Here is an 83,694-nt window from a genome sequence, read left to right as displayed (position 1 = left end):
CATAAAAGTATCCGATAAACATCATTTTAAAGAGCTGTATAGGGTCCGAAGGACGCCCGTTATTTTCTGAATAAAAAGGACGGACCCTCTCACCAATAAAAGAAAAATCTATATACTTGTCCACCTTCCTTAATAGGTGTTCTTGCGGTACTAAATCATCAATAAAAACAAATTCAGCTTCGTTTTGAATTTCTCTATTTGGCTTGTACATTCTATACACCGTCCTGTTATTTATAGGAATATTATAACATATTAACGCGGTGAATCATTAAAGTTATTGTGAAAAATAATAGCTGTCGAGATTTTCTCGACAGCCTGAAGACTTAACCCCATGGTTAAGTCTTTTTGCTCTATTTGAAATTGCTTCATTCTCTTTAAAGAGAAGTCTTAGGCTGCGATTTATCCTTTCACTATTTTTTTATATCTATTACAATCGAAAAGGATTATCCTTTTAATCCATATGTTTCGATTATTTGTTAGTATGAAATTGTCTATCCCTTTTTGAAGCTGCGTTACCCTCCCTTCGTGTTAAAGATGGGTTGGTTACGATCACCTGGACCGATAAAGTCTAATGCGGCAGGAGAAAATACCATAACTTTTCTTTTAACGCCCTCAAAAAACATTCGGTTTGGATCTATAACTTCAGTATCTTGAAAGACAAGGCCTCCAAAGAATATCCTCTTTTTGGCCCTCCTTCCGAAGACAATCATATTCTTCTTTTTAACTGTTTGAGCTATGACACTTTCATTCAGCTCCTCAATAAGTGTCAATAGTACTTTTTCTGTTTGTAAAACTTCTTCTTCAATCGAAGCGACCAGTCCAATTTCACGTTTATTTAAAACTAAGACGAATTCATATCCTGCTGCTGTTTTCTTTTGCACAACAGCCACTTCATCTGTAATAAACGTGACAAAATCATCGGATTCATTCGTGTGTGAGGCCGGAGAGATTTCTTTTTTCTTGATGACTCGAAAAAATGCTTTTGCTCCAATTTCTTCATCAGAGAAGTCAAACGGTTTTATACTCTGTGTGCGTACTAGATATAAACTATTAACCTTCTCTTTGCTATTTAATTGGATACATAAAGCAACATCTTCATTCACCACCTTTCCCTCATTGTTCGAGAGCATAGGGACATTCATTTTCATTCCTGGAAATTGAACGAAGATGTAGCTTAGGTTTTTCTTAGGCTGTACATCCAGAAGTCTCATAAACTCACAACCTTTCCGATTAGTTACAAGTTATTTTCCTTGTAAATGTATAATTCCACATACTTTCCTTCATACCTGTTTGAGTATGAAGAGTTTCCATCGTCACTTTCTTATGAAATGTGATGAATCCGCCCTATAATTGAGTATTTATGAGCAATTCTACTATCGAAAAACAAAGAATGAAAAGTATTTGTCGTTATTTCAGATTACTTAATATTTTAAAATCCCTTTATGCTTAACTTAGATTTAACAATAGTTGACTTTCATTCATTTTACAGAATTTTTAGTTGAAGTTAGAATGTAATTAGTAATAAGAATTTTTTTGAAAATTCATATATGTAATTTACATATATGAATGATTGAGTTATTATATATGTAAATTACATATATGAGTAACGCATAAATGCAGTCCTAAAAATTTGTTATATTATTATAAATGGAGGGATTTTTATGAGTAATCAAGAAGAAATTCTTCTTCTTAAAACTTCTAGTATTCTTAAGAAAGATACAAGCATGATGAGGCTTAACGATATCATTCAAGAACTAGTAAATGTAATTGAATCAAATTCTGAGGTTGATAAGAACAATGGATAGGAAATGTATTTATTTAAATCAATGAATGAAGCAAACATCTCACTGATGATAGTGAGGATTGTTTGCTTCATTAGTAATTATTGACACGTCTTTACCTATAGGTGTAAAATACATATATAGTCAAAAGTTGTAACTTGGTAGCTTGAATTTGATATTGCGGAAAGTTATCCTAAGAAATAAAAAGGCTTACAATACATATTTATAAAGGGAAATGCGAATTAGTTAGATAGCTGCAAATCTTTGATAACACAAGTATAAAGGTATAATTGAGCTCTATTTCCCTTCATTTGAAAAGAAGGATTCCATAGAGAAATGAAAATAAAAGTAGAAACTAAGGAGGAACGAAAATGACTAAAACCATGACAAAGAAAGAGGAAAAAGCTCCAGAATTAGAAACAAAAACACAAGCTTCAGAAGCAGAAGCAAAAACACAAATGAAAGCTGAAGTTCAAGAAGAAGCAGTTTTATCTTATCCATACGCAGAAGAAACAAATATACAATTGAAAACTGAAGCTCAAGAAGACGTAGGTGTATCCAATTCATATGTAGAAACACTTTGGGGACAATACGAACAAATGTTGGATCAAGCAAGAAAGCTCCGCGAAAGCAGTGAAGAAGCTTATCTTAAGTCTGTAAAAGATGTAATTAAGCTCAATAAAGACTTTAGAAAATCAATCTTTGATTTATATACAGAATCAAGAAAGTCAAACAGGGAAATCGTCAATGGTTTATCCAGTAATTTTGAAAAAAATGATGGATTAAACCAGTATACACAGCAAGTAGAAGACATTTCTGAACAATTAGAGAATTTGGCGATAACACCAATCAAATTCACTGTTAATCTTATCGAATCTATAGAAAAGAACGTTGAAGAAAGTAGTGAATCGTATGTTCGCTATTCACGTGAAAGCCAGAGCTTCTGGGGAAAAGTGACCAATGAATATATGAAAATAGCAAAAAACAATCATAAAATGCTGGTAAATCAACTTGAAGAAAGCTTTAAAGTACTCGTTGTTACAAATAGAAAATAAAGGATTGTTGGTATTTCGGTACTACCAAAACGGACTTGAGTTTAAGAAAAGAAAAATAAACCGTTTGCGGCCGCTGCCTGTTTCTCAAATTGAGGGACAGGTAGTTTTATTTTTGCTTTAAAGTGTTAGTTGGATTTTTTGATACTTTTAAAGCATGATAATCCATGAAAGATGATGGGGAAATCCATTGTGATTGGTTGAAGGGTGCGTTATTCTAAGCATATTCCTTTATGAAGGAGGGGGTATGATGAGTAATAAACCTATCTTTAAGGAGCATTTTGTTCTACATAAATGGAGTTATTTGCTGGGCACCATTCTTTTAACCGTCTCCCTTGTTTTGCAATTATTTGTCCCCGTTTTATTAAAAAAGTTCACAGATGGGCTTCAAAATAAATCCATTCATGTTTCTGATTTATGGGAGTTGTCACTATGGTTTGTTATTGTCGGATTCGGTGCTTTTCTTTTTCGGTCGAGCGGCCGAATTTATATATTCAAGATGTCAAGAATCCTAGAGCGGGACTTACGGAGTTCCTTGTTTTCACATTGGGAGAGATTGCAGGCTGAATATTATCAAAACCAGCGAATTGGGAATCTGATGGCTCATGCCGTAAACGATGTCAATATCATGAGGCAGATCGTTATGCAGGGATATTTTCAGATGGTCGAAGCTGCCGTGCTCATTTCGATCTCTGTATTTATGATGGCTAGTACCATTCATTTCTATTTAACGTTACTGGTCTTATTACCTTTACCAGGATTAACGTATATTGCCTATCGTTTCCGGTCAAAGACTCAAACGCATTCCTTAAAAGTACAAGAAGCAATCGGGACATTGACAAGCACAGTTCAAGAATTTTGTTCGGGGATTAGTGTTATCAAAACCTATATCCAAGAGGAAAAAGAACGTAAGAAGTTTACAAACGATAATCAAGGAAATGTCGAGGTCAATAAACAGTTAATTCGTGCAAATTCGCTGTTCACCTCGTTAAGTCAAGGAATTGTCGGGCTAAGTTATTTAATTTCCATCGTATTCGGCTCCATCTTAGTAATGAAGAGTACCATTTCGCTTGGTGACTTTGTTGCCTTTAACACCTATTTATCTTTGTTGATTGCCCCGATTGAAAACATAGGGAAGGTCATAAATCTCCTCCAGCAGGGTAAAGCCGCAGATAACCGAATTCGTCATGTTTTATCTACGGAACCTGCTATTCAAGATGAAGAAGGGATTACCCCTATCACCTCTTTTCAAGGAAATATAATTATAAATAATTTATCTTTTAAGTATCAAAGGAGTAAAGAGAATGCATTAAAGAATATTACCGTTTCCATCCCGAAAGGAACTAGTTTAGCCATTGTCGGGAAAGTAGGAAGCGGCAAATCAACCTTAGTCAACTTGCTCTTACGTTTATACAATCCTCCCAAAAATTCAATTTTTATCGATGATCACGATATCCGAGATGTTCCGCTAAAAACTCTGCGGGAATCGGTTGCATACGTCCCACAAGACAATTTCTTATTTTCCTCATCCATAAAAGAAAATATTGCCTTTGACCCAAACCCCTATCAAGATGAACAGGTATTTCATGCAGCAAGGCAAGCCCACGTTTATGAAGATATTGTGGATCTCCCTGATAAATTTGAAACTGAATTAGGAGAAAGAGGGCTTTCTTTATCAGGTGGACAACGTCAGCGTGTCAGTATCGCAAGAGCATTGATAAAACCTTCTCCTATCATCATTTTTGATGACAGCCTATCAGCAGTGGATTCTAAAACAGAAACAAATATTTTAAACACACTGAAAACACAAATGAAAAGTCGAACTTCCATCATTATTAGCCACCGAATTTCTACGATAAAGGAGGCTGATCAGATCATTGTTTTAGATAAAGGGGAGATTGTTGAAAGGGGCACACATCAATCTCTTTTAAAGCAGGATGGAATTTACAAAAAAATGTTTACTCAGCAAACAACGGAATTTACCTGTCCACCCCTTAATGGAAGAAAGATCCTCATTAAGAAAAGGAGGAGATGAAAATTCGAAGTATAAAAAAGGGAATCCATCCCCCAATAGGTGACCGTCAATTATTAAAAGGTATGCTGATGTTCGCAAAACCCTATCGAAAACTCCTTTTATTTTCATTTCTGTTGACAGGCTTTATTGTAATAGCCAGTTTAGCCCAGCCATTTATTATTAAAGTAGCAATCGACTCTTACATCAAGATGAACGATTATCAAGGGATGATGTACTTGGGCATTATCTATTTCTTATTGATAATGGTCTCTTCTATTTGTACCTATTACCAAAATAACACACTTCAATTTATAGGACAGTATGTAATATATGATTTCAGGCAAGCCATTTTTAAGCACTTTTCCCTCATGCAGATGGATTTTTTTAGGCAAAACCCGATTGGCAGATTAGTAACAAGGATTACCCATGATGTTGAATCGCTGAACCAACTATACTCTCAAGTGATTGTGAACTTAGTAAAAGAAGTTTTAATTCTGATTGGAATCATCGCCCTTATGTTATATATGAGTGTAAAACTAACCCTGATTTGCTTTTTAGTCATACCAGTCATAGCAATCGTTACCTTTTATTTTAAAAGGGTATTACGTGATACACAGAGGAATCTAAGGAGTATTCTTTCAAAACTTCTTTCCTATCTAGCTGAAAATCTCTCAGGTATGAGTGTTATCCAACTATTCGCCCGCGAAGGAAAACAGCTTGAAATCTTTAATGAATTAAATGAGGAGCATTATCGGGCTGGGATGCGTCAAACGGTAATCAATTCTATATTTAATCCTTCCATCGGATTATTTGGAAATATTTCGCTTGCGCTTTTGGTTTGGTATGGAGGAAGAAGTGTAGTAGATGGAAGTATCACCTTTGGGACCGTGTATGCGTTTACTCATTATGTTAGGCAATTTTTTGAACCGCTCAGAGGATTAGCAGACAGGTTTAATCAAATACAAGCCGCTCTTGCGTCAGCTGAACGGATTTTTGAAACCTTAGAAACAAAACCAACGATCGTAAACCCTGTCCACCCTAAGGAACTTCCAGAAAAAGTTAAGGGAGACATTGTATTTCACCATGTTTGGTTTGCTTACAAAAATCAGGAATGGGTATTAAAGGATGTCCATTTTAGAATCAACCAAGGAGAAACAGTAGGTGTTGTCGGTGCGACAGGTGCCGGCAAAAGTTCGATTATTCAACTCATAAACCGGTTTTATGATAATCAAAAGGGGACCATCAGTCTTGATGGAATAAATATTAAAGATGTTCAATTAAACGAGCTTAGAAGGCACATCGGAATCATTCAACAAGACGCTTTTATCTTTTCAGGGACTGTCTTTGACAATATTCGCTTGAATCATAACGATGTAAGTAATGAAGAAATCATAACAGCGGCGAGGGCTGTAAACATTGATTCTTTTTTTAGAATGCTGCCAAAGGGATATAACACGATGCTCGGAGAGGAAGGAACGGTATTGTCGGCAGGACAAAAGCAGCTGCTCTCCTTTTTAAGAGCAATGATTGCAGACAATGATGTACTTATACTTGATGAAGCGACAGCTAATGTTGATACAGAAACAGAACAAGCGGTTCAAGACGCCTTAAAAGAAATGTCCAAGAATCGAACAACGATTATCATTGCACATCGACTTTCCACCATCCAGCGTGCAGATAAAATTATTGTCTTAGATAAAGGCAGAATTGTAGAAATGGGAGATCATCAACAGCTGCTAAACAACCAATCCGTGTACTATCAATTATGCCAGAATCAGAGTAAAGGGAAAACTTTAAAAGTTAAACTTTAAGATGGAATGGTAAAAAGGATGGTCAGGAATCTGAACCATCCTTTTTCTATTGGTCTAATAATTTTTGTTCATCACTGAATTGAGTAGGGGAGACGCCAACGATCTTTTTGAAAATTCGACTGAAATAGAGTTCATCCTCGTAACCGACATTTTGGCTGACTTCTTTGACCCTTATATCAGAATGGGCAAGAAGCTCTTTTGCCCGGTCAATCCGTAAATGGGTTAGATATTCAATTGGACTGTAGCCGGTATTTTTTTTGAAAAGTCTGGAATAGTGACTTTTACTTAAGCCTGCCAGCTTTGCTAAGTCTGTTAAGGTTATAGCATGATGATAATGGTGACCGATATAATCAATCGTTTCCTCAATCACTTGTCTTGTGTCCTTAGAAATCGTTTGAGCTTGAAAGTCCTGTACCAAAGTAAATAATAGTTCATGAAATAAGATTTTTTGCCTAAATGCAATTGTTGATCCTCTACGTTTAGATAAAGAAATGATTTCATCGAATAAAAGGGCTACACCAGAGCTGTTTTTAATAGGATAAACGCCATCTAATGGAAAAGATATTTCCTGAGGCTGTTTGAAATGCCATTGCTCTTTTTTCTCAATGGCGCCTGCATAAGTAAACCGTATAAAATAAAACTCGAGCGGATTTGAAGAAGAAGATTTTTTGTCGTATATCATCCCAGGTGTAAAAACAATCAGTTTCCCAGGCGAAAGGTCATTTTTCTCACCATTTATCATTACTTCGCCAGTTCCTTTCGTGATGAACCATAGGGAATGATAGAGGGGCTTTTTCCCTTTTTTATTCCAATTTGAGGAAAAAGATTTGTAACCTGATAACAATATCGAAAAAGTTAACTCATTTAGTTTAGATGTCAGCCTTCCAAGATCCATACACAAAGAGCTTCATCCTTTACTGATAGATTGCTAATTTAGATTATCTATACGCTAGAAATACAAAAATATACTATGTTCTAAATACTTTGATAGAATCTAAAAGAAAGCATGTAACGAAAAATCTTAAGAAATTCTTCATTTTTCTCCTACTTTAAACTTAAGAAATATTGCTTATACTAGACTCATTCGTAAGAAATGAAACGTTAAACATTGGAAAGGGGGTATTTTCTTTATGGATGAATATACTGTGCTGGTGGTAGATGATGATAAAGAAATTTGTGATGGGATTGAAATCTACCTAAGGAATGAAGGTCTTATAGTATATAAGGCACAGGATGGAATTGAAGCACTAGAAATTTTAAATGAACGCGAGGTACATTTGATTCTGCTGGACATTATGATGCCGAGAATGGATGGGATTTCGGCCACATTTAAAATACGTGAACAAAAAAATATTCCCATCATTATTTTAAGTGCTAAAAGTGAAGATACGGATAAGATTTTAGGCTTGCAGATTGGCGCGGATGATTATGTAACAAAACCTTTTAATCCATTGGAGCTTATTGCAAGGGTAAAATCACAGCTTAGAAGGTTTGTAACATTAGGTCAATTTGATCGGAAAAATAAAACCATTGATTTGAATGGTCTTACGATTGATCAGGAGGCAAAGGAAGTTGCTGTAAACGGGGAGCGGGTAAAATTAACACCGATCGAATATAAAATTGTCGAATTGCTAATGGTCAATGCTGGCCGTGTGTTTTCCATCTCTGATATATACGAAAGGGTCTGGAATGAACCCTGCTATAATGCGGAAAACACGGTAGCAGTGCATATTCGTAAAATTCGAGAAAAAATCGAAATTGACCCAAAAAATCCAAGATATTTAAAGGTGGTGTGGGGAATTGGATACAAAATGGAAAAATAGAATGAAAATTATTGGATGGCTCGTATTGTTTGCGTTTGGAGTCAGTGGTGTTATTTCCGCTTTGATAAATGAAAATGATTATTATCAGCGTAGTTACTTTAAAACATCACAATTCCAAGTTGAACTAGATCATTTAACACAATATATCGATGCATTTGAAATTAGCTATCAAACAAAGGAAGAAATGAAAGAGGCAATTACTGTATCTAAGGATGAAATAGAGCAACAAAGGTACCAATATGGTAATTTAACTGAACAAATCAGGAACATAGAACAGCAGTACCAACCTAGAATAGATGAGGCAAAAGCAAATAATAACGAAAAGATTGCAGATATCTATATCAAGGAACGCGATCAAAAAATTGATGAAATTACAAAAAACTTTGAAAGTGACGAGAATATAAAGAAAAGTATCATACAAGAAAAAGAAGAAAATATTGAAGAGTATCTCAAGGAGCTAGAATTTCATCGTGAGGACTATGAAAATTACCAAGAGGTTTTTGTTTATTACTTAAAAAATACAGAAACAGGTCAAGTATTCACCAATCTTTCAACAAAGAGTAGAAAATCAGTTGACCAATATATAAACAATGAAAATATGTATTATATTCAGAGCTATCCAACCAAAGAAAATCGTTATCTTGTATTTAATGAAGGACCATTATTAGTCATCGGATCTGAGGATTTGGTTGACCTTCCGCGAACCAATTCCAATGATCGATATGAAGGGAAAATAGGAGTTTCAAAAGACGCCCCTATAACAAACATGATTATTCAGAATTATCATAATTATGATAATCAAAGAATCGTCTTTTGGATTTATACTTTAGCCGGCATACTTGCATTGGCAGCAAGTGGAGTTATAGGAAAAAGAATGGCAGTTATCGAAAAAATTGCACCAAGTAAATGGCAGAGTAAATATAACAATATCCCATTTGATGTTGCGTTAATTTTACAAGGAATATTTGTCATAGCTTCCATGGCTTTAATAGATAGTACATCTTATATCTATTTTAATATTGCTGCAGATGATATCATCATTAATCTTGTATTTTTAACCATTATCATTGGATTAACGATGGTCCAAGCTGTCTATCTATTTAACAGAATTAAAACGATCACATCTGACAAGGGAGTTTGGCGAAAAACGATAATTGGACGTGTATTAAAGAGTGTTAGGAATTTCTTTGCGAGTATCATTAACGTATTTCGAAATGCCTTCCTGAACCGAAGAGTAGGAACGCAGGTTTTCTTACTTTTAACCATTGTTTTTTCTTTTGGAATCTTAACGACACTAATTTATATTGACGAAGACTTCTTAGCGCTTTTTATTCCTGCAATTTTGATGATCGGGCTGCCACTTATTATTCTCATTATCAAAAGAACAGGATATTTTAATCAAATCCTTTCAAATGCCTCGGCATTGGCTAAGGGAGAGTTCAAACCTGACTTAACTATTATTGGGAGATCCGTTTTTGCCCAGCTGGCTGGGGATATTAATCATATGAAACACGGTGTCAAAACATCACAAAATGCCCAAGCAAAAAGCGAAAGGCTAAAAACCGAATTAATCACAAATGTCAGTCATGACTTACGCACACCCTTAACTTCCATTATTACGTATTCGGACCTTCTAAAGAAACCTGAGTTAACAGAGGATGAGCGAAATGCGTATATTGAAATTATTGATCGTAAGTCAAAACGCTTAAAGGTATTAATCGATGATCTTTTTGAAGCATCTAAAATGGCCAGCGGAGCGATTGAACTGACGAAAGTAAAGGTCGACATCGTCCAATTGCTTCAACAATCCCTAGCTGAGTACAATGAAAAAATGGAAGAGTCTCAGGTCCAATTTCGGGTATCAAATCCAGAGCATCCTATTTATGCTTTTGTGGATGGACAAAAGCTTTGGCGGGTATTTGATAATATAATTGGAAATATAACCAAATATTCGTTAGAAAATTCAAGAGCCTATATTAATGTTAAAGAAGAAAATCATCAAGTGAGTATTACCTTTAAGAATATCTCTAAATATGAGTTAAGTGAGAATATCGATGAGCTATTTGAACGGTTTAAACGTGGTGATGAATCACGTCATACGGATGGTTCTGGCTTAGGACTTGCTATTGCTAAGTCGATAATTGATTTACATGAGGGTACTTTAGATATAGATGTAGATGGAGACTTGTTTAAAGTGACCGTTGTACTTAGTCTTTTTGATAAATGATTTTTAAAAAATAATTCAAACACACCATGATACCTTGAATAAAGGGATCATGGTGTTTACTTTTTACTTAATTTTATTTCTTTTAGCTTCTGATATTGTTCATCGGGCCACCAGGCACCACAATCATCGGAAACCACACAGGCAGCACATTTTTCTAAGTCATAGACCATCATCCCGGTAATGGGCGGGGAATATAGATGGAGAGTTACCATATCTGTATTATTTGAGGCTTTCATTTTATGGACCGCCTTTTTTGGTGCATAAAAATATTGCCCTTTATGGTGATACTGATAAAACAATTCTTTAGGTAAGCTATCACCTTTAACTTCATAAACAGAATTAAGGGAAGTGCCGACTATCACTTGGATCCATCCGTGGGAATTCCCATGGTCATGAGGGGCGCACTCCAACTGAGACCAATTCATCACAAGCAGCTCGACATCATCATTTTTATATAGAAGCTTTCGATTGTAAGGCTTTCCTTCAGAGGGTACTGGTAATTGTGCAAGATCATCAAGTTTCATATCAATTTGTAACAATGCATTCTTTAGATCGGCTTTAGATGGACTTTTTAAGGAATCTAATACATTCTTAATCTTAGCTGTCAAATTCATAAAGCTCTCCTCCTATAGCCGTTATTTCTTTAAGAAACGCAACAACAAAGGCACAAGCTGACCGTTAACAATAATTACTCCAATAATAATTATGATTCCTCCTGCAGCACTTATGAGTAAAACTTTTTCTTGTAAAAGCAGAACCGCCGCAAATAAAGTTGCAATCGGCTCCAAATAGAGAAACATGGAAACCTTTGACGCCTCTAGAACCTCAAGTGCTTTTCCCCAATACCAATAGGCAATTCCCGAAACAAAGACACCAAGAAACAACAGATGAGCCCACTCTGAATGGTTTAACAATGAAAGGTTTTCCCAGCCTTTATTTCGGATAATAAAAGGTGTAGTAAGGATCAAGCCTAATAAACACATATAAAACGTTACCACGAGAGGGGGATAAGGAATTTTTAAACTTTTTAATAGCACAGAATAAACTGCCCAATTTAACGTGCTCAGAATCATGAGAAGGAAGCCTATATTCATCGCAAACTGAAAGGATTGTCCACTTCTTGTACTTGAGATAATCAGAACTCCAGTGATTGCGAAAACCATACCGACAGCCTTTGTTATACTCATCTTTTCGTGCAAAAAAAGGATCGAAAGAATCACGGTAAAAACAGGTGAAAACGATATGAGCCAGCCAGCTGCAGAAGCATTTATTGTCAACAATGCTGTCGCCTGGAGTACTTGATGTACAAAAACCCCAAGAATGCCTAGTATCATTAAATGTGGAACAAATTTAATTGCGATTTGCAGGCGCTGTCGTTGTAATAGCAGCAGCAACAGCAAGAATAAGGCTCCAATCCCGAACCGAATAACAAGTAATGAATAAGGATCTAGCTTTCCCAGTACAGCTTTTGTGGATACAAATGAAACGCCCCAAAAACTAATCGCCATCAACGCATACAGCGAAGCAGTTAATTTCGGCCTATTAGTCATGCTGAACAACCCTTTCAGCAAAAAGTTTGTTATTTCATCTTATGCTTGTCCGAAAAGAACATGATTTTTCTTTTTAGGGGAAAACTAACAAGTATAGAGTTGCTATCATCAAATTAGAAATTGTATTTACATAAAGTGGAAAAGTAGGGAGGCTAAGGTATGAGAAGGATCAATCCTGGTTCCGTCAATTCTTACATTCGATATGGTAATGTAAAAATACCAAAGAGCATACAAAGTGAGTGCCCTCAATGCCGAAATATTACCGAATTTATGATTAATGCGAACTTTCAAAGCAGCAAAAATGGATTGTTAACAGAGTCCAGTTGTCCTGGGTGTAAAAAATCAACCGTATTTATTATAATGACGAAGGATGGTCAGGATGACCAGAATGAACATGCAGATACATATATCTATGACGTCCAAGCTTCAAAACATCTCATTAATCATATAGAAAGTCTCCCTAATATACCCAAAGACCTTATCAGAGCTTACCGATCAGCGATAAATGTATTTGAATCCAGAGAAAATTCAGCTACGGCAGTAATGTCTAAACGTGTCATAGAAAGTATCCTAAAACATTTTCTTAAAGAAAAAAGTAAAGGGCAGCCTTTATCACAACAGCTTGAAATCCTTCCAAATCAAGTTGACCTGGCAAAGCCAATCCAATCTCTCAGCCACCTGCTCGCAACTGATGGTTCCCTGCATCGGATGCTTGAATTAGAAACGGAAATGGATTACGAAACAACTTCTTTATTAATGGATTTGCTTGAAAGCCTGATTGAATATCTGTTTGTCCTGCCAGGGAAAATGGAAGTGACACACAACAAAATCGCAAAAAAATTTCAATAAGAAAACCCCCTGGAATCAAAGTGCTGCAGCACGATTCAAGGGGGTTTACACGACATCAAATACACCAGTTTTCGAGGATATTTTTAGACCATTTTATTGTTTTTCTAGTAAACAATAAATATATATTCTCTCACCCCTTCATAAAATAGGACTAAAAGCAGTAAAGGAGCGGTGGAGGGGATGTCAATGGAAATAGTAAAATGTCCTGAGTGTAGGAATTTAAGGTTGTTTCAAGACGGTACATGTTTAAATTGTGGTTATTGTTCAAGTGTTAGAGCATCCATTAATGCCCTGTATTCACATCGAAAGCCCTCAAAATATGAACAATTCAAAGCCAGAAAAAATCGAGAGTTAATGAGTGATTACTTAATAAAGGGTGGCATCGTATTATCCCAAAACATACACTTTCTATAGAAATAATTTTGAGGAGAGGATGAAATGCAGTCCGAAATGCAAAAAGCGCTTATCCTGGCAGAGAATATAAATGGTTTTATTAAATTTGTTCAAACGCAAAGAACAAAAAATAACTTTAGAATTGAGAACAATAAATTATTACAAATTAAATATCTGATTGAAGAATATAAGTTTCAAATAGTAGCAGATGAACTGATTAGAATAAATCAATTTGATTGGAATGAAAAATACACGCTATACTTGGTAGATCAATTCAGAACAGGAATTAACATCATTGATGAATACGTAAAAAACAATTACAATGAATTGTTTATCGTAACGGCAAGATTGTACACATTAAAGAACCTCTGTAATAGTTTTAGTAAAATAGCTTCATAGCCAATCATTTCCGCACAAACACCTTGTGCGGATTAACTTTTTTGTGGACAAAAAATAAAGAAAATTCTAATAAAATCTGTCGTAAGCGTATGTTTTGATAAAGGAATAAAATTAGGGGAAAATAATATAAGTAAATAACTTATGTTCTTAAAGTTATTATTAGTATTCAAAAAGGCGGTATTATTTATGTTTAAAAATTTATTCAAAAGTAAGAAGGCAGCAGTTGATGATTCAATTTTGCAGCCATTAGAAGGGGAAATCGTTCCTCTAGATGTCGTGCCTGACCCAGTATTTTCACAAAAAATGATTGGTGATGGATTTGCTGTAAATCCTACAAACGGCACAGTTGTATCTCCAGTAGATGGTGAAGTAATCAGTGTATTCCCGACCAAACATGCGGTCAGTGTAAAGTCTACCGATGGCAAAGAGATCCTGATTCATGTTGGTCTTGAAACTGTATCGCTAAATGGGGAAGGCTTTACTTCGTTTGTAAGTGACGGCCAGCGTGTCCAAAAAGGTCAAAAGCTGCTCGAAGCTGACTTTGAAGTTATTAAAGAAAAAGTACCATCCATTATTACACCAGTCATCTTTACTAACTTGGCGGAGGATGAAAAAGTGGTTATTGAAGAACAAGAGGTAAAAATTGTTAAATAAATTTTCATTCGTGAAAGAGTAAGCTTTTAACAGCTTGCTCTTTTTAATTTTAGTAAAATTTGTTTTCAAAAATAAACAAACATATATTACAATAAAACAAAAAAGTGGATATACAAAAGAGTCCACAGTAAAAGCCGCTTATATTGTAATTAATGGTTTATAACCTCAATAAAAAAGGAGCGATTTCCTTGAAAATAGGGATCATTGGTACCGGGTGGTTTGCCAAAACGCATGCAGCTATATTGGCAGACTTAGATGGAGTACAGGTTACAGCTTTTTGTGGTACAAGTATTGAAAAGGCAGAAAAAGAAGCAAGAAACTGGTCGAATGCAAAGGGTTATACAAATGTAGATGAAATGTTAGAGAAACAAAATCTCGACGCAGTCTATGTTTGTGTACCACCTATGGCTCATGGAGCAATTGAATTTGCTTTGATAGACAGAAATATTCCATTTTTTGTGGAAAAGCCCTTAGGAATAAACGAACAGCCGCTTGAAATTGCGAAAAGAATAGAAGAAAAAGGACTCATTACTTCTGTTGGTTACCACTGGCGTTATAAAGTAACCACGAAGAAAGCCTTGTCGTTACTTGAACATCGAAAAGCTGGGATCGCCCTTGGATATTGGATGGGGGACATGCCGATGGTTCCGTGGTGGAGAGATGTAAATAAATCAGGGGGACAATTTGTTGAACAAACAACGCATATCGTAGACCTTTTACGTTTCTTGTGCGGTGAAATTACCGAAGTGTACGCAGCTTACAGCAGCACAATCATGCAGGAAAAGGTAGAAGGAACCACAGTGTCTGATGTTGGCAGTGTTACTATGAAGCTGCAGAATGGCATGGTTGCAACCATATCAAATACTTGTATTCTGAAAGATTCCAGTAAGGCCGGCTTGGATTTATTTACAGAAGAAGGAATTCTAGAGCTGCGTAATGAGTATTTACGAGAGATTAAAGGTAAACAAATTTTAGAACATAAAGAACAAGTAAATCCATACATTTCAGAAAATAAGGTATTTCTCGAAGCAATTAAAACTGGTAATCCGGCAGGAATATTATCAGACTACAAAGATTCCCTAAAAACCCACTCAGTTACTCTTGCAGCCAATCAATCAGCAATTAGCGGTCAGCCAATAAGATTGGAATTATAGCAGTGTCTATAATAACTGAAGTCGACAAGACGATGTGTGCTTGTCGGCTTTTTTATAGGCTGTGTTAAAGGAAACTGTTGATTTTGGAACCTGTTGATTGGAGCGGAAGGCGCTTGACTCCTGCGGGATGTACGAGCTGAGTGAGACCCCGCAGGTCGGAACGACCGAGGAGGCTCACGGGCGAGCCCGCGGAAAGCATAGCGCCTGGAGCGCAAATCAACAGCCAAGTTTGACACAGCCTTTTTGTAATAAAATCAAAAAAATAAAAAGATTTATCACTTTGCTATTCAAAAATAAACAAACATATATTATAATAAAACAGAAGATAACAAACATAATTACAAACAAACGGGGGAAATAGTAGATGGTAAAGAACTTATGGGAAAGTGAAAAAGCTTCACAAGCAGCAAAAGGGGTAGAAGAATTAGTGTATCGTTCCAATTTAATTGGAACCGACCGTGCCGTATGTAACTGGGGTGGCGGTAATACTTCCATGAAAACAACGGAAAAAGACTTCCGTGGACGTGATATCGAGGTTATGTGGGTTAAGGGCAGCGGTTCTGATTTAGCAACGATGAAGGCTCAAAATTTCACGGGGCTAAATTTAGAGGATATTCGCCCATTATTTGAACGTGATGAAATGACTGATGAAGATATGGTTGCGTATCTTTCACATTGTATGATTGACAGCAAGCATCCAAGAGCTTCGATTGAAACGTTATTACACGCTTTCTTACCATTCAAGCATGTTGACCATACACACCCAGACGCAATTATCAGCCTTTGCTGTGCAGACAACGGAAAGCAGATTGCGGAAGAGATATTTGGAAATCGTTTTGTTTGGGTACCTTACGTACGCCCTGGCTTCACACTTTCAAAAATGATCGCAGAAGGTGTAAGAAATAATCCAAATGCCGAGCTAGTATTAATGGAAAAACACGGACTTGTCACTTGGGGAGAGACCTCAGAAGAATCCTATGCAAAAACAATTGAAATTATCAACGAAGCGGAAAGTTTTATCAATGCAAAATTAAATGAAGAAACTGCTTTTGGCGGTCAAAAATATCAATCGCTTACTGATGAAGAAGCAACTAGTATTCTAGCAAAAGTTATGCCAATCATACGTGGTGCGGTAAGTGAAGAAAAGAAAATGCTTTTAACGTATGATCGTGGTGAAGATGTACTTCAATTTGTTAACAGCTATCACGCACCAGAGCTTTCACAAATTGGAGCAGCTTGCCCAGACCACTTAGTTCATACGAAAATGGTTCCACTTTACATCAATTGGGATCCACAGACAAAAGACGTTGAAGCATTAATCGAAAGCATTAAAGAAGGAGTTGCCAGCTTCAAAGAAGGATACAAAGCTTACTTCGAGCGCAACAAAAACGAAGGCGACAAAATGTTTGAACCAGCTCCACGTGTTATCTTAATTCCTGGAGTAGGGATGGTGAATTCAGGTAAGGATGTAAATAACTCAAGAGTAAGCGGCGCCCTGTACCACCGTGCCATTGCGGTAATGAAAGGCTCTACAACTCTAGGAAACTTTGTTTCTTTAAGTGAAAACGAATCTTATAACGTGGAGTACTGGCCATTAGAATTATATAAGTTAACTCTTGCTCCAGCTGAAGCAGAATTTTCTCGTAAAGTAGCATTCATCACTGGTGGTGCCGGCGGTATCGGAAGTGCAACGGCTCGTCGTCTCGTATCTGAAGGTGCTCATGTTGTGCTGGCAGACTTAAATCTTGAAGGCGCAGAAAAAGTAGCAGCAGAAATTAACGACCAATACGGTGCTAACCGTGCCCTTGCTGTTAAGATGGATGTTACTAGCGAAGAGCAAGTACAAGCTGCATTTGATCAAACAGCTCTTACTTACGGCGGTGTTGACATTATCGTTAACAATGCAGGTCTTGCTACATCTAGTCCATTTGATGAGACTACACTTAAAGAGTGGAACTTAAATATGAATGTGTTAGGAACGGGATATTTCTTAGTTGCCCGCGAAGCATTCAAGCAGATGAAGGGTCAAGGCATTGGCGGTAACATGGTATTTATCGGTTCTAAGAACTCTGTGTACGCAGGTAAAAACGCAGCAGCTTACAGCTCTGTAAAAGCACTCGAAACACACTTAGCTAGATGTATCGCAGCTGAAGGCGGCGAGTTTGGAATTCGTGTTAACTCTGTTCTTCCAGATGCTGTTCTTCAAGGTTCTGCGATTTGGGGTTCAAGCTGGCGTGAAGAACGTGCGGCTGCATACGGAATCCATCCTGATCAATTAGAAGAACACTATCGTAAACGTACGACACTACTAGTAAATATCTACCCATCAGATATTGCTGAGTCCATTGCATTCTTTGCTTCATCAAAATCTGATCGAACAACAGGATGTATGTTAACCGTTGATGGCGGAGTTCCAGCTGCGTTTACCAGATAAGAATTGTTAGTGGGTGACGAGAAAGATTATGCAAATCCTTAGCATTGAACATTTGCTTGAAGTATTATACAGATCGATTGATTTAAACCTACAACAGGAGTTTATTGATTTAATAGTTAGTGAAATATACAATTAGCAAAATATTAATAGCTTTTAAAATAATAAACCAATATCTAGGCTCTCTATCAATAGATAGAGAGTCTTTTTAACAAAACGCCCAAATAATCCTTGTGGTAGAGTCTATCATATCTAATAGAAAAAGAGCTTGAATATCAAGCCCTGATCATGCAGTAAAATTTTGTTAATCAGGCCAGTTGGTCACCCCTTCATATTGCCAGTAATCGTTATGAAGGGGGTTGTCAGTTACCTTCCACGGTTTGCCGGGGCCCACGTAGTGAATAATTGCAGGAGTTATATGTCGGTATTGCTTTTTTATTACATATTTGTAGCTATAACGTTTTCTGATTATCCGTCCGCTACGGCGGGCTTTGACCTTTGTAATTACTTTCACTCGCCTATACAACAGAGGATAGTTCCATTTTGTATCCAACTGCATGATCCGTCTAGACAGAACGATATTTAATGCATCCTGATCCGGATGTGTAAGATTTGAAAATGTGTTTAAGCAATGCAACACTTTTTCTTGAAGGTTTTCTTCACGCCATTTCTTCAAGTTAAACAGCAGCACACCCGAGTTCACATAAGGACGAGGAATCCTAAGGCGCCTAGCCTGCCTAAAAGAGGAACAATCTTCTGCGGCTCCAATTGTATAGTCTCCGAGATAATGGTTCCATAGCTTGGATATATCCTCTTTAATAATGGTATCGCAGTCAAAGTAAATTGCCTTTTCAGCGGTTTCATTCAAAATGCTGGGAATTATTAACCGGTAATATGCTTCAATCGACCAATAGCCTTTGGGAGATTGGCCCGCAAACAGCGACCCATCAGGAATTATAAATTGAACGCTGGCAGAGTGTGGAATGAGTGAAGCTTGAATCTTTTGTTGGTTATCCTCTGTTATGTCGCTCGTCAGGATATAGATATTCAAAGGATTATCTGCTTTATAATTGCTAAGCAAAGAGTTTAACATCACGGCAAGCGGCTTGGAGTAGTCATTGTTCGCCGCTGTAAAAATATGGATAGTTTCCAAGTTTTCACCTCTTTTGTTACTAGCGTATATGTTCAATAAAGCAATTCCCTGAAATTTTTTAGCAAGAGATAAAATTTCAGATCCTTACTATTCAACAATACTAGTAACATATATATTCAAGACCAAAGGAAAGGTTTGTACCATTTGATTAGTAGTGGTTGTTATATGACATTCGTGTATCACCTCAAGCAGTGCAGAACAGTGGGGATTTTTCTGAGTTAGTTGAAGAAGAAAGGACATAACATATTAGCCATATAAAATATGTTATGTCCTTATATTTAGCTAAATTTTTCCAATTTAGGACTTGATAATAATTATCTATTCCTTTTATGTTTCTGCAAATACCTAGGTAAAAAGTCAATTAGTCCGTTGATGAAAGTATTTTAGATAAGGAAAGGTACCTAACGAAGAATAGGTATAAATGTTCATTTTCTGCAGAGCACTGAATTTTAAACATTATTGACTGTTTTTTTTCTAACTGAAAAGCCATAAATGGAGCTAATATACAGGTGAAAACGCTGTCAAAATAGCTAAAAAGGAGATGGTTTAAGGAACTACTAAGTTAGGTTATTAGATAAGAATACAGGTTGTAGGGAGGAAATTTTTTGATAATTAGGAGAAGAAGTCCAAGGAAGTATTTTGCAGTCATTTTAAGTTTATTGTTACTATTTACCTCGGTTCCCGCTGGCCCAATTCAAGTATCGGCGGAAGAACCAACACTTTTAAAAAAGTTTGACTTTGGAACAGCAACGAGTTCCGTGCAAGATGGCTACACTAAAGTTACTTCAGACACAGCTTATTCGGCAGAATCAAGCTATGGTTTTGCTGATATCTCCAAGGTGACCTCAACAGATCGTGCAACATCAGACCCCTTAAAATCAGATTTTATTTCGACAACTGAGACATCCTTTAACGTGGACCTGCCAAATGGTGATTATTTGGTCACTGTCATTGCAGGCGACAACGAAGACACGACAAATGTAGGCATTAAGGCTGAAAATATCCAAAAGGTTCAAAATGCTTCCGTTTTAAAAGGTGAATTTATTGAACGTGAATTTGAAATTGCCCTAATAGACGGACAATTAAATTTTGAATTTACTGGAACAAACCCAAAAGTAAACGGAATGACCATTGAGAAACTTCCGGAAAGAACAGCGGGAGAACTTCCAACCATTTATATCGCAGGTGACTCAACGGTTCAGACTTATGATGAATATTGGAGACCAGAAGCTGGATGGGGTCAAATGATTCCGCGTTTTTTCAGCTCTGATGTAACCTTTAAGAACCACGCCATTGGCGGTAGAAGTACAAAGTCGTTTATCAATGAAGGTCGTTTAGATAATGTTTTAAGAGAAATAAAACCAAACGACTTTTTTCTCATACAATTTGGTCATAACGATGCGACCATAAGTATTCCTGAACGATATGCATCTGTCCCTGACTATAAAAATTATTTAAAAACGTATATAAATGGTGCTCGTCAGCGGGGAGCGATTCCGATTCTAGTAACACCGGTTGGCAGACGCGATTTTAATGCCACAACAGGAAAGTTTAATGTCAGCTTCCCAGAGTATGTGCAGGGGATGAAAGAAGTAGCAGCAGAAATGAATGTCAATGTGGTTGACTTAAGTGCACGAAGTGTTGCCTATTACGATACCATTGGGCCTGAAGGAAGTCTTTCTGTATTCTTACATACAGACCCGGGTGTTTATACTGCATTCCCAAATGGTTCACAGGATAATACACACTTCCAGGAATACGGAGCGATCCAGCTCGCGCGTCTAGTATCGGATGAAATTAAAAATCTGAATATTTCGCTTTCTCAGTATGTTACAGGGATCGAACCACCAGCAAACGTTCCAGCGAAACCAGCTGATGTAGTGGTAAGCAGCATTAGTAACGCAGGTGCGCTTGTCACGTGGAAAGCTGTTGAAGGTGCAGACATCTATAGGGTTTACCGTAAATTATCAACTGACAGCGAATATAAATTGATCGGAACTTCTACTATTTCTCAACTGAATATCACAGGAATGGAAGAAGGAAAAACATACGATGTAGTGGTTTCTGCTATAAATGGAAAAGGTGAATCAGAATTATCGGATGTAAAACAATTCACAACAAAAAAAGCAACCTTAAAATTTGATTTTAGTTTAGCCGGTAATCCAATTGCCGAAGGTTATACAGGTGTCAATTTGTCCACCGTATATACTGCTCAAAGAGGTTATGGAATTGTCGATCCAACTGGGATGATTGGGCGTGACCGCGGTACCGGTGGAGACCTTATTCGTGACTGGCTAGGTTATTTTAATGTTGGCTGGAAATTTAATGTCGATGTACCAAACGGTCTTTATGCGCTAAAAGTCTATGTTGGCGATATGACAGGAAGTGCAAGAACAACTCTGGCAGTAGAAGGTCAGGATTATGGGCAAATTTCTGCTTCTAGAAATAATTTTACCACCAAAGTTGTTTCTCAAGTTTCAGTTAAAGATGGACAAATGAATTTTAGTTTCGGAGGTGCAACAGGAATTGTAAACGGTGTTGAAATAACCCCAATTTTGATTGCTCCGTCCGAACTTAAAGTGGACGAGAAATCGCTGGATGCAGAAAACCCGCTTGTGACTCTTTCATGGAAAGCAGTTGAGGATGCGGTTAAATATAACGTCTACCGCAAAGTGGCGGGTACAAGTGAATTTACCTTAGTGGGCAGCAGCTCAACAACGTCCTTTACAGATAATACGGTCGATGTAGGAATGGAATATGAGTATGTTGCTACAACCATTGATAATGCCAATGTGGAAACTGATCCCTCACTACCGCTAAAAGTAGTAATGGTTGACCCATCACAGCCAGTTCCTGCTGCACCAGACCATTTAAAAGTGGGCGAAGTGAATAAGAATGACCTTATGATTAGCTGGGATCAGGTTGAAGGAGCGATTACGTATAATGTCTATCGTTCAAATAAGGAAAAAGGAACTTACGAATTTATCGGTAAAACAAAAACTACATCCTACAAAGATGAGACGGTTTTAACAACGATTCCTTATTTTTACAAAGTTTCAGCTGTTAATGCAGGCGGTATTTCAGAGCAATCGAAAGTTTTGAAAACTCCAGCGGTAACAAAACTTAAACGACAAATGGAAGAGCTTGACCGTGCACCAGTTGCGATGAAAACAGATGAAGGTGTTTTTATCAGCTGGAGAATGCTCGGAACAGATCCTGAAAGTATTAGTTTTAATGTCTACCGTGATGGTGAAAAGATTAATGCTGAACCAATTACAGCCAGCACCAACTACGTCGATAAGGACGGAAAAGCTGAATCAGTTTATGAGATTCGTGCTGTCCTTGAGGGCAAAGAAAGAAAATCAAAGGAAACAACGAAAGTTTTGAATCAAAATTTCTTTGATATTCCGCTTCAAAAACCAGCGGATGGCGTGACACCGCTTGGCGATCCATATTCGTACCGTGCAAATGATGCAAGTGTAGGTGACTTAGATGCTGACGGTCAGTATGAATTGGTGTTAAAGTGGGATCCAACCAATTCCAGGGATAACTCCCAAGCAGGCTATACAGGTAATGTATATGTAGATGCCTATGAAATGGATGGCACTTTAAAGTGGCGTATCGATTTAGGAAAAAATATTCGCGCAGGTGCGCACTACTCTCCATTCCTTGTTTATGATTTCGATGGGGATGGAAAGTCGGAAATTGTATTCAAGACCGCGGATGGAACGAAAGACGGACAGGGAACTGTAATTGGCCGAGCCGATGCTGATCACCGTAACAGTACAGGATACGTTCTGCAAGGTGCAGAGTACTTGACTGTATTTGATGGAGAGACGGGAAAAGCACTTGATACTACAGAATATGAACCTCCTCGAGGGGATGTGGGAGCCTGGGGTGACACTTACGGAAACCGCGTGGATCGTTTCCTAGCCGCTGTAGCTTATTTAAATGGAGAGACACCAAGTATTATTATGGCACGTGGATACTATACGAGATCAGTGCTTGCAGCATACAACTTTAAAAATGGAAAATTGACAAAACAGTGGGTCTTTGATTCTAACGATGAAGGTCAAAGAGATTATGCTGGTCAAGGGTATCATAATGTAAGCGTTGCGGATGTCGACAAGGACGGTAAAGATGAGATTGTCTATGGTCAAGCGGTAATTGATGATAATGGCAAGGGATTATATACAACCGGATTAGGACATGGAGATGCACAGCATGTGAGTGATCTTGATCCTGCAAGACCAGGACTTGAAGTTTTTGCAGTCCAAGAGCATAAAGAAGGTCCATATGGATATGACATGCGCGATGCAGAAACTGGTGAAATTCTTTGGGGTGTGAAAACCGGCCAGGACACAGGCCGTGGTGTGTCAGCAGACGTTGACCCTAGGTACGACGGGGCTGAAGCATGGGCAATTTCTGGTGCTTGGAACAGTAAAGTAGGCGGAATTCATACTGCAAAGGGTGAAAAAATATCCGAAAACATTCCTTCAAGCAATTTTGCGATTTGGTGGGACGGCGACTTGTCCCGCGAGTTAGTCGATCATAAATGGGATGATGCCACATCAACAGGCGTTGGAACCATCGATAAGTGGGACTATGAAAGTAGCAAGTTAGTAAATATTCTTACCGCAGAAGGAACGCAAACAAATAACAGCACCAAAGGAAATCCGGTCCTGCAGGCTGATTTGTTAGGTGACTGGAGAGAAGAAATCATTTGGAGAACCGATGACAGCAGTGCCCTAAGAGTGTACATGACAACAGAGGAAGCAAAAAATAGAATTTACACCTTAATGCATGATCCTCAGTACCGTTTATCGATTGCGTGGCAGAATGTCGGCTATAACCAGCCGCCACATACTAGCTTCTTCCTTGGAACAGGGATGGAAAAACCGCCTGCACCGAGCATCGATGTAGTAGAGATACCAGATGTAAATGCACCAGACACGGAATATGAGCTAAAAGGGGATATACAGGAAGGCTGGTATCATAGCCCTGTGTCGGTGAATTTGACAGGGTTTGATTATCAATCTGGTGTTAAAGCAACTTATCATTCATTAGATGGTTCTGCCGAACAGGAAGGAAATACTGTTACGATAATAGAAGATGGCAAACATGTACTTGAATATTGGAGTGTGGACCAAGCAGGTAATATTGGACAAAAGAAATCAATCGAGATTAACATTGATCAAACGGCTCCAGAAATCACCTTCTCAGTAGAGGACGGAACATCATTCACAGTAGATCAACATATTAGTATCACTTGTCAAGCAGCAGACGCCTTATCAGGAGTCGCCTCATCTACATGTGAGGATGTTTCAGTACCGGCTTTCGAGCTTGGTCTAGGAAGCCATACGTATACGGCAGAAGGGGAAGACCTTGCTGGCAACACATCTGCGAAATCAGTTACAATCAACGTCATGGTTAACTTTGACAGTCTTGGTGAGCTAACTAAAATGTTCCTGACTGGACATGATGTTGCGAGTAATAAAGTAAACTCATTAGACAATACGAATAAAGGAAACTCTTTAATTACGAAACTAGAAGCAGCCAAAGCAGCTGATGAACGAGGCGATAAAGGTGCAAGAGACGGACAACTAAATGCTTTTATCAATGAAGTTAAAGCAAAAACGAATAAAGACTTCACAGATCAACAGGCAAAAATATTAACTGAATTAGCAGAAGCTTTAATGAAATAATCAAACAGGTCCCAAAGTGTTCTCCAACTTTGGGACCGTTTTATTTTGAAATAAAACAGCAAAAGATAAGTACTCAAAAGTGAGTTTTAATTGTATGTATATAAGTTTCAAACAATTGTGCAAAAATACTTAGTTTATCCGATAGACAAACTAGGTTTCAGCGGCTATAATAAAATAAATGCAAAGTATTAAAGTACAAGATTACTAAATCATTTACCTTGTATTCTAAATAACTGTAAGCGTTATCATGTATACATAAAATTTACAAATTAAAGTGTGCTGGCAGTTTATGACTACCAGCACATTTTAAATATTTACCATCAAGTTTAAGCACATAATACTTGCAAAAATGATAGATTAATTACTTGTTAATTGGAGGGGAATTTATGTCAAGATTAGTGGAAATGCAGGAAGGTTCATATTATACAGGGCAATATCGCAATCTATTTAAAGAAATTGGAAAAACAGATGAAGAAATTTCAACTAGAATTCAGCGAAATTGGAATGAGTTATTTAATGGAAATGAGGATACAAGAATCTACTATCCCGTTGGCGATGATTTAGGGTACATGCTTGATACTGGAAACCTGGATGTACGGACTGAGGGCATGTCCTATGGAATGATGATGGCTGTGCAAATGGACAATAAAGATGTCTTTGACCGTTTGTGGAAGTGGACGATGAAGTACATGTATATGACCACTGGAGAAAATGCTGGCTATTTTGCTTGGTCTTGTAACCCGGACGGTTCTAAACGAGCTTATGGTCCTGCGCCTGATGGAGAAGAGTTTTTTGCAATGGCGTTATTCTTTGCTTCTCATCGATGGGGTGATGGTGCAGTACCGTTTAATTATAGCGTTCAGGCGAAAGACTTGTTGAGAACTTGTATTCATAAAGGAGAAAATGGTGACGGATATCCAATGTGGAATCCGGAAAATAAACTAATAAAATTTATACCTAATTGTGAGTTTTCTGATCCATCCTATCATTTACCACACTTCTATGAACTCTTTGCACTATGGGCATACGAAGAGGATCGGCCGTTTTGGAAGGAAGCAGCGGCTGCAAGCAGAGAATATCTAAAACTTGCTTGTCATCCAGAAACAGGTTTGGCACCTGAGTATGCTTATTATGATGGAACACCAAACAATGAAAATGGTTACGGGCATTTCTTCAGCGACTCCTATCGCGTTGCAGCAAACATAGGCCTCGATTACGAGTGGTTTAGAGGAGATGAATGGGAGCGTGAAGAAGCCAACAAGATTCAAGCCTTCTTTGCCGATAAAGAACCTGCTGACTATCGCAGATATACTATTGTAGGTGAACCATTTGAAGAGAAATCACTTCATCCCGTTGGTTTGCTAGCAACCAATGCCATGGCTTCTTTGGCGGCAGATGATGTAGAAGGAAAAAAATGGGTGGAATTGCTCTGGAATACCCCAGTAAGAACAGGAGTCAGAAGATACTACGACAATTGCCTATACTTCTTTAGTATTCTAGCCCTAAGCGGCAACTACAAAATCTGGATGCCGAATAAATAAGTTTAATAAATATAAGGCCCGCAAGGTTATGATTTGTGGGCCTTCTCTATAGATGGAATTATTTTTAATCTGGATTACCTAACCAACGAGAACAGGAGTGGGTCGGAAATGAACAAAGTAATATTAGTAGATGATGAAATGTATTTCCGCAAAGGATTAAGAAATCTAATCAATTGGGAAGACTGCGGATTTCAGATAGTAGGCGAGGCTGCAAACGGCGAAGACGCATTAAAGATGATGCATGAAGTAAACCCAGATCTTATCATTACTGATATCCGTATGCCTGTACTTGATGGAATTGGGCTCATTAAACAAGCAATCGAAATAGAAGGAGTTCTAACAAAATTTATTATTATCAGCGGACATAGTGATTTTAAATATGCTCAACAAGCATTAAGATACGGTGTCCATGATTTTGTTTTAAAGCCAATCGATCAGGATGAAATTGAACAAACGCTGAGAGCACTTTCGAAAACAATCAACGAACAAAAAAAGCTTCAGGAACAAAAGTTGGAAGAGCAAGCAAAAATTGTTTTTAACCATCTGCTATTAGGGAATACTGCGAACAATGATCATTTAGTAGACCTTTTAAATCTCCTTTCGGTAGGGAACCCTAACGAGTTCTTTTACCTATTAATTGAAGTAAATGGATTATTCGGGGAATCTGCTTTAAACAACGAGGAAAGGGTACGACAGATCAAAATGACATTAGCAGCTGTGATTCGGGATGTGTGCAGCAGCCAGGAAAGAATATGGATACAAAAAGCGGCTCAAGGTGCTGTAGGTGTCCTCATTACCTCTAATCACTTAGCAAGGTTTCAAATGAGCATTAAGAAATTTATGACGTGGGTAAAGAAGGAACTTACGAACAGAATATCTGAGGATCTCACCTTTTATGTTGGTGAAGCTGTTCCTAGTCTTACGTTGTTGAAACAATCAGCTGATGGTGTTGAAAGGGCAAAACAGCATAAATATGCAAACAACGAAAATGGAATCATTATCTTTGAAGACATTGTCGATAAACCGGTCTCTTTTGCTGAACCCGACGAAACCATTTATCAATCATTAGTTGAACATATTGAAGAAGAATCAACACCACAAATCAGTCATTCACTAGAGATTCTGTTTCAATCTCTAGTATCAAAGAAACTATCTCATACGGCTTTTCTAGCTTCTATCAATAGCTTTGTACATTCTGTTTTAAAAATTATAAGGAAAATGGGAGGAGAACCTTCAAGTTTACAATCCTATCGAATTATATATACCTTACATAATTACAACTTGACTTTACCTCAGCTAAAGGAACTAATCATTAATTTTATTATAGAGTGTAAAGATGAAATATCTAAATTAAGAAAACAGTCTGCTAATGGCGAAGCGCACAAAATAAAACAATACATTGACCTCCATTACCATGAAAACATTAGCTTAAAAACCATAGCAAGCAAGTTTTTTATGAATCCGGTGTATTTAGGTCAATTGTTTAAGAAAACCTATGGAATCTACTTCAAGGATTATTTACTGCAAGTAAGAATTAATGAAGCGAAAAAAATGCTGCGTCAATCGGAAAAAAGAATTTATGAAATTGCTGAATGTGTTGGATTTAATAATACTGATTACTTTGTCACTATTTTTGGTAAGTTAGAAAATATCACCCCTTCTGAGTATCGGAATAAACTAATCAACGAAAGAAATGTGATAGGAAAATGAGGACAAGCAGGAGTTTTCATAATATTAGATTAAAAAATAAAATGCTGGTCATGTACTTTTTTGCGGTATTTATTCCAATCGTTTTAACAAATGTAATCTTTTACATCGTTACCATTGAAAATGTTAAAAAACAGCAAATGCAAGATTCTACTTTGGCACTGCAGCAGATTAATAGAGAATTTAAAACAATTATCGACGAGGCGGTAGGGATTTCCTCCTCGTTATATACGAATTTAAATCTAAATCTATTTTTAGAAAAGGATTATGTCTCAGATATAGATTATATCGAAAAACATAATAGTTTTTTACGGAACTTTAATCAGTCTAGACCCATAAACCCATCTATTAACTCAATTCGCTTTTATACGGATAACTCCTCCATTATCTATTCAGGCGGGGTTTATTCAATTGACAGCCTTCAACAAGAATTAAAACACTTCAAAGACGCCTTAAAAAATAGTAATGGCTCACAAATTCTCATTGATACACCTTCCAATCAGAATTTTGAAACCTTTAGTATCATCCGTAATTTAGATTATTTTTACAATGATAAACAAAAGTTCGTAAAGGTTGAAATTAATCCTGTGACGATCAGAGATATCTTCAACAATGTAACGTTTAAAGGGGATGTATATTTACTTAATGAAAAAGGAGAGATTGAATACACAAATAATCAATCTCTAAAGCAACAGCTCGATAAGTCAATCAAATTTAATCAAATACAAAAAGAGAATAATCTGGTTACCATCCAAGCCAATCTTAATAATGGATCTTATTTAAATGACTGGTCAGTGGTTGGAACCATATCGGAAGAAACCATGCTTAAAACGGTTAATAAATCTAAACTTTTTATTATCTTGCTGGCCATTATCAATTTTTTAGCTCCTACTATAATTATTGTCATTATTTCTAGATCATTTTTGACCCGATTACAAAGGATTTTACGCCATGTAAAGAGGATGAAGAACCAGGACTTTAAGTTAATCCATGATCAGGAATATCAAGATGAAATTGGACAATTAACAAGTGAATTCAATCGTATGACCAAGAAAATCAATGATTTAATTAATGATGTTTTGTTAGTCAATATTCAAAATAAGGATTTAGAAATAAAAAGAAACCGTGCGCAGTTAAGTGCACTGCAAAGTCAGATTAATCCACATTTTTTGTTTAATGCTTTAGAAACAATACGAATGAGAAGCTTGATGAAGGATGAAAGAGAAACCGCGAAAATTATCCATAACATGGCGAAAATATTTCGTAATTCTCTTACCTGGGGGAAGGACTTTGTACCAGTTCGGGATGAAATTAATTTAATTACTAGTTTTTTAGAAATTCAAAAATATAGATTTGGAGATAAATTAGATTATCGGATTAAAATCGATGAAGCTGCAGAAGAATGTAAGATACCGAATATGTCACTTTTGCCTTTTATTGAAAACGCCAGTATTCATGGTATTGAGCCATTAAAGGAAAATGGAGAAATCTCCTTATCCATCTCGTTATATGCTGATACAGTAACCTGTGTGATAAAGGATAATGGGGTAGGAATTACAGAAGAAAAGAGAAAGCAATTATTAGCCTCATTAGAAAATGAAGAAGATATAGGAGAGAATGTGGGCATTAAAAATGTGTATTATCGATTGAAATTATACTATCCTGATCAGTTTTATTTTAATATTGATAGTCATCTAGATTATGGTACATCCATTACGATTCAATTGCCATCTCAAATAGAAAGCCCGATCACTAGTAATTCGGATAAAAATCTTTACTTTATTAAGTAACACCTATACTTTTTAAATGGTGCTGAAGACCCTTAGATTATACAATGAAAGTGCTTTCACGAATAAAAAGGGGGTTCCAAAATGGCAAAAAAGTTTCTCTCAGTACTCTTAATGCTTATCCTGTTAATCGCAGTTGCGGGCTGTGAAAAGGATAAGGAAACAAGCGGTAATGCAGACGGATCTGGTGATTCGAAAGACAAAGTAACCTTTACTTATTTTAATGCAGCTTCCCCAGGGAAAGACGGAAACACGAATGAAACGACTATAGGGAAAATTTTTGAAGATCAAACGGGAGTTAACTTCAAAACAGAGTACCTAGTTGGTGACATTAACACAAAAATTGGGACAATGATCGCAAGTGGAAAGTATCCAGATGTTCTTGTTCCGGATATTGCAATTGATAAAATACTAGACGCAGGTGCATTTATTGATCTTACAGAATTGATTGAAGAACACGGTCCTAATATAAAAAAACTATACGGACCACATTGGGAGCAAATGAAAGATAAGGACGGAAAGATTAACTTCCTTCCTTTCGCTGCTAAGCAAGGGTTTATTAAAGACCCGAATATTACACAAGGTGCCTTCTGGATTCAACGCGGCATTCTAAAAGAAGCTGGATATCCTAAAATAAAAACACTAGATGAATATTTTGCTTTACTTGAAGATTATCAAAAGAAACATCCAGAAGTAAATGGCGCTTCTACTATTGGATTTACAGCTTTAACTTATGACTGGCGCTTCTTTGCACTATCTAACGTTCCAAACCATCTAGCAGGCTACCCAAATGATGGTGAAGTGATTGTAGATATGAAGACACATAAGACAGATGTATATGCTGATAACGATATTACAAAACGTTATCTAAAAGAGTTAAATGAACTAAACAGCAAAGGTTTATTTGATAAAGAATCATTCGTTGCTAACTATGATGAATATCTTGCAAAACTAGCTTCTGGCCGCGTACTTGGATTCTTTGATTACGGCTGGCAGGTTAACCAAGCATTAGATAACCTAAAAGCCGCGGGAAATGACGATTTACGTTATATGCCGCTTCCAATCACATTTGACGGACAAAAAGATCAATATATCGATCCGCCGGCATTCATTAATAACCGTGGTATTGGTATCACAGTAAGTGCGAAAGATCCAGTCCGCATCATTAAGTACTTCGATAACATGGTTAAAGAAGAAAACCAGAAGTTAATGTTCTGGGGTATTAAAGACGAGACTTATAGTGTTGATGATAAAGGTAGATTTTTCCAAACTGAAGAACAGTATGCTAAAACAAGTGATGAAGATTTCCGTGATAAGTCCGGTTTAAACACTTTTGAGTACTACTGGCCAATGGGCGACATGCTTTATAGCGACGGAAACGCATGGGTTCCTGGAAAACAGCCTGAAGTTGCTCAAGTAGCCTACACGGATGGTGACAAAGCTATTCTTGAAGCATATGGCGTTAAAGTTTTCTCTGATTTATTTGCAGATCCAGACGACCGTCCATGGTATCCAACATGGAGTGCTGTTGTTGAACAAGGCTCTGATGCTCAAATCTTTGGTCAAAGAAAAACTGACTTAACGAAAGTTTACTTCCCTAAATTAGTTCTAGCTAAGCCGGGTGACTTTGATAAAGTTTGGGATGAATATATTAAAGAATTTAATACTTTAGACGTAAAAGCTTTAGAAGACTTAATGGATAAGGTAGTAGAGGATCGTATTAAAGCAGCTGCAAAGAAATAGTTTAGTAGAATCTTGAAAAAGCAGGCTGATATCGCCCAATTGGCTGTATCGGCCTCTTGCTTTAAAGCTTCACTATCTTGAAATCATAAGCCGCTCCCTTCTTTCGGGAGTAACTAAGGGGGCAGCTTATGATTTTAGGGTATGGCTGTTTTCTAAGATTTTTCAGAAAGAGGAGGGGTAAGAATGCAGATTGGTTCCAAAGCAGCAGTAAAAGAGGTAATAAAACCTTCAGTTTCCATCTCTACAAAAACTAAAAAATCCTTCTTACAGAGGATGATGTCACAAAAAGCATTATTGGCCATGAGTCTGCCATTCTTGGTTTGGTTAGTTATTTTTAAGTATATTCCATTGTGGGGTTGGTCAATTGCCTTTCAGGACTTTAAGCCAGCAAGAAGCTTATTTGACCAGGAGTGGATAGGATTAGAACATTTTAAGTTTTTATTCACGGACGATAATTTTTGGCGCGTGCTTCGGAATACAATCGGCATGAGCACGATTAACCTAGTATTAGGTTTTGTTACGGCTATCGGTCTTGCCCTTCTGATTAATGAAATTAGGCATATAAGGTTCAAGAAGTCAGTACAAACCATCAGCTATCTGCCGCACTTTATATCATGGGTAGTTGCCGCTAGTATTGTCTCTTACAGCCTTTCGCTCGAAAACGGAATCGTTAATATCGTATTAGTAAACTTGGGTATTATAGATGAGCCCATTCTATGGCTTGGTAAGGAAAAATGGTTCTGGGTCATCAACGGGCTGACAGAGGTTTGGAAGAATGTGGGCTGGAATACAATCATTTATTTAGCAGCTATCACCATGATTGATCCAGAACAATATGAGGCTGCTGATATTGATGGAGCATCTAGATTCCAACGGATTAGACATATTACACTCCCATCTTTAAAGCCAACGATTATCATCTTGCTCATCATGAACTTAGGCTACATTTTAGAATCAGGCTTTGAAGCACAGTATTTATTAGGAAATCCTATGAATCTAGCTTACTCAGAAAACCTTGATATTTATGTATTAAAATACGGTATGTCAATGGGGAACTTCTCACTTGCAACCGCTGCCGGTATCTTTAAAACCGTAGTGAGTTTCATCTTCTTATTTACCGCAAACCATATTGCCAAACGATTTGGTCAGCCAAGGCTTTTCTAAGGGGGAACTATATGACACAGAGACGATTTTTCAAAGCTACTCGACATCACTCCGGTGTAGGCGATTATTTATTTGATATTTTCAATTATACTTTTTTAGTTTTGCTTTGCGTGGTCATGTTATATCCATTTCTTAATCAGCTGGCTGTTTCTTTCAATGAAGCTAGTGATTCGTTACGGGGAGGAATTTACCTCTGGCCGCGAGAATTTACTTGGGCAAATTATGAACACGTTTTTGGTGAAGCAAGTATCGTAAATTCTTTCTTCATTTCTGTTCTAAGAACGATTATTGGTACACTAACATCCGTTTTGGGTACGGCAATGGTGGCTTATACAATCAGCCGAAAGGATTTCGTACTGAAGAAATTTGTGACAATCGCATTCGTTCTAACGATGTATTTTAACGGTGGATTGATTCCGAACTATCTATTAGTGAAAGAATTAAGTTTACTAGATAGTTTTTGGGTTTACATTGTTCCAGGGATCATTGGAGTATTTAATTTAATCGTGATTCGTTCCTTTATTGAAGGAATCCCAGAAAGTTTATTTGAATCTGCAAAAATTGATGGAGCAGGGGATTTTACCATTTTCATCAAGGTTGTCCTGCCATTGTCCCTGCCGGTATTAGCGACTGTATCATTGTTTGTCGCGGTTTACCAATGGAATTCTTGGTTTGATGTGTTCTTATACAATTCATCAAGCGCAAACTTATCTACCCTTCAATATGAGTTAATGAAGATACTGCAGAATTCAAACGCATCGATGTCTGGAAAAACCGCTGCAGACGCGTTTGCAAATGCCAATGCAAGTGCCAACATGGTTTCACCAACATCCATCAGGGCTACGATGACCATCGTAGCAAGTCTGCCAATCATCATGGTGTACCCATTCCTGCAAAAATATTTTGTTAAAGGATTAACTTTAGGCGGAGTAAAAGGTTGAAAAAAGAATCAGATGAGTTCTCTCATCTGATTTTTTAATAAAATCATGGTGTTAAGGAGAGATAAATAATGGTGAAAACGACGGTAGAAGTTCCTTCTTTATCAAAAGTGTATGAAGAATTTTTTAATATTGGTGCAGCGGTTAATTTAACAACGATTGAGTCACAAAAGGATTTATTAAGAAAACATTTTAATAGTATTACAGCCGAAAATGATATGAAATTCATCGAAAAACAGCCTGCTGAGGGACAGTACACGTTTGAAAAAGCCGATCAATTGGCTGCCTTTGCTAAGGAAAATGGAATGAAGATGCGCGGACATACATTAGTCTGGCATAATCAGACGCCTGACTGGGTATTTGAAGACGCTGATAGAGAAACGCTTCTACAACGTATGAAGCATCATATTACGACAGTGATGAAAAGATATAAAGGGACGATTTTCTGCTGGGATGTGGTAAACGAAGCGGTAACCGATGAGGGTCCAGAATTACTTCGTCCTACAAAATGGTTAGAAATAATCGGAGAGGATTATATCGAAAAAGCATTTGAATTCGCACATGAGGCTGACCCAGACGCCCTGCTTTTTTACAATGACTATAATGAATCCAATCCGGAAAAACGCGAAAAAATCTATAAGCTTGTGAAATCATTGGTTGATAAGGGTATTCCTATTCACGGAGTTGGCCTCCAAGCGCATTGGAATCTAGTCAATCCAAGTCTAGAAGATATTCGTACAGCGATTGAACGATATGTATCTCTTGGTTTGAAGCTGCACCTGACAGAATTGGATGTATCTGTCTTCAACTTTGAAGATAAGCGGACTGACCTTACGGAACCAACCCATGAAATGTTAGAGTTGCAGGCTGAAAGATACCACCAAGTATTTCAATTGCTTCGACAATATCGAAATCACATTACTTCTGTAACCTTTTGGGGCGCAGCCGATGATTATACATGGTTAAGTGATTTTCCTGTCAGAGGCAGAAAAAATTGGCCGTTTCTGTTTGACGAAAATCACCAGCCAAAAGAATCTTTTTGGAAGGTTGTCCACTATTAGACATAGATTAGTAGAGAAGTCAGGTAGGAAGAGAGAATAATTAGATGTTACCTTTGAATCCCCATCTACAGGGAAAAGTAGCCGTCGTAACAGGCGGCGGTGGTGTTTTATGCGGATGTATGGCTAGAGAATTGGCAAGACAGCGAATGAAAGTAGCTATTTTAAATCGGAACTATGGGAAGGCAGTAAAGGTTGTTGATGACATCAAGGGTGCTGGTGGTGAGGCAATCTCCATTGAATGTGATGTCCTAAGTGTTGAAAGTGTGAAACGAGCAGAGGAAGTCGTTACTGCAGAATTTGGTATTTGTGATGTCCTTATCAATGGTGCAGGAGGCAATCATCCTAAAGGAATTACCACAAAAGAAATCTTTGAAAAAAATGATTTGAACCGGGATGATTTAACAACCTTTTTTGATCTAACGCCCGAAGGTTTTGGATACGTCTTCAATTTAAATTTCATTGGAACCCTGATTCCTGTCCAAATTTTTGCCAAAAAAATGATAGAAAACCAAGGGACCATTATTAATATTTCATCGATGAGTGCTCCGAGCCCGATGACGAAAGTGCCTGCTTATAGTGCAGCGAAATCAGCGATTGAGAACTTAACAAAATGGCTGTCCGTACATTTTGCTGAAGCTGGACTACGGGTTAATACGATTGCACCAGGCTTTTTCTTGACTGAACAGAACCGCGCTCTTTTAACAAATCCAGATGGCACCAATACAGACAGAACAAACAAAATTCTTGCAGGTACGCCAATGAGACGGTTAGGAAAGCCAAAGGATTTACTTGGTACCTTATTATGGCTTGCTGATAAGGAAGCCACCTGACGGGCTCGGTACTTGGGGCGATGGCAGGGTCACGATCCTAGGAACAGAAGGCTATATCGAAGTACGTAAGTATGTCGATATTGCGAGAGATAGCCGCAGAGATCACTTGTATTTGGTGAATCATCAAGGGGAAAAACATTATCAATTATCCGGTAAAGTGGGTTGTCCATTTTTTGGAGAATTTATTCTGGACTGCTTAAATGGAACAGAAAACGCGATGACCCAGGAGCATACTTTTAGAGCTGCCGAATTATCTATTGAAGCACAAGAAAAGGCAATATGGATAGAAACAGCAGACCAGCCAGAAGTATCAGCTAAATAATAGGTGTTTTATTAACGCCTTTCCCATGAAAGGGTGAAAAACAATGCCAATTACTGTACAAGATGTCCTTGATAAATTAATGGAACCGGTAGAGCACATTCAAAATACGGTGGATACCCTTAAGGCAGGTGACCCGGCAGCTGAAGTGAAGGGGATAGCCACAGCCTTTATGGCTACACACAAGGTAATTGAACAAACCATCGCCTTGGGTGCAAGCTTGTTGATTACCCATGAAGGTATATACTTCAGTCATCATGATGATAGCGAATCCTTGGAGAAGGATCCTGTATATAATAACAAACGCAAGTTGATTATGGAATCAGGTCTTGCAATCTATCGTTTCCATGATTATTGGCACCGGTATAAGCCGGATGGAATTATCGCAGGTTTAATACAGGCCCTCGACTGGCAATCTTATATCGTAGAAAATCAGCCTGCTGCGACGATTCTAAGTATTCCTCCCATGCCATTAGCAGATATATCAGATCATATAAAGCGAAGATTAGGGATCCCGTATTTACGTTTTGCCGGAGATTTGGCGATGAAATGTACGCGCATCGGGCTTTTAGCTGGTTATAGAGGCGGAGGAAGTTTATGCATCCCCCTTTTTGAACAGGAAAGTTTGGATCTGATTATATATGGAGAAGGTGCAGAATGGGAAACTCCTGAATATGTGAGAGATGCCAATGATCAAGGAAAGAAAAGAAACCTGATTGTTCTTGGGCATGCGGAAAGTGAAGAACCTGGAATGAGTTATTTAGCACAATGTCTGCAAAAAATGTTTCCGAGTATTCCAACCTATTATATTCCGGCCGGGCAAGCCTTACAAGTTATATAAATGGTAATACGTTAATGAAATGGATAGGCGGTGTTAAAGGATGAGAATGGGGTTTCGCTGGTATGGGGAAGGAAATGATTCGGTAAGTTTAAAGCATATTAAACAAATTCCCGGTGTGGAAACCATTGTTTGGGCCCTTCATGATATTACGGCTGGAGAAGAATGGCCGATGGCAAAAATTCTAGAAGCAAAGCAGCAAGCTGAGCATTATGGTTTTAACATTGATGTTGTTGAAAGTGTAAATGTGCACGAAGACATTAAACTTGGGCTTCCCTCAAGAGATCGATATATAGAGAACTATAAGAGAACCATAGAAAAACTGGCAAAAGCAGGCGTCAAAGTTATCTGTTATAACTTTATGCCTGTATTTGACTGGATCCGGACTGATTTATATAAAGGACTTGAAGATGGTTCCACAGCCTTGTTTTATGAAAAATCTAAGGTCGATAATATTGATCCAATTGAGTTAGTTAATAAGATTGCGAATAATCCTGACTATACCATGCCAGGCTGGGAGCCTGAGCGGCTAGAAAATCTTACAAAACTGTTTGATGCTTATAAGGGTGTAACAGAAGAAGATTTATTTCAACATTTGCGCTATTTCCTAGAAGCGATAATTCCAGTATGTGAAGAGAATGACATTAAAATGGCCATTCATCCTGATGATCCGCCGTGGCCTATATTTGGATTACCTCGTATTATTACCAATCGAGCGAATATTAGACGAGTGTTAAAGCTTGTTGATAGTCCTAATAATGGGGTAACGCTTTGCAGCGGTTCCTTAGGTTCAAATCCAAGTAACAATCTGGTCGATATGGTCAAAGAATTTGCCGAACGTACTCCATTTGCCCATGTTCGAAATATAAAAGTCTATGAAAATGGTGATTTTATTGAGACCTCTCACCGGGGACAGGATGGGACAGTTGATGTTGCTGGTATCATGAAAACGTATCATGAAAATGGATTTAAGGGCTATATAAGACCGGATCACGGAAGACATATTTGGGACGAAAAATGCCGGCCAGGATACGGCTTATATGACCGGGCCCTTGGGATTATGTATCTTTTAGGTATTTGGGATTCATTAAATAGGTAAGATTGCACTCAATAATCATTGAGGAGGATAAATATTGAAAAGCGCTTTTGAAAATATCTCAAAGAATAGTATGGATTTATACAAGACAGCGCATAAAGAAAGTTATTCTGCGTGGCTGCAATATACAAAGATTGAAGATCGAGCAATAGCAGAGGATTATGCTCAATGGTGCAGAAACCTTACAGTTTTAGGAGACTCTATCGTGATGGAATCTGCTAAGAGCGAATTTGTCAAGGGAATTTCTTCTATGTTAGGGGTTATGCCAGAATCTTGCTCAGAACTGCAGCAATCTGGTCTGGTGTTAGCTGTTAAGGATTCTATTGGTGATTTAATAGAGATGGATTTTAATTGCTTAAATGAAGATGGATACGCCATTAAGACCGTTACTTCTGGTCAAAATAATACTATTTTTATAGTAGGCAAAAAGGATAAAGGTGTTTTATATGGTACTTTTCACTTGTTACGCCTCATGCAAAATAGGGAGCATTTCCAACAGATCGATATCGTTGAAAACCCTAAAATTCAATTACGTATGCTTAATCAGTGGGATAATATGGATGGCAGTATTGAACGAGGTTATGCAGGAAACTCAATTTTCTTTAAGGATAACCAATTTACTCAAGAGCTTAATAGAATTGAAGATTATGCAAGACTGCTTGCTTCAGTGGGAATTAATGGAATCGCCATTAACAACGTTAACGTACACCAAGTTGAGACGAATTTAATTACATGCACCATGCTGCCTAAAGTGGCAGAAGTTGCCGGCATTTTTAGAGCTTATGGAATCACCACATTCCTAAGTGTGAACTATGCAAGTACAATCCAAATTGGAAATTTATCTACAGCCGATCCACTGGACCCTGAGGTTAGACAATGGTGGAAAGAGAAGACAGAAGAGATTTACAACTATATTCCAGACTTCGGCGGATTCCTGGTAAAAGCTGATTCAGAACACCGCCCTGGACCATTTACATATGGACGCAATCATGCAGATGGTGCAAATATGCTCGCAGAAGCACTACAGCCTTTTAATGGCATTGTTCTTTGGAGATGTTTCGTCTATAACTGTCTCCAAGATTGGCGTGACCGCTCTACAGATCGCGCAAGAGCTGCCTACGACCATTTTAAACCGTTAAACGGGTTGTTCCATTCCAATGTTATTTTACAGATTAAGAATGGTCCAATGGATTTCCAAGTTCGTGAAGGTGTCTCGCCATTATTTGGTGCAATGGAAAAAACGAATCAAATGTTGGAATTTCAGGTGACTCAAGAATATACAGGACAACAAAGACATCTTTGTTACCTCGTTCCACAATGGAAGGAAATCCTCGATTTTGATACGTTTGCAAAAGGAAAGGGCTCAGAGGTAAAAAAGGTTGTAGATGGCTCACTATTCCAAAATAGGTATAGCGGAATTACTGCCGTTTCTAATATTGGAAGTGATTATAATTGGACCGGACATACGCTGGCACAAGCTAATCTGTACGGCTTTGGACGCTTGACATGGAACCCAGACCTTTCAGCTGAAAAAATTACGGATGAATGGATTGGTCAAACCTTTGGTGATGATCAATTGGTTAAAGAGCTGGTAAGCAAGATGCTGTTAAAATCATGGAGTATCTATGAAAAATATACGTCACCACTAGGTGTGGGCTGGATGGTTAACCCAAATCATCATTATGGACCAAATGTCGATGGGTATGAATATTCCGTTTGGGGAACGTACCATTTTGCAGATTGGGAAGGAATTGGAGTGGACAGGACTGTAAAAACAGGAACGGGATACACCTCTCAATATTTTAAAGAAAATGCTGATATGTATGAAAGCCTTGAAACATGCCCGGATGAACTGTTGTTATTTTTCCATCATGTCCCTTACACACATAAGCTAAAATCAGGAGTCACTGTGATTCAACATATTTACAATACTCACTTTGAAGGGGTAGAAGAGGCTGAGGAATTAGTTGAAACTTGGTCACAGCTTAAGGATAGGATTGATCAAGAGCGGTTTGATGATATCTTAAACAGATTACAAGAACAAGCAAACCATTCTAAAGAATGGCGGGATATTATTAATACTTATTTTTATAGAAAATCAGGAATCAAAGATGATCTAAAAAGAAAAATCTATTAATAATCCCGTTTGATAGATGTAAGGAGGAGCAGTTTAGTCACTAATCGTTAATCCTTTACCTATCGTGAACGTAAATAATAGGAGGTTTCAGTCAAATGACGGAAAATAATGCTCTTGGAACAAACGTGATTGCTCAAATTGGTATTCTTGTTAACGATATTGAAAAAACAAGCCAGAACTATGCTGATTTCTTTGGGATCGAAAAACCCGAGTGGAGTTTAACGGATACATTGGAGCGTGCAAATACAGAGTTTGAGGGGAACCCAACTGAGGCACGCGCAAAACTAGCATTCTTTGATATGGGCTCTCTTCAATTAGAATTAATCGAACCGGATCAAAATCCAAGTACTTGGCGGAAGCATTTGGATGAACACGGCGAAGGCCCTCACCATATTGCTTTTTTCATAGAAGGAATGAAAGAAAAAATTGCCATAATGGAAAGTAAGCAAATGCCGTTACTTCAAAAAGGGGAATATACCGGTGGAAGATATGCGTACATGGACACATTCAAAGACCTAAAAATTATCATGGAATTGTTGGAAAACGATCGATAAAAAGGTTTTGGAGGAGATACTAGTATGGTACTCCTCTCCTTTTATATTAATAATAGGAGGGATAAAAGAATGCGGATTTTGATAACGGGGGCAAATAGAGGTCTAGGTTTAGCATTATCACAAGTAGGGGCAGAAAGAGGCCACCAAATTCTAGCTGGAGTCAGAAATCTCCAAAAAAGCACAGAAAAGTTAATACAATCTGAAATGTATAAATCAATATCACTGCTGCCTTTAGATGTAACAGATGAAGAATCAGTTTCTTCTGCCGCTAATGCAGTGAAAGAAAACTTTGGAACCATTGATGTAATCATTAATAATGCAGGGGTTTTGTTAGAACGTGATAAACAGATTGAGGAATTGGATCTAGACCAAGTGAAAGTAACGTTCGATGTCAATTTCTTTGGTCCGATTAGAGTGGTAAAACATTTCCTTCCTCTTTTAATGATGGGTGATCGTGCATCGATCATCAATATTTCCTCTGAAGCCGGAAGTATGTCTAATGCTTATGCTGGTGACTATGCGTATGCTTCTTCTAAAACAGCTTTGAACATGTTCACACAGCAATTAAATCAGTATGTAAAAAGTAAGAAAATAAACGTTTATTCTATACATCCCGGGTGGATAAAGACAGATATGGGCGGCGGTCGTGCACCAGGGGACCCGATTGATACGGCCAAAGGTATATTTGATATAATTGAAGGAAAACGAGAGATTGACGGTGAAAATGTTTTTATCACCTATGAAGGGCAGCCAATGCCATTATAACGAAGATAAAAGAGGGGTGAATGAATTGATTAGATTGGTAGCCGTGCTTGGGGATTATTATCATTCGCACGAATGGGCGAAACAAGCCCTTGAAACTGCTTTGAACGATGGTAGGCAAGATGTGCAAATTGACTATTGCCATCCTGACCAATTACCAGAAGTACTTAGGACTAAGCCAGATGCGGTGATTCTTTTTAAAGAAAATAGATACAATCCTTTGGACGAAAACACAGAGACATGGATGACAGAAGAACTCTCGATAGTAATTACAAATTATGTAAATAATGGCGGGAGCTGGCTTGCGTGGCATTCTGGCTTAGCGTCATATCCTGTTGAAGGATCTTACGTAAAAATGTTAAATGGGTCTTTTTTGTATCACCCTGAAAAGCAACAGATTGTCCAATACAAAGCTTCCGAAGGGAACGCTGTGGTTCCAAGTTCTACCTCATTTGAAATTGTTGATGAACATTATTTTGTTCGTTGCGATAAGGAAAATACAAATGTATTTCTCATCTCTGAGTCTACTGATGGCAAATCTGAGGCAGGCTGGTTTCACCGTTATGGAGAGGGAAAAGTATGTTGTTTAACACCTGCCCATAATAAAGACGGACTATTGAACGAGAATTTTTTGAATGTCTTAAGAAACTGTGTAAACTGGCTAATTTTGAGATAAAAATGTGGAATTCAGTACTCTTCTATTCTGTATTAGTCCCAAAATTTGGGGAAACTAATATATAAAACTGTGAGGAGTGAAACGGGATGTTCATGCAAGGATCGATTATAGCAGGGGAGTTTGATTCATCTTTAAATGAATTCGCTTTACAACAAGTGAAATATTTCGAAACAGTATCCATTCTTAATGAAAACCAATTGAACCAAATCTACGATTACCTTAAAAGAAACCAACACCAAGAGGATGGACAAATTATTACCCTAAACGATCAAATGCCGATAAGATTATCTCAAGAAGAAATTAACCAGTTTATAGTTGATTTAGAAAAAGTTAAGTCTATGTACTTCAATAACTGACTTATGATTTCTCTATAACAGTAAAAAGCTTACTCAATGAGTAAGCTTAAGCTCCCGTATAAACACTCTCGCATGTTCCGGCTTTTGGTTCATAATAACAATGCTGTTTATATTGACCAGATTGTGGTTGATCGTACCATGTCGGCGGGCATGGAGCATACGGATTAAAATACCAAAGGGAAAATTTTGATGGGTGTTCTCTCCAATACTCCAAATTCTGTCTTGCTAATCTTTTTTCAGCTGATCTCGCTCTTTGATAAAATACATTCCCTTTTTGAACAGCTTCAAAAGAAAAATTTCCTCCTTGTACTTGAAAAATGGCATCGTTAACGTTTCTTAAATCTTTAAAGTCTAAACAATCTGCTTTTACACGATTAACAATGACATTTCCAACCATTAACATTCCCAGTTTCCCTTCACCCTCGGCTTCTGCTCTCATCATCCTTGCCATTAAGTCAACGTCTGAACTCCTGTAGTTTATTCTTGGCATTTTCTCACCCCAAAAATATAGTATGAAAAAAAGCCTCCATTGATGTCAGTGTTTATAAAATAAGAATGATTAGTTTTGCTGCAGCATTTGATTTTAATCGACTGGCTTATAGATATGTAAAAGAAGATAGTGGTATTATAAAAAGTAATATTAAAAATTTCTTAAAACATCATTAGTCATGGAAAGGAGAGACAATGAATGAAGCAAAACATCAAAGCCATCCTTTCACCCATGAGTCCAAAAGAAAGAGCGGCTTATATCTGGGACTATTACAAGTTTCATATCATCGGGACGATTGCTGCCATCATCCTATTAATCTCTTTTATTAGTAGTATCGGTGAGAAAAAAGAAGTTGTCCTAAATATGACCATTATGGGACAAGGGGTAAATACAGAAGGTGTGGTTGAATTACAAGAACAATTAACCAACAAGCTTGTACAGGACAAAGCGGATGAAGAAGTTTCTGTACAACATTTAACCTATAGTAAATCCAGCATGGACCAGGCTTCTCAAGCCGGGATACAAAAAATGTCAGCAGAAATTACGCTGGGAGCAATAGATATATTGATTGTTGAGAAAGATTTATTCGAGGAAATATCCTCCCAGTCATCTTCGCTAGTAGCATTAAATGATTTCAAGGGAATCGATAACCTGTTACCATCAGAAGAAAGAGTTTACGGTATAAGTACCTCCGATATTCCACTTCTAGCTCCACTAGAATTAGATGAAAACAAGGTATTATGTGTCCCTAGTACAACGAAAAATTTGAAGAATATCAATAAATTTTTCACATTAGTTTCTCAATAGAATCTAAAAGGAGATCCCTTCAACTTGGAAGGATCTCCTTTTTCTATATGTAGAAGTTATTAATGCAAATAAGGACAATAAATTAGTCGAATCACGTTATAGGAAAATTATATTTTTCTAGTAAGATAGAGATGTCAGTAAGCGTTTCCAATGGAAAGGTGATGTTAATGCCAAAATACAGTATAGCCGTCGACATCGGTGCATCAAGTGGAAGACTTATAGTGGGCTATCTTGAAGATGGTCTATTAAAACTAAAAGAAATTCATCGCTTTGAAAACAAAATCGTGAAAAAAGGGGATTCCTTTTGCTGGGAAGCCGATACACTTTTTCAAGAAATCAAAAATGGACTGAAAAAATGCGTGGAATTGGGCATAAAGCCTGACAGCATTGGAATTGATACATGGGCCGTTGATTTTTTGTTATTGGATGAAAATGATCAGCCGCTGACTGACGCTGTATCCTATCGTGATCCACGGACAGATGGGATGATGGAAGAGGTATTTGAGCTTTTTTCAAAAGAAAGACTTTACCTCGAAACGGGAATCCAATTCCAAAAGTTTAACACCATTTATCAACTTTATTCGATAAAGAAGAACCATCCGGAAATATTGGAAAAAGCAAAATCATTCTTGATGATTCCCGATTATTTCAATTATTTGCTAACAGGTAAAAAAGCAAATGAATACACCAATGCAACCTCTACACAGCTGGTAAATGCCTTTACAAAACACTGGGATGGGCAGATTTTAGATGTTCTCGGGATTAATAAAGAAATGTTTCAAGAAATCAAAACTCCAAAAACGATTCTTGGAACTCTTTCAAAGGAACTAGTTTCAGAGCTTGGTTTTGACCTTCAAGTGATTCTTCCAGCAACACATGATACTGGTTCAGCCGTTATTGCGGTACCAGAAGAAGATGAGTCCATTTATATCAGTTCTGGAACATGGTCACTAATCGGAGTGGAAAACTATTTTCCAATCTGCGTAACCAAAGCATTGGACTATAATTTTACCAATGAAGGCGGAATCGATTACCAATACCGCTTCTTGAAAAATATCATGGGTCTTTGGATGATCCAAGAAGTGAAGCGAAACTATAATGATGAATATTCCTTTGCACAACTTGTGGATTTAGCAAGGGAGGCAGGGGATTATAAGGCGATGGTAAATGTAAACGATGACCGTTTCCTAAAGCCTGATAATATGATTGACGCAATCATGAACTATTGTATTGAAACACAGCAGCACGTACCAAGTACTCCTGGGGAAGTGGCAAAATGTGTGTTTGATAGTTTGGCAGTAAGCTACCAAGAAGCAGTTGCAGAAATTGAAGAGATCTTCGAAAAGAAGTTTACCAAATTAAATGTTATTGGCGGCGGCTGCCAAAATGAAATGCTTAACCAGCTGATTGCTGATGTTACCAATAAAGAAGTCTATGCAGGACCAGTTGAAGCAACGGCGATTGGTAACATAGCAGCCCAATTAATGGCTCTTGGAGAAATCAATGATATTAAAGATGCACGTTCGATTATTAAAGATTCGTTTGAAGTAAAAAAATATCTGCCAGCTCAGCCTGTAATCAGCTAAATAAAGGAAGGAAGAATAAACATGTCAATTAAAGAAAATTTTGAACTTGCGAAACAAGCCTATGCTAAATGGGGAGTAGACGTTGAAGAAGTAGTAGAAAAGCTAAAAAACGTACCGATTTCGATTCATTGCTGGCAGGGTGATGATGTTGCTGGATTCGAAGTAAACCAAAACGAATTATCTGGCGGTATTGATGTGACTGGAAATTATCCTGGTAAAGCAACAACAGCGGAAGAATTAAGAAGTGATTTAGAAAAGGCTTTATCTTTAATCCCAGGAAAGCACCGTGTTAATTTACATGCGATTTATGCAGAAACCAACGGAGAAGTAGTGGAAAGAGACCAGCTTGAACCGAAACATTTTGAAAACTGGGTAAAGTGGGCAAAGGAAAATGGACTAGGATTGGATTATAATCCCACATTATTCTCACACCCAAAAGCAGATGATGGTTTAACACTTTCTCATCCGAACGAAGAAATCCGTGAATTCTGGATTAATCACTGTATTGGCAGCCGTAAAATTGGAGAGTATTTCGGAAGAGAGCTCGGGACACCAGCATTAACAAACATTTGGATTCCAGATGGCTATAAAGATATCCCAAGTGACCGCCTTACTCCAAGAAAAAGATTAAAAGAATCATTGGATAAAATCTTTGCAGTCGAAACGGATGAAAGATATAACCTTGACGCTGTTGAAAGTAAAGTATTTGGTATTGGTTCTGAATCCTATGTAGTCGGTTCTCATGAATTTTATCTAAACTATGCGATGAAAAATAATAAGCTATGTTTACTAGATACAGGCCACTACCATCCGACCGAAACAGTTTCTAACAAGATTTCATCAATGCTTTTATTTAGCGAAAAACTTGCGCTGCATGTTTCTAGACCTGTTCGCTGGGACAGTGACCATGTTGTTATTCTTGACGATGAATTAAGAGAAATCGCATTAGAAATCGTTCGTAACGATGCCTTAGACCGTGTTATCATCGGATTAGATTTCTTTGACGCAAGTATTAACCGTGTTGCTGCTTGGACAATTGGTACCCGTAATATGATTAAAGCGCTGCTTTATGCAATGTTAGTACCAAATGAGTATTTAAAGCAGCTTCAAGAAGAAGGTAACTATACAGAAAGACTAGCTCTAATGGAAGAATTCAAGACCTATCCTTTCGGTGCAGTTTGGGATTACTACTGTGAGAAAATGGGCGTTCCAGTAAGAGAATCATGGCTAGAGGAAGTTAAATCCTATGAAGTAGAGGTACTATCAAAGCGGTAATATAATAATGTAAAAAAACAGACCCTTTAGCACTGTACCTACTAATGTCGGATGTATTCTAACAAGTAGGGCAGTTCAAATAGGATCTGTTTTTTTATTTTTTAAAGACGGTCATCTTCCCAGGCTCTATCATAGTCTTTTATATTGACATTTTCAGGTCTATTAAGGCTTTCTGTAGATCTATTTGTTTTATTAGATTTCATAAGCCTGGTTACTTTAACTCTCTCGTCCTTTTTCAAAATCGCATCACCCCCAAAGAATAACGTTAATATGGAAATTGCGAAGAATAGTTATTGAATTGTTGATAAGCTTGATCTAACTTTTGCTGTTCCTCAGCCTCTAATTTGTACCATCCATGCTGGAACATGAGGTTATAAAGTTCCCGGCAGCTTTGATGTGTTTCAGTCAGAATTTGCAAGACATCCGTATAAAGCTGTTCGTGACTCGCTTCCCTTACTGCAATATTGAGGCTGTCGGTTAAATATTTACATGTGCTAAGTGCGTCATTAAGAAAATCACGATCGTTCATGTCGGGAGTTTTAACTTTAGGTAATTCTCCTGTCTGCGGGTTCGCAATTTTGTTGCTGTTTTGACTCTGCTGATTTGACATTACTCTTCCTCCGTTCATTAATAATAGTTACTGCTGCTGCATCTGCTGTGTATTAGGAAGATTTGCTAATGCAGTATTGTTATCCACCTGAAGGTGAGTAATTAATCGTTGATAATGATTTTGGTGCATTTGCCCCGCCTTATTGAGTGCATCCTTTAGTTGCGGGTTTTGGATCTGATTAGCCATAAAATGAAATTTCTTAAATGCTAAAAGCTCCCATGATAAGGCATCCTTTATGTAAAGTACATCCTTTGTCGTAATAGCCCTCGGTGGGTTTGGAATCGGTGGTTGATTATTTTGCATTGATTTACTCCTTTCATTTAACTTCCAACAATTTTATATTTTGCGAAATGTAACCATTATATGCTTTTTATTTTTATAATTTATTTTTGTTTTTCAAAAATTATGTTATAGTGATTATAGAAAACAAACATAAATAAAGGATAAAACAATATAAATAAAAAATGTAGTGTGGAAGGGTGCAGGACATGCTAGTAGCGGAAAGGCAAAGAAAAATTGTTGAATTAGTGAATGAACGGCTAAGTGTAAGGGTTACAGAACTGAGTAAAATTTTCTCTGTTACGGAGGAAACCATTCGCAGGGATCTTGAAAAGCTTGAAAAAGAGAACCTATTAATGAGAAGTCATGGTGGGGCGGTTAGTATTGAAAAGGACCAAGGTGAAACCTCATATATAGAAAGGGAAATTACCAACGCAGCGGAGAAGAAAGCAATTGCGGTCGAAGCGGTACGTTCGATTGAGCCGGGGGATCAAATTGTTTTGGACGCAAGTACAACGGCATGGTATGTGGCAAAGGAATTAGAGGACATGCCATTAACGGTACTAACAAACTCGATAAAAGTAGCGATTGAACTGAGTAAAAAAGAACAAATCAAAGTAATTTCCACAGGTGGTACCTTATTATCACAATCTCTTTCGTTTGTGGGTCCTCTTGCTGAAAGGTCGCTCGGAATGTATCACGTTAACAAAGCATTTATCTCTTGTAAAGGCGTTCACCTTGAAAAAGGACTAAGTGATTTTAATGAATTACAAGCACTGTTGAAGAAGCAAATGATGGAGATTGCGGATGAAACAATCTTAATGGTTGATTCAAGTAAGTTTGGGATACGAGCTTTTTCGCAAATTGCTCCTATAACAAAGATTGACTGCATAATAACTGATTCAAACATAGATGAACAAACAAAAAAACAGCTAGAGGAGAGAAACATTAAAGTAACCAAAGCGAATTAAGCTATGGAAATGTTACGTTATTCATGGAATGACTTATACCCAAAACCCTATCTATTTATAGAAGGGTTCTTTAGTTTAATATATAAAATAGATAAGCTAAGAGAGGAGCCACACATTGGGGATTATAGTACAAGAAATACTTTCCAAGAAAATCCTAACCGAAGCCAAGGGTTATTTAGATGTTGGCTTTACACATTCATTGAATCCATACAGTGGTTGTGCGTTTTCATGCCGGTATTGTTATGTAAGAGAAATGCCGATTCAAAAATTCAAAGAAATTCCTTGGGGAGAATGGTTAGACATAAAAACAAACGCAGCTGAAAATTACCGAAATGAAATAATTAACCTTCGTAAGAAAAACAAACCTGTAAATATTTTTATGTCTTCTGCAACCGATCCTTACCAACCCATTGAACGAAAAGCAAACATTGTCCGAAGGATATTAGAAGTAATGATTGATAATCCACCGGATTTTCTTTGGATTCAAACACGATCCCCACTCATCACCAAAGATATTGATTTGTTAGTGGTACTGAAAGAAAAATGTAAAGTCCTTGTGTCGATGACAGTTGAAACAGACAGGGAAGATATAAAGCAAATTTTTGCTCCTTATGCTCCAGGAATTAACTTACGGTTAAAGGCTTTAAAAGAAATACATGATGAAGGAATAACCACACAAGCTTCGATATCACCAGTATTGCCATTTACTCCTGATTTTCCAAAAGTATTGGAAGGCATCGTCGACCATATTTGGATTGATACGTTAACCATTGGGGATGGTGCAGAGGGGAAACGTTCCGAGAGGTTAGGAATGCCCATGTTATTTAAGGAACATGATCTATCGAAGTGGTATCGAAAAGATATACATGTCATGGTAGAAAAGTATTTTAATAAATATTTTCCTAGTGAAATGATAAGAGTTTCAAAACAAGAAGCCTTCCTGGAATAATGGGGGAGTTTTGTTGAAGAGGCAAAAAATAACATTGACCCCATTATTTGGAAATGTTATCATATTCTTAATATTATTGAAGGGAGTGAGATTGCTCTATGCCTAATTTAATCAAAATAACCTTGGAATTTAAGTGTCTTGCCTCTCACTCATACGGATTGTAGTAGAATTTAAAACTTGTCTGTAATAAGAGATGGCAAACAAGAGAATTGGCATTTCTTATAAAAAGGAATGTGAAGCCACAGGGTTATCGTATATCCCTGTGGCTTTTTTTGCTTGTCACAGAAAATGTCTAACACCTAAAATATCAAAAGATAACGAGGAGTTGTGGTATATGTTGAAATTAAAATATCTCTTTAATAACGTCGACTTAGCAGAAATGTTATTAAAAAATTGGGAATTTGATAAAGAATCACTTGAATTGTTTAAGTATTATAGAATATCTTCAAACGCTGTTTATCCATTTAGAGCCCAGGGCCGGACACAACTTTTAAGATTTTCACCCAAAAAAGAGAAACAAAGAGAAAATATATTAGCAGAACTTGAATGTATATCTTATTTACGTTCCAAACAATATGGGGTTTTAGAGACTGTTACATCTAAGAATGGAGAGGAACTTGTAGAAAAACAAACTCCCTGGGGCGATTACTATGCTTCAGTATTTAAACGGGTATCAGGTGTACAGCTTGGCGATACAGATTTAAACAATACCATTATATTCAATTATGGGAAAGCATTAGGTAAACTTCACCAATTATCAAGTGAATATAAACCCAAGACATTCAAACGTTGGTCATATTGTGACGTGTTAAATTGGATGCAGAGTATTCTAATAGATTTTCCACTTGAAACATCTGCTTTCGAAGAAGCTCAACTATTAAAGAATTATTTTGATTCAATACCTATCACGAATAGCAATTTTGGATTGATTCATTATGATTTTGAATTGGATAATGTATTCTATGATGAAGAGCTCCAATCTTGTAACGTTATTGATTTTGATGATTCCATGTACCATTGGTATGTAATGGATATTGAGCAGGCACTTGCTAGTTTAAAAGATTCTATATCACCTGAAACGTTCTCCCTAAAAAAACAATGTTTTATGGACGGATATCGTTCTGAATATGATATCTCAGACGATATGATGTCATTACTACCAGCTTGTAGACGCTTTGCTAATTTATATGGATACGTTCGGATAATATCTTCTATGAAAGAAAAGTGGGATCATGAACCACAATGGGTAACAAGTTTAAGAGAAAGATTAACAATGAGTATGAAAAATAAATCTGCTTGTTTTGGAACAGTGATTAATAATTTCAGGCTATGAACAACAATTGGCACCGCATTTTGAGGTGCCATTTGTTTGTTAAAAACGCCTCAACTCGTGTATTCAATAGTTGGTTTTTCATACAGAGTTTTATGCAAAACAGTTACAAGAGGCCGGGGTTGATACCACATGTATTCGTTATAAGGGTATGACACATATTGACAAGTTAGGACATGTCCCTAGGCAGAAGACCTATGTATTGAAATAGCATATGCTATAAGGAAATTGTAGTAGAAGATTAGTAGAAAAACTTTTAAAAATGAAAAAGATTCAGACCCATTTGGTCTGAATCTTTGCATATGGGTTCTATCCATTTTCTTTCCAATCAAAATTTTCGATGAAATGTACGAATGCCTTAACCACATTCCATTCCAAAGACTCTTTATGGTAATACATCCACGTTCTTCGCAAAATAGGAGTTCCTTCTAGATCTAATAAATTGATTTTGTATAAGTCTTCAATTCCAGTAACTACCCTGCTGGACAGGATGCCATAGCCTAAACCATTTATGACCATTTCTTTACACGTATCAACTTGGTCGACTTCTATACTGATAAAGGGCGCTTCAGCATAATTTTCAGCCCACCAGTGATCAATGACTGATTTTAATAAATAATCCCCTCTATAATCAATTCTAGGAAGACGAGGAAGGTCCGTCATATCAATCTTATTTTTTGAAGCAATACAGATGGTTTCCTCAAATATTTGATGTTTCGATAAACCTCTCCAACCATAATCTCCTCGAACAAAACTAATATGGACATCTTTATTATGTATTAGTTGAGTTACGTCCCTGCTCCAGCCTGTAACCACCTTGAATTCCACATGGGGATATTGCTGTTTGAATAGTTTCAAAATATAAGGAAGTTCATAATTCGCAAAAAAATTGGATACCCCCAATTTCAACGTACCGGCCACTTCATTGCTTTCGTTATTACTCATATTTTTGACCGTTTCTTTTACCCTTTGATAATGTGCAAGGGCCTCCTCAGCACAATGGACTAGATACTCACCTTGTGGGGTGAAGTGCACACCCCGGCTTTCACGGGTTATGATTTTAACACCTAGCTCTTCCTGCATATGCTTTAATCGATTCGTTAATGCGGGTTGAGTCAGAAATAATAGTCGAGCTGTTTTAGTTAGATTTTTTTGATGATAAAGCACCTTCAGTATTTCCCAATCACGATAATCCATTGTTCACCCATCTGCCTGATATAATTTTTTTTTATCAATAAATATAATTTTTTATCATTTTCTTTATTTCAATTATTACATTATCCTAATACTGAAGCAACCGATAAATACTTTATTAAATTATCCAATCTTAACATAAAAGAAACTCAAACTTGGGGGTAATGTAATGGGAGTGGAGAACCAACCAAATCCATGGGGAAGATTTAATGGTCCTAACCTTGGCTATGTAATAGAACAATATGAACGGTACTTGAACGGTGCAGAAACTATTGATCCTGAATTAAAAGAGCTTTTTCTTGAATGGGGCTCACCATTGTCTTTTGAGTCAGGTTATAAGAAGGAAATAATCGAACATGAAAAGATTTATCCTACTAATCTGGCAAATATAGAAAAAGTAATGAAAGTGGTAAAACTGCTCGAAAGCATTCGTTCTCACGGACATTTAGTGTCAAAATTAAATCCGTTAGTAGAAAATCAAAACTATCATGAGTTTTTCAACATTGAAAAACATGGAGTTAGTGAGCATGATTTGAAAGCGATTCCAGCTAGATTGGTTTGGGAGGAAGCGCCGGAAGGCATTCAAAACGCATGGGATGCTATGAACCATTTAAAGAATATTTATACCTCTACACTAGCCTTCGAATTTAACCACGTTCATGATATGGAAGAAGTGAAATGGTTAACTCAAATGGTAGAGACGGGTTCACTGCAGAAATCTTTATCAAAAGAAGAGCAAATGAAGCTATTAATGAGTTTGACAGAGGTTGAAGGATTTGAGCAATTCTTGCATAAAACCTTTGTCGGCCAAAAGAGATTCTCCATTGAAGGCGTTGACATGCTGGTGCCCATGCTGGATGAAGCGGTGCGAGAAGGTGTCGGTGAGGGAGTACGCAATGTATTGATCGGCATGGCACATCGCGGCCGCTTAAGTGTTCTTGCACATGTATTAAACAAACCATACAGCAAGATTTTCTCTGAGTTTCAGCACTCTTACGCGAAACAACAAGGTCCGTCAGAAGATTTAGTTGACATTAGTGAGGGCTGGACAGGAGATGTGAAATACCATTTAGGCCGCAATCGTTTCGTCGAAGGTCCTAATGCCTTTAGTACACGTATTACCTTAGCAAATAATCCTAGTCATCTTGAATTTGTAGATCCCGTGGTCGAAGGGTTTACAAGAGCAGCTCAAGAGGAAAGACAGAAATCCGGGTACCCGGAGCAGGATGTTAAAAAAGCATTTGCGATTTTGGTTCATGGTGATGCAGCATTTCCTGGACAGGGAATTGTTGCCGAGACATTAAATTTGGGCGGACTAAAAGGATATCGAACTGGTGGAACCATCCATATTATTGCAAACAATATGGTTGGCTTTACGACAGATAGCCACGATTCTCGTTCAACGAGATACTCGAGTGATCTTGCAAAAGGATTTGAGATTCCAATTGTACATGTAAATGCGGATGATCCAGAAGCCTGTCTGGCAGCTGTTCGCCTTGCATATCAATACCGAGCGCGTTTTCAAAAGGATTTTTTAATTGATTTAGTCGGATACCGAAGATTTGGCCACAATGAAATGGATGATCCAGCAGTTACCCAACCACAGGTGTACAAAAAAATCGCGAGCCATCCAACTGTAAGAGCATTGTATTCCGAACAGCTGCAAATGAAAGGCATTCTTGAACAAAAAGAAGTAGAGCAAATCAACCTTAGTGTCCAAGAGCAATTGCATGCTGAATATGACAAAGTGTCAGAGAAGAAGCAGGGTGAATCTCCTGCAGAAGTTGAGGTTCCTGGGGTTATTGCCAAAGGAATTCCACCTTTGGACACAAGCGTGCCGCTTGATACTCTGCGCGAATTAAACGGTGAACTATTGAAATGGCCGGAAGGTTTTCATGTTTATCCAAAATTAAAGCGGATTCTCGAGCGCCGTGAAACAGCACTTGATGAGAACGGAAAAGTAGAATGGGCGGTAGCAGAAGTGCTGGCATTCGCGGCCATGTTAAAAGATGGAACGCCGATTCGTTTAACAGGTCAAGATTCTGAACGTGGAACTTTTGCACAGCGTCACATTTTGCTCCACGATTCAGAAACGAATGAAACTTATTCACCTTTACACCATCTTCCACAAGCACGGGCCTCGTTTGGAGTTCATAATAGCCCGCTGTCGGAAGCTGCTGTTGTAGGATTTGAATATGGCTATAACGTATTTGCTCCTGAAACACTTGTCATGTGGGAAGCACAATATGGCGACTTTGCCAACACGGCGCAGCCCATCTTTGATCAGTTTGTTTCGTCGGCAAGAGCAAAATGGGGACAAAAATCTGGGCTTACCCTTCTATTGCCTCACGGGTACGAGGGGCAAGGTCCCGAGCACTCCAGTGCCCGACTTGAACGTTTCTTACAGTTGGCAGCCGAAAATAACTGGACAGTAGCTAACTTGACAAGTGCGGCCCAATATTTTCATATCTTGCGCCGTCAAGCATCGATTTTAGGTAGTGAGTATGTTCGGCCATTAGTTATATTGACACCTAAGAGCCTGCTTCGACACCCTATGGTCTCATCGCCTGCTACAGCTCTTAGCGAAGGCCAGTTCCAAACGGTTATGGAACAGGAGCTTCTAGGAAAAGTGACGGAGAAGGTAAAACGGTTAGTGTTAACGACGGGTAAGATAGCGGTCGATCTAGCTGTAGAAATCGATTCAAGTAGCGAAAAGATAAATTTGGACGAGATACACATCCTGCGCATCGAACAATTGTATCCATTTCCGAAGGAAAAAGTGGAAACCATCATTAACCGTTATCCTAACTTGAGGGAAATTGTATGGGTACAGGAAGAACCGAAGAATATGGGAGCATGGCATTATATTGCACCAACTCTTTATGAGCTTGCTGCAGGCAGCCTGACTGTCGGTTACATCGGGCGTCAGTACCGATCAAGCACCGCAGGCGGTGACCCATTAGTTCATAAGAAGGAACAGGAACGTATTATCGAACAGGCGTTGAATACTGATAGTATAGTAGTTACTCAGAATCAAGAAAAAGAGTCATCTAGAAACAGATAAATGTTACCGAAATACTAAGTTAAAATCCTAATTTGAAAGAAGACTTAACCTAATTCCTAGGAGGATATGACACATGATAGAAATAAAAGTACCGGAACTGGCAGAATCCATTTCAGAAGGAACCATTTCACAATGGCTCATTAATATAGGTGATAAAGTATCCAAAGGGGATAGTGTTGTAGAACTGGAAACTGACAAAGTTAATATAGAATTAAATGCCGAACACTCAGGTGTTGTTACAAAAGTATTAAAAGAACCTGGTGACACGGTAGAAGTTGGTGATGTCATTGCTGTTATCGAAGAGAACGCAGCTGAAGGTGTTACTCCGGCTGTTCAAGCGGCAGCACCTGAAAAAACGGCTAATGAACCATTAGACCAGCCAAGCGGGCATCAAGAGATAGAACTTCCGAAAACGGATCGTCCGATTGCTTCACCTGCTGCAAGAAAATTGGCAAGAGAACTAGGAATCGATTTAAACCAAGTAAGCACTCGTGATCCCCTTGGCAGAATTAGACCTGATGATGTAAAAGCACATACAAGTACCACTAATGTAAAGGAAGAACCAAAGTTGGAAAAGGTAAGTCAAAATCCAACCTCACAACAAATAGATACTGATTTTGATAAACCAGTAGAACGTGTGAAAATGTCACGCCGCCGTCAAACAATCGCTAAACGCTTGGTTGAAGTTCAACATACCGCTGCTATGTTAACGACCTTTAACGAAGTTGACATGACTGCTATTATGGATTTACGCAATAAACGGAAAGATGTCTTTTTTGAAAAACATGGTGTTCGACTTGGGTTCATGTCATTTTTTACAAAAGCTGTGGTGTCAGCCTTAAAACAATTCCCTCTTTTAAATGCCGAAATTCAAGGCGATGAGATCATTATCAAGAAGTTTTATGATATCGGAATTGCAGTTGCAGCACCGGAAGGTCTGGTTGTACCTGTAGTACGAAATGCAAATCATAAAAACTTTGCTGAGATTGAACAAGAAATCAGTGATCTCGGGAAAAAAGCACGTGATAACGCCTTAACTTTAAAAGATTTACAAGGTGGAACATTTACGATTACCAACGGCGGTGTTTTCGGTTCTTTAATGTCAACGCCAATTTTAAATAGCCCGCAAGTAGGCATACTCGGTATGCATAAGATTCAATTAAGGCCTGTAGCAATTGATAAAGAACGAATGGAAAATCGCCCGATGATGTACATTGCTCTTTCTTATGATCATCGAATTGTAGATGGAAAAGAGGCTGTTAGTTTCCTTTCTGCAGTAAAAGAATTGTTGGAAGATCCGCACTCTCTATTATTAGAAGGATAGACCAAAATCCTAATATTTTCTAATTATCCAAAGCAGACCGTTTTACGGTCTGTTTTTTTGTGCAAACAGAAACCAATAAATATAAATGTGTCTAAAATGTTAACAAAACAAAACTAAACAAATGATATTTATGGCAATTTTGTTAAAAAACAAAAATAAAACAAAAATATTTTCTGTGTTTATGTTGATTTATGTTGGTGTTCGAGTTAAGATGAAAATGTAAAGATGATACATTATTAATTTGACATATTAGAATGAATTTAAAAATTAGGAGAGGTTTACTATGAGAATGACAATGATTAAAAATGCGATATATTCAGCACCATTCTTACAAGAAATGTTGGAAACGACTTCAAATTTATATCGTTTAGGCTGGGATGAACGAAATGGCGGTAATATCAGTTATTTATTACATGAATACGAAGTTTTTCCATTTTTGAATGTAGACGATGTTAAAAGAACAGTACCAATGAACTTTGATGCATCAGCACTTGCTGGAAGATACTTCATCGTTACCGGTTCAGGGAAATATTTTAAAAATGTAAAAAGAGATCCAGCTAATAACCTAGGTATTATCCGTATTTCAGCTGACGGTAAAAGCTATGAAATTCTTTGGGGATTTGAGGATGGCGGGGTTGCAACAAGCGAATTACCAACACATCTTATGAACCATATGAAACGCTTAGCCGTTGATAAAAACCACCGAGTGATTATGCACTGCCACGCAACAAACCTAATTGCGATGTCATTTACACATAGTTTAAACGAAGAAGAATTTACAAAAACCTTATGGGAGATGTGTACCGAGTGTCTGGTTGTTTTCCCTGAAGGTGTGGGGATAACTCCATGGATAGTTCCAGGGACTAACGCTATTGGGGAAGCAACTGCTGAAAGAATGGAAGATGTCCGCCTTGTACTTTGGCCGCATCATGGAATCTTCGGCGCTGGTACCACACTAGATGAAACCTTTGGTCTTATTGAAACGGCTGAAAAGGCTGCTGAGGTTTATACCATTGTTTGTGCTCAAGGCGGCAAAAAGCAAACAATTACGGATGTTCAGTTGCAGGAACTTGCAAATGCATTTGGTGTTATTCCACGCAAAGGGATTTTGAATCTGTAATGGTTATTTAATCATAGGTAATTTCTAAGGTGTGTTCCTGTAAAAGGAGCATACTTTTTTTGTTCTAATCAGCGCAGGTAAATGGTATGATTATATCTTATAAAAAGCACTTTGTGATCCAAATCAGGAAATAGGTGAAAAGAGTGAACCAAGAACTTCTAAACGAACTTTTACAACTGACAGATGAAGAGAAAGATATTCTTGAGCAGCAAACGAAAGTAAGTAAAGACCTATACACAAGTAAGACGAATTTCATTATTGAGAGTGAAAAATTCTTAAGTAAAGATAAGATGATCATGGTTCGGAAGCATACAAGGTTTGTGGATTTCCCTTTACATAAACATGATTACATTGAGGTCAATTATGTTTATAATGGGGAATTGCAGCAGGCGGTTGGGGGAAGGCAGATTACCTTAAGAAAAGGTGAACTTCTGCTATTGAATCAACATATTGGACATGAAATTAAAGCCTGTAGCAAAGAAGATATTGTTATTAATTTCATAATTCGTCCTGCTTTCTTTGACTTTATTTTTTCATATTTAAGTTCTGAAAATATTGTTAGTGATTTTTTATTGAGCAGTCTTTACAATAATACGCAGAATGGGCAATATCTTTATTTTAAGGTTTCTGAAGCAGCAGACATACAAGATTTAATTGGAAAAATGATCCACGAAATTATGTATCCAACCGCTTTTTCAGAGTCTGCGATCAAACTTTATATGGGGCTCTTTATGATCGAGCTAATAAAGAATTCTGATAAGGTAGAGAGAAAAGAAGAAGCGTCCATCACTCATTATTTGGTGGTGGAATCACTTAAATATATTGAGGAACACTATAAGGAAGCATCTTTATATGAATTGGCGGAACAATTGAAACAATCACATTATGGGCTAAGTAAAACGATAAAAAAGGCAACTACTCGAACATTTAAAGAACTTCTCCAAGAAAGAAGGCTGGAAAAAGCAAAAGAATTATTACAAGGAAGTGATTTGCCGATTGCTTTAATTGTTGAGCAAGTCGGCTATGATAATATTAGTTATTTCTATCGAATTTTTAAAGAGAAGTATGGACGAACTCCTAAAGAATTCAGAATGATTAAATGATATAATACAATAATATTTTTACATTATAAGGAGATACCACATCATGAATTTTTCTGCAAAACAAGTTGTCTTTATTAGTTTTATGTTATTTTCTATGTTTTTTGGAGCAGGCAATCTAATCTTTCCCCCATTCCTTGGTCAATCAGCAGGTGACCATTTATGGGCTGCTCTTGCTGGCTTTATTGTGTCTGCCGTTGGACTGCCGATATTAGGAGTCATTGCCGTAGCGAAAGTAGGTAGTTTAAATGCGCTGAATCTTAGAGTTCACCCTATTTTTGCACTCGTTTTTCCATTTTTAATTTATATTGCAATCGGTCCAGGACTAGCGATTCCTCGTGCAGGAAGCCTTGCATTTGAAATGGGTGCAGCACCGTTCTTGCCAGAAAATTTTGTTGGCAGTCCAGTCTCTTTATTCATTTATACGATCGTCTTTTTTGGATTAGCAGCATGGTTAAGTATGTATCCATCAAAATTGATAAGTCTTTTCGGGAAATTGTTGACTCCGATTCTTTTAGCCCTCATTGCGATTATTTTTGTAAAGAGCTTATTGGATCCTATCGGTTCATTTGAATCACCGATTGGGAATTATCAAGAAAATCCTTTATTCCAAGGAATATTGGAGGGCTATTTAACCATGGATGCTTTGGCAGCCCTAGCATTTGGTATTGTCATAGCTAACACTTTGACTGCACAAGGTGTAACCGACTCCAAAAAGAAATCACGCTATATGATGTACGCAGGCTTGGGTGCTGGGTTGTTATTAGCAGTGATTTATCTAATCTTAGGATATTTAGGAGCTGCGAGCTCTTCATTAGGACAAGCTGAAAATGGCGCTATTATTTTGTCTAACATTATGACATACCTGTTTGGCCAAAGCGGAACACTCATTTTAGGAATCGTCTTTACACTGGCATGTTTCTGTGTTTCCATTGGGTTAATTACATCATGCAGTCAATTTTTCTCCACTACGATTCCAAAAGTGGAATACAAAGTTTGGGTCGTTATCTTAGCTGTTCTAAGTACTGCGATAGCAAATTTAGGATTAACGCAAATCCTACAGATTTCTGTACCTATCCTTGGCATGATCTACCCGATCGCTATCGTACTTATCTTCTTGGGGCTCTTGGATGATTTTATTAAAAGAAATTCATATATTTATATCACTGTGATAGGCTTTGTTGCTCTATTTAGTATATTAGACACGATTAATAAATTATTCCTAAATAACCTATGGGGCGGGGGATTTGAAATACTTCCTTTCTATATTGAAGGAATAGGCTGGCTAACCCCTGCAGTAATTGGCTTAATTGTTGGGTATCTGCTGGGAAGGTTAAAAAGTGCTTCTTCGGTAACAAGAACAAATCCATAATATTGTTTAAAAAACGAGAAACCGGTTAAGGTTTCTCGTTTTTTTAGTCCTACATCATGAAGCCCAAAATTGAGTTGGAAAAGAAAAAACGGTCCTCATAAGGGGACTAGAAACCATAGTTGATAAGCGGATATAAATATGTTTTCGTTACTCAACCGAGATGGTATTATTTAGTAATAGATAAAGATCCCAAATTAATAAGGGAGGTGCAGCGGTGTCACATAAAAAGGAGAATTCTATGAATCATTTACAGCCTTACATAAACTCCCCAGAAAAGCAGCGGGCACTGTATCGACGGACCTTGGTGATCGTGGTTCTATCACAAATTTTCGGCGGTGCAGGGCTGGCAGCTGGTATTACGGTTGGAGCACTCCTGGCACAAGATATGCTGGGGACAGACAGTTTTACTGGAGTCCCAACCGCGTTATTCACACTTGGTTCTGCCGGTGCAGCACTTCTTGTAGGACGGTTATCGGAGCGTTTCGGCCGCCGGTTCGGGCTGGCTGCTGGTTTTCTCGCTGGAGGTATTGGTGCAATCGGAGTAGTAGTCTCAGCCATCACGAATAATATTTTACTACTTTTTGTCTCCCTGCTAATCTATGGCGCAGGCGGCGCGACAAACTTACAGGCCCGTTATGCAGGAACTGACTTGGCAAGCCCGAAACAGCGAGCAACAGCCATTAGTATTGCGATGGTATCTACGACATTTGGTGCTGTTGCTGGTCCGAACTTGGTGGATGTTATGGGTGAATTTGCAACGAAGATTGGTGTCCCGGCACTATCGGGACCGTTTATCTTAGCAGCAGCAACCTACATACTTGCTGGTTTGGTGCTATTAGTATTACTGCGGCCGGACCCGCTCATGGTTGCTAAAGCCATTGCGGATGAGATGAGAAACAACAAGAACACACTTTTAGATAGTAATATAAATACACTAACGTTTAACAAAAGGGGAATTATTGCAGCAACAACATTAATGGTATTAACCCAATTGGTGATGGTGGCAATCATGACAATGACACCTGTACATATGGGCGAGCACGGTCATGGTTTACGTGAGGTTGGTATGATTATTGGATTTCATGTTGGCGCCATGTATCTTCCATCTCTGCTAACTGGAGTCCTTGTTGATAGGATTGGACGAATTTACATGGCAATCGCAGCTGGTGTCACTTTACTTGCAGCAGGCATACTGGCTGCGATGGCACCGGGTGAATCGATGACTTTATTAACGTTGGCACTCATATTGCTTGGCTTAGGCTGGAACTTCGGATTAATAAGTGGAACTGCTATACTAGTAGATTCAACGAATACGGCCAATCGCGCGAAGACGCAAGGAACGGTGGATGTTTTGGTGGCGTTATCAGGAGCTTCAGGAGGCGTACTCTCTGGAATTGTTGTTGCGAATACCAGTTACGCAGCACTATCCATTGCGGGAGGAATTCTTTCACTTTTCCTAATACCAGTGTTAATTTGGTCGAGTTCTAAAAGGGTAAAAGTTCAGGCGTGAATCCATTTGGATTGACGCCTTGATACTGTGAAACTTTCTGGCATGTGAAATGAACTATGCTAAGAAAGTTTTTATTTTTTTCGGGGGGAGATATATCGATAAACGGATGAAACATAAATTGGAAATGATGAATTTACGAACTTTGGAGGCAATCGAAAGGTTTATGGTCCTGATGAACAAGTTTCCGCGGATTTAAAAAACTATTACGTCAAATAGAACGAACAGATCAGTGAAGCATAGACTATTGTATCAAAATGTAAGGGTGTCATACCATGAAAAGGATGAGACAAGTACAACCAATGATAGGGCAGGCGTGGACTGGGAGACACGTGGTCTTACTTCATTGTACAACGAATAATCAACTTATTCATCTATATAAAAGCTACCACGCACCAATTGAGCCTCCTCGCGAAAACTGTGCTGAAACATTATCACAATTACTAAGTATCGGCTATCGTATTCATGCTATTACAGCTATTTCACCAAATCAAATTCAATATTTTCTGGTACTTGAATAAAGTTAATTTATTTATCAGAAAACAGCCGCTTAGTCCTTAAAAAGGCGGCTGTTTTCTAATTGACCAAATTTAGTGAAACTATATGATTAGTGCTAATTAACTAGAGTGAAAAGGATAGTCTTTTTTATCCATTCACATTAATCTTATACTTATTTATTATTATTTATATTACATACCGAGTTCGCCTGATTCTGTATGTTTCAACATCCGAGAGCTTATTATGAGGGAAAGGTGGAAAATAGTGAACACAGATCAAGCTTATGAATTGTTAACTGATGCTGGAGTAAATGAAGAAATCAGTATTCAAACAGTTAGACGATGGCTGCGTGAAAGAAAAATAAAATACGTGGGCACAGTTCCTCAGAATTCTGGATACATACTTGATGATACAGACCAAGCCTTGAACATGTTAAAGGATGCAGGTGTTTCCGATCGTATTGGTATCCAAATTGTACGACGATGGCTTAGGGAAGGTAAGATTCAAAACGTGGGGAATGGGAAGAGTGAATATCTTCCAAAAGAAACTCTTTCAAAGGTGTATTTAAATAACGATACAAATCAGGAAAAGATCTTAGGTCAATTAAAAGTAAAAATTAATACACAGGATGAGCTTATAAAAGGGATGGAACAACTACATAAGACATCTATCGATACTTTAATTCAACAAAGAGAAAATTTAAATAAAGAAATCATCAACTTAGAGCATGAAAATAGTGACCTACAAAAGGAAACTAAGAAGTTACTAAAAGAGAATATTGAATTACGAAACCAATTGTTAAAATTAAAGGAAGACCTTTCTAAAGGAAACAAAAAAGAACCTGATAAGGTTCCAGAAACAATTCCTTCTAAAATGAATGATATCCGTCGAAAATTAGGACTCTCAAAAACGGCCAGCCATAAAGAAGTTTTTTCAGGGTATAAAAAATTATTAAAAGTTACCCATCCAGATCAGGGCGGCAACGCATCAGCCTTCCATTATATTAAAACAGACTATGATTATTTTAGAAATAGTATCAAAGAATAATTGACATCTGTATAGTACACACTTAAACGTTCTAGTGCCTAACAACAAAGTTAGGCACCTTTTTATAAAAAAGGCGGCGTAATACCCTTAGCTTTAGTTATGGGGATACTCAATCCTTATTGGTCAACATTAATAAATCCAAGTTTTCAATGTGAATACCACCAGATTCACGGAGTTCCTTTAATTGATTAATATCCAGGATTTCAATCGTCCTATTTGATAAGTCGATGATTTTTTGAGTCTTCCACTTACTAAGTATTTTATTAACTGTAATTCTTGAGGTACCTATGTAACGGGCAAATGATGTTTGATCAATGGAGAAACTGCCATTTTCATTTATTAGTTTTAATAGATAATGCGCCATTTGTTGTTCAACCGGGGAGTTTAGAAAGGCTATTATCTCTGCCAGTATTCTAAATTTATAGATTAGTGAATTGGTAAAAATACATGCTGCTTCAGGATGATTTTCACAAACTTTTTCTAACGCTTCATCAGAAAAATGATAGACAACGGTTGAACAGGTAGTTAAAGCAGAGGTTAGATAGGCTTCCTTTCTTGAGCCGTGCTCTCCGAATAACATTCCTTCTGGAACATAATTAACGGTGCGTTCCACACCTTCTTTTGAAAGGAGGGTGATTTTTATTCCACCTTCGGATAAGAAGAAAAATCCTTTTCCTTCACATCCCTGACGGTAAACAACTGAATTTTCCTCAAACACAAGTTTATTCCCATATTTTAAATAAGGACTCCAAGCGTTTCGAAGATTTTTCATGAAATCACCCTGCCTTGAATCTTTTTTAATTCATTGGGATTTTTTATGATGATCTTTTTCCCATGAACCTCTATGATGTCATCTTCCTTCCATTGCTTTAGAATCTTATAAATGGTAATTCTCGTTAAACCCGTGCATTTTGTTAGGTCTTGCTGTGATAGAGGAACTTCATAATTTTTAAATTCATAACAGATATTCAAAAGAATCACGGACAATTGCTGTTCTGGAGTAAGTGTGTCCAAGTAAATTTTATCGGCTAAAATATGCATTTTATGGATGACCGTTCTAATAACCATGTGAAGGATTGAAGGTTGATAGGTTATTAGCTTTTGAAAATGATCACAATCGAAATAGTAGAGTACTGAGTCATTTACAGCTGTAGCCGTTGTAAAATGGGGCTTCCGGTCCATAGCTTGAATTCCTAATAATTGACCAGGAATAGCAATGTTTAGCAGGCGCTCTTTCCCATTTGTCGTAGTAGTCGTCACTTTAACTAATCCCTTTTGGATATAATAAAATCCTTCTCCCATTCTCCCTTGTTGGTAAATACATTTTTTTTCCTTGAAAAATTGTCTACTCCCAAATTGTAAACACGTTTCCCAATTAATATCACTGTCAAAAAGGATTGCCACTATACCAACTCCTAAGTGAAATTTAAGTGTTTATGTATAAATTAGAAGCTGAATCACATTTTTTGTTAACGCTTACATTTTACAGTGGATTAATAGATATGTATTGTTAAATTCACATAACAAATGGATGAAAAAAAGTTTATTAATGTTAACCGCTTAACAATAGTGTAAAAGATTAAAAATATAAAATCAATATAGGTGAATTATTTTCAAAATAATCAGCCGATTCATGGAACTTCCACTTAAATAGATATGAAGGAAGAAAATCATGAAACCATTGAAAAAGGGGGGAACCTTAAGAATATTCATCCAAGAATAAACACCAATGCCTATTGGAACAAATTTCTAAAAGGGAGATGGTTGGATGAACAGGGAAGTACAATCTGTCGTTACGGAAGATTTAACGAAAAAGAATATCGGATTAAATACTACTAAACTTTCTATTAAAAGTATGCCAAAAGCAACGTTTGTTGTTGTTATACTTTGCTGGTTTGCGATGCTGGCAGACGGATATGATTTAGGAATCTATGGTGCAGTATTGCCATCCTTAATGGAATATAAAGATTGGAGTATGACTCCAGCTCAAGCAGGTGCAATAGGAAGCTATGCACTAATGGGTATGCTGATCGGTGCCATCTGTGTTGGAACAGTTACGGATATAATTGGCCGTAAACTGACCTTAATTTTTTGCGTTACCGTATTTTCTGTTTCAATGTGTCTCGTTGCACTTTCAACATCACCAGAAATGTTTGGGATCTTTCGCTTTATTGGCGGTCTTGGACTTGGTGGAGTAATTCCTACAGCATCTGCTTTAACAATCGAGTATTCTCCTATCCAGCACCGATCAAAAATGTACGCTATTATGTATACAGGTTATCCAATTGGAGGAGTCCTTGGGGCTTTATTTTCCATGTTTCTTTTAGAGGACTATGGATGGAGATTAATGTTTTGGATTGGTGTCATTCCACTTTTAGTTATTCCTTTTATTATTAAATTTCTTCCCGAGTCAATTAGCTTTCTACTGGCTAAGAAAAAGTTTGATAAGGCTGAAAGTATAGCAAAAAAATATCAACTTCCTAATGATTTTATCCAAAGCAGTATGAAGGATGAGACCAAAGGAAAAACGAATAAATTCGCCGCTATTGCGAGTCTATTCTCACGGACAAATATTCGGGCAACCATGTTTTTTTGGGTTACTTTCTTTCTAGGGCTGCTAATGATTTATGGTTTAAGTACATGGCTGCCAAAAATGATGCGTGAGGCAGGATATCCGCTCGGACCTAGTTTAGGATTTTTACTGATGTTAAACCTATCCGCTGCGATTGGTGCTTTAGTAGCAGGAACGGCGGCAGACCGGTGGGGCTCTAGAAAAATTATCAGTCTTTCTTATTTCTTAGCAGGAGTTTCAATTGCACTTTTAAGCATAAAATCATCGATGTTCGTTGTGTATGGACTAGTGGGGGTAGCAGGTTTTGGAACGATTGGGACTACACTTATTCTAAATGCCTACATTTCTAAATATTTTGAAGCAGACAATCGAGCAACTGCCCTTGGATGGGCACTTGGATTTGGACGAATAGGAGCTATTTCAGGTCCAATTCTAATAGGTTTCTTTATGAGTTCAAATTTTGACTTCTCCCTTAATTTTTATCTCTTTGCAGTTGCAGGAGTCTTAGCTTCAATTACCATCTTGTTTATCCCTAAAAAAGGAAATATATAGTTTGTAAAGTTAAAAGCCGCTCTCTTCCATCAAAAGAAGAGTGCGGCTTTTATTTTTTGAAAAAAAAGTAATTTAACTTTTTCGAAAAAAGTGTTAACCAGACTACAATGTCTCAGAAAATTCAGTTTTATAATGACACTATGAAAGATGAGGAGGATGCAAATGGGAATTCGTACAGGAACACAGTATATCAATGCATTAAAATCACGTAATCCAGAAGTTTGGTTATCGGGGAAAAGAGTAACAAATATTTTTGAAGAACCTGTTTTTCATCAACCAATTTTGGAGATGGCAAAGCTGTATGATTTGCAGCATGACCCAGAGTATCAAGGAGATATTACGCATATTTGTGAAGAAACCGGTGAAAGAATTTCAAATGCGTTCACCGTACCAAAAAGCTATCAAGATCTAGAAGCTCGAAGAAAAACGTTTGAGGTTTTTGCTAAGGCTACCTTTGGTTTGATGGGAAGAACTCCCGATTTTCTAAATGTAGTGGTAACTTCTATGGCTAGTAATTCCGAGTTCTTGGACAAATACAATCCTGAATGGGGAAAAAACATTCGGGCCTATTATAAGCATGTTCGCGACAATGATCTATTTTTAACACACGCGATTATTAATCCTCAAAATGACCGCAGTAAGTCATCACATGAACAACAGGATAAGTTTACCCATTTAGGTGCTGTTAAAGAAACTCCAGATGGTTTGATCGTAAGAGGGGCTAAAATGCTGGCAACCCTTGCACCAATTACCGATGAAGTAATTGTTTATTCTTTCCCTGGATTTAAACCTGGAGATGAACGTTACGCTCTTGCTTTTGCACTGCCACTTGATACGCCAGGACTACGTATTTTATGCCGTGAAGCGATGCAGGATGGAAAGCGTTCTGTTTATGATCACCCATTAGCATCAAGATTCGAAGAAATGGACGCGGTCTTAGTATTTAATGATGTTTTAGTACCGTGGGATCGTGTTTTCCTTTATAACAATGTCGAGGCAGCTAATTTACTGTATCCGAAAACAGGAATTGGTATCCAGCCTGCACATCAATCTGGAGTTAGAGGTTTAATAAAGCTGCAATTTGCTACCGAAGTGGCTTGTAAATTAGCAGACTCCATTGGTGTCGATGGTTACTTAAATGTACAAAATGATTTAGGTGAATTAATCCAATCAGTTGAATCCATAAGGGCCTTGCTTCGAATTTCTGAGTACGAATATGAAGTAACGGCTACTGGTGAAGTAATGCCTGCCTATGCACCACTTGAAACAATTCGAGGATTGCTGTCTAAAATGTATCCACGTGCCATTGAAGTAATGCAAATCATTGGTGCTGGCGGATTACTAATGTCACCAACAGATGCCGATTTTGAAAATCCAGATTTACGAGAAGATTTAGACCGATATTACCTGGGAAGAGAAGGGGTAACTGCAGAAGAGCGGGTTCATCTCTTTAAGCTGGCATGGGATTTATGCGGAGAGGCATTTGGGCAAAGGCTCCTTCAATACGAGCGCTATTACACAGGAGATCCAATTCGTAAGAGAGCCATTTTCTATAACAACCACAAAAGAATTAATTCATTTAAGTTGGTTGAAGAAGCGCTGGAGATTTTTGATCGAAAAAAAGAGGTTCCAAGCTTTTAAAACTATTACACTATCTCAAGGAGGTGTGATAAATGCAAACGATAAAAGATGGTGTTCTGACACTTAAAGGTTCTGTTATTGCGATAGGTGCATTTGACGGGGTACACAAAGGACACCAAGCTGTCATTAGGCAGGCTGTGGAAAAGAGTCTTTTTCATCAGGTTCCAAGCGTCGTATATACGTTCGATCCGCCTCCTCGACATTTTTTTAAAGGTGTCCAAATCTTGACACCCATTCAAGAAAAGGTAAGCAGGATCTATAAATTAGGTGTAGATTATGTGATTGTTGCCAGTTTTGATGAATGGTATGCAACACGTCCTCCTAAAGATTTTATCTGTGAATTATCGATGCTTAACCCGGTAGAAGTGTCTATTGGTTCCGATTTTCGTTTTGGAAAAAATAGAGAAGGCGATGTTGAATTTTTAAAAAAATATTTTCAGATTAATGAGACGTTACCGGTTTATTGTAATGGCGGGGAACTTATTTCATCATCGAGAATTCGTCAGCTAATTTCAGAGGGAGATTTTCAACAGTCTTACTCTTTATTAGGGTGGTAAAAGATCTGAGGATCACCTATATAGAAACAAAAGGAGTCATAAAAATATGAAACTTTTAGGAATTTCAGGCACTATCATTGGTGCAAAGACAAGTATTATTGTCCAAAAGGTCCTTGAAGCAGTAAAGAAACACCATCCAAATGTGGAAATTGAATTGTTGGATTTAAGAGAATATGAGGTGCAGTTTTGTGATGGTCGAAACCCTTCGACCTACACAGGTGATACAAAAAAAGTTCTTGATATCATTCAATCTGCTGATTTTTATATTATCGGAACGCCAATTTTTCAAGGCTCTTTATCAGGACCACTTAAGAATTTATTTGATTTAATCAATCCAAAGGATATTCGTAATAAAGTAATGGGATTTGTCGCTACCGGCGGTACTTACCAGCACTACCTGGTCATTGAAAACCAATTGAAACCAATTGCAGGATTTTTCCGGGCATTCGTAGCGCCAGGCTATGTGTACGTTAATAACGATCATTTCAATAAAGATAATGAAATCATCGATCAGGAAGTTTTAAACAGAATTACAGACTTAGCAAAAGAAGTAGTATTCATGCAAGAAGCATTAAAAGCATCAGAGAAAAAATTAGAAACCGTCATTTAACAGACTAAATTTTTAATTAGTTATAAGTGGGTCAATAAAATTCGAGAGGGGACAGATATTCATGACAAATTCATTAAAGCCAATAAACCTATGGGGATTTATCGAAGAGAATAAGGAACAATTAAAGCCGCCTGTTAATAATAAAGTCATTTGGAAGAATTCGGAGCTAATGTTTATGATCCTTGGAGGTCCTAACAAACGACGTGATTTTCACGTTGATCCATCGGAAGAGATTTTTTATCAATTAAAAGGTGATTGTTATGTTGAAATTATCAATGCAGAGGGTAAAAGAGAAGTAATTACAGTAAAGGAAGGAGAGGTATTCCATTTACCTCCAAATGTACCTCACTCTCCGCATCGTGTCGCTGATACAATTGGAATTGTAATTGAGCGTGATAGAGCAGACGGCGAATTAGAGGATTTTGTTTGGTTCTGTGATAAATGTGATTCTGAGATGCACCGAGTTACTGTCCAATTGTCAAATATTGAAGTACAGGTAAAAGAGGCAATTAATGGATTTAACAGTAGTGTAGAGCTTCGTACCTGTAAGAATTGTGGTCATGTAATGCCAGAAGAAGCGAGTGAATGGAAATGCGAGTAGATTTTCACACACATATCATTCCTGAAAATTTTCCGGACTTTGCGTCAAAATACCAAAATGACAAATGGCCAATTCTTCAGCCAACTTGCTCATGCGGCGCCAATATTATGGTTGCAGGAAAGGTGTTTCGTGAAGTGACAGACCAGGTTTGGAGTCCAGAGAAGCGGATTCTTGATATGGAAAAAGAAAATGTAGATGTACAGGTTCTCTCGCCAATTCCAGTTACGTTTTCCTACTGGGCACCGATAGAAGAAGCTGAAATCATGGCAAGATTTCAGAATGATTTTATCGCAGAGACGGTGGCTCAACATCCAACAAAGTTTATTGGGCTTGGGACAGTTCCGTTACAAAATGTGGAATCAGCTATTCGTGAACTAGACCGTTGTGTTCATAAGCTTGGATTAAAGGGAATTGAAATCGGCACGAACATAAATGGGAAAAATTTAGATGATGAATCGTTAACAGACTTCTTTGCGATGTGTGAGAAGTGGAATGTTCCGATATTCGTTCATCCATGGGAAACATTGGGCAGCGATCGGTTTACAAAACATAACCTAATGTACACAGTTGGGATGCCAAGTGAGACAGCTTTAGCTGCTTCAAGTTTAATTCTAGGTGGTGTCATTGACAAGTTTCCGGGATTGAAAATTTGTTTTTCCCATGGCGGCGGCTCACTGCCTTATATCCTTCCCCGCCTTGATCATGGGTGGAATGTATGGCCGCATCTTCAGCTGACGGAGCAGCCTCCAAGTTTTTATGCCAAGAAATTTTTCTATGATTCTATCGTAAATGATCCGGTAAATATTAAATTCCTAGTTGAAAAATTTGGTGCAGAACAAGTCATCATGGGATCTGATTACCCTTTCCTGCTCAGGGAAACACCTCCTGGGAAGATTATTGATGATACTCTATCCCTTACTGCTGACCAAAAAAGAGCAATGTTAGGTGAAAATGCACTAAGATTCTTAAATATACCGGTTAATCAACTAATTTAGTAGGAAAAGAGATGAGTAAATGGTAGAAAAAGTGATGACGCCAGAAGAAAGATTACAGCAAATGGGCATGGAACTTCCTCCTCTGCGCCCTGCATCTGGAAATTATGTACGCTGTGTTCGCACAGGGAATCTTCTATTTACTTCGGGTCAGGGTACAGATGAATTCCGAGGGAAATTGGGTGAAGATGTATCAATAGAAGTAGGATATCAGGCTGCTAGACAGTGCATGCTCAATCTTTTAGCCGTTATTAAACATGAACTCGGCGACCTTAGCAAAGTGAAAAGAGTGGTCAAGATCCTTGGTTTTGTTAACAGTACACCAGATTTTACTGACCACCCCAAAGTAATGAATGGCTCCTCTGACTTGTTGGTTGAGGTATTTGGAGAAAAAGGCAGACACGGCAGGTCAGCTGTAGGGATGGCACAGCTTCCACACAATAATACAGTAGAGGTTGAGATGATTTTAGAAGTTGAGGATGGTGATCAAAATGAGTAAGTTGCTTGAGAAACAGCTTAAGATTAACGACGCTAAGCTATTTATTAATGGAGAATATGTTAATGCTAGTTTAGGAGAAACTTTTGACACTATTAATCCGGCAACGAATCAAAAGTTAGCTTCAGTCGCAAGTGCCAGTGTGCATGATGTTGAAAGTGCGATTCAAGTTGCTCAAACATCTTTTGAAAGTGGTATCTGGAGCAAAATGCCAGTTGAAGAGAGAGCAAAGATTCTTTGTCGAATGTCCGATCTCGTTATGGCACGTGTTGATGAGCTTGCGTTGCTTGAAACATTAGATGTGGGAAAGCCGATAAAAGAAAGCAGAGATTTTGATATCCCAAGAGCGGCTTCAAATTTACGATTCTTTGCTGAAATGGCAAAGTATATTCATCATGAGCATTATCCTCAATCCAAGCATATGAGCTATACGCAGTATGCTCCAGCTGGAGTTACAAGCTTAATCATTCCGTGGAATCTGCCTTTCATGCAAATGACTTGGAAAGCATCTGCAGCTTTAGCTGCAGGCAATACGGTTATTGTGAAACCAGCATCTTATACACCGTTAAGTGCTGTCATGTTAGGTGAAATTGCCAATGAAGCAGGACTTCCTCCAGGTGTATTGAATATTCTTACCGGACCAGGTTCAACGGTAGGGACAGCAATGACCACTCATCCATTTGTACGTAGGATCTCTTTTGTCGGTGAAAGTACAACTGGTAAAACAGTAATGAGAAATGCAGCCTCACAGTTAATCCCAGTTTCACTAGAATTAGGCGGAAAATCAGCGAATATTGTGTTCGATGATGCTGACTTGGATGAAGCAGTCCAAGGCTCGATTGAAGCGATTTTTAGAAATCAAGGTGAAATCTGTCTTGCAGGTTCAAGGCTGTTGGTACAGGAAACAGTTTATGAACAATTCCTAGCTAAATTGGTAACAGCGGTTAAGAAAATAAAAGTTGGAGACCCACTAGATGAAAATACGGATATGGGTGCCCTTATTTCCACAAATCATTTGGAGACTGTCGACAGATATGTACAGATTGGATTAGAAGAGGGTGCAAAGCTTGCTACTGGCGGAAAGTGCGTAGAAGGTTTAACAGATGGTAATTTTTACGAGCCAACCGTACTCTATGATGTAGATAATAAAATGAGAGTAGCGCAGGAAGAAATTTTTGGACCGGTTTTAGTGGTTATTCCTTTTAAAACAGAAGAGGAAGCGATTCAAATTGCGAATGATTCGATTTACGGGTTGGCTGGAGTTGTATGGTCAAATGATTTAAGGCGTGCCCACCGTGTTGCAGATCAAATAAATTCTGGTTTATTCTGGATCAACTGCTGGTACTATCGAGATTTAAGAACGCCTTTTGGCGGGTCGAAGGCAAGTGGTATTGGCAGGGAAGGCGGACGTCATAGTTTCGAATTCTACACGGAGGCTAAAACGATTACCATGAAATTGTAAGGGCTTAGGGAAGGAGTGGCTGCTTGGCCACTTTTTCCTATATTGATATGATTAAAAGACAGGTGAATGTATAGTGAGTAATTTCTTAGATTTGATTACAACTGAATTAATTAGGGCAGAGACAAGTCAGCTGCCAGTAAATCCGCTATCCGAGAGGGTTTCCACCCTTAATATTCATGACGCATACCAAATACAGCTTAAAATAATTGAGAAAAAGATAGAAGAAGGGCATAAGATTATTGGGAAGAAGGTGGGTCTAACTAGCGCTGCAATGCAGCAGATGCTCGGAGTTGATGAGCCTGATTACGGCCACCTATTAGATAATATGAGGATTTCTGATGGTGAAAAGGTCAAATTCAGTGAATTCATCAGTCCAAAAGTCGAGGCGGAAATTGGATTTATTTTAGATAAGGACTTAGTAGGACCAAATGTGAATTATTTAGATGTGTTAATGGCTACAAAATATGTAGTGCCGACCATTGAGATAATTGATAGCCGTATATCTGATTGGAAAATTAGATTAGAAGATACTGTGGCGGATAATGGATCATCTGCAAGAGTAGTTGTTGGGAATAAATTTAGTACAATAGAAGGATTTAATTTACGAACCCAGGGAATGGTCCTTTATAAAAATGATGAAATGGTTGCAACAGGAGCTGGAACAGCGGCGTTAGGACACCCTGCAAAAGCAGTTGCCTGGTTGGCGAATAAATTACATGAATTTGGCATCCATTTAAAAGCAGGTGAGTTGATTCTTCCAGGAGCACTTTCTGGTGCAGTTCCTGTAAAAGAGGAAGATAAGATTTCAGCACATTTCGGTTTATTGGGAACTGTTTCTGTAACATTCGAGTAAACAAATAGGAGGTTTTTTTATACATGAAACTGATGCAAGGGACAGAAGAAGAAATTGTAAAATACCTTTTAGACGCAGAAAAGGAAAAACGGGAAGTCGAAAAAATTACGACAAAATACCCGGACTTAACATTTGAGCAGGCATATAAAATCCAACAAAAATTGATTGAGCAAAAAGAACAGGAAGGACTTCGACGAATAGGTGTTAAACTCGGGTTAACAAGTAAAGCGAAGCAAGAAATGATGGGGGTCCATGAAGCGATTTATGGATATCTAATGGATGATATGCTTGCCACAGAATGGGAGCCAGTACCTTATAGCAGTTTCATCCATCCAAAGGCAGAACCTGAAATTGCCTTCTTCATAGATGAAGATATTCAAGGGACTTCGGTTACAGCGGAAGAAATTTTAAGTGTTACAAAATATGTGGCACCAGCTATTGAGATTATTGATAGTCGTTATTTAGATTTCAAGTTTACTCTGGTTGATGTTGTGGCTGATAACTGTTCATCTTCAAAATTTATCGTCGGAAACAAATGGAAGTATCCTGAATCTCTTGACCTGAAAGAAATTGGTGTGTATATGTCCAAAAATTCAGAAGTGGCCACTGTCGGCACAAGCGCTGCAGTATTAGGAAATCCGGCTGCAGCGGTAGCTTGGGCAGTAAATAAGCTTGGAGAAACAGGACGCGGCTTAAAAAAAGGTGATATCGTTCTTAGTGGTGCCATTACGGAAGCGATTAGCTTTCAAGCTGGAGATACCATTTTAGTAGATTTTGCAGAACTGGGCAGTGTATCATTCTCTTGTAAATAATAATATAGAATGTAGATAGAAATAAATGTAGAGGAGAGGATACAAATGGAATTAACATTAGAGTATGCCAAACAATTAGACCAAACTGACAGCTTGAACAGGTATAGAGAGGAATTTTACATAAAACCAAATACCATTTATATGGATGGGAATTCATTGGGCCTTCTTTCAAAAAGAGCGGAACGTACTCTTTTAGAATCATTAAATGATTGGAAAGAACATGGAATTGATGGCTGGACAAAAGGGAAACACCCATGGTTTTTTTTATCAGAAAAATTAGGAGAGATGATGGAACCGTTAGTTGGAGCTTCCGCTAATGAAGTGATTGTTACGGGTTCAACCACGGTGAATTTGCACCAACTTGTCGCTACTTTTTATAAGCCAGAAGGAAAGAAATCAAAAATTCTAGCTGATGAATTAACCTTTCCATCTGATATTTATGCTCTTCAAAGCCAGCTTCGCATACATGGATTTGATCCGGATACACACCTGATTCGTGTAAAAAGCCGGGATGGCCGTTTCCTGGATGAAGAGGATATTATCGAGGCAATGACCGAAGATATTGCACTGATCATTTTACCGACTGTACTTTACCGAAGCGGTCAAATCTTGGACATGAAGCGTCTAACAGCTGAGGCGAATAAAAGAGGGATCTTAATCGGTTTTGATGGCTGCCATTCCATCGGTGCCATACCACATTCGTTTAGTGAATGGGGTGTTGACTTTGCCTATTGGTGCAATTATAAGCATTTAAATGGTGGTCCAGGAAGTGTTGGCGGATTATATGTAAACAAAAAACACTTTGGAACTGCTCCTGGTCTTGCGGGCTGGTTTGGTTCTAAAAAAGAGAAACAATTTGATATGGAACATTCATTAACACCTGCTGAGTCTGCCGGAGCCTATCAAATTGGGACACCACATGTGTTAAGTCTTGCACCGTTACTTGGTGCTTTGGAGATTTTTGCAGAAGCAGGAATTGAAAATATCCGGGAAAAGTCATTGAAAATAAATCGGTTCTTAATGGATTTGTTGGACCAAGAGTTATCCGATGTGGGATTCAACATAGGTAACCCTCAAGTAGATGTACGCCGAGGAGGTCATGTGAGCCTGGAGCATAAAGAAGCAGCACGAATCTGCAAGGCATTAAAAGAAAATGGTATTATTCCTGATTTCCGCGCACCTAATATTATTCGTCTCGCTCCAGTGGCTCTTTACACCTCTTATAGTGAGGTTTGGGAAGTGGTACAAATTCTAAAGAAAATTATGGAAGAAAGACAATATGAAAAGTTCGCAAATGAACGAGAGGTCGTAGCATAAAAATACGAATAGTAGGAGGAACTATATGGGGAACAAAATTACTCATTTAGATAAAGGGAATGAATCCGGAAGGGGATTGAAGCGTGAATTAAAAACCAAGCAGTTAACAATGATTGCAATGGGGTGTGCAATTGGTACGGGGTTATTCCTTGGAAGCGGCCTTGCCATTAGTACTGCTGGACCGGGTGTAATACTAAGTTATGCAATTGGTGCATTTATTGTATTACTATTAATGGGGTGCTTATCCGAGATGACGGTTGCTCACCCCACGTCAGGGTCCTTTGGTACCATTTCAGAGAAGTATGTCAGCCCGCTGGCTGGTTTTCTTGTCCGCTATTCCTATTGGATAGCAAACGTTCTTGCGGTTGGGGTAGAAGTAAGTGCCATTGCTGTCTATATGAAGTACTGGTTCCCTGATGTTCCCGGATTCGTCTGGATTTTGTTGTTTGCGGGTGTATTAATTTATGTAAATGCAACAAGCGTAAATACCTTTGCTACCTTTGAGTATTGGTTCTCCACGATCAAAATAAGTGCAATAGTTGGTTTCATACTTTTAGGATCTTATGTTTTATTTGGTAATTCAGCTCAGCCGAATATGGGACCTGAGAATATTGTAAATGACGGAGGTTTCCTCCCCTTTGGTTGGTGGGGGATGTGGGTCGCAATCTTTATTTCATTATTTAGCTTTTTAGGAACAGAAATGATAGCGATTACAGCTGGAGAAGCTAAAGATCCCGACGTTGCGGTGCCAAAAGCTCTGAAAGCAACGGTATTCCGATTATCTACATTCTATATTATTACTATTGGCATTATGTTAATGATTGTTCCTTGGAAATCCGCAGGTGTGGAAGAAAGTCCTTTTGTTAAGGTAATGGAACTCTTAAATATCCCCGGTGCTTCCGGTATTATGAATTTTATTATTTTAACTGCTGCTTTATCTGCTATGAACAGTCAACTTTATGCCTCGACACGAATGATGTTTTCTTTATCACAGGGAAATGATGCTCCTGCCTTTTTAAGTAAACTAAGCAAAAAAGGAGTACCGTTAAAGGCTCTTGGAGTTTCTACTTTAGGGATTTTCCTTGCAGCTGCAGTAAATGCATTATTACCAGGCTCCTCCTATGCGTTTATGATGGGGATTTCAATGTTCGGAGCTATTTTTACATGGTTTATGGTGTTTGTATCCCATTTATTTTTCAGAGGAAAGTGGGAGAAGTCAAATGGCCGTAAATTGCCTGTAAGAATGATTGGCTTTCCTTATTTAACGATCGTAGGAGCAGTACTACTATTGAGTTTAATGATCACAACATGGTTTACAGATTTTAAAATTATGCTTCAATTCGGAATTCCGTGGTTACTGTTTTTAATGGCTGCTTATTTCTTTTTTAAAAAAGGGTCCAACACTCAAAAATCAGGAAATGATACGAATGATATTTTAAATGAGAATATAAATTAACTCTTCATTAGACAACATAAGGACAGGGGAGAATTTTCCATGAATACACCAGAAAAAAACATAAGCACGGGTTTGGAGAAAACGATTCAAACAGATTTCCAAAAAGAAATGTCATATGGTGATTATCTGCATCTTGATAAGATTTTAGATAGTCAGCACCGGTTATCTGATCACCATGATGAAATGTTATTTATTATCATCCACCAAGCAAGTGAATTATGGATGAAATTAATTATTCATGAATTATCAGAAGCAATTACGTATATTCGCCAGAATGATTTAGAACCATCCTTTAAAATTTTGTCGCGTGTTTCAAGAATTCAGCAGCAGTTGATTCAATCATGGAGTGTCCTTTCAACTTTAACACCTTCTGAGTACCTAGAGTTTAGGGATAAACTCGGTCAATCTTCCGGATTCCAGTCCTATCAAAACCGAATGATTGAATTTGCATTAGGAAACAAAAATGCTCATACCCTAGCAGTCTATCAGCATCAAACAGACCTATATGAAAAAATGCAAGAGGCTCTTCATAAACCAAGTATTTATGATGCAGCGATCCATGCGCTTGTTGCTCGTGGAATTCCTGTTGATGATGAGGTCTTAAATCGAGATTTGTCTAAAAGCTATGAACCTAATGAAAGTGTTGAAGAAGCATGGCTGACAGTTTACCGTAATGTCGACCAATATTGGGATTTATACGAGCTGGCTGAGAAATTAGTCGATATTGGAAATCAACAGCAGTTATGGCGGTTCAATCATATGAGTACGGTAGAGAGAATTATTGGACATAAGCAGGGTACAGGAGGATCATCTGGAGTAACCTATTTAAAAAGAGTTCTAGACCAGCACTTCTTTCCCGAACTTTGGAGCCTAAGAACGAAGTTATAGAAAAATGTATTAAAAAATAGCCAATACAAAAAGCACCGATACTGGTGCTTTTTGTATTGGTTCTATTTTTATTGATAATTTAGAAAACAATACAAACTTACGGTTCTTTCAGATAGAATGAATAATGTAAATTTAAAAAGAAAGGTGAGATATTATGCTTCATGAAAAAATAGAGATAAAACATGCACAGGATACCGCAACTTTGTACACATACATACTAGATAATTCTCCAGAAATAGATGCAAACCGAAAAAGACCGATGATTGTGGTTTGCCCAGGAGGAGGTTATCAATTTACATCTGAACGAGAGGCAGAACCAGTTGCTATCAGGTTAAACGGAATGGGATTTCATGCTTGTGTCTTAAAATACAGTGTAAACCCTGCGGTTTTTCCATCTGCACTTTGTCAATTGGCGAAAGCAATGGCTAAGGTACGAGTCCATGCAGAAGAGTGGAATGTAGACACCAATAAAATTATTGTGCTAGGCTTTTCAGCCGGAGGTCATTTGGCAGCCAGCCTTGGTGTATTCTGGGACAAGGAATTTTTAGCCGAAAAGCTGGAATTCTCGAAAGACCAAATTACTCCAAACGGTTTAGTACTTTGCTATCCAGTTATCACATCTGGACCACATGCGCATCGTGGTAGTTTTCAATCATTACTAGGAGACAAGTGTCAAGTAGAAGAATACCTAGACCTAGTCTCATTGGAGAAACAGGTTAACACTAACACTCCTCCAACTTTCTTATGGCACACCTATGCAGATGTGGCTGTTCCTGTAGAAAATAGCTTTATGTTTGCGGAAGCACTTTTAAAAAATAAGGTACCTTTGGAAATGCATATTTATCCGAACGGTGTCCATGGTTTGTCACTTGGAACAGATGAGACGAAAAGGGTAGATAATGAGTTACACCTCCAGCCTGAAGTAGTCAATTGGATTGATATGGCAGGCCGCTGGATAAAAGGACTTTGAATTTGTTAGTTTAGCTTATTTTTACTTAAGAGAAATATACTTACTGCTAATGTAATCACTGAAATAAACTTACTTGCAAGAATCAGATAACTGATCGTTTGAGACTCGAAATGAATATGAGGAAGTTTTATTAATGTGTAAACGATAAGAATTCCAAACAATAGTATGGAATATGCATGTTTATATGAAGTGTTAATGATTATACATCCTCGCTTATCTTCCTTTTTATTTATAAGAAAAATAATCTGATAGGACATGACCAATAATAAAAGATACGGTAACAGGATGATAGCCAACTCAATAGTCAATGGAAATCCTCCTTAACTCTTGTTTTGGTTGAAAATATAATATACTTGAAAAAGCTAACAAAATGGTGATTTCGTCCATTTCGTTAGCTTTTTCACATGTTTAAAGACCAGGACGATCCTCTTTTTCATTTTGATGGACAGGGATCGAGATTTTCTTTTTTACTGATTTCCCTTTTTCCCATTTGAAAATTTTATTTAGAAATAGATGGATATTTTTGGATTCTTTCGTTAACAGTGGCCCAATTATAGCCAATATCAATACATAAACAGCGGTAAATGGTTTTAGGATTGGCAGTAATCCTCCCGCAAGTCCTAAGTTAGCAACAATGATCGAAAATTCACCTCTAGAAACGATTGTTAATCCGATATTGGAGGAAGCTTTATAAGACAATCCAGCTTTTCTCCCGGAAATCATTCCAGCTACAAAGTTACTAATAATCGTTAATAGTACTGCACCGACAGCAAGCCAAACAGCTCCTCCTAAACTGAAGGGGTCAATGCTTAATCCGAAGCTAAAGAAAAAGATGGCTCCAAAGAAATCTCTAAAAGGGATGACTAAATGTTCTATCCGCTCACGGTGTTCCGTTTCAGAGAAAACTAAACCTAATAATAATGCACCAATGGCCTCCGCAACATGTAGTTTTTCTGAAAATCCTGCGATAAAAAATAAAGACGCGAAAATGACGAGGATAAATATTTCATTAGATTTAATGTTTAATAGTTTATTGAGAATGGGAGCCCCTTTTCGAGCAATCACAAAAAAGAGAATCATATATCCAAGTGAAATGAGGACGGAAAGGATTGTTCCTCCAATCGTGGTCGAGCCGCCTAATAATAGACCAGACATAACCGATAGGAATAAAGCTAGGAAAATATCATCGAATAAAATAATTCCTAAGATTAATTCTGTTTCAGAATTGGCCGTTCTTTTTAAATCGACAAGAACTTTTGCAACAATGGCACTGGAGGAAACACTTAGGAGACCTGCAATGATTAAGGTTTCCATAATAGGAAAGCCAGTAGCGAAGCCGTAAGCTAAACCTAAAGTGAAATTTAGTGCTACATAAATGGAGCCGCCTACTACAATCGAACGTCCCGAACGGACCAATTTTCCAACTGAGAACTCAAGACCTAAATAAAATAGTAAAAATAGTACGCCAATCCGGCCGAAAAACTCAATGATTTCTGAGCTTTCAATGAAGGTAAGATCAATAATACCGATTTGAGGGGCATGCGGACCAACTGCCATCCCTAAGAGGATAAGAAACGGGATGATTGAAAATTTCAACTTTCCTGCTAATACTGCTGTAAGAGCAACTAAGACTAATGCGGTACCGACTTCAAAAACTAAATGATTCGTCACAAGTATCACCCGTCCCTTCTTGAGAGTACTTCTTTAACGATCCTTTTTACTTGGTTGCGCTCCCCAGACACGATCACTGTATCGCCTTCTTCAAGAAGAGTTTCAGGACCTGGAGTATGAATCTTTTTATGATTCTGACGTTTAATAATCGCAATAATATTTACTTCATAAGATTGACGGATATTTAGCTGTCCAATGGTTTGATTGACAGCTGCTGCATTAGGTTCGACATTAAACCATTCAATCACTAAATCATCAAATGCCATTTCTATGGTTTCTAATGCTTTTGGCGCGTAGGTCATTCCGCCAATTATCGCTGCAATTTGTCTGGCTTCTTGATCATTGAAGGTAGAGCTTGCGATTGCTTCCTCGTAATCCTCCTGATCGAAATGATAAATGTCTCTTCTTCCATCATCATGAATAATAATCACAAGCTTATCCTTGTTATTTGTGATGGCCTCAAATTTCTTCCCGATACCTGGGAGTTCGATTTCGCGAATATTCATTTTTATTCCTCCTCAAATAATTTGCACATGGATAAGGTTTGTCTCTCTATAGATTGACATCAATTTCTGTTTTAATCTTTTCCTCTTTTGAAATTCCAAGGTACTTAAGCGTTTCGGAAGGGGTTGAATGGTTGAAATGCTTTTGCAGAATGGAAATGGCGATTCCACGTTTATAAGCATGATATCCAAAGGTTTTACGCATGGAATTCGTCCCGATTTTACCCTCGATTCCAATGGCTTCTGCAGCCTGATGTATAATTCGATAGGCTTGCTGGCGAGTGATGGGTTTTTCAGTTTTGGCAGACTTGAACAAATAATTGTCAAAATTTAATTGCTCATTTTGGACATAGTGGAGTATAGCTTGCTTTACCTTAGAATTCAGATAAATTTCCTTCATCGTTTCATGATGTGGATAGCAATAGAAGTTCTTAACACTGTCTTCTTTTTCTAATACATCGCCCACCTTGATATCCAGTATTTCGGTAATTTTCAATCCCGTGTTAATTCCAAAAACAAACAAAAGATAATCACGCTCGGAATGCTTTTTTAAATACTTTTTAATTGAATTAATCTGTTTGATGTCCCTTAGAGCTTCAACATACTCCATAAAAAATCTCCTTCATCCATGTTACATAATATTATTATATCATGGTATTATGTAACATCCAAATTTTCTGCATAACTATACAAGTATTCGCTTTAAATCAGTGTTAAATGGTGAATATAATTCAGTATTTGTTTATCACAAGGATTTATTAATATATAATGAAGTGCTGATAGACTATCGAAATGGGGGGGTTATAATGAAGCCAAAAATAATTGTTTATAAAAAAGTAGATAAGAAAGTATTGGAACTAATTGCAGAAACCTGTGAGGTAATTTATTTTGAGAAACTTGATTCAGAAACCTATCCTGTATTTCTTAGCGAACTGAAGGAGGCACAAGGTCTTTTAGGTTCGGGGTTAAAAGTAGACAAAGAGTTATTGGATCAAGCACCACAATTGAAAATAGTCTGCAATATAGCTGTCGGGTACGACAATCTTGATTTGACTGCTTTGGCACAAAGGGGGATTATGGCGACCAATACCCCAGATGTTCTAAATGACACGGTAGCGGATACGATTATGGGATTGATTCTTTCTACTGCTAGAAGAATTCCAGAATTAGATCAATGGGTTAAAACGGGTCAGTGGGAATCAGGTCTTGCAGAAAAGTGGTTTGGCATCGATGTCCATCATAAAGTGTTGGGGATTATTGGAATGGGTGGTATTGGATCCGCTGTGGCTAAAAGAGCACATTTTGGATTTGATATGGAGATTTTATATCATAATCGTTCCCGGAACAAAGATGCGGAAGAAAATTATGGGGCGGCATACTGTTCAATGGAGGAATTATTAAAGAAGGCAGATTTTGTCTGCTTGATGACACCATTAACTCCAGAGACCGTAAATTTGATTGGAAAAAGAGAATTTGAGCTTATGAAAGAGTCGGCGATCTTTATTAATGCTTCAAGAGGGAAAACTGTGGATGAAGAAGCATTAATTGAAGCGCTTCAAAAAGGACAAATATATGGTGCAGGACTAGATGTCTTTGTTCAAGAGCCAGTGGAAAAGGATAACCCGCTTCTTTCCATGAAGAATGTCGTTACACTGCCCCATATAGGCTCGGCCACCTATGAAACCCGATTCAAAATGGCCATGACAGCAGCAACCAATCTAGTAACAGGGCTGCAAGGAGAAATACCGCCAAATCTCATAAAAAAATAAGGAACAACAACCTCGCCTTTTTAATGGCGAGGTTGTTTTATACTTGTGGTTACATTGCTTACAAGTTTATCTATAAATAAATTACATTGTTCAGCGATAAACTCTTTATCATTGTCCATGCTGGCAACATGATATGAATTATATAAGTGAATCATTTCTTTGATATCTGATTGAATGGCAGACAAAATATAATTCGTGTTTTCAGGCGGAACCACATGGTCTTCTTCTGAACGAAATGCTAGAACTGGACAAGTAACACTAGAAAGATCATCTCTTGTTTCTGCCATTAAAGCAAATAACTGGTGAATGGATCGTACCGGTGCTTTTAAATACGTAATTTCATGAACATTTCTTGCTTTTATATCTGGTTCTCCTTCATGAACAAAACGGGGGATATGTTTGTTTCTATACTTTTCCATCGGGGGAATGGAGTTGATTGCCGCATTAATTAACATAATGCCTTTAATATTCTTGTGCTTTTGAGATAAGTTTAGCGTTAGAGTACCACCCATTGATTGTCCGATCACGAAGATATCACGGCAATGCTGCTGTAGAAAATAGAAACCATCTTCTATACTTTTAATCCAATCTTGGTAACTGCACCTTTCCATATCCTCATAATGTGTTCCATGTCCTTTTAATCTAACTCCATAGACTGTGAATCCTTCAGATGCAAGGTATTCACCTAAATAACTGACACTCTGCGGGGTACCAACAAAACCGTGTGAAATTAAAATTCCAATTTCATTTCCTTTAAAGAAAAACGATCCAGCTCCTGGTAATACTGGGTATTGTTCAATCATCAAAAAACTCCTTCCTTTATATTTAATAGAAGTAAGTATAAAAAAACACCTCCTGGTAAGAGAGAGGTGCCTTTTGCTGTCAAATCGGCGAATTACTATTAGTATCTTAAAGATATACCTATAATTCCGATGTGTCAAGTT

General features: G+C 37.7%; 74 protein-coding genes and 1 pseudogene. 58 read left to right on the top strand and 17 right to left on the bottom strand.

Annotated elements, in window-relative coordinates; all coding sequences use genetic code 11:
- Nucleotides 1-211: transposase (locus ACIQAA_RS20660; RefSeq protein WP_483874187.1), on the bottom strand; the 211-nt coding region annotated here is incomplete at its 3' end.
- A 301-nt stretch (nt 212-512) separates the two neighbouring features.
- Nucleotides 513-1,211: a hypothetical protein gene (locus ACIQAA_RS20655; protein ID WP_402622997.1), complete on the bottom strand. Its 699-nt coding sequence runs from the start codon at nt 1,209-1,211 to the stop codon at nt 513-515.
- A gap of 450 nt (nt 1,212-1,661) precedes the next feature.
- Here ACIQAA_RS20655 and ACIQAA_RS20650 point away from each other — a divergent pair, with 450 nt between their 5' ends.
- The 4 genes from ACIQAA_RS20650 (at nt 1,662) to ACIQAA_RS20635 (ending at nt 6,658) form a co-directional block, all read left to right on the top strand.
- Nucleotides 1,662-1,805, top strand: coding sequence for a hypothetical protein (locus ACIQAA_RS20650; protein WP_402622994.1), 144 nt, complete (start codon nt 1,662-1,664; stop codon nt 1,803-1,805).
- Between the two features lie 347 nt (nt 1,806-2,152).
- Nucleotides 2,153-2,836 (top strand): hypothetical protein, encoded by a 684-nt coding sequence (locus tag ACIQAA_RS20645; RefSeq protein WP_402622991.1) that lies wholly within the window; start codon nt 2,153-2,155, stop codon nt 2,834-2,836.
- 247 nt (nt 2,837-3,083) lie between these two features.
- Nucleotides 3,084-4,868: an ABC transporter ATP-binding protein gene (locus tag ACIQAA_RS20640; protein ID WP_402622988.1), complete on the top strand. Its 1,785-nt coding sequence runs from the start codon at nt 3,084-3,086 to the stop codon at nt 4,866-4,868.
- A complete protein-coding gene (locus tag ACIQAA_RS20635; protein WP_402622985.1) occupies nt 4,865-6,658 on the top strand; it encodes an ABC transporter ATP-binding protein in 1,794 nt (597 codons plus the stop codon). The genes ACIQAA_RS20640 and ACIQAA_RS20635 overlap by 4 nt, the downstream gene beginning before the upstream one ends.
- 46 nt (nt 6,659-6,704) lie before the next feature.
- Here the strand turns inward: ACIQAA_RS20635 and ACIQAA_RS20630 are convergent, their stop codons facing one another.
- The gene (locus ACIQAA_RS20630) at nt 6,705-7,553 is read right to left on the bottom strand and encodes an AraC family transcriptional regulator (RefSeq protein WP_402623025.1); all 849 of its coding nucleotides are present in this window, start codon (nt 7,551-7,553) and stop codon (nt 6,705-6,707) included.
- A gap of 235 nt (nt 7,554-7,788) precedes the next feature.
- On the opposite strand from ACIQAA_RS20630, the gene ACIQAA_RS20625 reads away from it, so the two are divergent.
- Both ACIQAA_RS20625 and ACIQAA_RS20620 read left to right on the top strand, forming a co-directional pair.
- On the top strand, nt 7,789-8,481 hold the full coding sequence (locus ACIQAA_RS20625; RefSeq protein ID WP_402622982.1) for a response regulator transcription factor: 693 nt from the start codon (nt 7,789-7,791) through the stop codon (nt 8,479-8,481).
- Complete coding sequence (locus ACIQAA_RS20620) at nt 8,459-10,708, top strand: histidine kinase dimerization/phospho-acceptor domain-containing protein (RefSeq protein WP_402622979.1); 2,250 nt, start codon at nt 8,459-8,461, stop codon at nt 10,706-10,708. Before ACIQAA_RS20625 ends, ACIQAA_RS20620 begins: the two co-directional genes overlap by 23 nt.
- A gap of 56 nt (nt 10,709-10,764) precedes the next feature.
- Here the strand turns inward: ACIQAA_RS20620 and ACIQAA_RS20615 are convergent, their stop codons facing one another.
- A complete protein-coding gene (locus tag ACIQAA_RS20615) occupies nt 10,765-11,322 on the bottom strand; it encodes a cysteine dioxygenase (protein WP_402622977.1) in 558 nt (185 codons plus the stop codon).
- Nucleotides 11,323-11,343: 21 nt separating this feature from the next.
- Nucleotides 11,344-12,258, bottom strand: a complete 915-nt coding sequence (locus tag ACIQAA_RS20610) for a DMT family transporter (protein ID WP_402622974.1) — start codon at nt 12,256-12,258, stop codon at nt 11,344-11,346.
- Between the two features lie 159 nt (nt 12,259-12,417).
- On the opposite strand from ACIQAA_RS20610, the gene ACIQAA_RS20605 reads away from it, so the two are divergent.
- The 6 genes from ACIQAA_RS20605 (at nt 12,418) to sda (ending at nt 18,277) form a co-directional block, all read left to right on the top strand.
- Nucleotides 12,418-13,107, top strand: coding sequence for a hypothetical protein (locus tag ACIQAA_RS20605; protein WP_402622971.1), 690 nt, complete (start codon nt 12,418-12,420; stop codon nt 13,105-13,107).
- 438 nt (nt 13,108-13,545) lie between these two features.
- Nucleotides 13,546-13,899: a hypothetical protein gene (locus ACIQAA_RS20600; RefSeq protein WP_402622969.1), complete on the top strand. Its 354-nt coding sequence runs from the start codon at nt 13,546-13,548 to the stop codon at nt 13,897-13,899.
- A gap of 186 nt (nt 13,900-14,085) precedes the next feature.
- Nucleotides 14,086-14,553 (top strand): PTS sugar transporter subunit IIA, encoded by a 468-nt coding sequence (locus tag ACIQAA_RS20595; RefSeq protein ID WP_402622966.1) that lies wholly within the window; start codon nt 14,086-14,088, stop codon nt 14,551-14,553.
- A gap of 188 nt (nt 14,554-14,741) precedes the next feature.
- On the top strand, nt 14,742-15,707 hold the full coding sequence (locus ACIQAA_RS20590) for a Gfo/Idh/MocA family protein (protein WP_402622964.1): 966 nt from the start codon (nt 14,742-14,744) through the stop codon (nt 15,705-15,707).
- Between the two features lie 364 nt (nt 15,708-16,071).
- The gene (locus ACIQAA_RS20585; RefSeq protein ID WP_402622961.1) at nt 16,072-18,141 is read left to right on the top strand and encodes a bifunctional aldolase/short-chain dehydrogenase; all 2,070 of its coding nucleotides are present in this window, start codon (nt 16,072-16,074) and stop codon (nt 18,139-18,141) included.
- A gap of 28 nt (nt 18,142-18,169) precedes the next feature.
- Nucleotides 18,170-18,277, top strand: coding sequence for a sporulation histidine kinase inhibitor Sda (gene sda, locus ACIQAA_RS20580; RefSeq protein ID WP_402622958.1), 108 nt, complete (start codon nt 18,170-18,172; stop codon nt 18,275-18,277).
- 165 nt (nt 18,278-18,442) lie between these two features.
- On the opposite strand, the gene ACIQAA_RS20575 is transcribed toward sda, so the two are convergent.
- Nucleotides 18,443-19,291, bottom strand: coding sequence for a glycosyltransferase family 8 protein (locus tag ACIQAA_RS20575; protein WP_402622955.1), 849 nt, complete (start codon nt 19,289-19,291; stop codon nt 18,443-18,445).
- A 605-nt stretch (nt 19,292-19,896) separates the two neighbouring features.
- On the opposite strand from ACIQAA_RS20575, the gene ACIQAA_RS20570 reads away from it, so the two are divergent.
- The 17 genes and pseudogenes from ACIQAA_RS20570 to ACIQAA_RS20490 all read left to right on the top strand — a co-directional run bounded on the left by ACIQAA_RS20570 (nt 19,897) and on the right by ACIQAA_RS20490 (nt 42,505).
- A complete protein-coding gene (locus ACIQAA_RS20570) occupies nt 19,897-24,996 on the top strand; it encodes a rhamnogalacturonan lyase family protein (RefSeq protein ID WP_402622952.1) in 5,100 nt (1,699 codons plus the stop codon).
- Between the two features lie 386 nt (nt 24,997-25,382).
- A complete protein-coding gene (locus ACIQAA_RS20565) occupies nt 25,383-26,537 on the top strand; it encodes a family 8 glycosyl hydrolase (protein WP_402622949.1) in 1,155 nt (384 codons plus the stop codon).
- A 108-nt stretch (nt 26,538-26,645) separates the two neighbouring features.
- Nucleotides 26,646-28,247, top strand: coding sequence for a response regulator (locus ACIQAA_RS20560; RefSeq protein ID WP_402622947.1), 1,602 nt, complete (start codon nt 26,646-26,648; stop codon nt 28,245-28,247).
- Complete coding sequence (locus ACIQAA_RS20555; protein WP_402622945.1) at nt 28,244-30,034, top strand: sensor histidine kinase; 1,791 nt, start codon at nt 28,244-28,246, stop codon at nt 30,032-30,034. The genes ACIQAA_RS20560 and ACIQAA_RS20555 overlap by 4 nt, the downstream gene beginning before the upstream one ends.
- An 81-nt stretch (nt 30,035-30,115) precedes the next feature.
- The gene (locus ACIQAA_RS20550; protein ID WP_402622942.1) at nt 30,116-31,774 is read left to right on the top strand and encodes an ABC transporter substrate-binding protein; all 1,659 of its coding nucleotides are present in this window, start codon (nt 30,116-30,118) and stop codon (nt 31,772-31,774) included.
- Between the two features lie 183 nt (nt 31,775-31,957).
- Nucleotides 31,958-32,938, top strand: a complete 981-nt coding sequence (locus ACIQAA_RS20545; RefSeq protein ID WP_402622939.1) for an ABC transporter permease — start codon at nt 31,958-31,960, stop codon at nt 32,936-32,938.
- A gap of 11 nt (nt 32,939-32,949) precedes the next feature.
- Nucleotides 32,950-33,879: a carbohydrate ABC transporter permease gene (locus ACIQAA_RS20540; RefSeq protein WP_402622937.1), complete on the top strand. Its 930-nt coding sequence runs from the start codon at nt 32,950-32,952 to the stop codon at nt 33,877-33,879.
- Between the two features lie 68 nt (nt 33,880-33,947).
- Entirely contained in the window at nt 33,948-34,937 is a 990-nt protein-coding gene (locus ACIQAA_RS20535) for an endo-1,4-beta-xylanase (protein ID WP_402622934.1), read from the top strand.
- A 44-nt stretch (nt 34,938-34,981) separates the two neighbouring features.
- A complete protein-coding gene (locus tag ACIQAA_RS20530; protein WP_402622931.1) occupies nt 34,982-35,767 on the top strand; it encodes an SDR family oxidoreductase in 786 nt (261 codons plus the stop codon).
- Nucleotides 35,763-36,089 (top strand): annotated as a pseudogene (locus tag ACIQAA_RS20525) (Gfo/Idh/MocA family protein); the annotation flags it as partial. The gene ACIQAA_RS20530 and the pseudogene ACIQAA_RS20525, both read left to right, overlap by 5 nt.
- Before the next feature lie 43 nt (nt 36,090-36,132).
- On the top strand, nt 36,133-36,927 hold the full coding sequence (locus tag ACIQAA_RS20520; RefSeq protein WP_402622929.1) for a Nif3-like dinuclear metal center hexameric protein: 795 nt from the start codon (nt 36,133-36,135) through the stop codon (nt 36,925-36,927).
- Nucleotides 36,928-36,967: 40 nt separating this feature from the next.
- Nucleotides 36,968-38,023 carry a mannonate dehydratase gene (uxuA, locus tag ACIQAA_RS20515; RefSeq protein ID WP_402622926.1) on the top strand — a complete coding sequence of 352 codons (1,056 nt, stop codon included), beginning with the start codon at nt 36,968-36,970 and terminating at the stop codon, nt 38,021-38,023.
- A gap of 70 nt (nt 38,024-38,093) precedes the next feature.
- Complete coding sequence (locus ACIQAA_RS20510) at nt 38,094-40,157, top strand: alpha-glucuronidase family glycosyl hydrolase (protein ID WP_402623022.1); 2,064 nt, start codon at nt 38,094-38,096, stop codon at nt 40,155-40,157.
- Nucleotides 40,158-40,252: 95 nt separating this feature from the next.
- Nucleotides 40,253-40,711, top strand: coding sequence for a VOC family protein (locus ACIQAA_RS20505; RefSeq protein ID WP_402622924.1), 459 nt, complete (start codon nt 40,253-40,255; stop codon nt 40,709-40,711).
- A gap of 69 nt (nt 40,712-40,780) precedes the next feature.
- Nucleotides 40,781-41,476 (top strand): SDR family oxidoreductase, encoded by a 696-nt coding sequence (locus ACIQAA_RS20500; RefSeq protein WP_402622921.1) that lies wholly within the window; start codon nt 40,781-40,783, stop codon nt 41,474-41,476.
- 25 nt (nt 41,477-41,501) lie between these two features.
- Nucleotides 41,502-42,149: a ThuA domain-containing protein gene (locus ACIQAA_RS20495; protein WP_402622919.1), complete on the top strand. Its 648-nt coding sequence runs from the start codon at nt 41,502-41,504 to the stop codon at nt 42,147-42,149.
- 86 nt (nt 42,150-42,235) lie between these two features.
- Entirely contained in the window at nt 42,236-42,505 is a 270-nt protein-coding gene (locus ACIQAA_RS20490) for a hypothetical protein (protein ID WP_402622916.1), read from the top strand.
- Between the two features lie 46 nt (nt 42,506-42,551).
- Here ACIQAA_RS20490 and ACIQAA_RS20485 read toward each other — a convergent pair whose 3' ends face one another.
- Nucleotides 42,552-42,995 (bottom strand): cell wall hydrolase, encoded by a 444-nt coding sequence (locus ACIQAA_RS20485; protein WP_402622914.1) that lies wholly within the window; start codon nt 42,993-42,995, stop codon nt 42,552-42,554.
- Nucleotides 42,996-43,193: 198 nt separating this feature from the next.
- On the opposite strand from ACIQAA_RS20485, the gene ACIQAA_RS20480 reads away from it, so the two are divergent.
- The 3 genes from ACIQAA_RS20480 to rhaA all read left to right on the top strand — a co-directional run bounded on the left by ACIQAA_RS20480 (nt 43,194) and on the right by rhaA (nt 46,663).
- Nucleotides 43,194-43,802, top strand: coding sequence for a hypothetical protein (locus ACIQAA_RS20480; RefSeq protein WP_402622911.1), 609 nt, complete (start codon nt 43,194-43,196; stop codon nt 43,800-43,802).
- Nucleotides 43,803-43,969: 167 nt separating this feature from the next.
- Nucleotides 43,970-45,388, top strand: a complete 1,419-nt coding sequence (rhaB, locus tag ACIQAA_RS20475; RefSeq protein ID WP_402622908.1) for a rhamnulokinase — start codon at nt 43,970-43,972, stop codon at nt 45,386-45,388.
- A gap of 21 nt (nt 45,389-45,409) precedes the next feature.
- Nucleotides 45,410-46,663 (top strand): L-rhamnose isomerase, encoded by a 1,254-nt coding sequence (rhaA, locus tag ACIQAA_RS20470; RefSeq protein WP_402622906.1) that lies wholly within the window; start codon nt 45,410-45,412, stop codon nt 46,661-46,663.
- A gap of 265 nt (nt 46,664-46,928) precedes the next feature.
- Here rhaA and ACIQAA_RS20465 read toward each other — a convergent pair whose 3' ends face one another.
- Nucleotides 46,929-47,273 carry a spore coat protein gene (locus tag ACIQAA_RS20465; protein ID WP_402622903.1) on the bottom strand — a complete coding sequence of 115 codons (345 nt, stop codon included), beginning with the start codon at nt 47,271-47,273 and terminating at the stop codon, nt 46,929-46,931.
- A 27-nt stretch (nt 47,274-47,300) separates the two neighbouring features.
- Entirely contained in the window at nt 47,301-47,576 is a 276-nt protein-coding gene (locus ACIQAA_RS20460; protein ID WP_402622900.1) for a ferritin-like domain-containing protein, read from the bottom strand.
- A gap of 185 nt (nt 47,577-47,761) precedes the next feature.
- Here ACIQAA_RS20460 and ACIQAA_RS20455 point away from each other — a divergent pair, with 185 nt between their 5' ends.
- From ACIQAA_RS20455 to ACIQAA_RS20445, 3 genes are all read left to right on the top strand, one after another.
- Entirely contained in the window at nt 47,762-48,523 is a 762-nt protein-coding gene (locus ACIQAA_RS20455) for a DeoR/GlpR family DNA-binding transcription regulator (protein WP_402622898.1), read from the top strand.
- 121 nt (nt 48,524-48,644) lie between these two features.
- Nucleotides 48,645-49,472, top strand: a complete 828-nt coding sequence (locus tag ACIQAA_RS20450) for an SPL family radical SAM protein (protein WP_402623019.1) — start codon at nt 48,645-48,647, stop codon at nt 49,470-49,472.
- Between the two features lie 334 nt (nt 49,473-49,806).
- A complete protein-coding gene (locus ACIQAA_RS20445) occupies nt 49,807-50,805 on the top strand; it encodes a phosphotransferase enzyme family protein (protein WP_402622896.1) in 999 nt (332 codons plus the stop codon).
- Between the two features lie 306 nt (nt 50,806-51,111).
- Here the strand turns inward: ACIQAA_RS20445 and ACIQAA_RS20440 are convergent, their stop codons facing one another.
- Nucleotides 51,112-51,999, bottom strand: coding sequence for a LysR family transcriptional regulator (locus ACIQAA_RS20440; protein WP_402622894.1), 888 nt, complete (start codon nt 51,997-51,999; stop codon nt 51,112-51,114).
- Between the two features lie 166 nt (nt 52,000-52,165).
- Here ACIQAA_RS20440 and ACIQAA_RS20435 point away from each other — a divergent pair, with 166 nt between their 5' ends.
- The 8 genes from ACIQAA_RS20435 (at nt 52,166) to ACIQAA_RS20400 (ending at nt 63,028) form a co-directional block, all read left to right on the top strand.
- Nucleotides 52,166-55,060, top strand: a complete 2,895-nt coding sequence (locus tag ACIQAA_RS20435) for a 2-oxoglutarate dehydrogenase E1 component (protein WP_402622892.1) — start codon at nt 52,166-52,168, stop codon at nt 55,058-55,060.
- Between the two features lie 73 nt (nt 55,061-55,133).
- Entirely contained in the window at nt 55,134-56,384 is a 1,251-nt protein-coding gene (gene odhB, locus ACIQAA_RS20430) for a 2-oxoglutarate dehydrogenase complex dihydrolipoyllysine-residue succinyltransferase (RefSeq protein WP_402622889.1), read from the top strand.
- Nucleotides 56,385-56,673: 289 nt separating this feature from the next.
- Entirely contained in the window at nt 56,674-57,504 is an 831-nt protein-coding gene (gene rhaD, locus ACIQAA_RS20425; RefSeq protein ID WP_402623017.1) for a rhamnulose-1-phosphate aldolase, read from the top strand.
- A 143-nt stretch (nt 57,505-57,647) separates the two neighbouring features.
- Entirely contained in the window at nt 57,648-58,607 is a 960-nt protein-coding gene (locus ACIQAA_RS20420; protein ID WP_402622886.1) for an AraC family transcriptional regulator, read from the top strand.
- A gap of 43 nt (nt 58,608-58,650) precedes the next feature.
- Nucleotides 58,651-59,976 (top strand): branched-chain amino acid transport system II carrier protein, encoded by a 1,326-nt coding sequence (brnQ, locus tag ACIQAA_RS20415; RefSeq protein WP_402622884.1) that lies wholly within the window; start codon nt 58,651-58,653, stop codon nt 59,974-59,976.
- A 238-nt stretch (nt 59,977-60,214) separates the two neighbouring features.
- On the top strand, nt 60,215-61,486 hold the full coding sequence (locus ACIQAA_RS20410; RefSeq protein WP_402623015.1) for an MFS transporter: 1,272 nt from the start codon (nt 60,215-60,217) through the stop codon (nt 61,484-61,486).
- Between the two features lie 272 nt (nt 61,487-61,758).
- Complete coding sequence (locus tag ACIQAA_RS20405; protein WP_402622881.1) at nt 61,759-62,004, top strand: hypothetical protein; 246 nt, start codon at nt 61,759-61,761, stop codon at nt 62,002-62,004.
- Between the two features lie 241 nt (nt 62,005-62,245).
- Nucleotides 62,246-63,028: a hypothetical protein gene (locus tag ACIQAA_RS20400; RefSeq protein WP_402622878.1), complete on the top strand. Its 783-nt coding sequence runs from the start codon at nt 62,246-62,248 to the stop codon at nt 63,026-63,028.
- 109 nt (nt 63,029-63,137) lie between these two features.
- On the opposite strand, the gene ACIQAA_RS20395 is transcribed toward ACIQAA_RS20400, so the two are convergent.
- The gene (locus ACIQAA_RS20395) at nt 63,138-63,800 is read right to left on the bottom strand and encodes a Crp/Fnr family transcriptional regulator (RefSeq protein ID WP_402622876.1); all 663 of its coding nucleotides are present in this window, start codon (nt 63,798-63,800) and stop codon (nt 63,138-63,140) included.
- On the bottom strand, nt 63,797-64,432 hold the full coding sequence (locus tag ACIQAA_RS20390) for a Crp/Fnr family transcriptional regulator (protein WP_402622873.1): 636 nt from the start codon (nt 64,430-64,432) through the stop codon (nt 63,797-63,799). The genes ACIQAA_RS20395 and ACIQAA_RS20390 overlap by 4 nt, the downstream gene beginning before the upstream one ends.
- Before the next feature lie 451 nt (nt 64,433-64,883).
- Between ACIQAA_RS20390 and ACIQAA_RS20385 the strand changes: the two genes are divergently transcribed.
- From ACIQAA_RS20385 to ACIQAA_RS20320, 14 genes are all read left to right on the top strand, one after another.
- Entirely contained in the window at nt 64,884-66,152 is a 1,269-nt protein-coding gene (locus ACIQAA_RS20385; protein ID WP_402623013.1) for an MFS transporter, read from the top strand.
- 162 nt (nt 66,153-66,314) lie between these two features.
- The gene (locus ACIQAA_RS20380) at nt 66,315-67,793 is read left to right on the top strand and encodes a 4-hydroxyphenylacetate 3-hydroxylase family protein (RefSeq protein WP_402622871.1); all 1,479 of its coding nucleotides are present in this window, start codon (nt 66,315-66,317) and stop codon (nt 67,791-67,793) included.
- A 32-nt stretch (nt 67,794-67,825) separates the two neighbouring features.
- Nucleotides 67,826-68,350 carry an FAD synthetase gene (locus tag ACIQAA_RS20375; RefSeq protein ID WP_402622869.1) on the top strand — a complete coding sequence of 175 codons (525 nt, stop codon included), beginning with the start codon at nt 67,826-67,828 and terminating at the stop codon, nt 68,348-68,350.
- 46 nt (nt 68,351-68,396) lie between these two features.
- Nucleotides 68,397-68,960 (top strand): NADPH-dependent FMN reductase, encoded by a 564-nt coding sequence (locus ACIQAA_RS20370; RefSeq protein ID WP_402622867.1) that lies wholly within the window; start codon nt 68,397-68,399, stop codon nt 68,958-68,960.
- Between the two features lie 61 nt (nt 68,961-69,021).
- Nucleotides 69,022-69,561, top strand: a complete 540-nt coding sequence (locus ACIQAA_RS20365) for a 3-hydroxyanthranilate 3,4-dioxygenase (protein ID WP_402622864.1) — start codon at nt 69,022-69,024, stop codon at nt 69,559-69,561.
- Nucleotides 69,546-70,556 carry an amidohydrolase family protein gene (locus ACIQAA_RS20360; RefSeq protein WP_402622863.1) on the top strand — a complete coding sequence of 337 codons (1,011 nt, stop codon included), beginning with the start codon at nt 69,546-69,548 and terminating at the stop codon, nt 70,554-70,556. Before ACIQAA_RS20365 ends, ACIQAA_RS20360 begins: the two co-directional genes overlap by 16 nt.
- A gap of 19 nt (nt 70,557-70,575) precedes the next feature.
- Nucleotides 70,576-71,052 (top strand): RidA family protein, encoded by a 477-nt coding sequence (locus ACIQAA_RS20355; protein WP_402622861.1) that lies wholly within the window; start codon nt 70,576-70,578, stop codon nt 71,050-71,052.
- The gene (locus ACIQAA_RS20350) at nt 71,045-72,511 is read left to right on the top strand and encodes an aldehyde dehydrogenase (protein ID WP_402622859.1); all 1,467 of its coding nucleotides are present in this window, start codon (nt 71,045-71,047) and stop codon (nt 72,509-72,511) included. Before ACIQAA_RS20355 ends, ACIQAA_RS20350 begins: the two co-directional genes overlap by 8 nt.
- A gap of 73 nt (nt 72,512-72,584) precedes the next feature.
- On the top strand, nt 72,585-73,364 hold the full coding sequence (locus ACIQAA_RS20345; RefSeq protein ID WP_402622858.1) for a 2-keto-4-pentenoate hydratase: 780 nt from the start codon (nt 72,585-72,587) through the stop codon (nt 73,362-73,364).
- Nucleotides 73,365-73,387: 23 nt separating this feature from the next.
- Complete coding sequence (locus ACIQAA_RS20340; protein ID WP_402622855.1) at nt 73,388-74,176, top strand: 2-keto-4-pentenoate hydratase; 789 nt, start codon at nt 73,388-73,390, stop codon at nt 74,174-74,176.
- Between the two features lie 45 nt (nt 74,177-74,221).
- Entirely contained in the window at nt 74,222-75,493 is a 1,272-nt protein-coding gene (kynU, locus tag ACIQAA_RS20335) for a kynureninase (RefSeq protein ID WP_402622853.1), read from the top strand.
- A 25-nt stretch (nt 75,494-75,518) separates the two neighbouring features.
- The gene (locus ACIQAA_RS20330; protein WP_402622851.1) at nt 75,519-76,949 is read left to right on the top strand and encodes an amino acid permease; all 1,431 of its coding nucleotides are present in this window, start codon (nt 75,519-75,521) and stop codon (nt 76,947-76,949) included.
- Nucleotides 76,950-76,988: 39 nt separating this feature from the next.
- On the top strand, nt 76,989-77,837 hold the full coding sequence (gene kynA / locus ACIQAA_RS20325; protein ID WP_402622848.1) for a tryptophan 2,3-dioxygenase: 849 nt from the start codon (nt 76,989-76,991) through the stop codon (nt 77,835-77,837).
- A gap of 154 nt (nt 77,838-77,991) precedes the next feature.
- Entirely contained in the window at nt 77,992-78,807 is an 816-nt protein-coding gene (locus ACIQAA_RS20320; protein WP_402622846.1) for an alpha/beta hydrolase, read from the top strand.
- A 5-nt stretch (nt 78,808-78,812) separates the two neighbouring features.
- Here the strand turns inward: ACIQAA_RS20320 and ACIQAA_RS20315 are convergent, their stop codons facing one another.
- The 4 genes from ACIQAA_RS20315 to ACIQAA_RS20300 form a co-directional block, all read right to left on the bottom strand.
- Entirely contained in the window at nt 78,813-79,115 is a 303-nt protein-coding gene (locus ACIQAA_RS20315) for a hypothetical protein (protein WP_402622843.1), read from the bottom strand.
- A 100-nt stretch (nt 79,116-79,215) separates the two neighbouring features.
- Nucleotides 79,216-80,478 carry a cation:proton antiporter gene (locus tag ACIQAA_RS20310; protein ID WP_402622840.1) on the bottom strand — a complete coding sequence of 421 codons (1,263 nt, stop codon included), beginning with the start codon at nt 80,476-80,478 and terminating at the stop codon, nt 79,216-79,218.
- A 5-nt stretch (nt 80,479-80,483) separates the two neighbouring features.
- Nucleotides 80,484-80,984: a cation:proton antiporter regulatory subunit gene (locus tag ACIQAA_RS20305; protein WP_335533408.1), complete on the bottom strand. Its 501-nt coding sequence runs from the start codon at nt 80,982-80,984 to the stop codon at nt 80,484-80,486.
- A gap of 46 nt (nt 80,985-81,030) precedes the next feature.
- Entirely contained in the window at nt 81,031-81,591 is a 561-nt protein-coding gene (locus ACIQAA_RS20300) for a tyrosine-type recombinase/integrase (RefSeq protein WP_402622837.1), read from the bottom strand.
- A 196-nt stretch (nt 81,592-81,787) separates the two neighbouring features.
- Here ACIQAA_RS20300 and ACIQAA_RS20295 point away from each other — a divergent pair, with 196 nt between their 5' ends.
- Nucleotides 81,788-82,750: a 2-hydroxyacid dehydrogenase gene (locus ACIQAA_RS20295; RefSeq protein ID WP_402622834.1), complete on the top strand. Its 963-nt coding sequence runs from the start codon at nt 81,788-81,790 to the stop codon at nt 82,748-82,750.
- Between the two features lie 20 nt (nt 82,751-82,770).
- On the opposite strand, the gene ACIQAA_RS20290 is transcribed toward ACIQAA_RS20295, so the two are convergent.
- The gene (locus ACIQAA_RS20290; protein WP_402622831.1) at nt 82,771-83,553 is read right to left on the bottom strand and encodes an alpha/beta hydrolase; all 783 of its coding nucleotides are present in this window, start codon (nt 83,551-83,553) and stop codon (nt 82,771-82,773) included.
- Nucleotides 83,554-83,694 lie beyond the last annotated feature (141 nt).

Source organism: Neobacillus sp. NPDC093182 (assembly GCF_044754045.1).
Note: the sequence above shows the minus strand (reverse complement) of the source record. Positions and strands in the feature narration are given on the sequence as shown.

Excerpts from the sequence above, each read along its gene's own strand:
- kynU (WP_402622853.1), top strand. The coding sequence starts at position 74,222 with ATGGAATTAACATTAGAGTATGCCAAACAATTAGACCAAACTGACAGC.
- ACIQAA_RS20625 (WP_402622982.1), top strand. The coding sequence starts at position 7,789 with ATGGATGAATATACTGTGCTGGTGGTAGATGATGATAAAGAAATTTGT.
- ACIQAA_RS20595 (WP_402622966.1), top strand. The coding sequence starts at position 14,086 with ATGTTTAAAAATTTATTCAAAAGTAAGAAGGCAGCAGTTGATGATTCA.
- kynA (WP_402622848.1), top strand. The coding sequence starts at position 76,989 with ATGAATACACCAGAAAAAAACATAAGCACGGGTTTGGAGAAAACGATT.
- ACIQAA_RS20410 (WP_402623015.1), top strand. The coding sequence starts at position 60,215 with ATGAATCATTTACAGCCTTACATAAACTCCCCAGAAAAGCAGCGGGCA.
- ACIQAA_RS20330 (WP_402622851.1), top strand. The coding sequence starts at position 75,519 with ATGGGGAACAAAATTACTCATTTAGATAAAGGGAATGAATCCGGAAGG.
- uxuA (WP_402622926.1), top strand. The coding sequence starts at position 36,968 with ATGAGAATGGGGTTTCGCTGGTATGGGGAAGGAAATGATTCGGTAAGT.
- ACIQAA_RS20630 (WP_402623025.1), bottom strand. The coding sequence starts at position 7,553 with ATGGATCTTGGAAGGCTGACATCTAAACTAAATGAGTTAACTTTTTCG.
- ACIQAA_RS20305 (WP_335533408.1), bottom strand. The coding sequence starts at position 80,984 with ATGAATATTCGCGAAATCGAACTCCCAGGTATCGGGAAGAAATTTGAG.
- ACIQAA_RS20405 (WP_402622881.1), top strand. The coding sequence starts at position 61,759 with ATGAAAAGGATGAGACAAGTACAACCAATGATAGGGCAGGCGTGGACT.
- ACIQAA_RS20375 (WP_402622869.1), top strand. The coding sequence starts at position 67,826 with ATGCAAACGATAAAAGATGGTGTTCTGACACTTAAAGGTTCTGTTATT.
- ACIQAA_RS20490 (WP_402622916.1), top strand. The coding sequence starts at position 42,236 with ATGTTCATGCAAGGATCGATTATAGCAGGGGAGTTTGATTCATCTTTA.
- ACIQAA_RS20535 (WP_402622934.1), top strand. The coding sequence starts at position 33,948 with ATGGTGAAAACGACGGTAGAAGTTCCTTCTTTATCAAAAGTGTATGAA.
- ACIQAA_RS20435 (WP_402622892.1), top strand. The coding sequence starts at position 52,166 with ATGGGAGTGGAGAACCAACCAAATCCATGGGGAAGATTTAATGGTCCT.
- sda (WP_402622958.1), top strand. The coding sequence starts at position 18,170 with ATGCAAATCCTTAGCATTGAACATTTGCTTGAAGTATTATACAGATCG.
- ACIQAA_RS20300 (WP_402622837.1), bottom strand. The coding sequence starts at position 81,591 with ATGGAGTATGTTGAAGCTCTAAGGGACATCAAACAGATTAATTCAATT.
- ACIQAA_RS20465 (WP_402622903.1), bottom strand. The coding sequence starts at position 47,273 with ATGTCAAATCAGCAGAGTCAAAACAGCAACAAAATTGCGAACCCGCAG.
- ACIQAA_RS20365 (WP_402622864.1), top strand. The coding sequence starts at position 69,022 with ATGACAAATTCATTAAAGCCAATAAACCTATGGGGATTTATCGAAGAG.
- ACIQAA_RS20380 (WP_402622871.1), top strand. The coding sequence starts at position 66,315 with ATGGGAATTCGTACAGGAACACAGTATATCAATGCATTAAAATCACGT.
- ACIQAA_RS20360 (WP_402622863.1), top strand. The coding sequence starts at position 69,546 with ATGGAAATGCGAGTAGATTTTCACACACATATCATTCCTGAAAATTTT.
- ACIQAA_RS20610 (WP_402622974.1), bottom strand. The coding sequence starts at position 12,258 with ATGACTAATAGGCCGAAATTAACTGCTTCGCTGTATGCGTTGATGGCG.
- ACIQAA_RS20550 (WP_402622942.1), top strand. The coding sequence starts at position 30,116 with ATGGCAAAAAAGTTTCTCTCAGTACTCTTAATGCTTATCCTGTTAATC.
- ACIQAA_RS20505 (WP_402622924.1), top strand. The coding sequence starts at position 40,253 with ATGACGGAAAATAATGCTCTTGGAACAAACGTGATTGCTCAAATTGGT.
- ACIQAA_RS20290 (WP_402622831.1), bottom strand. The coding sequence starts at position 83,553 with ATGATTGAACAATACCCAGTATTACCAGGAGCTGGATCGTTTTTCTTT.
- ACIQAA_RS20480 (WP_402622911.1), top strand. The coding sequence starts at position 43,194 with ATGAAGCAAAACATCAAAGCCATCCTTTCACCCATGAGTCCAAAAGAA.
- ACIQAA_RS20615 (WP_402622977.1), bottom strand. The coding sequence starts at position 11,322 with ATGAATTTGACAGCTAAGATTAAGAATGTATTAGATTCCTTAAAAAGT.
- ACIQAA_RS20440 (WP_402622894.1), bottom strand. The coding sequence starts at position 51,999 with ATGGATTATCGTGATTGGGAAATACTGAAGGTGCTTTATCATCAAAAA.
- ACIQAA_RS20370 (WP_402622867.1), top strand. The coding sequence starts at position 68,397 with ATGAAACTTTTAGGAATTTCAGGCACTATCATTGGTGCAAAGACAAGT.
- ACIQAA_RS20640 (WP_402622988.1), top strand. The coding sequence starts at position 3,084 with ATGAGTAATAAACCTATCTTTAAGGAGCATTTTGTTCTACATAAATGG.
- ACIQAA_RS20560 (WP_402622947.1), top strand. The coding sequence starts at position 26,646 with ATGAACAAAGTAATATTAGTAGATGATGAAATGTATTTCCGCAAAGGA.
- rhaA (WP_402622906.1), top strand. The coding sequence starts at position 45,410 with ATGTCAATTAAAGAAAATTTTGAACTTGCGAAACAAGCCTATGCTAAA.
- ACIQAA_RS20565 (WP_402622949.1), top strand. The coding sequence starts at position 25,383 with ATGTCAAGATTAGTGGAAATGCAGGAAGGTTCATATTATACAGGGCAA.
- ACIQAA_RS20350 (WP_402622859.1), top strand. The coding sequence starts at position 71,045 with ATGAGTAAGTTGCTTGAGAAACAGCTTAAGATTAACGACGCTAAGCTA.
- ACIQAA_RS20295 (WP_402622834.1), top strand. The coding sequence starts at position 81,788 with ATGAAGCCAAAAATAATTGTTTATAAAAAAGTAGATAAGAAAGTATTG.
- rhaB (WP_402622908.1), top strand. The coding sequence starts at position 43,970 with ATGCCAAAATACAGTATAGCCGTCGACATCGGTGCATCAAGTGGAAGA.
- odhB (WP_402622889.1), top strand. The coding sequence starts at position 55,134 with ATGATAGAAATAAAAGTACCGGAACTGGCAGAATCCATTTCAGAAGGA.
- ACIQAA_RS20545 (WP_402622939.1), top strand. The coding sequence starts at position 31,958 with ATGCAGATTGGTTCCAAAGCAGCAGTAAAAGAGGTAATAAAACCTTCA.
- ACIQAA_RS20655 (WP_402622997.1), bottom strand. The coding sequence starts at position 1,211 with ATGAGACTTCTGGATGTACAGCCTAAGAAAAACCTAAGCTACATCTTC.
- ACIQAA_RS20650 (WP_402622994.1), top strand. The coding sequence starts at position 1,662 with ATGAGTAATCAAGAAGAAATTCTTCTTCTTAAAACTTCTAGTATTCTT.
- ACIQAA_RS20645 (WP_402622991.1), top strand. The coding sequence starts at position 2,153 with ATGACTAAAACCATGACAAAGAAAGAGGAAAAAGCTCCAGAATTAGAA.
- ACIQAA_RS20320 (WP_402622846.1), top strand. The coding sequence starts at position 77,992 with ATGCTTCATGAAAAAATAGAGATAAAACATGCACAGGATACCGCAACT.
- ACIQAA_RS20635 (WP_402622985.1), top strand. The coding sequence starts at position 4,865 with ATGAAAATTCGAAGTATAAAAAAGGGAATCCATCCCCCAATAGGTGAC.
- rhaD (WP_402623017.1), top strand. The coding sequence starts at position 56,674 with ATGACAATGATTAAAAATGCGATATATTCAGCACCATTCTTACAAGAA.
- ACIQAA_RS20445 (WP_402622896.1), top strand. The coding sequence starts at position 49,807 with ATGTTGAAATTAAAATATCTCTTTAATAACGTCGACTTAGCAGAAATG.
- ACIQAA_RS20485 (WP_402622914.1), bottom strand. The coding sequence starts at position 42,995 with ATGCCAAGAATAAACTACAGGAGTTCAGACGTTGACTTAATGGCAAGG.
- ACIQAA_RS20530 (WP_402622931.1), top strand. The coding sequence starts at position 34,982 with ATGTTACCTTTGAATCCCCATCTACAGGGAAAAGTAGCCGTCGTAACA.
- ACIQAA_RS20585 (WP_402622961.1), top strand. The coding sequence starts at position 16,072 with ATGGTAAAGAACTTATGGGAAAGTGAAAAAGCTTCACAAGCAGCAAAA.
- ACIQAA_RS20395 (WP_402622876.1), bottom strand. The coding sequence starts at position 63,800 with ATGAAAAATCTTCGAAACGCTTGGAGTCCTTATTTAAAATATGGGAAT.
- ACIQAA_RS20455 (WP_402622898.1), top strand. The coding sequence starts at position 47,762 with ATGCTAGTAGCGGAAAGGCAAAGAAAAATTGTTGAATTAGTGAATGAA.
- ACIQAA_RS20520 (WP_402622929.1), top strand. The coding sequence starts at position 36,133 with ATGCCAATTACTGTACAAGATGTCCTTGATAAATTAATGGAACCGGTA.
- ACIQAA_RS20385 (WP_402623013.1), top strand. The coding sequence starts at position 64,884 with ATGCCAAAAGCAACGTTTGTTGTTGTTATACTTTGCTGGTTTGCGATG.
- brnQ (WP_402622884.1), top strand. The coding sequence starts at position 58,651 with ATGAATTTTTCTGCAAAACAAGTTGTCTTTATTAGTTTTATGTTATTT.
- ACIQAA_RS20460 (WP_402622900.1), bottom strand. The coding sequence starts at position 47,576 with ATGCAAAATAATCAACCACCGATTCCAAACCCACCGAGGGCTATTACG.
- ACIQAA_RS20500 (WP_402622921.1), top strand. The coding sequence starts at position 40,781 with ATGCGGATTTTGATAACGGGGGCAAATAGAGGTCTAGGTTTAGCATTA.
- ACIQAA_RS20355 (WP_402622861.1), top strand. The coding sequence starts at position 70,576 with ATGGTAGAAAAAGTGATGACGCCAGAAGAAAGATTACAGCAAATGGGC.
- ACIQAA_RS20540 (WP_402622937.1), top strand. The coding sequence starts at position 32,950 with ATGACACAGAGACGATTTTTCAAAGCTACTCGACATCACTCCGGTGTA.
- ACIQAA_RS20510 (WP_402623022.1), top strand. The coding sequence starts at position 38,094 with ATGGATTTATACAAGACAGCGCATAAAGAAAGTTATTCTGCGTGGCTG.
- ACIQAA_RS20340 (WP_402622855.1), top strand. The coding sequence starts at position 73,388 with ATGAAACTGATGCAAGGGACAGAAGAAGAAATTGTAAAATACCTTTTA.
- ACIQAA_RS20555 (WP_402622945.1), top strand. The coding sequence starts at position 28,244 with ATGAGGACAAGCAGGAGTTTTCATAATATTAGATTAAAAAATAAAATG.
- ACIQAA_RS20600 (WP_402622969.1), top strand. The coding sequence starts at position 13,546 with ATGCAGTCCGAAATGCAAAAAGCGCTTATCCTGGCAGAGAATATAAAT.
- ACIQAA_RS20605 (WP_402622971.1), top strand. The coding sequence starts at position 12,418 with ATGAGAAGGATCAATCCTGGTTCCGTCAATTCTTACATTCGATATGGT.